Here is an 88,105-nt window from a genome sequence, read left to right on the forward strand (position 1 = left end):
TCCATGTCACTTTGAGTGCCCACACAGATTGTCTGATAAATTGTTAAAGAGCAGTGCCGCTTCGTTTTCGCTGCGGCGCGGGGTGTGCATATTACGCTTTCCCGCTACAGAGTCAAGCATTTTATTTCGCTTTTCTCTGCTGGTGTTCATCTCTGAACCCCGCTAACCCGGCGGCCTGTAAGCCGTTGTTCCGTGTCAGTGGAGGCGCATTATAGGGAGTTATTCTGAAGTGACAAGCACAAAATACAAAAAACTTTTCGTTCGCTCACTTTTCAAACTCAACGCTTATTTAAGACGCGAATCGCCCGTTAAATGTGCGATTTCCCGTGCAAAACTGGCTACCTGCGACCAGTCGGTATAAACCACTTCTTTACGTGTATCCGTTTCACCGCCGGTCATCCTCATAATCAGACGGATCATAAAACGGTCATACCAGCGATAGCGTGGATAGCGCAGCGCGCCAGCAAACACAGCACACAGGTCTGGCTGCCAGGGCGAACCCAGCAAAAACTTACGCGTATAGCTGTTAGTCTGCGGCGTGCGTTTTTCGGCTTTACGGGCAACCAGGTTTACCGAATAGAAAGCACCGGGCAACTTGTTAAGTATCGCCGTATGCTTTTTCACAAAACGATCCAGCGCCGGATGGAAATGACCATAACGAATGGATGCGCCAATCACCACGCGATCATAATCCTGCCAGGCAATATGCTCCGCGCGATTCAGGTTCACCACATCCGAGTAAATGCCCAGCTCTTTTAATTCAGATGCCAGATAAGAGGCAATCTCACGCGTTTGTCCGTCTCGCGTAGAAAAAAGAATAAGTGTTTTCACAGACGACTCCTTATTCGCGCCAGAATGTTGGGGTGAACAGCACCAGCAACGTAAAGACCTCAAGACGACCAAACAACATGTTGGCGATTAAGATCCACTTCGCTATCGGGTTCATGCTGGCAAAGTTATCTGCCACAACCCCCAGTCCAGGCCCCAGGTTATTCAGCGTTGCCACAACAGAAGCGAAGGCAGAGAAATCATCCACCCCGGTGGCGATGATCGCCAGCATGCTGACGATAAACACCAGCGCATACGCTGAGAAGAACCCCCACACCGCTTCAAGAATGCGTTCCGGCAGAGCACGGTTCCCCAGTTTGATACTGTAGACCGCATTCGGGTGTACCAGACGTTTCAGTTCACGGTTCCCCTGCTTAAACAGCAGCAGAATACGAATCACTTTCAGGCCACCGCCCGTTGACCCGGCACAGCCCCCGATAAACGCAGAACACAGAAGCAGTACAGGCAGGAACAGCGGCCAGCGCGCAATACTGTCCGTCGTAAACCCGGCGGTTGTCGCCATCGACACCACCTGGAAGAAGGCCTGGTTTAATGTTGTCACTGCCGAGCTATAGACATCGTGGAACCACAGCACCAGAGTACAGATGACCACCAGGGTCAACTGGACACCGATAAACATCCGAAACTCCGGGTCACGCGAGTACACCTTCAGGCTGCGTCCGCTAAGTAAAGAGAAGTGCAGGCCATAGTTACAGCCGGAGATCAGCAGGAAGATGGCAATGATGGTGTTAATCGTTGGGCTATTAAAGTAGCCAACGCTGGCATCGTGCGTGGAGAACCCGCCGATGGCGATAGTCGCAAAGCTGTGTCCGATGGCATCGAAAGCGGGCATCCCGGCAAACCACAGCGCCAGCGCACAGGCAATCGTCAGCAAGACATAAATAAGCCACAGCGTTTTCGCCGTCTCCGCAATACGCGGGCGCATTTTGTTATCTTTCAACGGGCCGGGCATTTCGGCGCGATAGAGCTGCATCCCACCGACGCCCAGAATAGGCAGGATAGCCACAGCCAGGACGATGATCCCCATACCGCCGAACCATTGAAGCATCTGGCGATAAAAGAGGATGGCGTGCGGCAACGAATCCAGCCCCACCAGCGTGGTCGCCCCGGTTGTCGTTAAACCAGAGAAGGATTCAAAGAATGCATCCGTGACGCTCAGGTTGGGTTGTTCAGAGAAAATAAAGGGCAGCGAACCGACGCTCCCCAGTACCGTCCAGAACAGAACAACAATCAAAAACCCTTCGCGAGATTTCAGCTCACCTTTTTGGCGACGGTTTGGCCACCACAACAACGAACCAATCGCCAGTGCGACAAAGAAGGTCTGGGTAAATGCCCGCCCTGCGCCGTCCCGGTAGATAAGTGCCACCAGCCCTGGGAGGATCATTGTCCCGGAAAAAAGTATGACCAGCAGTCCAACAATTCGGGTAATGGCACGAAAATGCATCTCTGCCGCTTCCTTTGGTATTCAAAAAAGTGAGGTGGGGATTATTCTTCAATCGGCAGCAATTGCAACGAACCACGACTAAAATCCGCCAGTTTTGCTGAAAAAGCAGCCTGTTCAGCCTGAGGGAGCGCCACGCGCAATTGTACCTTTGCCTGGTACTCACTGTGCGCAATTACGCCGTTAAATTGTTTCAGCAGCGTTTCGACACCGGATAACTGAGCGTAATCGCACAGTAAAGTATATTCAGTGAGCGGTGTTTTGCGGGTGGTTATCAGCAGATTAAGCGCCTGCTGAACGCCACCGCCGTAGGCTTTAACCAGCCCACCCGTACCTAACAAAATGCCGCCGTAGTAGCGAACCACTACGGCGGTGATCTCACCCACGCCACTGCCCATAAGCTGTGAGAGCATGGGTTTACCGGCCGTACCTGCCGGTTCACCGTCATCAGAAAACCCTAGTTGCTGCGAGTCGTTCGGCGGCCCTGCCACCCACGCCACACAGTGGTGACGAGCATCAGGATGTTGCGCGCGAACAGCTTCCACAAACGCCTTTGCCGCCTCTACGCCATCGGTATGTGCCAACAGCGTGATAAAACGGCTTTTCTTGATTTCCTCAACAAAGGTGACCGGTTCAACCGGTATCAGCCAGCTTTCCATCAGGCCAGCTTCAGATCTCGCGTCATATTCTCGATATTGCTTTCGTGAACAACCACGTTATCTTCGATACGAATGCCACCAAACGGCTTCAGCGCTTCAATTTTTGCCCAGTTGAAGTGCTTGCTGAACGGGCCTTCACGCCACGGAGCCAACAGTGACTCGATAAAGTAGATGCCCGGCTCGATGGTCAGCACCATACGCGGCTCAAGGATACGCGTGCAGCGCAGGTATGGATATTTAGACGGTGCCGCCAGATGCGTGCCAGTGTCATCCTGCATAAAACCTGCAACATCGTGAACCTGCAGACCCAGCGGGTGGCCAATACCGTGAGGCATAAATGGCCCGGTCAGGTCGTTTTCTACCATCGCCTCTTCACTCATCTCTTTCACAATCTGATGCTTACGCAGCAGTTTAGCGATGCGCTGATGGAACTGAATGTGGTAATCCACATAGCGGGTTCCCGCTTTCATGGTACTGATAAGCGCGAGTTGCTCATCGTTAACGTCTTTAATCAGGTGCGCAAAATCGGTATCTGCATCCGCCGCCCAGGTACGGGTCAGGTCAGCCGCATAGCCGTTGTACTCTGCCCCCGCATCCAGCAGGAAGCTGCGCATTTCAGACGGAACATGGTGATCGAGTTTGGTGTAGTGCAGAACAGACGCATGCTCATTCAGCGCGACAATGTTGCTGTAAGGCACGTCAGTATCACGGTGGCCGGTTGCGGTCAGGTACGCCTGGTTAATATCGAACTCGCTCATACCAGACTGGAACGCTTCATACGCTGCACGGTGACCATTCACCGCCGTTTTTTGCGCTGCACGCATGCAGTGAAGTTCGTAGTCGGTTTTATACGCACGGTAATAGTGCAGATAATCCAGTACCCCTTTCGGGTTCAGTTTGTCCGCCTGGATCCCCAGACCCAGCGCACGCTCAGTGACAGGGCCAATGTAGGCGATATTGCCACGTGCAGCAGGCAGCTGGCTGCCAATGCCGTCTGCTTTTGGCAGGGCAATGACATCCACTTCTTCCGTCCAGAAGCTGGTCGGCAGCGGCTCTACGTTGTGCCAGTAATCCACCGGCAGGTAGAACCACAGTTTCGGTTTGTTCACGCCATCCACCAGCAACCAGCAATTTGGAACCTGTGTTACTGGAACCCAGGCTTTAAACTGCGGGTTAACTTTGAACGGATAAGCATGGTCATCAAGAAACGTATTCATCAGCTCACCGGAGTGGATAAGCAGAGCATCCAGCTTAAAGCGTGCCAGGACATCGCGGGTACGTTCCTGTAGGGTAACGATATGATTTTTATAAAGCGAAGACAGTGAGTCCATCTTTCTTCCTTTTGTTTTTTTGACCTCAAGTTCTCGCATCTTAGCACACCTGACTCCGACTGCGTGATTTCCACCGACCGTGATCAATGCAGCAATTTCTTAATGAGTGATTTGCATTTTATTAACATAAATTCCACACTCCGTTTCATCTGGTATGACCAGATCCAATTGCTGGATTCAGGAGACTGACATGCTCTACAAAGGCGACACCCTGTACCTCAACTGGCTGGAAAGTGGCATTGCCGAACTGGTGTTCGATGCCCCCGGCTCAGTGAACAAGCTCGATACCGCGACAGTGGCCAGTCTTGGCCAGGCGCTGGATGTACTTGAAAAGCAATCTGAATTAAAAGGGCTGCTGCTACGCTCGAACAAAGCGGCCTTTATTGTCGGTGCCGACATCACCGAATTCCTCTCGCTGTTCCTGGTACCGGAAGAGCAACTCAGCCAGTGGCTGCACTTTGCCAACAGCGTCTTCAATCGTCTGGAAGATTTACCGGTTCCAACGATCTCCGCCGTTAACGGCTACGCGCTGGGCGGCGGCTGCGAATGCGTGCTGGCCACCGACTACCGCCTGGCGACGCCAGACCTGCGCATCGGCCTGCCAGAAACCAGGCTGGGCATCATGCCGGGCTTTGGCGGCTCTGTGCGTATGCCACGTATGCTGGGTGCCGATAGCGCCCTGGAAATCATTGCTGCGGGTAAAGACATCGGCGCTGACCAGGCACAGAAAATCGGCCTGGTGGACGGTGTCGTTAAACCAGAAAAACTGGTTGAGGGTTCCCTCGCCATTCTGCGCCAGGCTATTAACGGCGACCTCGACTGGAAAGCCAAACGTCAGCCGAAGCTGGAACCGTTAAAACTCAGCAAAATTGAAGCCACCATGAGCTTCACCATCGCCAAAGGCATGGTGATGCAGACGGCAGGTAAGCACTACCCGGCTCCGATTACCGCCGTAAAAACCATTGAAGCCGCAGCCCGCTTTGGTCGCGATGAAGCCCTTAAGTTAGAAAATCAGAGCTTTGTTCCGCTGGCACACACCAATGAAGCCCGCGCACTGGTTGGCATCTTCCTGAACGATCAGTTCGTGAAAGGCAAAGCCAAACAGCTGACCAAAAACATTGAGACGCCAAAACATGCGGCGGTACTCGGTGCTGGCATTATGGGTGGCGGTATTGCTTATCAGTCGGCCTGGAAAGGCGTGCCGGTGGTCATGAAAGATATCAGCGAGAAATCCCTGACGCTGGGCATGACCGAAGCAGCCAAGCTGCTGAATAAACAACTGGAGCGCGGCAAGATCGACGGTCTCAAACTCGCCGGCGTCATTTCCACTATTCAGCCAACGCTGGAATACACCGGTTTTGACCGTGTGGACGTCGTGGTTGAAGCGGTCGTTGAGAACCCGAAAGTCAAAAAAGCAGTGCTGGCGGAAACTGAAGATAAAGTTCGCCCGGAGACTGTTCTGGCGTCGAACACCTCCACCATTCCGATTAGTGAGCTGGCAAGCGTGCTGAAACGCCCGGAAAACTTCTGTGGCATGCACTTCTTTAACCCGGTGCACCGTATGCCGCTGGTTGAAGTCATTCGTGGCGAAAAAACGTCTGATGAAACCATTGCCAAAGTGGTGGCATGGGCCAGCAAGATGGGTAAAACGCCAATCGTGGTGAACGACTGCCCGGGCTTCTTCGTCAACCGCGTGCTGTTCCCTTACTTCGCTGGTTTCAGCCAGCTACTGCGCGACGGTGCGGATTTCCGCAAAGTCGACAAAGTGATGGAAAAACAGTTCGGCTGGCCAATGGGGCCTGCCTATCTGCTGGATGTGGTCGGCATTGATACCGCGCATCACGCACAGGCAGTCATGGCTGCTGGCTTCCCACTGCGTATGCAGAAAGATTACCGCGATGCGATTGACGCCCTGTTTGACGCCAGCCGCTACGGCCAGAAAAATGGCCTGGGCTTCTGGCGCTATAAAGAAGACAGCAAAGGCAAACCGAAGAAAGAAGAAGATGCCGCAGTGGACAATCTGTTGGCCGGGGTATGCCAGACGAAACGCGACTTCACAGACGATGAAATCATCGCCCGGATGATGATTCCGATGATCAACGAAGTGGTGCGTTGCCTGGAAGAAGGCATCATCGCCAGCCCGGCAGAAGCCGACATGGCGCTGGTGTACGGCCTCGGTTTCCCTCCGTTCCACGGCGGTGCGTTCCGCTGGCTGGATACGCTCGGCAGCGCCCGCTATCTCGATATGGCTCAGCAATATCAGCATCTCGGCCCGCTGTATGAGGTGCCGGAAGGTCTGCGCAACAAAGCGTGCCATAACGAACCCTACTATCCAGCAGTTGAGCCAGCCCGTCCGGTTGGCGAACTGAAAACGGCTTAAGGAGTCACAATGGAAAAGGTTGTCATTGTTGATGCAATTCGCACCCCGATGGGCCGTTCAAAGGGCGGCGCATTCCGTAACGTGCGCGCGGAAGACCTCTCCGCGCACCTGATGCGCAGCCTGCTGGCGCGTAACCCGGCGCTGGACCCAACTGCGCTGGACGATATCTACTGGGGCTGCGTACAGCAGACCCTGGAGCAAGGTTTCAACATCGCCCGTAATGCCTCGCTGCTGGCGGAAATCCCACACTCCGTTCCGGCTGTCACCGTGAACCGCCTGTGTGGTTCGTCAATGCAGGCGCTGCACGATGCTGCCCGCATGATCATGACTGGCGATGCACAGGCCTGCCTGGTGGGTGGCGTAGAGCATATGGGCCATGTGCCGATGAGCCACGGGGTAGATTTCCACCCAGGCATGAGCCGTAACGTGGCGAAAGCCGCGGGTATGATGGGGCTGACCGCCGAGATGCTCTCCCGCATGCACGGTATCAGCCGGGAAATGCAGGATGCCTTTGCTGCGCGCTCCCATGCTCGTGCCTGGGCCGCCACGCAATCTGGTGCATTTAAGAACGAGATCATCCCGACCGGAGGTCACGATGCTGACGGCGTACTGAAGCAGTTTAACTACGACGAAGTCATCCGCCCGGAAACTACCGTCGAAGCGCTCTCCACGCTGCGTCCGGCGTTTGATCCGGTGACCGGCACGGTAACGGCTGGTACCTCCTCAGCACTTTCCGATGGCGCAGCTGCCATGCTGGTGATGAGTGAAAGCCGTGCCCGTGAGCTTGGCCTGACGCCACGCGCTCGCGTGCGTTCAATGGCGGTGGTGGGCTGCGACCCGTCGATTATGGGTTACGGCCCGGTTCCGGCGTCAAAACTGGCGCTGAAAAAAGCGGGTCTGACCGCAAGCGATATCGATCTGTTTGAGATGAATGAAGCTTTCGCCGCACAGATCCTGCCATGCATTAAAGATCTGGGGCTGATGGACAAGATCGACGAGAAGATTAACCTCAACGGTGGCGCGATCGCCTTGGGTCACCCGCTGGGTTGTTCCGGGGCACGTATCAGCACCACGCTGATTAACCTGATGGAACGCAAAGATGCTCAGTTTGGGCTGGCAACGATGTGTATCGGGTTAGGTCAGGGTATCGCGACAGTATTTGAAAGAGTGTAATTCCAGGAAAAGTATCTCAAAGCCAATGGCGTCAGAACAAGGCGACAAGTGAGCGCAGTTATGGCGTCATTGGCAAGAGAGACAGTTTAGTTGCCGTTCTTCCCGCCTGTCAGGGGCGGGTTTTTTATTTAGATGAATGCAAACGCATCGCCGAACAGGCGATCTTCACGCGCACCACGTTCATTACAGAACAGGTCACGGGCAATTTTCGCCATCTCGAAACGACCAGCGATGTAGATATCATGCCCGGCCAGCGTACCGTAATCCTGCAGCACTGCCGTCAGCACCGTACCGCTACGCCCACGCCAGCCCTCTTCCGGTTGCTCGACTACCGGCTCAATACGCAGGTTCGGATGGGTTACGCTCAGCGCTTCCAGTTCAGACAGGTCGTACAGATGTTTCTCTTCGCGGCCACCCCAGTAAATGGTGATATCGCGGTTCGGGTTACGCTCCAGTGCGGTCAACAGAATAGAACGCACATAGGAGAAGCCTGTACCACCGGCAATCAGGATCAGCGGACGGTCTTCATCTTCACGCAGCCAGGCGTCACCGTGTGGAATATCTACGACAATTTCACGCTCTTTAAGAATGCGATCCATAACGGCCATCGCATACAGATTCAGCTCTGACGCACCAATATGAAGCTCAATAAATTCCTGCTCTGCTGGCGTAGAAGCCATTGAGAAAGGGCGCTTATCACGTTCATCCATCACCACCATTAAGTACTGACCAGCGCGGAAAGAGAATGCCGCTTCTGGCACTAAACGGACGCGATATACGGTGTCGGTGATGGCATCTACCGAGGTCACTTTACAGCTTAAGGTTGTCATTCGCTCTCTCTGTCGGGAAGTCTAAGGGCTTAACGGTCAGATTCGGGTTTACCGTTATTCATTATGGCCAGTTCGTCCCAGATCGCGTCAATTCGCGCGGTCACGGCAGGATCTTTTTTGATCGGGCGACCCCATTCACGGTCGGTTTCGCCAGGCCATTTGTTTGTGGCATCCAGTCCCATTTTTGAACCAAGACCGGAAACCGGTGAGGCAAAATCCAGGTAATCTATCGGTGTGTTTTCGACTAACACCGTATCGCGCGCCGGATCCATTCGTGTGGTAATGGCCCAGATGACGTCATTCCAGTCGCGGGCGTTGACGTCATCATCGCAGACGATAACAAATTTGGTATACATAAACTGACGCAGGAAAGACCATACGCCCATCATTACGCGTTTAGCGTGACCAGCATACTGCTTCTTCATCGTCACCACCGCCAGGCGATACGAACACCCTTCCGGCGGCAGATAGAAATCAACAATTTCCGGGAACTGCTTTTGCAGGATCGGCACGAACACTTCGTTCAGCGCCACTCCCAGCACTGCGGGTTCATCCGGTGGACGGCCGGTATAGGTCGAATGGTAAATCGCATCTTCACGCTGGGTAATGTGCGTAACGGTAAACACCGGGAAGTTATCGACTTCGTTGTAATAACCCGTGTGGTCACCGTATGGCCCTTCCGGTGCCATCTCACCCTGTTCGATATAACCTTCCAGAACAATTTCAGCGCTGGCGGGCACTTCCAGGTCATTAGAAATACACTTCACGACTTCGGTTTTGGTACCGCGCAACAGCCCTGCAAAGGCATATTCAGACAACGTATCAGGCACTGGCGTTACCGCACCCAGAATCGTTGCCGGATCAGCACCCAACGCCACAGACACCGGGAAACGCTCTCCCGGATGTTCCGCACACCACTCCTGGAAATCGAGCGCACCACCGCGATGCGACAGCCAGCGCATAATGAGCTTATTTTTACCTATCAATTGTTGACGGTAGATACCAAGATTTTGCCGCTCTTTATACGGGCCACGCGTGACGGTCAGCCCCCAGGTGATAAGCGGAGCGGCATCTTCTGGCCAGCATTGCATGATGGGAATTTTTGTCAGATCAACCGCATCGCCTTCCAGCACTTTCTGCTGACACGGCGCACCGCGCAGGCGTTTGGTTGGCATGTTCAACACCTGCTTAAACTGTGGCAGCTTGTCGAACAGATCGCGGAAGCCTTTTGGCGGCTCCGGCTCTTTCAGAAAGGCCAGCAATTTGCCCACTTCACGTAACGCAGTCACATCCTCTTGCCCCATTCCCAACGCCACACGGCGTGGTGTGCCAAACAGGTTGCACAGCACTGGCATGGAGTAGCCTTTTGGGTTTTCAAATAACAGCGCAGGGCCACCGGCACGCAAGGTACGGTCAGCAATTTCTGTCATTTCCAGATAAGGATCAACAGGAAGTGTAATGCGTTTGAGTTCGCCCTGCTTTTCCAGCAGCGTCAGGAAGTCGCGTAGATCGTGGTATTTCATGCAGTTAGTCATGGCCTCTCTGTAAGCGCTTCATTATACGGCGTAAGCCTGCGCGATGCTGTAATTTTGTTAAATTAGCGTGAACTTCTGCGTCCTGTTTCACTTTCGACCATTATAATCAACTTAGCGATCCCGCCAGGGTTTTGATATGCTTGCGCCCCGAACTAAGGGAAAGAGTGATTATGCAGGCCTGGTATTTACTGTATTGCAAACGCGGGCAACTTCAGCGCGCACAGGAACATCTGGAACGTCAGTCTGTAAACTGCCTGACACCCGTGATCACGCTTGAAAAAATGCAGCGTGGGAAGCGTACCACCGTCAGTGAACCTCTGTTCCCGAACTACCTGTTCGTCGAATTCGACCCGGAAGTGATCCATACCACCACCATTAGCGCAACGCGCGGTGTCAGCCACTTCGTACGTTTTGGTACTCACCCGGCAACCGTCCCGTCGACGGTCATTCATCAGCTTTCGGTTTACCAACAACCCGAGAATATCACCGACCCGGAAACCCCTTTCGCGGGCGATTGCGTGGTGATCACTGAAGGCTCCTTCGAAGGATTGCAGGCAATTTTCTCCGAACCTGACGGCGAAACACGCTCCATACTGTTGCTCAATCTGTTGAATAAACAGGTGCTGCAGAGCATTAAAAACACCGGGTTCCGCAAAGTTTAAACGTTTACTCCGAACAGGCGACGCACGTTGTCATTCGTCTGCGCCGCCAGCCAGTGCGGCTCTTCTCCACGCCAGTGCGCCACTTTCTCAACAATATGCCCCAGATACGCTGGTTCATTACGACGCGAAGCGGGCTTCGGTGAGAGATCACGTGGCAGCAGATACGGTGCATCCGTTTCTACCAGCAACCGTTCAGCAGGGATCACCGGCAGCAACTCACGAAGTTCCAGCCCGCGGCGTTCATCGCAGACCCAACCAGTAATACCCAGATACAGCCCACGGTTCAGACAATCCAGCGCCTCCTGCCGGGAACCGGTAAAGCAGTGCAGCACCGCGCCAGGCAGTTTATCCAGCCACGGTTCCAGCAAAGCGAGAAAGCGCTCATGCGCGTCACGGCAGTGCATAAAAGCTGGCATCCCGAGTTCCGCCGCAATCGCGAGCTGCGCGGTAAATGCTTTTTCCTGCTCTTCGGGTGTTGAAAAGTTGCGATTGAAATCGAGCCCACATTCACCGATGGCCACCACCTCTGGTTTTTTTGCCAGACGATGAAGCACCTCAGCGCTGTCGTGTGTCCACTGGCTACTGTCATGAGGGTGCACTCCTGCGGTTGACCAGCAACGGTCGTAGCGTTGCGCCAGTTGCTGAGCCTGTTCACTTTCATACAGGTTAGTACCCGTCAGCAAAAGCCCCTTCACCCCAGCGGCAAAAGCACGCGCCACCACCTCATCGCGATCTTTCGCAAACTGCGAGCTGGTCAGGTTAAGCCCAATATCAAACATGCGGATCCCCATATGACAACCGCCCTGACGGGCGGCTGGTTTTATTCTTCAGTGGTCTTTTCAGACTCGTCGTCTTCGTCATCCTGTGGACGTCGCTTACCCACGTAGAAACGCGAGAAAAACACACCGACTTCAAACAAGCAGTACATCGGTATTGCCAGCAGCGTTTGCGAGAAGACATCCGGCGGAGTCAGCAGCATACCCACTACAAATGCCCCCACCAGGATATACGGACGCTTCTTGCGCAGATCTTCTGGCGTCGTAACCCCCACCCAACAGAGCAGCACTATCGCCACCGGCACTTCGAACGCAACGCCGAACGCCATAAACAGCGCCATGACAAAGCTGAGATAACTGGCGATGTCCGTCGATACCTGAACCCCTTCCGGCGCGGTGTGTGTCAGGAAACCAAAGGCCAGTGGGAAGACCACAAAGTAAGCAAACGCCATGCCGATATAGAACAACAGCGAGCTGGATACCAACAGCGGGATAACTAATTTGCGTTCATGCTTATACAACGCCGGAGCCACAAAGGCCCAGACCTGATAAAGAATAATGGGCGCAGACGCAATCAGCGAAACCCAGAAGGTCAGCTTGATGGGGGTAAAGAACGGCGAAGCAACATCCGTTGCAATCATTGTTGCGCCCAGCGGCATCTGCTTAATCAGCGGTGCAGAAACCACCTGGTAGATATCGTTGGCGAAATAGACCAGGCACAAGAAAATGAGGAAAACTGCAATAATGCAGTTTAACAGGCGCTTACGCAGCTCAATGAGATGTGCAATGAGCGGTTGAGTATCATCTACTGCCATGTTTACGCTTTATCACTCGACGAGGGGGATGATTCGGAAACGGGTACGGCGGGTTTTGCTTCAGCCGCTTTTACAACGGGCTCTTCCGGCTGCACCTGCTTTTTCACTTCAGTTTCCTGCGGCGTCTGTTCTGGCGCGGCAGCCTGATGCCCGGCGCTGGCTGGCGTTACACCTTCTCGCTGCGCTTCGTTATCTTTCACCACCGGGTTATGGATGGTGTTAGCTTCATCACTCGCCTTTTCAGGATCATTGATGCTGTAAGAACGCTTCATGGACTCCGCCGCTTCACGCAGCTCATCCATCGAGGCCTTCAGTTCCGGCGTCAGGTTATCCATGCTCGCCTTCTCAACCTTTTTCAGGCTTTCCTGAAATTCCTGAAGCTTAAGCTCCTGCGCCAGCTCGTTCTGAACGGTACTTGCCAGCGAGCGAAGCGCACGCACCCACCCGACGACGGTTTTCACCGCAACAGGTAAACGCTGCGGCCCCAGCACGATCAAACCAATCACGAAGACCAGCAGCAACTCACCAAAACCAATATCGAACACGAATTACACCTGCTCTTTATCGTGGCGTTTAGCGTCTTCCTTTTTGGCGTCATCTTGCTTGTCAGAGATGGATTTCGCAGTAAAGTCAGCATCCTGGCTGGATTTATCCTGCTTGCTCTCATCATCGCTCATGGCTTTCTTAAAGCCTTTGATAGATGCGCCGAGGTCGGAACCGATAGAACCGAGTTTCTTCGTGCCAAACAGCAGCACGACGATGACGGCAATGATCAACAATTGCCAGATACTGATACCACCCATACATGTTCCTCAGGGATAGATGATTAATTAGTCAGATCGCATTATACGTATGCAACCCGGCGATAGCGACGCTAAATCAGCGCGTTTTTCTCCAGCCTGCGAGCCAGACAACAACCCCGCCAGCCATCAGCCAGGCAGGCATCATCTGCCAGTCCGGGCGATTGATCAGCAACAGCGTACCGCTCAGCAGCAATGTCGCCCCAATACCAAAGAGATAGCGTGACTGTCCCTGGCGAACGCGGCTGGACTGAAGCTCGCGGGCGATTTTATCCATGCTGTGCTGAAGGTTCTTGTTCTGACGCAAACTGTCATAAACCAGCTCAGGAATTTCAGGCATTTTTTCAATCCAGAACGGGGCTTTCTCTTTCAGAGAGCGCACCAGCGCCGGAATGCCAACCTGATCCTTAATCCAGGATTCCAGGAAAGGTTTCGCGGTTTTCCATAAGTCTAACTGAGGATAGAGCTGACGACCTACGCCTTCAACGTAAAGTAATGTTTTCTGAAGTAAAACTAACTGCGGTTGCACTTCCATATTGAAGCGGCGGGCGGTGTTAAACAGGTTCAGCAAAACATGGCCGAAGGAGATCTCCGCCAGTGGTTTTTCAAAAATCGGTTCACATACGGTACGGATAGCAAACTCAAACTCTTCGACGTTAGTATCCGCCGGAACCCAGCCTGAATCTACGTGCAGCTCGGCCACCTTACGGTAGTCGCGATTAAAGAAGGCGATGAAGTTCTCGGCAAGATAGCGCTTATCTTCTTTGTTCAGCGAGCCCACAATGCCACAGTCAATACCGATGTACTTCGGGTTCTCAGGGTGTTCGTAACTCACGAAGATATTGCCCGGGTGCATATCCGCATGGAAAAAGCTGTCGCGGAACACCTGGGTGAAGAAGACCTGCACGCCACGCTCGGCCAGCAGCTTCATGTTGGTGCCCTGGTTTTCCAGCGCAACCACATCCGATACCGGGATCCCGTAGATACGTTCCATCACCATCATATTCTGGCTACAGTAGTCAGAATAGACTTCAGGCACATACAGCATCGGGCTGTCTTCAAAGTTACGACGCAGCTGAATGGCGTTTGCTGCTTCACGCTGCAGATTAAGTTCATCAATCAGCGTTTTTTCGTATTCCCGCACCACTTCCATTGGACGCAGTCGACGGCCATCAGGCAGCAAGCGTGGAACCCAGCGGGCCAGGCGGTAGATAAGCTTCATGTCAGCTTTGATTATCGGCAGGATATCCGGGCGAATAACCTTGATAACCACCTCTTTGCCGTTTTCTTTCAGACGCGCCGTGTGTACCTGAGCAATGGAGGCTGATGCCAAAGGCTTAATGTCGAAATCGTCAAACCAGGTTTCGACGGGGATATTGCCCATCGCTTCTTCAATCTGTTTCTTCGCCCTTCCCCCGTCAAACGGGGCAACGCGATCCTGCAACAGTGCCAGTTGGTCGGCAATGTTTGGTGGGAAGAGATCGCGACGGGTAGAAAGCATCTGCCCAAACTTGATCCATACCGGGCCAAGCTCCTGTAGCGCCAGACGCAGACGTTCACCCAGCGGCTGACCTTTATGACGATTTGGCATCCAGAACAACATCCGCCGCCAGATCCGAAGCGGCAGCGTAATGCGCATTTTGGGGATAAGTTCGTCTAGCCCGTAACTCAAAAAGGTGTGGACGATAAAATAGAGGCGGCGAATTTCACCAGGCGTCATTTGCTCTCCAGTTTTTCCAGCCGTTTGGTTAAGGCATCAACCGCGCGTTCAACAGCGGCAGTCTCTTCCGCAAACCATGCCACTTCCAGCGGCCCGGGTGCCATGCGCCATTCTTCGGTCAGCACTTCTGCCGCATAGCGCTGCTGTCGCTGCAGGCTTTTGCGCAGGAAAGCCGAACCACCATGAATCGCTTTACCGATCCCTTCAGCAGCAATGTCGCCAATAAAGGGCGCGAGCAGTTCTGCCGGATCAAACTCGGCCAGGTCGCTAAGCGCAACGAAGTTCTGCACGACCTGAATATCGCCTTCAACTTCCAGTTCACCGCTGCGGATAAGCGCGGTCAGTTGCTGGCGGTCACGCAGTTTTGGTAACACGCTCATGTGCGTAATGACCGAGCAGTCCGCCTCGCCTTCCCACTCACCCAGAACGTCGAGCTGACGTTCGCTGAAGACCAGCACAAGCGGTGTCGAAAACTCTTTTAAAACGATACGCAGTACCTTTCCGTTAAGCCGCTGACGTGCGGATTTCAGCGCAGGTGCGCGGTACAGAAAGGCATTCAGTACATTCTCAATGCCTGCGGTGACCAGGGGTTTAAAGGGCACGGGACACCTCCACTCAGAACTTGTAACCACGATGCAGCGCGACGACACCGGCCGTCATGTTGAAGTACTCAACGTTCTCAAATGCCGCATCCTGCATCATGGCTTTCAACGTGTCCTGATCCGGGTGCATACGAATAGACTCTGCCAGATAGCGGTAGCTTTCTGCATCGTTTGCCACCAGCTCACCAATACGCGGCAGAATGTGGAATGAATAGGCATCGTAGGCTTTACTCAGCGGCTCGATAACCGGTTTGGAGAACTCAAGCACCAGCAGGCGTCCGCCCGGCTTCAGCACGCGGTACATGGAACGCAGCGCTTTGTCTTTATCCGTAACGTTACGCAGGCCAAACGAGATAGTGATGCAGTCAAAGGTATTATCCGGGAACGGAAGAGCTTCAGCGTTGGCCTGTACATATTCCACATTACCCACAACGCCGATGTTACGCAGCTTCTCGCGTCCCATTTTCAGCATGGAGTCGTTGATATCGGCCAGAACAACGCGACCGGTTTCCCCTACCAGACGGGAGAATTTCGCGGTCAGATCGCCCGTACCACCCGCTAAATCCAGCACCGTTTGTCCACGACGCACACCGCTACAGTCGATGGTGAAGCGCTTCCACAAGCGATGAATGCCGAATGACATTAAGTCATTCATCACATCGTACTTCGCCGCCACGGAATGAAATACGTGGGCCACCATGTCAGCTTTCTGCGCTTTGGCGACAGTCTGAAAGCCAAAGTGCGTCGTGTCTTGTGAATCGTCAACCATCTCAGAGCCTGCTTATCAGTAAAATGTCCGGGAAGTGTAACAGATTGGGCGCGTTTGCCCTACGATTCAACCACCGCGAAAGAAACGCGTCGGCTCCTCTTCTGGCGATAAATCCGCCGTTAAATCGTTGTCTTCACTGTTTGTCTTTTGTTCAGCATGACCTTCTCGCAGACGGAATTCTTCGTCCTGAGCCGTGGCCTGTTCCACCAGTTCCGGATTAATCTCGCGTTTGACCTCCACCCCCAGGCTGCGAAACGCTTCGGCTTGCGCCAGCAAATTGCCGCGCCCGGAGGAGAGCTTTTTCATTGCCTGACGGTAGTTATCCTGCGCGCGGTCAAGGCTTTGCCCAACCGAGGACATATCGTCCACGAACAGGCGCATTTTGTCGTACAGCTTGCTGGCGCGATCGGCAATCTGCTGCGCATTGCGGCTCTGGTGCTCGTAGCGCCACAGGTTCGCAATGGTACGTAAGGCCACCAGCAACGTGGTGGGACTTACCAGCATAATGTTATTTTTCAGTGCTTCAGTAATCAGTTCTGGCTGCCTGTCGAGCGCCAGCAGGAATGCGGGCTCTACCGGGATGAACATCAGCACGTAGTCCAGAGAACGCAAACCCGGCAGCTGTTGATAGTCTTTTCGGCCCAGCAGACGAATGTGGTTACGTACAGAGGCAATATGTTCCTGCAGCGCCGCCTCGCGAATGTAATCATCCTCTGCATTGAAGTAACGCTCGTAGGCCACCAGCGTCATTTTGGCGTCAATCACCACATCTTTGCCCTGGGGCAACCGCACAATCACATCCGGCTGCATGCGCGAGCGGGCATCGTTCTCAATGCTGACCTGCGTTTCGTATTCATACCCTTCACGCAGACCAGAAGCTTCCAGCACGCGGGTCAGTACCACCTCGCCCCAGTTACCCTGCGCTTTGTTATCCCCTTTCAGGGCGCGTGTCAGGTTGACTGCTTCCTGCGCCATCTGCGCATTCAGCTGCTGGAGATTACGAATTTCATGCGCCAGCGTGTGACGCTCGCGGGCTTCCTGGCCAAAGCTGTCCTGCACCTGACGACGAAAACCGTCAAGCTGTTCACGCAGCGGTGTCAGCAGGCTGTTCAGGCTCTGGCGGTTTTGTTCGTCAACGCGGCGGTTGCTGTGCTCAAAAATGCGGTTCGCAAGGTTCTCGAACTGCTCACTGAGGCGCTGCTCGCTGTTGATCATCTGGCGGATTTTATCTTCCGCATGCAGCTGGGTAGATTCAAGGCGGGTGGTCACTTCGCGGAGATCGGCCTCCAGTGAGGTGTTAATGTCGCGCAGGTTGCGCAGTTCGTTATTGAGCAACTCACACTCGTCGCGCCAGTGCGAACCCTGGGCAAGCTGTTGTTTTGCCGCGCTTAACTCCGCGACCATCTCTTCGCGTTCTGCCAGTTGATCGGCTTTCTGCTGCGCGTGCTGGTAGCTGGAAATCAGCCAGCCTATACCCACACCCACCAGCGCAATCACCGCATAAATCAGGATTGAGATATCCACAATGCCCCCTGCATCAACGTATTACCCGCACAAAATAGAATTGTGCTGTATAAACGTCCAGTTTGAAAGGGTTTTCCTGCGAGGCGCTACGCAAAAAGAAAAGGCCGAACGTATCGGCCTTTTATCTCATAAGACGGGACTAGATCAGGCGACGAGCGGCTTCAACCACGATTTTCACCGCATGACTTTCAGTCTGCTTCATGGTCTCGGCGTCCGGGATCTCTTGCTGAGTACGGTTGACGATAACGCCTGCCACCATACCGGCACGCAGACCCTGGCTTGCGCACATGGTCAGCAGTGTTGCAGATTCCATTTCGTAGTTCATTACGCCCATAGACTGCCACTCTTCCATTGAGCCTTTAAAACGGCTCACGACGCGACCAGAGAAGGTGTCGTAACGCTCCTGGCCTGGGTAGAAGGTATCAGAAGAGGCGGTCACGCCCACGTGAGTCGTTGCCCCCACGGATTTCGCGGCTTCAACCAGTGCAGTGGTACATTCGAAATCAGCCACTGCCGGGAATTCCATTGGCGCAAAGTGCAGACTTGCTCCATCCAGACGCACAGACGCGGTGGTGACCAGCACGTCGCCGACATTGATATGTGGCTGAATAGCACCGGTGGTACCGATACGCAGGAAAGTACGAATGCCCAGCTGCGCCAGCTCTTCAACTGCAATAGAAGTAGACGGGCCGCCGATACCGGTCGAGCACACGATCACTGCTTTGCCATCCAGCTCAGCGCGCCAGGTGGTGAATTCACGATGGGCTGCCAGCTTAACCGGCTTATCCATCAGCGCGGCGATCTTTTCCACACGCTCAGGATCGCCAGGGACGATAGCGAGCGTAGCCCCTTGTAAATCGTTTTTAGTGAGGCCGAGATGAAAAACATCAGACTTAGACATAGGTGACTCCTCTGTGGGTCGGTTAGTCAGAAGAAGTAAAATGGTACTTTACAGAAGCAATAAGCACAATTTCGTGACACACCTCACCATGAATGAAAATGATTGCAGTAGATTTCCATGAAATGGTGATTCACATCACATTAACAAGTTATATCGCGGGGCACTGCACAAAAGATAGACGGTTTAAGGCACTGTGGGTTGTTATCTTGAGGTCTATATTTATATGCACTTACGGGTACGGAGAATACCATGACTCAGAAAACCAATTTTGCGCCTGCCGCCGCCCCTCTTGCTTCGACCATCGTCTCCACCTCTGAAGAATCGATCCTGGCCGGTGAAACCTCCATTCCCTCGCAGGGCGATAATATGCCTGCTTACCACGCACGGCCAAAATCCGCTGACGGCCCGCTGCCTATCGTGATTGTGGTTCAGGAGATTTTTGGCGTTCACGAACATATTCGCGACCTCTGCCGTCGACTGGCTCTGGAAGGGTATCTGGCCGTTGCACCAGAGCTCTATTTCCGCCAGGGCGATCCGAATGATTACAGTGATATCCCTACGCTTTTCAGCAACCTGGTCAGCAAAGTGCCAGATGCGCAGGTGCTGGCCGACCTTGACCACGTTGCCAGTTGGGCGGCGCGTAACGGTGGCGATCCGCATCGCCTGATGGTGACCGGTTTCTGCTGGGGTGGTCGTATTAGCTGGCTGTATGCCGCGCACAATCCACAGCTCAAAGCCGCCGTGGCCTGGTACGGTAAGCTGGTGGGTGAGAAGACGCTGAATTCACCGAAGCACCCTGTTGATATCGCAACAGACCTGAATGCACCGGTTCTGGGGTTGTACGGCGGACAGGATACGGGTATTCCACTCGATACCGTGGAAACGATGCGCCATGCGCTGCGTGCAGCCAACGCAAAGGCTGAAATTGTGGTGTATCCGGATGCCGGGCACGCCTTTAATGCCGATTATCGTCCGGGCTATCACGTGGAATCCGCTAAAGATGGCTGGGAGCGTATGCTGGCCTGGTTCAGCCAGTACGGTAATAAGAAATAACTTTTATGGCTCCGGGGCACACCGGAGCCATTCCCACATGAAAAATAAGTGCATTTCATCACATTATTGCGACAAATTTTTTCACTCTAAATATTCTTCTCATCAAATTTTTTGCCACATTATTCAGCGATATGACCCCCTTCACACTCACCGGGTATAACGCCTGCCAATACAAATTTTTCGTTGCTGCACACCAAACTATTTTCCTGTCTCACCACCTCTTTCTGCTGAATACTCAGCATCAGATTTACGGATCGTTTATGACCTGAACAGGAGATTTACCATGACGCAATACGTATTCCAGGCTCAACCTTTTGCTCTGCCATTTGCCCCCCATAGCACCGCTCTGGTGATGATCGACATGCAGCGTGATTTTGTGGAAGCCGGTGGGTTTGGTGAAGCGCTCGGTAACGATGTTTCGCGGGTTCGTTGCGCCATCGAGCCCTGTAAAAACGTGCTCGCAGCAGCCCGCAGTCAGGGAATGCTGGTGATCCATACCCGTGAGGGGCACCGCGCAGACCTTAGCGATTGCCCGGCAGCCAAGCTCACCCGCGGGGGCAAAACCTTTATCGGCGAACCCGGCCCAATGGGGCGTATTCTGGTGCGCGGTGAAGCGGGCCACGACATTATTCCAGAGCTCTACCCTGTCGCGGGCGAACCGGTTATCGATAAACCGGGCAAGGGTGCGTTCTATCAGACTGACCTGCATCTCATTTTACAGAACCACGGCATTAAAACGCTGATTGTCTGCGGCGTCACCACTGAAGTTTGCGTCACCACGACCGTTCGCGAAGCTAACGATCGGGGTTACGAGTGCATTATCCCGGAAGATTGTGTCGGCTCTTATTTCCCGGAATTCCAGAAATATGCGCTGGAGATGATCAAGGCACAGGGTGCCATTTTCGGCTGGGTCAGCCATTCCTCCGCCATTCAGGAAGGCCTTAAGGGCTAAATAACGGAGATACCGTCGAGGCCTCGCGGTATCCGCTATCTAACAACCTCACATTATCACGACCTTTTCGTAGCGCCCGATACCACGCTATGCGGGTTCCCTTTGTCCGCACTCTGCTGTCGGGCAGTCATTACCAGGCTTAACATAATGAAAATTCAGAGCAAAGTTTTCAGCAACCTATACCAGGACTCTGTGTCTTTGATGCAGATTTCAGCGCGGATCAGCAAGCTACCAGGTATCCATAACGCGTCAGTGGCGATGGGAACCCCGATGAACCTCGACCAGCTTCGTGAAGCTGGACTTGGTACGGAGCTCCGCGCCGGTCCGAACGATCTGATCATTGCCGTCATGGGAGAAGAAGCCGCTTGCATAGCGGCGCTGGATCTCGCTGAGCAACGCCTGAACAGTAAGCCTGAAGAGAGTGCGGATATCAGCAAATCTCCCGACCCGGTTAGCCTGGATATGGCACTGGAAACCGCGGCCGATGCTAATCTGGCGCTGATTTCCGTTCCCGGAGACTATGCGGCCGCCGAGGCGATAAAAGCGCTGAATCTGGGTATGAACGTGATGATGTTCAGCGATAACGTCAGTTCCGGGCAGGAAAAAGCGATTAAAACCCTCGCGCACACACATCGCCGTATTGTGATGGGTCCCGACTGTGGCACTGCCATTATCAACGGTATTCCGTTGGGTTTTGCTAATGTGGTTAAACGCGGGGTCATCGGTATCGTCGGTGCATCCGGTACCGGGTTGCAGGAGGTGACGTGCCGTATTGACAGACTTGGGTCAGGCATCTCGCAGGCTCTGGGCACAGGCGGCCATGACCTCAGCGAAGAAATCGGCGGGATTTCCATGCTGGATGGACTCCAGGCACTTATGCAAGATGAAGCCACCGACGTCATCGTTTTGATCTCAAAACCACCTTCACCCACTGTGGCTACGCGCATTCTGGAGCAGGCTCAGTTTGCCGGGAAACCCGTGGTAGTGAACTTTATTGGTTCTGATCCGCAGGAGATCGCACGCCCTAACGTAAGCGCCGCACTGACGCTTGCCAGCGCGGCTGAAATCGCGGTTGCATTAGCCAACCATCAGCCATTACCAGAAAAACCGGCAGACCCAACACCTCGTGACATCGTTACCCTGCAACAGTCTTGCCTGAATTTGTCTGCGGCAAGGCAGGATATTCGCGGCGTCTTCGCGGGAGGGACGTTCTGCTATGAAGCGCAACTCATCTGCCAACAAAACGGTTTCAGCGCCGCATCAAACACCCCCGTTTCCGGAAATAAAAAACTACAGGATATCTGGCAGAGCCACGGTCATACGCTAATCGACATGGGAGATGACGATTTCACCCGCGGTAAACCGCACCCGATGATTGACCCCACGCTGCGCAACCAGCGCCTCATTAACGAGCTGAACGATCCACAGACTGCCGTTGTGTTGTTCGATGTGGTGCTGGGATATGGCGCATCCGAAACCCCTGCCAGTGAATTACTGGAGCAACTTGCTCACATTGATAAACACCATGCCCCGGTATTGATTGCGCATGTATGCGGCACAGAAGCCGATCCACAACAGCGCAGCCGCCAGGTTGACGCCCTGCGTGAAGCGGGCGTCATCATCGCCGATTGCAACGCGCAGGCCGCAGCCTGGGCCAGCATCGTGGCTAACATTCAGCTCCAGAAGAAGGACTTCTGCGCATGAACACCTTATTTAATCAGCCCCTGAAAGTAGTGAATGTCGGGCTTCAGAGCTTTGCCAGTAATATCCAGAAAGTCGGTGGCGAGGTTATCGCACTCAGCTGGCAACCCCCTGCGCTGGGCAATATCGATGCCGGACACGATCTTGCCTCTCTGCTGCATCACCCCTTAGTAGAACACGCCAACCAGATTGCGATGGCGCGTTACCTCAGTGCCCAGCCGGCTCTGGTGGATGTCATGCCGGCCAGCGAAGCGATTCCCGAAATGGCTCATCGCAAACTCATCCTGCATTCCGGCCCGCCCATTCGCTGGGAAAACATGTGCGGCCCGGTGAAAGGGGCCATTGTGGGTGCAATGTTGTTTGAAGGCTGGGCTAGCGGCCATGAAGAGGCCGAGAGACAGATCCTGGCGGGAGAGGTAGCACTTGAGCCATGTCATCACCATCACGCCGTTGGGCCGATGGCTGGCATTATCAGCCCGTCTATGCCGCTGTGGGTTATTGAAAATAAAACCAACGGACAACGCGCCTTCAGCAATTTTAACGAAGGGTTAGGTAAGGTTTTACGCTTTGGTGCCAACAACGAAGAAGTGCTCGAACGTCTGTGCTGGATGCGCGATGAGCTGGGACCTGCGCTTAAAGCCGCCGTGCGTCACCTTGGCGAGCTGGAGTTAAAACCGCTGATGGCACAGGCGTTACATATGGGTGATGAAGTCCATAACCGTAACGCCGCAGCAACCGGTCTACTGATCAAACGCCTGCTGCCCGCGCTACTGGCCTGCAACTTGCCTGGTACGAGCGTACAAAAGGTCGTGGCCTTTATCACCAGCAACGATCACTTCTTCCTCAACCTGTCGATGGCGGCCTGTAAAGCCATGATGGACGCAGCCGCCGGTGTGCCATTCAGTTCAATGGTTACGGTGATGGCACGCAACGGTGTTAATTTCGGCATTCGCTTGTCCGGCACCGGAGAGCAATGGTTCCAGGCTCCAGCCAACGCGGTCGAAGGGCTATTTTTCCCGGGCTATGGCGTGGACGATGCTGCCGCAGATCTTGGTGATAGCGCCATTACGGAAACCGCCGGCGTGGGTGGGTTTGCAATGGCATCTTCCCCTGCAATTGTAAAATTTGTCGGTGGAACCCCCGCAGATGCGACCAACAATAGCCGCCGCATGCAGTCAATTACCCTGGGTGGTAACCCGGCCTTCACACTGCCAGCCCTGAACTTTGCCCCGACGGCTGCCGGTATCGACGCCCGCAAGGTCGCCGACCGCGGTATTTTACCCGTCATCAACACCGGGATTGCGCACAAACAGGCCGGCATCGGCCAGATTGGAGCGGGCATCACGACCGCTCCCATGCCCTGCTTTGTCGAGGCAATTTCCACACTGGCGCAGATCGTTGCAAAAGGAGAACCACAATGAGCAGGCCATTGGCTGTCGTTGCTGTCGGTGGTAACGCCCTGATCCAGGACGATCGACGGAATAGCATTCCCGATCAATACGATGCGGTGATTGAAAGCGTTGAACATATCACCGATATGGTCGAGGCCGGGTGGGATCTGGTATTGACCCACGGCAATGGCCCGCAGGTAGGGTTTATTTTACGCCGTTCCGAACTGGCGAGCGGTGAAGTTGCCCCCGTCCCACTGGATTACGCCGTGGGCGATACCCAGGGCGCAATCGGCTATATGTTCCAGAAAGCGCTGCATAACGCCCTGGCACGTCGCGGTATTCACAAACCCGTTATTGCTCTGGTGACGCAAACACGGGTCAGTGAGGAGGATGACGCCTTCGCAAACCCAACCAAACCTATCGGTGCATTCCTTGATGAAGCGACCGCCCGCGAACGTCAGCAGCAACTCGGCTGGACACTGATGGAAGATGCGGGCCGGGGCTGGCGACGCACCGTGCCTTCTCCCTCACCTCTGGAAATCATTGAACACAACACCATTGCCCAACTGGTGAAGCAGGGCTATATCGTCATCGCCTGCGGCGGTGGCGGGATCCCGGTCATTCGCGATGCACAACAACAGCTGAAAGGCGTCGAGGCGGTGATTGATAAAGATCGCGCGTCTGCTCTGCTCGCCAGCCAACTGCAAGCCGATTTGCTGCTCATTCCCACCGGGGTAGAAAAAGTGGCGATCAACTTCGGCACGCCCCGGCAGCAATGGCTGGACACCCTTACCGTCGAACAAGCCCAGGCGCTCGTGCAAGAGGGGCAATTTGGGGTCGGTAGCATGCAACCGAAAGTCGAAGCGATTCTCGATTTTGTGAACACCAGCCAACAACAGGGTAAATACGCCAGCGGTCTGATCACCAGCCCGCAGGCCATTAAAGCCGCCCTTTCACACCAGAGCGGAACCTGGATCACCCCATAACATTTACCGGAGAATAATATGACAACCACTACTCTGCTGGCTGTGAATGGCACCCTGATGCGCGGCCTGGAATTGAACAAAAACATGCTCAAGGCAGGCGGTGTATTCGTGCGCGAAGACCTCACCGACGCGCACTATCGCCTGTGGAGCATTAACGACAGACACCCTGGGATGATCCGCGTCGCACAAGGCGGCACGCAGGTTGCGCTGGAGATTTGGGCGCTTCCGCTCGCCAGTTTTGCCGAATTACTGATGAGTGAACCTGCGGGGCTGGCCATCGGTAAAGTCAAACTCGCCGATGGCAGCGAAGTGCTGGGCGTGCTGGCGGAAAACTGGCTCACGGAGGGTCAACGCGAAATCACAGAACAGGGAAGCTGGCGACAGTACACCGGCCATTTCCACACGGCGTAACGCGCACTTCAGAGGGAACAAGATATGCGTAAAACAGAAGAGAGTCTTCACACTGCGTCAGGGTTACGGATCGCCATGATTTTGCTTGGGATCGCCGTTACGCCGGTTCTGCTGTCATCTTCAAGTCTGGGTAACCAGCTTTCCAGCGGCAGCCTGATAAGTGTGGTATTGCTGGGTGGACTCATCCTCACCATTTTGTCTGCCATTACCATCAGCGTGGGCGAAAAAGCCCGCCTGCCAACGTACGGTATTGTGAAATATGCGTTTGGCGAAAAAGGCGCGATCGCTATCAATATCCTGATGGCCATCAGTCTGTTCGGCTGGATTGCGGTAACCGCCAGCATGTTCGGTCATTCCGTGCATGATTTGCTCACACAGCATGGGCTGAATGTTCCACTGCCGCTGCTGGTCGCTGCGGGATGCGTGATTTTTGTTGCCTCTACCGCATTTGGCTTTGAGGTATTAGGGAAAGTCGCCCAGATTGCCGTCCCTGTAATTGTGCTGGTTCTGTGTTACATCCTGTATGTTGCCACCCACAGCGACATAGCAATGCCGCAAACCGTTGTCAGTATGAATACTGGCGTTGCCGTATCGACCGTCGTTGGCACGATCATCGTTCTGGTCGCGACTCTGCCTGACTTTGGCAGTTTCGTGCATAACCGCAAGCACGCCCTGATCGCGGCGGGGCTGACGTTTCTGGTTGCCTACCCCCTGCTGTACTGGGCTGGCGCGACGCCCAGCGCCATTAGCGGCCAGGGTTCCCTGCTGGGTGCGATGACAGTCTTTGGTGCCGTACTGCCTGCCGCGCTGTTGCTGATTTTCGCCTGCGTAACGGGTAATGCCGGGAATATGTTCCAGGGCACGCTGGTCGTGTCAACGTTACTGACCCGCTTTCCTAAATGGCAAATAACCCTCGCGCTGGGGGGATTGTCTGCCATCGTCGGTAGCCTGGATATTATGGCGTGGTTTATCCCGTTCCTGCTGTTCCTCGGTATTGCCACCCCCCCGGTCGCCGGAATTTATATTGCCGATTTCTTCATGTACCGCCGCAACGGTTACCAGGATTCCGTTCTGACGCAGGAACCACAAATTAAAGCGCTGACGTTTGTCGCGTGGATTTCAGGCGCTGTTGTAGGTTTTATGACCGTGAAAGGGGTGTTCACCCTGACCACTATTCCGTCGGTAGACTCCATTGTTGTGGCCTGTATCGCATACGCGCTGCTCAGTCGTCTGGGTCAACACCGATAGTTCCTGCGTATAATTGGCACACTTTTACGGCTGAATCGAACCCGGGTTCAGCCGCTCTCTGCCGACCAGGAAACCCTATGTTTATTTCTGACGAAACTCTCCGCGTGATCCATCTGGTCGCCAGACACCAGAGCATTACGACTGCCGCCGAGCAGCTAAACAAAGTCCCGTCCGCCATTAGCTATACCATCAAAAAAACGGAAGAAGCGCTTGGCGCAGAACTGTTTCTTCGCAAAGGACGCTATATCGAACTCACGCCAGCGGGCAGCTATTTTATTGAACACAGCAAAACGATCCTCGGCGATCTGGAAGCACTCAGACGTAACACGGTGTTGATCCACGATGGCATTGAACGTGAATTAACGATTGCGGTAAACAACATCATTCCCACCGCCGTGCTGGTCGAGTTCATCCGCGATTTTGAACAACAATTCTCGTCAACGACACTGACGCTGAATCTTGAAGTCTACAACGGTTGTTGGGATGCACTGTATGGCAGACGGGCAGATCTGGTGATTGGTGCGCCCCATGCCGTTCCCGGCAGCGAGGGCATTATCAGCGCCCCTTTAGGGCAGCTGGAATGGGACTTTGTCGTCAGCCCACAGCATCCGCTCGCGGGTGCCCGACACCCGCTCGACAACGCTGAACTGCGTCACTATTCGGCTGTGTGTATTCGTGACACATCCATCAGCATCGCGCCGCAACAGGCCTGGCTGCTGGAGGGGCAAAAACCGCTTTTTGTGCCTGATTTCACCACCGCCATTGCATTAATCGAGCAAAATGTGGGGATTGGCTATATTCCGCACCATCTGGCGCTACCGTTGCTCAACAGGGGAACGCTACTCAAAAAACCGATGCGTGAACACAAACATGCCACAACGCTTTTTCTGGCAGCCCGTTCAGACGGTATGGGGAAAGTGTGCCGCTGGTGCATGGACTACCTGCAGCACCCGGCCTTAAGTGCAAGGCTAAGCGGGGGATAAAACACCTCTCCACAATGAAGGGAGAGGTTTTCCGGTTACGCCTGACGCAGATTCTGCGCCGCCTTCACCATGTTTGCCAGCGCCGCGCGGGTTTCCGGCCAACCGCGGGTTTTCAGGCCGCAGTCCGGGTTCACCCACAGACGCTCCGCCGGGATACGCTGAGCCGCTTTCTGCAATAAGGCTTCAATCCATTCTACGTCCGGCACGTTCGGTGAGTGGATGTCATACACGCCCGGCCCGATTTCGTTCGGGTAGTCGAACTCTTCGAATGACTCCAGCAGTTCCATGTCTGAACGTGATGTCTCAATAGTGATCACATCAGCATCCAGCGCAGCAATGGAATCCATGATGTCGTTAAACTCGCAGTAACACATGTGGGTGTGGATCTGTGTGTCGTCCTTCGCGACGGCGGCGTTGATGCGGAAGGCTTCCACGCCCCATGCCAGATACGCATCCCAGTCGCAGCGGCGCAGCGGCAGACCTTCGCGCAGTGCCGGTTCATCAATCTGGATGATGCCAATACCCGCCGCTTCCAGATCTGCCACTTCGTCACGCAGCGCCAGCGCAATCTGCTTCGCAATGGTTTCACGGCTCACATCTTCACGCGGGAAGGACCAGCAAAGAATGGTTACCGGACCGGTCAGCATGCCTTTCACTGGTTTGTCGGTCAGGGACTGAGCGTACTTCGCCCACTCAACGGTGATCGCTTCCGGACGGCTGATGTCACCAGTCACTACCGGTGGCTTCACGCAGCGGGAGCCGTAGCTTTGCACCCAACCGTTCTGGGTAAAGACGAAACCATCCAGGTGCTCACCAAAGTATTCCACCATGTCGTTACGCTCTGCTTCACCGTGCACCAGCACGTCCAGACCTAAGCGCTCCTGCTCCACAATCGCCTGTCTGATGTGTTCGGCGATACCGGTGCGATAGTGGTTCGCATCCAGATTACCCTTTTTAAAGTCCAGACGCAGGCCGCGGATTTCAGTGGTCTGCGGGAAGGAACCAATAGTGGTCGTCGGCCATGCTGGCAGATTGAAGCGGGCGCGCTGGGCTTCGGCACGCACGCTGTAAGCGTTCTGACGCTGGCTGTCCTGCGCCGTGATGGCCGCCAGACGTTTTTCGACCGCCGCATTGTGAACGCGGGTGGAGTGACGACGTGCCTGAATCGGCGCGCTCCATTCGGTAATCGCCGCCGTATTGCCCGTGTTCAGCGCATCACGCAGCAGCGACAGCTCTTCACATTTCTGCAGGGCGAAGGCAAACCAGCTTTTCACTTCCGCATCCAGGCGGGTTTCCACGCTCAGATCGATGGGGCTATGCAGCAGGGAGCAGGAAGAGGCGACCCACAGATCGCGTTTACCGACGACATCTTTAATCTGTGCATACTTCTCCGTCAGATCGGCACGCCAGACGTTGCGACCGTTGACCAGACCCGCCGAGAGCAGCCAGTCCGTTGGCAGACGCTTGTGCAGCTCCGCCACATCATCTTTGCCATGAACCAGGTCAACGTGCAGCCCCTGAACCGGCAGCGCCGCGATCGTGTCGAGGTTTGGCGTGACACCTTCAAAGTACGTGGTCAGCAGCAGCTTCACCTGACCCGTCAGCGCGTCGTAAGCCGGTTTGAAGGCGTTCAGCCATTCTTTCGGCAGCTCAAGCACCAGCGCTGGCTCATCAATTTGCACCCACTGAATGCCGCGTTTACCCAGCTCAATCAACACCTGTTTGTAGACCGGCAAAATATCGTTCAGCAGGCTGAGACGGTCAAATTGTTCGCCTTTCACTTTACCCAGCCACAGGTACGTAACCGGCCCCAGCAGCACAGGTTTTACCTGATGCCCCAGTGCCAGCGCTTCGTCCACTTCGTCCAGCAGTTGCGTCCAGGTCAGTTTGAACTGCTGGCCTTTTACGAACTCCGGCACCATGTAGTGATAGTTGGTGTTGAACCACTTGGTCATTTCCGCCGCTGCCGCTGGCTCCCCTGTTGGCGCACGGCCACGGCCAATGCGGAACAGGGTGTCGATATCTACCGATCCATCTTTGTTCTGATGACGAGCCGGCACGTTGCCAAGCAGCAGGCTGGTGGTCAGAACATGGTCGTACCAGGCGAAATCGCCCACTGGCAGCAGGTCAACACCCGCCTGTTTTTGCTGATCCCAGTGACGGGCACGCAGCTCGCGGCCAACGGTCAGCAGTTCTTCACGGGTCGTGTTGCCCGCCCAGTAGCTTTCTTGCGCTTTTTTCAGCTCGCGACGCAGGCCAACGCGAGGGAAACCGAGAGTGTGATTACGGATTGTCATGGTATGCCCCTTGTGAATTTTTACGATTTAGACGTCCAGATGTTTACACATCCATAATTGGCGGTTACTGTATATTCCTCAAGCGCAAAATGTTCATGCCGAAGTGAAGGACTTTCATGATCGAGATAAAACACCTGAAAACGCTACAAGCGTTGCGGAACTGCGGTTCTCTCGCAGCGGCTGCGGCTACGCTGCACCAGACCCAGTCCGCCCTTTCTCACCAGTTCAGCGATCTGGAACAACGCCTCGGCTTTCGTCTTTTTGTGCGTAAGAGTCAGCCGCTACGCTTTACGCCGCAGGGTGAGATCCTGTTGCAGCTGGCCAACCAGGTGCTGCCGCAGATTGCCAGCGCCCTGCAATCCTGCAACGAGCCGCAGCAAACCAAACTGCGTATCGCAATTGAGTGTCACAGCTGTATTCAGTGGCTGACCCCCGCGCTTGAGAGCTTCCGTCAGAAGTGGCCGCAGGTGGAGATGGACTTTAAATCCGGTGTGACGTTTGACCCTCAGCCATCGCTCCAGCAGGGCGAGCTGGATCTGGTCATGACCTCAGACATTCTGCCGCGCAGTGGTCTGCACTATTCGCCGATGTTTGATTTTGAAGTGCGCCTGGTTCTGGCTCCGGATCACCCTCTGGCCAGTAAAACACGCATCACGCCGGAAGATCTGGCGACGGAAACGCTGCTGATTTACCCGGTGCAGCGCAGCCGCCTGGATATCTGGCGTCACTTCCTGCAGCCCGCAGGTATTAGCCCACAGCTGAAAAGCGTGGATAACACCCTGCTGTTGATTCAGATGGTTGCGGCCAGAATGGGTATCGCGGCGCTGCCGCACTGGGTGGTGGAAAGCTTTGAACGCCAGGGTCTGGTCGTGACCAAAACCCTGGGTGAAGGACTGTGGAGCCGGCTGTACGCCGCCGTGCGCGACGGCGAGCAGCGTCAGCCAGTAACGGAAGCGTTTATTCGCTCAGCGCGGAACCACGCGTGCGACCATCTTCCGTTTGTGCGGAGCGCGGAGCGACCCAACGGCGATGTACCCACAGCGAAGCCAGGATCACCGTCCCTCCAGTAAGGAAGCTCGGCCAGTGCGGTTGTTCCTGCCAGATGGCGAGGTTCACCAGTAGCCCCGCAGGCACATGAACGTTGTTCATAATCCCCAGCGTACCGGCGTCTACCTGTGTAGCGCCGTAGTTCCACATGAAATACCCCAACCCGGATGCCACCACGCCCAGCCAGACCAGAATGCCCCACTGCACGGAGGTGGTCGGCAGTTTTTGCGGGTTACCGAGCATAAACCACGCCGCCACCGCGACGATAGCAGCCCCCATATAGAACCAGGCGAACGCGTTATGCTGTGGCATCGGACGGGTTTCCATCAGGCGTTTGTAGCCAACCATACCAATAGCAAAGCTGATATTCGCCAGCTGCACGAACATCAGGCCAGTCCAGAAGTGATCGCTCACTTTGTCATAGCGAATAATCGCCGCCCCCACAACCGCCAGCAGCGCACTCAGCACATAGCCCCAGCGTAAGCGACGCTTGCTCAGCAGATCGTAAATCAGCGTGATGTAGAGCGGTGTCAGCACGGTAAACAACAGGAATTCGGAGACGGACAAGTAGACATATGCCCGGAAGCTGAACAGATACATGATGCCGAGCTGCATCGCACCCACCAGCATGTACAGCAGAATGGTTTTTAGCGACTGCCCGCGCGTACGCAAAAACGGCAGGAACACCAGCGCCGCCAGCCCGACACGCATCAGTACCGAGAAGTAGCTGTCAACATGTCCGGCAAGGTATTCACCGATCAGGCTAAAGGAGAAGGCCCACAGGATAGTGGTGATAATGAGTAGCGCCACAATGCTTGTCTCTCAGAAAGAAGGACAGGCATTGTAGCGAACTACTCAGTTGACAACTGGGCAGTAAATAATCAATTAAAGATTATTCAAGGAACAATTTGCGCAGATATTTTGGTACCGCGTTATCGGCGTTCGAACCAATCACTTCCAGCTCGGGGTGCAGATCTTTCAGACGCTGGTGCGCATTCTCCATAATGCAGCCTTTCCCTGCCATCGAGAGCATTTCTGCATCGTTCATACCATCACCAAAGGCAATGCTGTCTTTCAGGCCAAAACCCATACGCCTGGCGACAGCGTCCAGCGCGTGACCTTTCGAGACACCGCCCGCCATGACCTCCAGACAGGTAAGCGTAGAGAAACTGACGTTGACGCGGTCACCCCAGCGCGCATTAAACGCCTGCTCCAGCGGCAACAGTTCTTCATGGCTGGTGCAGGTGAAAAACACTTTACTGACGCCTTCCGGCTCCAGCAGACCCGGCTCGTACAGCGAATACTGGAATACCGCCTCTTTAAAGAAACGCATCTCTTCCGGACGGTGGCGGTTCATAAACCACTCATCGTCGCGATAAACGTTGGTGACGATATTCGGGTTGTTATGCACAACACCAAACAGATCGGCGGCAATGCCACGATCCAGATTGTGAGTGAAAATCAGGTTGCCATCGGTATCGTGTACTCGCGCACCGTTGGAGGTGATCATGTAGGACTTGATGTCCAGATTATCGCGGATCTGCCCTACATCCACGTGGTGGCGACCGGTGGCAAACACAAAGTTCACGCCACGGGCAGTCAGGAGTTTCAGGGTCTCTTTCGCATAAGGCGACAGGGTGTGGTCGGGGGAAAGTAGTGTGCCATCTAAATCAGATGCAACAACCTGGTACATAGGGAAATTTAACCTCAATAGAAAATCAGTTATGCCGGTTGAAAAACTCAACAATGGCGTTAAGCGCGACTGAGCGCATAGCGTCCTTTTCGAAAAGGATCTCATGGAATGCGCCGTTTATAACCAGCGGTTTTCGCCCTTCACAAGGGTGACCGGCGGCGGCGCGCAGTTCACAAAAGCGGTCATGCATGCGGTTATCGACCACACGCTCTTCTTCCGCCTGAATCAGGAGTGTCGGTGTGTCGTCATTGCCGACGCCAGTCAATACCTGCTCACCGGCCAGAATGCCTTCCCGCACCCAGTGATAAGTGGGACCACCGACGCGTAAACGCGGTTCATCGGCATAAAAGCGCAGGTTACGGCGATAACGCTGCCGACTGTGGGTTAACACATTGATGGCAAACGGTAGTGCCCGCCAGCGTCCTGTCCCGATGGCATACCCTTCACGAATGCGCTGATGGCCCTCAGCCCAGTCAAGAATATGACGCACCATCCAGTCAGGAAAACGCATCACGATGCCATACATCGGCGCGGTGAGCGCAATGGCATCGCACTGGTGCTCGTAACGCTGCAAAAACAGTGTGGAGATCGCACCGCCCATTGAGTGCGCAAGGATATAACGCTTACGCCACGGGCCTGGCTGAACTTCCTGTTGCCAGAATGCGGCAAGATCGTCGACGTAATCGCTGAAATTATCCACATGACCACGGTGCGTGTCCGATAACATACGACCGGAAAGCCCCTGCCCACGATGGTCAATAATCAGGACATCGAACCCTGTATGGACCAGATCATAAGCCAGTTCGGCATATTTAACGTAGCTTTCTATACGCCCCGGGCATATCACAATCACCCGATCATTTTTCTTATCCCGAAAACGGACAAAGCGTACCGGAACACGACCTACGCCTGTAAATTCATCTTCCTCACGTTGCCGCCAGAAATGGGTCAGCGGCCCCATAGAGAAAGCAGCAAATGCGTTTTCTCGTGTTTCCCAGTCCTTTTTCTGCTGAAACATCGGGTTTCCACCCCTGTAAGCCAAGGAATATCGTTTTTTCATCACTGGTCACAAAATGACTCAGCAATAGCGTATTGTGGCATAAAAACAGACGATTCGGGAGTTTCAAATGACCTTCGAGTGGTGGTTCGCTTACCTGCTGACATCCATCATCCTCAGCCTTTCCCCTGGCTCTGGCGCGATCAATACTATGACCACATCCATCAACCACGGCTATCGCGGTGCGGCGGCGTCCATTGCCGGTTTGCAGACCGGGCTGGGCATTCACATCGTGCTGGTAGGGATTGGTCTGGGGACATTGTTCTCCCGCTCTGTACTGGCGTTTGAGGTGCTGAAATGGGCCGGCGCGGCATATCTGATTTGGCTGGGTATTCAGCAATGGCGTGCCGCAGGATCAATCAACCTGAACACACTCGCTCAGGCACAAACGCGCGGTCGTCTGTTTAAACGCGCAGTGTTCGTTAACCTGACTAACCCGAAAAGCATTGTTTTCCTGGCCGCGTTGTTCCCGCAGTTTATCGTGCCACACCAGCCGCAGGTGATGCAGTACGTGGTGCTGGGTACGACCACCATTGTTGTCGACATCATTGTGATGATTGGTTACGCGACGCTGGCGCAGCAAATCGCGGCCTGGATTAAAGGGCCTAAGCAGATGAAGGCCCTGAATAAAGTGTTCGGTTCGTTGTTTATGCTGGTTGGCGCGCTCCTGGCGTCAGCGCGTCATGCTTAGCGAGAGATAATCAAATGGATACCGAAGCCGGTGAACAACGCGCCGGCAAAACCGTCAATCCACTTTGCGATGCGCTGGTAACCACGGCGCATTGCCGGTAAGGCAAACAGGCTTGCCACCACGGTGAACCAGGCAAACGTCTCAACGACAATCAGCAGGAAGATACCCCAGCGCGCCCCCGCGCCCACGCTGTCACCGACAAACAGAGAGAACACGGAGCCAAAATAGATGATCGCTTTCGGGTTCGCCAGGTTGGTCAGCAGCCCTTTCACAAAGCTACGGCCGCCCGTTGCCAGCTCAACCTTTGGCTCTTCCGGCTTTTTCACTTCTTTCTTCAGCGCTCCGCGCAGCATCTGGTAGCCCATCCAGCACAGGTAGAGACCCCCGCCGACCATAATAATGTTATGCAGCCAGGCCATCTTTGCCAGAATCAGGTTCAGACCGAGTAGCGCCACCGCCGCCCAGACCATGACACCCGCAGTGATACCCAGCACGCCCATCATCGCCTCTTTGCGGGAGCGGCTGACGGCCGTTTGTGACACGAAGAAAAAGTCAGGGCCGGGGCTCATCAGCGCAACGATATGCACTAACGCCACGGTGAGAAATAGCATTAACATAATTAGCTCGCGGGGAAATAATACAGTGAGTCACCATCCTGGCACTTTTTAGCCCGGCTGACTACTCCTCATCATCACCATCCGCGTGAGAACGGATGAGCGCCATAAACTCTTTACCGAAGCGCTCCAGTTTGCGCGTACCCACGCCGTTAACGCTGAGCATCTCGCCAGCGCTGAGTGGCATTTGCTCGGCCATCTCAATCAGCGTCGCATCGTTGAACACCACGTACGGTGGAATGTTCTCTTCATCGGCAATGGCCTTACGCAGCTTGCGCAGTTTGGCAAACAGCTTGCGGTCATAGTTGCCACCGTACGATTTTTGCATCACGCGTGGTTTCAGGGCGATAACGCGCGGAACGGCGAGCTTCAGTTCAATGTCACCGCGCAGCACCGGACGTGCGGCTTCAGTAAGCTGAAGCGCGGAGTGCTGGGCAATGTTTTGCGCGGCGAATCCCAGGTGGATCAGCTGGCGGATGATACTCACCCAGTGCTCGTGGCTCTGCTCTTTGCCAATCCCGTAGACGGGAAGTTTGTCGTGCCCCATATCGCGGATGCGCTGGTTGTTGGCTCCACGCAGCACTTCCACCACGTAGCCCATCCCGAAGCGCTGATTAACACGGTAGATGGTCGAGAGCGCTTTACGCGCGTCCATCAGGCCATCGTACTGCTTCGGCGGATCAAGACAGATATCGCAGTTGCCGCACGACTCCTGACGCCCCTCACCGAAGTAGTTGAGCAGTACCAGACGGCGGCAGGTTTGCGCTTCAGCGAACGCCCCCATCGCATTGAGCTTATGACGTTCGATATCCTGCAACTGTCCCTGCGGTTTCTCTTCCAGGCAGCGACGCAGCCACGCCATATCAGCCGGATCGTAAAACAGCATCGCCTCGGCTGGCAGACCATCACGCCCGGCACGGCCAGTTTCCTGGTAGTAGGATTCAATATTACGCGGGATATCAAAGTGCACCACAAAGCGCACGTTGGGCTTGTTAATCCCCATCCCGAACGCCACCGTTGCGACCACGATTTGCAGGTCGTCGCGCTGGAATTTCTCCTGCACGTCGGCGCGAATGTGATTTTCTAAGCCAGCATGATAGGCCGCGGCGCTAAAGCCACGGTTTTGCAGACGTGCGGCGGTGTCCTCCACCTTCGCACGGCTGTTACAGTAGATGATACCCGACTTGCCGCGCTGCTCCTGCACATAACGCAGAAGCTGATCCAGCGGCTTGAATTTTTCCATCAGCATATAGCGGATGTTCGGGCGGTCGAAGCTACTGACCTGAATCAGCGGATCATTCAGCCCAAGCAGGCGAACGATATCCAGACGCGTTGTGTCATCTGCCGTTGCGGTGAGCGCCATAAACGGCAGCTCGGGGAAGCGCTGACGCAGCTGACCAAGCGCGGCGTATTCCGGGCGGAAATCGTGCCCCCACTGCGAGATACAGTGCGCTTCATCCACCGCCAGCAGAACCGGGTTCCAGTGCGCCAGATGATCGAGGAAGTTATCCAGCATCAGGCGCTCTGGTGCGATATACAGCAGGCGGATCTGCCCGGTACGGCAACCGGCCATCACCTCTTGCTGCTGCTCACGCGTCTGCGTGGAGTTAAGACAGGCTGCCGCCACGCCGTTGGCGAGCAGTTGGTCAACCTGGTCTTTCATCAGCGAAATAAGGGGTGATACCACGACCGTCAGGCCGTTGAGCACCAGCGCGGGAACCTGATAGCAGAGCGATTTACCGCCGCCAGTTGGCATCACCACCAGGCAATCACGCCCTTCCAGCACGGTATCAATGATGGTTTCCTGGCCAGGACGGAACTGCTGGTAGCCAAAGGTTTCATGCAGAACCTGTTTAGCCAGCGATTCCTGATTCAATACTTCCGCCTGCGCCACGTTAACCCCATATGCCAGAAATAAAACAGGCGCTATTTTCAGCGCCTGAGAGAGAAACTTCAACGTTTAACGGAAAAACATTCGAGCAGCCTAGAAAATATCGTTCAACATCACGCCCACGCCGACGCGGGTCTGGTTGAAGTTGTAATCGATAAGCGACTCGCCGTAACCGCTGTAGACCTGCGTATACAGGCGCACATGCTTGCTCACCGGATAGCTCAGGCCCACTTCCGCACCACCGTAGCCGGTGTTCCAGTTGTACTGGCCTTTGGCGCTCAGCACCGCATCACCCAGTTGATAGCCAATTTTGAGCTGGTAATAGCCCATATATTTGGTGATGTCCGGGTTGTCATTGGTTTCGCCCACCACGTACCACGGCTTCACTTCCACCATCCAGTTGCCGTTTTGCGCCATCAGGCGGGTATAAAGACGGTTCCAGCTTCGGGAAGTCGGGTCGGCACGGCCGTTGGAGTCATGGTTAAAACCCATCTCTACGTCGCGCAGCGTCCAGCCCGCAAATTCGTAATCCGTTGCGAAACCGAGGAACAACTGCGGCTCGTAATTGGTTTCACGGAACGGCGAAGATTCACCGCTGTTGGAGAGCTGCCACCAGGATTTCTGCGTATAGGACGCCCCGAGCACCGAGTTCGGCCCTAAAATGCCACGCCAGAACGGGAAGGCGAGACTGAGCTGATACTTCACCTCATCCTTGCGTGCGTTATCTGACCAGTCATAGGAGCGAATGGCCTCCTTGTTGATATCGCTGGTCCAGGTATAGAGCAGATAGTTGGTGTCGTACGGGTAAAGCGTGAAGGGATTATCATGCTCCTGCAGCAGGTTGGCGATAATGCTGCCACGCACCGCTGGCGTATCGTGTACCTCTTTTACCGTCGCTTCCTGCGCATATGCTGTGAGAGGCAGCGCAATCGCCGCCAGTAACCAACCCAGATACGTCCGCATCGGTGGTGTTCTCCTGAAAAACAGATTGATTTCATGAATCGTTATGAGCAGACATTCTACAGGCTTCTTCAGTAACTTCCGCCTCCTCCTTTCTGAAAGTGGAAATCCTGAAGCATGAGGCATAAAATCAACATTTTGTTAACAAAAAGGATGTCAATTCTCATGTCAGCCACGCTTACCGCCGAAGAAACGTTAAAACTCGTGGGCGAGATTTTTGTTTACCATATGCCCTTTAACCGCGCGCTAGGGCTGGAACTGGAGCGGTACGAGAAAGAGTTTGCCCAGCTTAGCTTTAACAACCAGCCAATGATGGTGGGCAACTGGGCGCAAAGCATCTTGCATGGCGGTGTGATTGCCTCGGCGCTGGATGTCGCGGCAGGGCTGGTCTGTGTTGGTAGCACACTGACACGCCACGACACCATCAATGAAGATGAGCTACGTCAACGCCTGTCGCGCATGGGAACCATCGACTTACGCGTCGACTACCTGCGCCCCGGGCGTGGAAACCGCTTTACCTGCACCAGTAGCCTGCTGCGCGCGGGTAATAAAGTCGCCGTTGCCCGCGTTGAGTTACATAACGAAGAACAGGTTTATATCGCCAGCGCAACCGCCACTTATATGGTGGGTTGAGTGGGTAAAATCAGTTAAAGTGAATGCACTTTCTTGTAACGGATTTTCCCGATGGATGCTAAACAGACGCGGCAGGGCGTTTTACTCGCCCTTGCCGCTTATTTTATTTGGGGTATCGCTCCGGCGTACTTCAAATTTATCGCTTACGTACCGGCTGATGAGATCCTCACTCACCGTGTGATCTGGTCATTTTTCTTTATGATTGCGCTGATGAGCATCAGTCGTCAGTGGTCAGGCGTAAAAACATTGCTGCAAACACCGAAAAAGGTGTTTCTGCTGGCGCTCTCTGCGGTGCTGATTGGCGGTAACTGGCTGCTGTTTATCTGGGCGGTGAATAACCATCACATGCTCGAAGCCAGCCTGGGGTATTTTATTAACCCACTGGTGAATATTGTGCTGGGGATGATTTTCCTCGGTGAGCGCTTCCGCCGTATGCAGTGGCTGGCGGTGATCCTCGCCTTCTGCGGCGTACTGGTTCAGCTGTGGACGTTCGGTTCACTGCCGATCATCGCGCTGGGGCTGGCATTCAGCTTTGCATTCTACGGGCTGGTGCGTAAGAAAATCGCCGTGGAAGCACAAACCGGGATGCTGTTCGAAACCCTGTGGCTACTGCCAGTAGCCGCAGTCTACCTGTTTGGCATTGCCGACAGCTCCACCAGCCATATGGGCAATAACCCGTGGTCGCTGAATATGCTGTTGATGGCGGCAGGCGTGGTGACAACCATCCCACTGCTGTGCTTCACCGGTGCGGCGACGCGCCTGCGCCTCTCCACGCTGGGCTTCTTCCAGTACATCGGCCCGACGCTGATGTTCCTGCTGGCAGTGGTGTTTTACGGTGAAGTGCCGGGTGCGGATAAAATGGTGACGTTCGCCTTTATCTGGGTCGCGCTGGCGATTTTTGTCGCCGATGCAATTTATACCCAGCGCAGGACGCGTAAAGGTCAATAGGGACGTTATAGGGCGGGCTGGCACAACGCCACCCGCCAGATTCCTACAGCCAGTTGCGGCGCTTAAAGTACAGATACGGCGCAAGCCCGGCGAGGATCATAAAGATAATCGCGCCCGGGTAACCAAAGCTCCACTTCAGCTCCGGCATAAACTCAAAGTTCATCCCATAGCTTGATGCCACCAGCGTAGGCGGCAGGAACACCACGGATACCACCGAGAAGATCTTGATGATGCGGTTCTGCTCAATGTTGATAAAACCCATCGCCGCCTGCATCAGGAAGTTAACCTTCTGGAACAAGGATTCGTTGTGCGGCAGCAGGGATTCGATATCGCGCAGGATCTCACGCGCCTGCTCCAGCTGACCACCCGGCAAGCGTGCCTTACGCACCAGGAAGTTCAACGCACGCTGGGTATCCATCAGACACAAACGCACCTTCCAGCCGATATCTTCCAGCTCTGCCAGCGTCGAGAGCGCTTCGTCATATTCATCGCCCTGATGACCTTCCATGATAACGCGGCTCAGCTTTTCCAGGTCGCTGTAAATGTTTTCTATCTCATCCGCCAGCTGTTCGATTTTGGTTTCAAACAGGTCGAGCAACAGCTCATACGCGTTGCCGTCCACCATCGCCTGGCTACGGGCGCGCATACGGTAGAGACGAAATGCAGGCAGTTCGCGCTCGCGCAGGGTAAACAGGCGGCCATCGCGAATGGTAAACGCCACGGTGGAGTTACCCGCGTGGTCTTCCGCATCTTCAAAGAAGAAGAAGGAGTGAATGTGCAGACCGTCTTCGTCTTCAAAAAAACGTGCCGATGCTTCGATGTCTTCCAGTTCCGGACGGGTTGCCAGGCTTTGCCCCAGCTCAGATTGTACGCGAAGGCGTTCATCGTCGTCCGGCTCGACCAGATCCACCCATACGGCATCAATGAGGGGCTGTGACTCTTCGGCTTCAAGCCGAGTCAGTCGGTTATTTTCGAGTTGAAATGCGCTCAACATGACCGGGACTCCCAATGCAAAAAATATCGGACAGTTCGGTGGGCACACAGAAACAAATTGGGTTTCAGACCATTAAACAGCCTGACTCAGCGCGACGGGAATAATACAGGTCGCTGACAACCACTAAGGCCATCAGCAAGAGGAGATAGCCTTAGGAGTTGTTCCTGGATGACAGGGAATTGAGCCAGTATCTACTGGGTGTGTCCAAGGCGAATGTCCTCTTAGCGTAATCGTGCGCGCATGTTACGCCAGCAGTAACTGTGGCGTCAACACGCAACGGAACGCTGAAAGGCATTAATTGACCTTCAACGTATAAGGCTAGCAGATTATTACAAAATAATGATAATTTTCTGAATGTTACACTGTTTCCAGTCTGGCGTAAGCCGCCACCAGCCATTTGATCCCCTGCCCCTGGAACGCCACCTGCAGGCGGCTGTGCTCACCGCTGCCTTCCAGGTTTACGATGGTGCCTTCACCAAACTTAGAATGGCGCACGCGCTGGCCCAGCTTGTAACCGGTGTCGGTTTCAGAAATCGGTGAGCCCAGGCGCTGATGGCTGACCGGACGGCTGATGCTGGCGCGTAAACGAACTTCTTCCACGCATTCTTCTGGCAGTTCGCCAATAAAGCGCGACGGACGGTGATACACCTCTTTGCCATACAGACGACGAGTTTCGGCGTAGGTTAGCGTCAGCTTTTGCATAGCGCGGGTCACGCCCACATAGGCGAGACGGCGTTCTTCTTCCAGACGCCCACCTTCATCCAGCGACATCTGGCTCGGGAACATCCCCTCTTCCATGCCAACAATAAACACTTGCGGAAACTCCAGACCTTTGGCGGAGTGCAGGGTCATGAGCTGAACCGCATCCTGCCAGGTATCCGCCTGCCCTTCGCCCGCTTCCAGCGCAGCATGGGAGAGGAACGCCTGCAGTGGCATCAGGTCTTCGTCTTCTTCGTTGTAGCTGAACTGGCGCGTTGCCGTGACCAGTTCCTCTAAGTTCTCAATACGGGTCTGGCCCTTTTCACCTTTCTCCTGCTCGTACATGGTTCGCAGGCCAGAGTCTTTAATCACCCGGTCGGTCTGCACGTGCAGCGGCATATCTGCCGTCTCCTGAGCCAAAGCATCAATCAGTTCCAGGAAGCGCTGCAGCGCGCTGGCGGCACGTCCGGCGAGGGCTTTCTCCTGTAACAGCTCACGGCACGCCTGCCACAGGGTAAGCTGACGGTCGCGGGACGCCTGACGCACCACGTCCAGCGTACGATCACCAATGCCACGCGTCGGCGTATTCACCACACGCTCAAACGCCGCATCATCGTTACGGTTAGCAATCAGACGCAGATAGGAGAGCGCATCTTTGATTTCCTGACGCTCGAAGAAGCGCATCCCGCCATAAATCCGGTACGGCATACTCACCTGCAGCAGCGCCTCTTCCAGCACGCGCGACTGGGCGTTGCTGCGATAGAGAATGGCGCACTGCTCCAGCGCACCGCCGTTGTCCTGCCAGGTTTTAATGCGATTAACCACGAAGCGCGCTTCATCGAGTTCGTTAAACGCACAGTAGATAGAGATCGGCTCACCGTCGACGCCATCAGTCCACAGCTTTTTACCCAGACGCCCGTTGTTGTTTTCAATCAGGGCGTTGGCGGCGCTCAGGATGTTGCTTGTCGAGCGGTAGTTCTGTTCCAGACGAATAGTTTCCGCGCCCGGGAAATCCTTGAGGAAGCGCTGGATGTTTTCCACCTGCGCTCCACGCCAGCCGTAGATTGACTGGTCGTCATCGCCGACGATCATCACCTTGCCGGTATCACCCGCCAGCAGGCGGATCCACGCGTACTGAATGTTGTTGGTATCCTGGAATTCGTCCACCAGGATATTGGTGAAACGTTCGCGATAGTGCTGCAGGATATGCGGCTTGTTGAGCCACAGCTCGTGGGCACGCAGCAGCAGCTCGGCGAAATCGACCAGACCGGCGCGATCGCACGCTTCCTGATAAGCCTTGTAGACGTTTTGCCAGGTCTGCTCAACCGGATTACCGAAGCTCTGAATATGGTGCGGACGCAACCCTTCGTCTTTTTGACCGTTGATGTACCACATCGCCTGACGCGGCGGCCACTGCTTCTCATCGAGGTTCATTGCCTTGATCAGGCGCTTCAGCAGACGCAGCTGATCTTCGCTGTCGAGGATCTGGAAATCCTGCGGCAGGTTGGCGTCCATATGGTGCGCGCGCAGCAGGCGGTGCGCCAGGCCGTGGAAAGTGCCGACCCACATACCGCCCTGGCTGGTGCCCATCAGTTGTGCGATACGGTGGCGCATCTCTGCCGCCGCCTTGTTGGTGAACGTCACCGCCATAATGGAGTACGGCGAGCAGTGTTCCACGCTCTGCAGCCAGGCGATACGGTGAACCAGCACGCGCGTCTTACCACTGCCCGCCCCAGCCAGCACCAGCATGTTAGTGCGCGAGGCAGCTACGGCTTCACGCTGTTTGTCATTAAGGCTGTCGAGCAGGTAAGAAACGTCCATTGGCACCGTCACGTCATGTCGGGCAGGCGAATGTTCCCATTCGCCAAAACCCTGTTAATTTATACAGAACAATTGATGATTATATCAGCGTCGTGAGGGATGCCAACCGCGAAATTTCCACGTGCGGCAGCAGACGGCTGTCCAGCGTTGTCATCAGATCGGCATTTTCCGGTTTGATCCAGCAGGCCTGCATGCCGCAGCGGATCGCCCCGGCCACGTCCGTGGTCAGGTCATCCCCGACGTGCAGGATCTGACCGGGCGGCAGGCGCAGTTTTTGCGCCGCCAGATGGTACATATCGTTAAAGGGTTTCGAGCGTCCGTGCGGACCCGCACGCAGCACAAATTCAAAATAGTCGCCCAGACCAAACAACTCCGGCTGGGCATTGCCGTTGGTGATCGCCACCAGCGGCCACTTTTCGGCCAGTTTTGCCAGCGTATCATGTGTTTCCTGCGGCACATCAATGCGGCTGCGCCACCTGGCGAAGTTCTCCATTGAGGCTTCTGCCCCAATGGCCGCATCACGCGCGCTCATTCCTGCGTTCAGCATTGCCTGCTCAACCGCGCGGCGACGCCATTCCGTCACGTCATGATAAATCTCCGGCTCGGTCTCCCGCAGGGCCTGGCGCAGTCGCTGAAAGTCTTTACTCTGCATTGCCTTCAGCGCCGGATGGTAGTTTTGCACAAACGCCAGCGACTCCTGCTCGGTTCGCAGGATCACCTCACGGTTGTCGTAAAGGGTGTCATCAAGGTCAAATGTGATTGCGGAAATCTGACCGAGTGGGCGGTAAAAACGCATTATTTCCCCCGTTTGGCGCGTGGATGCGCCGCGTCATACACCGAGGCAAGGTGCTGAAAGTCTAAGTGGGTGTAGATTTGAGTGGTCGACAGATTCGCGTGGCCGAGAAGCTCCTGCACGCCGCGCAGATCGCCGCTCGATTCAAGCATATGGGTGGCAAACGAGTGGCGCAGCTTGTGCGGGTGAACATGGCTGTTCAGCCCCTGTTTGATGCCCCACTCAGCAAAGCGCTTCTGCACGTTACGCGCCGAGATCCGCTTCCCGAGTTTTGACAGGAATAGCGCATCTTCTTCTGCGCCAAACAGCCCGCGCAGATCCAGCCAGTGTTCAATCCAGGAGACGGCGTTGCGCCCCATCGGCAGGCGGCGCTCTTTGCTGCCCTTACCCATGACCCACACTTCGCCGGACTCGAGATCAAGGTGTTTTAAATCAAGGTTCACCAGCTCAGACAAACGCAGCCCTGCGCCATACATCACCTCCAGCATCGCGCGGTCGCGTACGGCCAGCGGATCGTTAAGATCGATATCCAGCAGGCGGTTCACATCGTCGACGTCGATATTTTTGGGCAGATGGCGCGGCGCTTTTGGCGTGGCGATCCCTTTAGCCGGGTTGGCTGTTAACCCCCCCTGGCTGACCAGCCAGTCGAAGAAACTGCGCAGGGCTGAGAGCCGGAGTGCCAGACTCGCCGGGCCTAGCCCTTTTTTGCGGCTACGCACGACAACCCCGCGTACCGTCGCAGCGTCACATTGTTGCCAGCTTTTCAGGCCGATCTCGTCGGCAATCTGCATGATGGCATCAAGCTGACGCTGATAGTTCAGCAGCGTAATGGGGCTAAGCTGACGTTCAACGCCCAGGTAGCGCAGAAATCGCGTGACGTCAGGGCCGAGCAGTCCGTCGGTCATACGCGCTCAATCCAGCGCTCCAGCAGCTCCGGCAGCATCAGGGCAATCTCCTGCAACAGATGCGTGCCTTGCCCCTGCTCATAGTGGTGTGCATCGCGGCTGGTAAATATCATCACCCCCAGATCGCCATCGCGCCCCATCAGTGACATCGCCACCGAGCCAATGGCTTTGGCCTCTGGTAACAGCAGCAGCAACTCTGGTCCGTTCAGCGGTCCCAGATAGTGGTGTTCATGGCCCAGACGCTGAATACGCAGCGGTTCAAACGCCTGACGGCTCAGCGCCAGATGGGTGAAGCCAGACGGTGCACCAATGCGCCAGCGGTCAGGGAAAAGACGAAGGGTTGCGCCAGCCAGCCCCAGCTCACGTGCCCAACGGTGGAAACGGCTGAGGAACTCTTCAAGGCTATGCGCCGACGCCAGACGTGCCTGCAGATGCAGCAGACGATAAAACAGGCTTTCGTTATTACTCGCCTGTTCCATCAGCAGCGTCATGTTCTCTTCGAGCTGATTGATATGGTTGCGTGAGCGCGCCATATGCCATTCGACCAGCGACACGGTTTCACGTACCGGATGCGGCACGCGCATCTGTTCGACGACGCGTGCATTGCGGATAAAAAACTCAGGATTGCGCAGCAGATAATCAACAACAGCTCTGTCGTCCAGTTCCGTCACCGTTTCCTGCAGTTCTTCCCCTGGTTGTTTCATAGATGGATAAACCCGTCATAGACATGTGCCGCCGGGCCAGTCATATACAGTGGATGACCCGGGCCTTTCCAGGCGATATCAAGACGACCGCCTGGTAATTCCACGCGAACCTCTTCTGCCAGTAATCCCTGAGAGATGCCGACTGCCACAGCAGCGCAGGCACCGCTTCCGCAGGCCTGGGTTTCACCCGCGCCGCGTTCGTAGACACGCAGGCGGATGTGCTCACGCTTCACCACCTGCATAAAACCGATATTCGCCCGCTCCGGGAAGCGTTCGTGGCTTTCCAGCACCGGGCCGAGGGTTTCGACCGCCGCGGTTTCCACATCATCAACCTGAATCACGCAGTGCGGGTTACCCATTGAGACGACGCCGCACAATACTGTCTGTTCGGCCGCACGCATAATATAGGTCTTTTCCGCTTTGTTCGCGCGAAACGGCACGGCGGAAGGTTCAAAGTTCGGCTCGCCCATGTTCACACGCACCAGCTCGTCATCGGTGACACTGAGCACCATGCGGCCATTAGCCGTGCTGACGCGAATATCGCGCTTGTTGGTCAGCCCTTTCAGGCGAACAAAGCGGGCAAAACAGCGTGCGCCATTGCCGCACTGGGAAACTTCGCTGCCGTCTGCGTTAAAAATACGGTAGTGGAAATCGAGATCGGGATCGTACGGCGGCTCAACCACCAAAAGCTGATCGAACCCCACACCCAGATGCCGATCCGCCAGACGGCGGATCAGTTCCGGGGAGAAAAAGACATTCTGCGTTACCGCGTCGACGACCATAAAATCGTTGCCAAGGCCATGCATTTTAGAGAACTGCATCATTTGCTCCATTGCGCGGGTACAGAACGTAATCGTCAGAGATTGACCTGAGTCGGACCGCCATTGTCGCCACGATCGTTCGTGGTTGGCGTCGTGGACTCAATACCGCTTTGCACCGGTTTCGTCGGCGGCGGCGCGCTTTTATCTGCAGGCGGGAAGTACAGCGGCCCTTTCAGACCACAGCCTGTCAGGCTAAACAGCGTGATGAGAACGGCAAGCGTTCGGAAAACGTTTTTCATTATTCAAGTTGCCCGTAAGTTCAAATCTGTTTCTATCATCGCAGGAGAAGACACAAAAGCAAGAGTTTGCCGCTTTCCTGCAACGGGAATTATTTAGCGTTATACTGCCGACATCACGAAAAACAGGAACAAAACCATGAACGACAGTGAATTCCATCGCCTTGCCGACACCCTGTGGATGACCATTGAAGAGTGTCTGGACGACTGGGACGGCGACAGCGATATCGATTGTGAAATCAACGGTGGCGTGTTGACCCTCAGCTTCGAAAACGGTAGCAAAATTATTATTAACCGCCAGGAGCCACTTCACCAGGTATGGCTGGCAACCCGTCAGGGTGGCTACCATTTCGATCTGAAAGAGGGCGAGTGGGTTTGCGACCGTAGCGGCGAAACGTTCTGGAACCTGCTGGAGCAGGCGGCGACCGCGCAGGCGGGTGAAAAGGTTAGCTTCCGGTAAGCGTTACACGGGTGGCGCTACGCCACCCGGTACAACGTCTCAGGAAAAATACTGCTGCAACAACGGAGCAGTCGCATCCTGGCTGGCAGGTACCGCAGGTGCCACAGCCTGGGTACGGAACGGGATGACCTGTGCACGACCGTCCACGTCCACAATCTGATAGAACTGCGGCAGGTTGAAGTTGATAAAGCTTGAGCCGTAGGTGAAACGGTCGTGTGACGACGAGTAGAAGCGGCTGACGTCGCGTACCAGCTCCTCTTTGCTGCCTTCACAGTGGTGATACACCTCAGCGCGGTTGGTTTCATCCAGGATGTAGATGTTAAAACCGGCGTCGTCACCCGACTCTTCAAAGAAGAACTGAATAATCCCTTCACTGGCAAAACCATCCACCACCTGCGGCAGTTTGACGTGGTTGGTTTCCACCTGTACTGACAGGCCATGCAGCTTGTTGTGCGAAATTGCGCCGTAGAACTCGATGGCGTTTTCCAGCTTTTGCACCGACACGTTCAGGCGTTCGAAGAACAGGCCCCAGGTCTGGCCGGAGACGCGCAGCGCTTTAAAGCGCCCGGTTTCCTGACGGGTACTGGAAAGACGCAGTTCAATGCACTCAGACACCAGTTGCTGCACGCGGGTGCGGATCAAACCGCGCAGATGCTGGCTGTAGCAGAACACCTCAACGCTGTCCGGCGGTGCGGCATCCTGGTGCATCTTACCGAGAATGGTTTTCAGCGCCTCGATCATCGCCTGCTCGCCGTTGAAGTGCAGGGTACGCACTTCGTTCCACGAGTTGCGGTACAGCAGGTCTACACTGCCGACCAGGCAGTTTTGCTGCTCGCCAAAGCTAAAGACGTCCAGCTTGCGGAAGTCAAAATGAACCACCTGATTGCGGAACGCCGCCGTCGGGTCATATTCCAGGTTGACGATAATCGCCAGATGGCGAATTTCACACGGGCTATAGAGCGCTTTTGGCGTCGGAGCCGGCAGACGCAGCGGGAAGTGGTGCGACACATCCGCCACCATTTCCTGCAGTTTGGCTAAATCGACCCCTTCGTTGCCTTTAATAAACAGGCGGGTACGGGAGGTCAACAGGCCATTGAACCAGGCCCAGGCCACCAGCTTGTTCAGGTAGCGGTTATATTCCAGCGGCTGATGGCTGATGATCGAGTCCATGCTTGGCGCACGGTTGTACAGATACCACCCGGTGCGGTTCGCACGGCCCGGAGGAACATAGATAAAGGTCAGGTTCGGTTCTGACAAATCAGGTGAAATCTGCGGGTTCACCAGCGTCACTTTGCCCGGCAGCGCTTCAAACGCGGCGTACAGTTTACGGGTCAGTACCCCAATATCCTGCGGGCTGGCGGAAACGCTGAGATTATTACGGCGCGCAAAGCGGATCAGGTTACGGTAGCTTTGCATCATCGCATCGAGCAGTTCGTTGTGCGCTTCACGCACCTGATCGATTTTCCAGTTAGCGCGGTTGTCGAGCATGGACAGGCGCTCTTCGTCCCATCCCCACTCTTTGACTAACTGACTGACCACTTCACGACGCCAGCCCACGCATGCGCGTTCGCGGCTCAGTTTTTCACAAACTTTGAGATAAAAACACCGACGCACCAGGTCAAGACGCGTGGTGTCATCTATGGCTTTCAGGTATTCGGTAACGCGTTCCAGCATCATGCAGTAGGCATCAAGCCCGAAGGAGACAATCTCCCCGTCGTGCAGACGCTGCTTGATATCTTTCGCCAGCAGGCGCGGTGTGGGGTATTCCCAGGAATAGGCTTCGAGCAGCAGCGTTTTCAGCACCGCTTTATACGGTGAGTCGATACTTTTATAGAGCTGCCAGAGGCTCGCACCAAAGTACTCTTCGGCAGACAGGGAGCTAAGGCCACCCAGATCCAGCCATTCGTTTGGCGTCAGTACGCCCTGCGCATACAGCGACATGACGTAATCATCGTAATGCTCTTCTTCTTCGCACGGCACCATATTCCACAGAATACGCTTACCGGCCAGGCGAACGGCAGTACGGTAAAACTCATCCAGCAACAGGATGTGCTGCGTTGAGCCGCAGTCTTCACCACCCAGACTGCCGCTTTCGTTATGGCGGAAACGGTTTTCATCAATCAGGAAGAAACTCACTTCCACACCGAGCGATGCCGCCCAGCTTTCCAGCAGGCTGCATTTACGCTGCAACAGCTGACGCTCGTCGTTATCGAGCCAGGATTGATGGCAGACCCAGATATCCAGGTCAGATGAACAGCTTTGCCCTACCGATGAGGTACTCCCCATAGAGTAAACGCCAGTGATTGGCAGCTCGCCTTTCGGGGATTCCTGTGGCGGCATGCCACGGTAGAGTTCCAGCTCGTTCAGATAATGCTGTTGGGTTTCATCAGGCGTGAAAACGCAGATGCCACGGGGAACGTTACCATCGAGGTAACCCGGCATCAGCGGGTGGTGATAGTGCAATAATGTCGGCAGCAGACTGTAAACCTGCTGGAAAGCAGGTCCCATAGCAGCAAGCGCGCGATCCACACGCAGTTGATTTATGGCATCCAGTCTCTGTTTCAGAGTCTCAATATAGAGGTACAAGACGTATCGCCTGATGTTTCCGGTGTCGCAAGCTATTCCAGAATCGAATAACGGCGAGCCCGCAGTATTTCAAAAAGATAACCGTTACCCTTTTTCGCCCTTATCTTTAATGGTGGTACCGACGAAAAAATGGTCTAAAACGTGATCAATTTAACACCTTGCCGATTGACCGTAAAGAAAGTTGCGCTACATACAAGTGTAGCACCGTTCTGTACGTGTAAATTCCTGAATACGGCGATGGCTGACGAGAACGCCGCCTTGTCCCTCTTTATCTTCATCAACCGAAAACTGCCATCCCAGAGTCAACAATGTTAGGATGGTTAGCGATTGATAATGACGGTAACAAGCATGTTAGACAATGTTTTGAGAATTGCCACACGCCAAAGCCCTCTTGCGCTCTGGCAGGCACATTATGTTAAGCAGCGCCTTGAAGCCTGCCACTCCGGATTGCGCGTCGAGCTGGTGCCAATGGTCACGCGCGGTGATGTGATTCTTGATACGCCTCTGGCGAAAGTCGGCGGAAAGGGCTTGTTTGTTAAAGAGCTGGAACTGGCATTGCTTGAGAACCGCGCCGATATCGCCGTTCACTCAATGAAAGATGTCCCCGTTGAGTTTCCGGAAGGGCTGGGGCTGGTGACCATCTGTGAGCGCGAAGATCCGCGCGATGCCTTTGTCTCCAACCACTATGATTCGCTGGATGCATTGCCAGAGGGCAGCGTGGTTGGCACGTCAAGTTTACGCCGCCAGTGTCAGCTGGCTGAACGCCGCCCGGATCTGGTCATTCGCTCGCTGCGCGGTAACGTTGGCACACGCCTTAGCAAGCTGGATAACGGTGACTATGACGCAATTATCCTCGCCGTGGCGGGCCTGAAGCGCCTGGGGCTGGAGTCACGCGTTCGTGTCGCGCTGCCGCCAGAACTGTCGCTGCCCGCCGTGGGCCAGGGTGCCGTCGGTATTGAGTGCCGCCTGATTGATGCGCGTACCCGTGAGCTGCTTGCACCGCTCAACCATGACGAGACCGCCATCCGGGTGAAAGCCGAGCGGGCAATGAACACCCGCCTCGAAGGAGGCTGTCAGGTACCCATTGGCAGCTATGCTGAATTAATCGACGGTGAACTGTGGCTGCGTGCGCTGGTTGGCGCACCGGACGGTTCGCAGATGGTACGTGGTGAACGTCGCGGCCAGCCACAAGACGCCGAACAGCTTGGCGTATCGCTGGCGGAAGAGCTGCTCAATAACGGCGCTCGTGAGATTCTGACCGAGGTTTATAACGGAGAACCCCCTGCATGAGTATTCTTGTCACCCGCCCTTCTCCCGCAGGAGAGCAATTAGTGAGCCGTCTGCGCGCACTGGGGCAGGTGGCCTGGAGTTTTCCGCTGATTGAATTCTCCCCTGGTCGGGAGCTGTCTGCGCTCACCGACCGTATGAATACCCTGCAGGCAGGCGATCTGCTCTTTGCCCTGTCGCAACATGCCGTGGAATTTGCCCAGGCGCAATTGCAGCAGGAAGGACAACGCTGGCCAACGGCCCCCCGCTACTTTGCTATTGGTCGCTCCACCGCACTGGCTTTGCATACCGTAAGCGGAATTGACGTTCGTTATCCGTTAGATCGGGAAATCAGCGAAGTCTTGCTACAATTACCTGAATTACAAACCATTGACGGAAAACGGGCGCTGATTTTACGCGGCAACGGCGGGCGCGAATTGCTGGGTGAAGCGCTGCGGGAACGTGGTGCCAACGTCACGTTCTGCGAATGCTACCAGCGCTGTGCAAAAAATTATGATGGTGCGGAAGAGGCAATGCGCTGGCATATGCGCGGCATCAACACCCTGGTGGTCACCAGTGGTGAAATGCTGCAGCAACTTTGGTCGCTGATTCCACAATGGTATCGTGAAAACTGGTTACTCCGCTGTCGGCTTCTGGTCGTCAGTGAGCGTCTGGCGAACCATGCCCGGGAACTGGGCTGGCAAGATATTCGGATCGCTGATAACGCCGACAACGATGCGCTGCTGCGCGCATTACAATAACTCTCATAATGGGAAGCCATAATGACGGAACACGAAAAATCCTCCGCCGTGGTTGAAGAGACCAGGGAGACTGTGGACACCACGTCACAGCCAGAGACGACTAAAAAGGCCGCTGAGAAGAAAAACGGCAGCAATAAAACCAGCCTTGCACTCAGCGCGATTGCCATCGCCATTGCGCTGGCCGCAGGCGTTGGTCTGTATGGTCTTGTTAAGCAACAAAGCACAAACCAGACCGCCACCAGCGACGCGCTGGTCAACCAGCTCACAGCCCTGCAAAAAGCGCAGGAGACGCAAAAAACCGAGCTGGAAAGCGTTATCAAACAGCAAGCGACTGCGCTGGCCGAAGCCAACAGCAAGCAGGAAGAGCTGACCAAACAGCTGGGTGAAGTGCAGCAAAAAGTCGCCACCATTTCCGGTACTGATGCCAAAACCTGGCTGCTCTCACAGGCCGATTTCCTGGTGAAACTGGCCGGACGTAAGCTCTGGAGCGATCAGGACGTCACCACCGCTGCCACGCTGCTGAAAAGCGCCGATGCCAGCCTGGCTGACATGAACGACCCAAGCCTGATCACCGCACGTCGTGCCATTACCGCCGATATCGCCAGTCTCTCCGCCGTTTCGCAGGTGGATTACGATGGCATTATCCTCAAGGTAAACCAGCTCTCGAACCAGATTGATAACCTGCAGCTGGCGGATAACAACGACGATGACTCCCCGATGGATTCCGACGGCACCGAGCTTTCCAGCTCACTGAGCGAATGGCGTGTGAACCTGCAAAAAAGCTGGCAGAACTTTATGGACAGCTTCATTACAATTCGTCGCCGCGACGAAACCGCCGTACCGCTGCTGGCTCCTAATCAGGATATTTACCTGCGCGAAAACATTCGTTCCCGCCTGCTGGTTGCCGCACAGGCCGTACCACGCCATCAGGAAGAGACCTATAAACAGGCGCTGGATAATGTCTCTACGTGGGTACGTGCTTACTACAATACCGATGATGAGACGACCACCGCATTCCTCGAAGATATTGATAAGCTGAGCCAGCAGAACATCACCATGAATGTGCCGGATAAGCTGGAAAGCCAGCCTATTCTGGAGAAACTGATGCAGACGCGTGTGCGTAACCTGCTGGCACAGCCGGGCGTTCCGGCGGAACAGGCCGGTGTTGCCCCTGCTGTCGTACCCGCGCCCGCCCCTGCACCTGAAAACACGCCACAAGGAGAGTAATCATGTTGAAAGTGCTTTTACTCTTCTTATTGCTGATCGCCGGGATCGTTCTGGGACCAATGCTTGCCGGTCATCAGGGCTATGTGTTGATCCAGACCGATAACTACAACATCGAAACCAGCGTAACGGGACTGGTGATCATTCTGATCCTTGCCGTCGTGGTACTGTTTGCCGTGGAATGGCTCCTGCGCCGCATTTTCCGCACCGGGGCGCATACCCGCGGCTGGTTCGTGGGTCGTAAGCGTCGTCGTGCCCGTAAGCAAACCGAACAGGCACTGCTGAAGCTCGCCGAAGGGGACTATCAGCAGGTTGAAAAGCTGATGTCGAAAAATGCCGACCACGCCGAGCAGCCGGTGGTGAACTACCTGCTGGCCGCTGAAGCAGCGCAACAGCGTGGTGATGAAGCCCGCGCCAATCAGCATCTGGAGCGCGCATCAGAGCTGGCCTCCAGTGACCAGATCCCGGTAGAAATTACCCGCGTTCGCCTGCAGCTGGTACGTAATGAAAACCACGCAGCGAGACACGGCGTAGACCGTCTGCTGGAAATTACCCCACGTCACCCTGAAGTGTTGCGTCTTGCCGAGCAGGCTTACATTCGTACTGGCGCGTGGGGCTCACTACTGGACATCATTCCTTCAATGGCGAAAGCGGATGTGGGTGACGATGAGCATCGTGATGCGCTGCAGCATCAGGCGTGGATTGGGCTGATGGATCAGGCACGTGCCGATCTGGGCAGCAATGGTCTGAAAGACTGGTGGAAGAATCAGAGCCGTAAAACACGCCAGCAGATCCCACTGCAGGTCGCGATGGCAGAACATCTGATTGAATGTGACGATCATGACACAGCTCAGGAGATCCTCCTTGATGGCCTGAAGCGTCAGTATGACGATCGCCTGGTGATGGTGATCCCGCGCCTGAAAACCAATAATCCGGAACAGCTTGAGAAATTGTTGCGCCAGCAGATCAAAACCGTGGGTGACCGCCCGCTGTTGTGGAGCACGCTGGGCCAGTCGCTGATGAAGCACGGTGAATGGCAGGAGGCAAGCCTCGCCTTCCGTGCGGCACTGAAACAGCGTCCGGATGCGTTTGACTACGCGTGGCTGGCCGATACGCTGGACAAGCAGCATAAGCCGGAAGAAGCTGCCGCTATGCGGCGCGACGGGTTGTTGTTGACGTTGCAGAATAACAACACCCAGCAGTAAACATGAAGGAGGCCAGCTGGCCTCCTTTTTTATCGCCCTTCCCCTGCTACATTCCTTACACCTTCATCAGGAAACGAACCCGCCGGTTGTAACAAGGAAATCTTCATGAATGATGCTCACCTGTAGTCATGAGCCGTTGCCAGGAATAAGGCATAAAAAAACGCCTGCTATAAAAGCAGGCGTTAAAACAGGTCTTTAAGACAACATATTTGGTGCTTCACTCAACGTTGTGTCCATGGTGTTTGATGAGGCCGAAGCGACATCTGTCAGTGGACGATAAGCACCGTAAACGGCTCTGCGTCATTCCTGAGTATATGAGGCACTAAGGCGAACATAAGAGATGGAATGAGCATCTACACGCATATTATTGCACGTAACATGCCAACGTTACACGCAGAACTTTTACATCGCGCAACATTTTAAGATAAAAGGAATTTCTGCTGTTAAGACCCGTCTGAACCCACACAACGTACCGCTAAGCATGTCGATGTGTCGCCAGAAAGAGACAACAATGCCACTATCAGATAATTTATTTATTTTTTATGTAGTTAGGTGTCGCTGAATGGCGACATTAAGAAACGGCATTGTCGGGGAGTGGCTACAGGGCGATAAATCTCAGAAAACAAAAAACCCCGCCGAAGCGGGGTTCAAAATTGGTCGGCGAGAGAGGATTCGAACCTCCGACCCACTGGTCCCAAACCAGTTGCGCTACCAAGCTGCGCTACTCGCCGATGTACTGCTTTTTTGAATTTTTAGTTCAATTCATTTAAAAAGTCGTGGTGCGAGGGGGGGGACTCGAACCCCCACATCCTAAGGACACTAACACCTGAAGCTAGCGCGTCTACCAATTCCGCCACCTTCGCAATTCACAACTCTTTCAAATAATGGGGTGGCTAATGGGATTCGAACCCACGACAACTGGAATCACAATCCAGGGCTCTACCAACTGAGCTATAGCCACCACTGTATTCTTTCACGCGGTACTGACTACTTCTCAGACCACCGCAGCTCTAGCGCCGGGACTAAAATGGCGCGCCCGACAGGATTCGAACCTGAGACCTCTGCCTCCGGAGGGCAGCGCTCTATCCAGCTGAGCTACGGGCGCTTAGCGCCGTTGCGGGGCTGGATATTACGTACCTCCGTCCCCGCTGTCTAGTGCTTTTTTTAAAAAAATGCGCGTTTGGTTATGGTTTGCACATTTTGCCGCTTATTCCTCCACTTTCTGCGTGGTGGCGCGGCGACCCAGACCAAATAGCTTATATCCCGCCGTGACGGCAGCCAGGAAGATCATCCCGACAAACAGCGACATGCGGGTATCTTCATTAAAGTACATCCCGATTAATACGCAAATCAGGAACGCCATCGTCAGGTAGTTCGCATACGGGAACAGAATGGAACGGAACGGATGGCTGGCAATCGCCTTTTTATGCGCATGACGGAAACGCAGCTGGCTAATCAGGATAACAAACCACGGAATCATCCCCGGCAGCACGCTGGCGCTATAGACATACACAAAGACGCGCTGCGGATTAGGAATGATGTAGTTCAGACATGAACCGACCAGCAGAATCACAATCGATACCGCCACGCCCGCCACCGGAATACCAGAACGCGACACTTTGCCCATTGCTGCAGGCAGCTGGTTGTTTCTGGAAAGTGCGTAAAGCATGCGGCCACAGCTGTACATTCCGCTGTTACAGCCGGAAAGTGCCGCCGTCAGCACCACAAAGTTAATGATACCTGCCGCCGCCGTGATACCAATCTTCGCAAAGGTTAAGACAAACGGGCTGCCTGTCGTGCCGATTTCATTCCACGGGAAGATGGTCACAATAACGAAGATCGCACCCACGTAGAAAATCAGGATACGCCACAGCACTTTACCTACTGCGCTACGCAGTGTGACCTGCGGGTTTTTCGCTTCACCAGCGGTAATACCGATAAGTTCCACACCCTGATACGAGGCCACAACGATACACAGCGCCGTCAGGAAGCCTTTCCAGCCCCCCGCGAAGAAGCCTCCGTGTTCGGTCAGGTTACCGAAACCAATGGCGTGTCCACCGTTACCAAAGCCGAAGAAGATAACGCCCAGGCCAACCACAATCATCACGATAATGGTGGTGACCTTGATCATCGCAAACCAGAACTCAATCTCACCGTACAGGCGCACCGCGGCAAGGTTTGCCAGCGCCACCAGCCCCACGGCTATCAGCGCCGGTATCCACTGAACCATGTCAGGGAACCAGAACTGCACGTAGACCCCTATCGCGGTGATTTCCGAGATACCCACTGCCATCCACATAAACCAGTACGACCAGGCCGTGAGATAGCCAAAGAACGGGCTCATATAACGGTGCGCGTAAACGGCGAAAGAACCGGTCACCGGTTCCAGGAACAACATTTCGCCCATTGAACGCATGATGAAGAAAACAAACAGCCCGGCGATGATATACGCCAGTAATACAGAAGGGCCTGCCCATTTGAGCGTACTTGCGGAGCCCATAAACAGGCCCACGCCGATAGTGCCGCCCAGCGCTATCAATTCAATATGTCGAGCTTCCAGCCCACGCTGAAGCTCTGGTTTTTTCTCTGCCATAAATCCTCGGTTGTGTTTGCTGTTTCCCGGCTTTTTGCCGGTTATTGTTTTTTGGGGTACTGAAATACGGAGCGAATGGTTTCTTAAAATCGGGCAAATGGCAAACGATGCATAAAAAAAATGAATGCATTGCACAGAATCGCAGCAGTTTTGCAGGAGAGTTGCAGCGCGAACAGCATATCGCGCTACATTTTGATTACATTTTCCCGGTGTAGTGCCAGGTGAGATAACGCAGCAAACGGATCTGCCGTTTGATACGCGTCGGTTGCGATAACAGACGGTACAGCCATTCCAGCCCCAGGTTTTGCCATACCTTTGGCGCGCGTTTAACGTGACCGGTAAAGACGTCGTAGGTGCCACCAACGCCCATATAGAGGGCATTCGGGCAGACCTGACGGCAATCGCGCATCAGGATTTCCTGACGCGGGGAGCCCATCGCTACGGTGACAATCTTCGCCCCGCTGTCACGTATGCGTTCAAACAGAGCCTGTCGATCTTCCGCTTTGAAGTAGCCATCCTGACTGCCCACAATGTTAACATTCCACTGACTACGCAGCTTCTGTTCGGTTTGTGCCAGCACATCCGGCTTACCACCAATCAGGAACACGGGTGTGTGCTCTGCGCCTGCGCGCGCCATCAACGCTTCCCAGAGATCGGCTCCCGCCACACGTGAAACATTAGCATCGGGATACTTTTTGCGGATAGAACGCACCACGCTAATACCGTCAGCGTATTTAAACTCGGCGGCTTCTATCAGGCTTTTCACTTCAGCATTATCTTCTACCGCCAGCATCTTTTCCGCGTTGATGGCCACCAGAGTACCGGATTTCATCTGGTCATCAGCGAACAGAAAATCCAGCGCGTGTTGCATATCACGCCAGCCAATAAGCTGCAGACCGCGCAACGCATAACGCGGCGCGGAAGTTGTATCAGTCATGACAATCCCTACTCAGACTTGCGACAGTGGCGTGCTGCCCCGGGGCTCGCGTTTATGCACAAGCCCTGCACTGTCGAACAACCAGTACAACAGTTTGGCCAGCAGCAGGCAGACGCCGAAAACGACCATAAAGAACACGACACGCGAGACAAATGAATCCAGCCCTTCACGCGCAAGGACGATCATATTGAAAATGGCACCAAAACAGAAACTGTGCAAAATCGCCGCCTTATAGCGGTTCGTCTCTTCGTTACCGCGCTGATAAAGCCAGTCAAACCACTTAATAATTAACCCTACAGCCACCGCACCAGGCAGGATAAACCACGCGCCACCCATCACCACCAGCGAGCCAATCAGCGTGGGCGAGATAGCCAGGCCGGAATGGTTATTCAGGACTTCCCAGGTAAAGTAGTTCGCTGTGTTCAGGACGATACCCGGGCGGTCGGGCCATAGCCATGTCGGGATAAAGACATAGAAATCACGCACAATCGGCGCTAAGCCCTGAAAATCAATTTTGTCGTAGTTTTGCAACAGCAGGGCCAGGTTTTCCCACGGCGAGAAGGTATCGCGCGTGAGGTACAGGAAGGTGTAAAACGCTTCATCACCGGCCACGTTGAGCCCGTAGCGCTTCAGCGCCAGCCAGAACATCCCCACAATACCAAACACCCCTGCCGCCACCAGCATCCACAGGGAGATCCACCCGCGAATAATGCCGATAAACAGGAAGATCGCGAAAGCGATAATGATGTTAGCGCGCGTCCCGCCCACTATCATGTAGGTCAGGAAGCCGAAGGCAACGGTACTGACCAGGAAAAATAGCCACGCTTTGCTGTCCTGACGCAGGAAAAAGACCACCAGCATCGCCGGAATGAAAAAATAGAAGAAACGCTTGAGCGCAACGCCGGAGACTTCAGCAGAAAAAATCTGGCTGTAGGACTGCAGCTTAAACAGCAGGAAGCCGTTATGCATGAAGAAGATACCGACACTTACCAGAGCGATGGTCATCAGCATCACCCATGTCAGGTGCGTTTCCACCCGGTTCATGGTGAACAGAGCCCGGCGTGGCGCGGTCTGTTGTACTGAACGCAGACGCGTTTTATACGTGACGTAGTACACGGCATAGAAACAGGCTGCCGACAGAAGCGCCTGAAGCAGAATCTCTGGCGGTGCAACGCTCACATCAAAGCGGAAGACCAGAATACTGGTCAGCGGAAAACCGAAAAAGAAGGTCAGAAGAAACAGTAACGAGAAGAAGACGTTAAAGTTAAAGCGCACACGGCGGAATTCAAACCAGGTGAGCGTGGCGATAAATAATGTGCTCAGTAGCCAAACCACCAACAAGCCGCTGAATTGCAACTGGCTCATGCTTTGTCTCCTGAAGCGATACGCAGCGCACGGTGCCACGGGGTGAGGTAATTTGGACTAAAGAACTCGATGGTGCTTTTGTCCACCAGCGCCAGCTGCCGCTGTGCTTCCCGTACCACATTCTCATTAAGCGCATCTGTTGTGAACAACACCGGAAGATGCTGCTCAGCCATATCCTGCCAGAACGGGTTTTTACGGTTAAGCACGCAAGGTACCCCAGCCTGAATCAGCAGGCACAGCGTACCAATCCCCTGCTGGCGGGCAAAGATGAAATAGCCCAGGTCACACTTGCGCAACAGCGCGAGGTAGTCATCAAATTCCAGCTTATCACGGAGAATATGTAAATTCGCCGCACTAAACAGCGTAAGCCCCTGCTGGCGAACCTCATCAATATACGCATCGTTATTTGCCGGATATCCCATCGGCACAACCACATTGACCGTATCGCCAAACTGCTGATGCACCGCCCGAAGCGCCTCAATATGCTCATTGCTGCGATCCCCGGAATTCCCCACCAGCACCGTTAGCTTGCCCTCACGCGGCGTATCGTTCGCCATATTATTCAGCGCCGGGTTCATACGGGTTGGAAAATAGAGTAGCTCACCGCGTACGCCAGGGTGCTGTTTCTCAAAGTAGCTAAGATCGCCACGGGTAGCAAAAACGCAACCCACGCGTCCCTGTGCCATACGGCGCAGTGGATAGAAAAGGCGGAATTTCCAGCCACGGGAGACTTCATAAAGATCGGCTCCCCAGATATGCCAGCTGCACTGAGCAGGTTTGATCCCACCGCTCAACAGCGCCAGCCACAGGCCGGTATTAAACTGGCCGTGAAAGAAGAAGCGTTGCTCCCGATCCGCTTTAGCTTTGGCGACAACCACCTTCGCCAGCGCGGCCTTATCCGGCCAGAAGGTGATGTTCAGCGCCGGGCACGCCGTACTCAAACCATTATCCTGACCTGCAACCATAAACTCGCGAGCCTCAGGCGTGCCCGATGCCAGCTCATCATTGAAGAACCGCAAAACGGTCTGGTTATGGTGTGGGATATCCGATCCCAGGATGTGAATCAGTGCAGTCATGCGCGTTTACGCCAAAGTAAAAATACACCGCAACAGGCGGCGAAATAAACGATATAGGTTGCCATATAGGCCTGAGCCGCCCCCAGCGCACCGTGCGCGGGGATCAGCCAGTGTGAGAACGCGGTCAGTAACGTAAACTGGCTAATTTCTGCCAGGATATACAACCGCAGTGACGCTTTCGCAATGACCAGATAGCCGAAAACGTAAGCGCCTACTTTCAATACATCCCCCACCAGCTGCCAGGCAAAGAGATCGCGCATCGCGGTAAACTTTGCGGAGAAAAGCAGCCAGATGGCGACATCGCGCAACAACCAGACGGTAAAACTGGCTGCCGCCACGGCGGGAAGCACAAAACGCAGGGAACGGAGAATCTCGCGAGTTATATCCGACCTGGAATTCAGGCGCGATAAGGTTGGCAGCAAATAAACGGTAAAGGAAGCCGTAATAAACTGGAGGTAGGCATCGGAAATGCTGCTGACACCCTGCCAGATCCCCACTTCGTCCCAGCTGTAATGCGCCGCCAGCAGGTTTCGCATCATCACGTAGGCCACCGGAAGCGTGACGGAGGTAATCAGCGCCATCAGGGTAAATTTCCCTAATTGCCCTGCCAGGGTCTTATCCCACTGCGGTTTGAGATAGCGCAGTGGGATAAGGCCTCTGCGCATCAGCATAATTGATGCCGGAACGACCACCAGCGCAGGCACCAGCGCCAGCCCCAGCAGCGCACCCTCATAGCCACCCAGGCGATAGCAGAAGTAGTAGGCAATAACGCCAATGATACTGCCCAGGATCAGCGCAAGCGCATTCCCGGCCGCATCACGAAAGCCTTTCATCAGCGCCAGCAACAGGTTAGCCCAGGCAATCCCCATCTGAACCAGCGCGACAAGACGTACCAGCCCCTGATAGTGCGTATGTCCAAACAGCCCCTGACTAACCGGCGCTGCCGCCAGCAAAAACACGGCGGCCAGCAGCGTTGAGAAACCCAACACCATCGCCGATGACGTGCCGACTACCCTGCGCAGTTGTGCTGCATCATCATGGTACTGGGCAACATATTTGGTTACGCCGTTGAAGATCCCCGCACCTGCCAGTACCCCAAGTACGGTAACCAGCTGGCGAAAATTACCCGCCAGGCCAACGCCTGAGGGGCCAAATGAGACGGCCAACAGCTTGACGACCAGTAACCCAGCGCCAATTTTTACAAGTGTGGACGCAGCGGTCCACACCGAAGCTTTTGCCAGAGACATATCAGCCGAAATAACTCAGAAGGGTATTGATCACCGTACGCTGGTTAACAGGCGCGAGGTTGTAGAACAGTGGCAGGCGAAGCAAACGCTCACTTTCCTTAGTGGTGTAACGGTCTTCACCCACGAACACCCCAAACGCTTCCCCGGCCGGGCTGGAGTGCAGCGGGATATAATGGAACACCGCCATGATCTCGGCCTCTTTCAGCCAGGCAATCAGATTGCTGCGATCGTCGTTATCACGCAGCTTGATGTAGAACATATGGGCATTATGGACGCAATCTGCCGGAATGGTCGGCAGCTCAATCCGGCCAGCTTTTGCCAGCGGCTCCAGCGCATCGTAGTAGGTTTGCCACAGGGTCAGACGCTGCAGGTTGATTCGCTCTGCCGCCTCCAGTTGCGCCCAGAGATAGGCCGCCTGCAGATCGGCCATCAGGTAGCTTGAGCCAATATCACGCCAGGTGTATTTATCTACCTGACCACGGAAGAACTGGCTGCGGTTAGTGCCTTTTTCGCGGATCACTTCCGCACGCTCTACCAGGGCACGGTCGTTAATCAGCGTCGCGCCACCTTCACCACCCGCGGTGTAGTTCTTGGTTTCGTGGAAGCTAAAGCAGCCAATATGACCAATCGTACCCAGCGCGCGTCCTTTGTAGGTGGACATCACCCCCTGAGCGGCATCTTCCACCACGAACAGGTTGTGCTTTTTAGCGATCGCCATAATGGTGTCCATTTCGCAGGCGACACCTGCGTAGTGAACCGGCACAATCGCACGCGTTTTTTCCGTGATCGCCGCTTCAATCAGCGTTTCATCAATATTCATGGTATCCGGGCGAATATCCACAAAGACGATTTTCGCCCCACGCAGAACAAACGCGTTCGCCGTGGAGACGAAGGTGTAGCTCGGCATGATCACTTCATCGCCAGGCTGGATATCCAGCAACAGCGCCGCCATTTCCAGCGAGGCGGTACAGGACGGGGTCAACAGCACTTTGGCGCTGCGAAAACGCTGTTCCATCCACTGCTGGCAGCGACGAGTGTACCCGCCGTCACCGCAGAGCTTGCCGCTGCCCATAGCAGATTGCATGTAATCGAGTTCGGTTCCCACGACGGGTGGTGCGTTAAATGGAATCATCTTGTCACCTGTATAACCAGTACGCAGTGGCATCGATGTTGGCACCACTCGCAATATAACGTTTAAGCGCGGCGGTGTTGCCCAGTTGGGTCGCCACCCTCAGAGTTGAAAGCTGTTGCTGCTGCGTCCAGTAGAGCGCCGCCTGCATGAGTTTCTCGCCCATACCGCGCCCGGCTAATAAGCCGATACGCGCCTCGTGCTCATTGAGCTTACGAAGCGAGACAAAACCCTGAATATGTTCATCTGCGGCGCGGAAAACCAGACAGACGTGGTCGAACGTCCCTTTTACCGCGTTTTCTGCCCACTGGGCATAGAAACGTCCGCTATCTTCAGGCGCGTACCAGGGCGCACGAAAGCGGCTCTGAGCAAATGCCTGCGCTGCCATCTGACGCAGCACCGGTATATCCTGCTCCGTTGCCATTTCCGCGCCGGGCGAATCGTGGTGGGTCACCGTAATGGAAAGATCAACCTCACCTTCGACCAGGCAAAAACCATGCTCCTGAAGCACATCCAGCAAATCGGCACGCCCTGCCGGGATTTTGGCCTGCACGCGTGGCCAGGCAGCAAAGTCGGTTTCTGTCAGGGCATGGGCATCGTCGCGCAGACGCACGATTGCCGAAGGAAGACCAAAGAAGGTACTTTCCCACGGGAGGGATTCAAGCACCCCTTTCAGTTCACTCAACGCCACACGCCTTTGGTATCAACAACATATTGTTGATGTACAGCATCACCAGGGATTGCTTTAAACGCTTTATGATCCACCAGCAGTACCAGCACATCCGCTGTAGCCAGCGCATCATTCAGCGCAGTAAGCGTGCAATGCCCCATCAGTTTTGTTGGCAGTTCGTGGATGTTAGGCTCTACAACCAGCGTTTCACCGCTGTGCCAGTCAGCAATCATTCCGGCAATTTCCATCGCCGGGCTTTCGCGCAGATCGTCAATGTTCGGTTTGAATGCCAGGCCAAAGCAGGCAACTTTCAGCTCGCTGGCGCGCTTACCGCTGTCCGCCAGACAATCCGCGACCGTGGCTTTCACCTGGTTAAGAACCCAGTGTGGTTTGCTGTCGTTCACTTCACGCGCGGTACGGATCAGACGCGCCTGATCCGGGTTTTGCGCCACGATAAACCACGGGTCAACGGCGATACAGTGACCACCCACACCCGGGCCTGGCTGGAGAATGTTGACGCGCGGATGGCGATTCGCAAGGCTAATCAGTTCCCAGACGTTAATCCCCTGATCGGCGCAAATCAGCGACAGTTCGTTCGCAAAAGCGATATTAACGTCACGGAAGCTGTTTTCCGTCAGCTTGCACATTTCGGCAGTGCGGGAGTTGGTCACCACACATTCACCTTCGAGGAAAATCTTGTACAGCGCGCTGGCACGCGCGGAACAGACGGGAGTCATACCACCAATCACGCGATCGTTTTTAATCAGTTCAACCATCACCTGGCCCGGCAACACGCGCTCCGGGCAGTAAGCGATATTGATATCCGCCTGTTCACCTGCCTGCTGCGGGAAACTTAAATCAGGGCGGGCTTCTGCAAGCCACTGCGCCATCTGTTCCGTTGCCCCAACCGGGGAGGTCGACTCCAGGATCACCAGCGCCCCTTTCTTCAGAACGGGCGCAATGGATTTCGCCGCCGCCTCGACGTAGCGCATATCGGGTTCATGATCGCCTTTAAACGGCGTTGGAACAGCAATCAGATACGCATCGGCTGTCACTGGCGTCGTGCTGGCGCTCAGGAATCCCCCCTCAACGGCCGCTTTCACCACACGGTCGAGATCGGGCTCCACAATATGAATTTCGCCACGATTGATGGTTTCCACCGCACGCGCGTTGATATCCACACCCACAACCTGCTGTTGACGAGAGGCAAAGGCTGCCGCAGTCGGCAACCCAATGTAGCCAAGACCAATGACAGAGATGGTAGTAAAACTCATAGCGATACCCGATTGTGTTTAAGTGCGTGCAAAATGCGGCCACAAGCCTGCCCATCACCATACGGGTTATGGGCCCGGCTCATCGCCTGATACTCTTCATCGTCGTGCAGCAGTCGCGTGACCTCTTCGACGATACGCTGCGTGTCCGTTCCCACCAGACGTACCGTGCCCGCTTTTACTGCTTCCGGGCGTTCGGTGGTTTCACGCATGACCAGCACCGGCTTGCCGAGGGAAGGAGCCTCTTCCTGAATCCCGCCGGAATCGGTAAGGATCAGCCAGGCATGGTTCATCAGCCAGACAAACGGCATATAGTCCTGCGGCTCAATCAGTAAGACGTTGTCGACATGACCCAGAATGCGATTTACCGGCTCGCTGACGTTAGGGTTGAGGTGCACCGGATAGACAATCTGCACGTCTTCGTTTTGCGCGGCAATTTCAGCCAGCGCGTGGCAGATTTGCTCAAAACCGCGACCAAAACTTTCGCGACGGTGGCCGGTGACCAGAATGGTCTTTTTACCGTTATTCAAAAACGGATAGCGTGCCGTGAGTTCAGACTGGAGTTCACGGTTTGCCAGCACGCGGTCACGTACCCAAATCAGCGCATCAATGACCGTATTTCCGGTTACAAAGATTTTGTTGTCGACGATATTTTCTCGCAGCAGATTCTGGCGCGAGTTTTCCGTTGGTGCGAAATGGTACATCGCCAGATGTCCGGTGAGCGTTCGGTTAGCTTCTTCCGGCCACGGCGAATAAAGATTGCCGGTACGCAGACCTGCCTCAACATGGCCGACAGGAATACGTTGATAAAACGCGGCCAGGCTTGTCGCCACTGTCGTGGTGGTGTCACCATGAACCAGTACTACATCAGGCTTAAAGGATTCCAGAATGGGCTTGAGTTCTTGCAAAATACGGCAGGTGATCTCCGTCAGCCCTTGTCCCGGTTTCATAATATTGAGATCGTAATCAGGAACGATAGAAAAGAGCGTTAAGACCTGATCGAGCATCTCCCGATGCTGGGCAGTGACGCACACTCTCGCGTCAAAATCAGGATCCCTGGCCAGCGCATGCACCAGAGGAGCCATCTTAATGGCCTCCGGCCTGGTGCCAAATACGGTAAGTACTTTCACATCGATTCTCTTCGATTAGACGATGAAGGCAGTAACCTTCATCGTAGACGCCGTTCTTATTTCGTGCGACGGCGAGTTAATGCCACGCCTGCTCCAGTCAGTGCGCCCACAATCCCCCACATAATCATCAGGAATGCGCGACGCGGACTATCGCGTTTTACAGGTTCTTCAGGCGTTCTTAAATAACGATACGTCTGAAAACGTGGATCCTGTGCTGGCCCTACATTCAGGGTATTGAGCATCGCAAGGTTTTGGTCATAGTCGAGGTCAAAATCTGGACCGACTGCCTGAAGATTTTCCAGACGCGCCTGCAGCATTGGACGACCAAGGAGGAACATTTCGGAATCTGGCAGTTCATCAGCCGGAACATTAGTTTCGCTGCGAGAAATATTGCGTTGTTCCGCTATTTTCAGAGCCTGCTCAATATTGTGGACGCGACGAGTAAAAATCGCTCTCGCCACTTCTTCCTGTCGCTTCACCTGAGCCTTCATCTGGATAGTGCGCGCAGACCAGGCACCTCTCAGCTCATCATTGAGATGGCTCGCCGCACGCTGGCTGGCAAACGCAACGTACTGACGCAGCAGGTTATTAGCATCTGGCGCGGTTTCCGCAACCAGCTTCACGCTATCGTTGATGTTGCGTGCTGCATCACCCGGCATAAACTGGATATTGTTGATCAGGTCATCCAGCAGAGCAGCATCGACTTTGCTGTTTCCGACCATGCGTTGCTTGTAATAATCCGTCTGAGACCAGAAATCACGACGCGTATCCCATGAAGCCAGCTGCATCAGAAACTCTTTATAAGTCTCATCCATCACTGACGCCTGATCGGGCGCGGCAAGATTGGCTTTAATATCCAGATTACGCAGGAATTGCTGCTGGGAATAGTACCCACCCAGCATGTTAACCGTTGGCCGGTCGGTGATCGCCGTGGTGCTCCACTCTTGTTTTGCAAAGAAGGTATAGACCAGTGCTAACAGGGCGAATCCCAGCGCAATCCCCGCAATCCACAGCTTGCCTCCCCATAACACGCGAAACAAACCACGAATATCCAGCTCATTTTCAGTTACCACTGATTTCGCTCCCGCCAACGGTTGAGTCATCATAATCCCGGCTTTACTTAGTTAATGTTGTGTTTTTGCCACTGTTACGACGCATCCTGCGTTTTACACGTTTAATGAATCGCGCAACTTTCCATGCGCGCTTAATGCAGTAACCGTACAGGAAGAATGCTAGCAAGAATAATACCAACATTGCCCATTCAGGAATGAAATGAGCATATTCTGCGGCAACACCAACCCCGGCCAGAATAGCCGCTGCCAGGGTAATCAGGACGAATGCCTGACGAGAAGTAAAACCGGCACGCATAATCAGATGATGGATATGCTGACGATCCGGAGAGAAAGGACTCATGCCTTTACGCAGACGGCGATACATAATCGCCACCATGTCCATCAGCGGAATAGCAATAATCCACAGTGCGGTAACCGGGCTGATTGGGTGAGTTTTACCCTGCGTGGTTTCCAGCAAAATCCAGATAACGGTAAAACCGATCAATGTACTGCCTGCGTCACCCATAAAGACTTTGTAGCGACGACCCAGGGCACCGAGGTTCAACAGGATATAAGGCAGGATGGCGGCAATCATGGCAAAGCACCACATTGACAGGCTGTACTGTCCATCAAACCACAGAATGATACCGATAGCGGCGAACGAGACGGACGATAACCCACCGAGCAGGCCGTCAATACCATCAACCATGTTGAAGGCATTAATCGCCGCCCAGACGGCAAACAGTGTCAGGAAGAAACCGAATGGACCAAGCACTAACTCCCAGGGACCGAAAACATAGCCGAGACTTCTCAGGTAAAGGCCGCCGACTACCATCATAATGACGCCAATGGCCGCCTGTACGGTAGCACGGAACTTCACACTGATATCAAACCGGTCATCAAGTGCCCCGACTAACACCAGCACACCCGCACATGCCAGGTAGAGTGCAGCGTGCGGGATGTAGTAATCCGCAATACCGAATGTGAAACAGATACCAGCGTAAACGGAGATGCCCCCCACAAGTGGGATCAACCCCTGATGACGTTTACGAAAATTGGGTTTATCCACCAACCCGACTCTTTTGGCCACCTTGCGTGCGATGAACAAAAAACAGGTTGTGAATAAGAAAATACTAATTAACTCAGTAACTGCAGTGAGTAGATTCACAATGGATTGCTCTCAACAAATGTTAGTCCCGGAAGTATAACTATGAAGCCCCTGCCCCAGAAAGAATAAAGCGGGCTTCCTACAACTCCCTTTGTATATTTTTCAATCGATTATTTCTTTGACTATACAAACCGTCTTATTGTCGCACCGTTCAGTCAAAATTGGGAGTCTGTGGTAACAGCGTATAAGCCATAAAAGAAAAACGCCACGTAAAAACGTGGCGTTTGCTGGATTCATTTCCGTTACGAGCGCTTCATCATATCGAAGAAGTCGTCGTTAGTTTTGGTCATCGCCAGCTTATTAATGAGGAATTCCATCGCGTCAATTTCACCCATTGGATGGATGATTTTGCGCAGGATCCACATTTTCTGCAGCTCTTCCTGCGTAGTGAGCAACTCTTCTTTACGCGTACCGGAACGGTTGTAGTCGATAGCCGGGAAGACACGTTTTTCAGCGATCTTACGGGAGAGGTGCAGTTCCATGTTACCTGTACCTTTAAACTCTTCGTAGATAACCTCATCCATCTTAGAACCGGTGTCGATAAGCGCGGTTGCAATGATGGTCAGGCTGCCGCCCTCTTCCACGTTACGTGCCGCACCGAAGAAGCGTTTAGGACGGTGCAGGGCGTTGGCATCCACACCACCGGTTAACACTTTGCCGGAAGCCGGTACCACGGTGTTGTACGCACGTGCCAGACGGGTGATGGAGTCGAGCAGAATGATAACGTCTTTCTTGTGTTCAACCAGACGTTTGGCCTTCTCGATAACCATTTCAGCAACCTGAACGTGGCGAGATGCTGGTTCGTCGAAGGTAGAAGCAACAACTTCACCTTTCACCAGACGCTGCATCTCGGTCACTTCTTCCGGACGTTCGTCAATCAGCAGCACCATCAGCACACAGTCAGGGTGGTTGTAGGCGATGCTCTGCGCGATGTTCTGCAGCAGCATGGTTTTACCCGCTTTTGGCGGAGCCACAATCAGACCACGTTGACCACGACCAATTGGAGAAGCCAGATCCAGAACACGCGCGGTTAAGTCTTCGGTTGAACCGTTACCACGCTCCATGCGCAGGCGAGAGTTCGCGTGCAGCGGCGTTAAGTTCTCAAACAGGATCTTATTGCGCGAGTTTTCTGGTTTGTCGTAGTTAACTTCGTTAACTTTCAACAGCGCAAAGTAGCGTTCACCCTCTTTAGGAGGACGAATCTTACCTGAAATGGTGTCACCAGTGCGGAGGTTGAAACGGCGGATTTGGCTAGGGGATACGTAGATGTCGTCAGGGCCGGCGAGGTAGGAGCTGTCTGCAGAGCGGAGGAAACCAAATCCGTCTTGCAATATCTCCAGCACACCGTCGCCAAAGATATCTTCGCCACTCTTAGCGTGCTGCTTCAGGATGGCGAAAATGATGTCCTGCTTGCGCATACGAGCCTGGTTTTCCAGCCCCATATTTTCGCCGAGAGTGATCAGCTCAGAAACCGGCGTATTCTTTAATTCGGTAAGATTCATAATGGTGTGGGTTCTTAAACTCGGGGTGATTCTCGAACTTAATGTTGTGAATGGTATGGCAGGGTCATCCATGCCTGTTTAGCGGCCATCAACTCATGTCTGTTCGCTGTCTGGTCACAGGGAAAGAACGCAGAACTGAAACGGCAAGACGGATTGAGTGACAAGCCCGGAATTTAGCAACTTCACGCACTGTTTATGGCAACAACGGGAAGTATCGGGTAAAACAAGATTCAAACAACAAGATATGTTTAAAACGAAGTCATAGCTAACTTAGCACGACTAAAGCCGGGCGTCCAGAGATCCACACAATTTAGGCGCTCTGGACGCTCAGCCGAGAAACCTTACGCCAGGTTGGCGTCCAGGAACTCTTTCAGCTGACCTTTGGACAGTGCGCCCACTTTGGTCGCCGCCACTTCACCGTTTTTGAACAGCAGCAGGGTCGGAATGCCACGGATGCCGTATTTCGGCGCGGTACCCGGGTTCTGGTCGATGTTCAGCTTGGCAACGGTCAGTTTGCCCTGATATTCGTCAGCGATCTCATCCAGAATCGGGGCGATCATTTTGCAAGGACCACACCATTCAGCCCAGAAATCGACGAGGATCAGCCCGTCAGCCTTAAGTACGTCCGTGTCAAAACTGTCGTCAGTCAGGTGAATAATTTTATCGCTCATATATAACTCCACAGGAATAAGCCTGGTACGTTGGTTTTGTCTCCACCAACGACGTGTTGATGTCGCATTAACCAACTAAAGGTTGACTTTATTTCACCGGATACGCTTTCGTAAAGCAATAGTAAGCTGATATTCTACCACACTATGAGCAAAACACATTTAACAGAACAGAAGTTTTCCGACTTCGCCCTGCACCCAAAAGTGATTGAAGCCCTTGAAAATAAAGGGTTTCATAACTGCACGCCCATTCAGGCCCTCGCCCTGCCGCTGACGCTGGCTGGTCGCGATGTTGCAGGGCAGGCGCAAACCGGTACTGGCAAAACGATGGCGTTTTTAACGTCAACGTTTCATTATTTACTTTCTCATCCAGCGATTGCAGACCGCAAAGTTAACCAGCCGCGCGCGCTAATTATGGCCCCGACGCGAGAACTGGCGGTACAGATCCACGCAGACGCGGAACCCCTGGCGCAGGCTACTGGCCTGAAGCTGGGCCTGGCCTATGGCGGCGACGGCTACGATAAACAGCTGAAAGTGCTGGAAAGCGGCGTAGATATCCTGATCGGTACCACTGGCCGTCTTATCGACTACGCAAAACAGAATCACATTAACCTCGGTGCCATTCAGGTTGTCGTGCTGGATGAAGCTGACCGTATGTACGATCTGGGCTTCATTAAAGACATCCGCTGGCTGTTCCGCCGCATGCCTCCGGCGAACCAACGCCTGAACATGCTGTTCTCCGCAACCCTTTCTTATCGCGTCCGCGAGCTGGCGTTCGAGCAGATGAACAACGCCGAATATGTGGAAGTGGAACCGGAACAGAAAACAGGGCACCGCATTAAAGAAGAACTCTTCTACCCTTCTAATGAAGAGAAAATGCGTCTGCTGCAAACCCTGATCGAAGAAGAGTGGCCAGATCGCGCCATCATCTTCGCGAATACCAAACACCGCTGTGAAGATATCTGGGGCCATCTGGCTGCCGACGGTCACCGTGTTGGTCTGCTGACTGGCGACGTTGCGCAGAAAAAACGCCTGCGTATTCTCGACGAATTCACCCGTGGTGACCTGGATATTCTGGTCGCAACCGACGTTGCGGCTCGCGGCCTGCATATTCCTGCCGTCACGCACGTCTTCAACTATGACCTGCCGGATGACTGCGAAGACTACGTACACCGTATCGGTCGTACCGGTCGTGCTGGTGCAAGCGGTCACTCTATTAGCCTTGCGTGTGAAGAGTATGCGCTGAATCTTCCAGCGATTGAGACCTACATCGGTCACTCTATTCCGCAGAGCAAATACAATCCGGAAGCACTGTTAAGCGAACTGCCGCCGCCTAAGCGCCTAACCCGCGCCCGCTCCGGCAACGGCCCGCGTCGTTCCGGCGCGCCGCGTAATCGTCGTCGTTCAGGTTAAGAAAGGTCACTATGCTCTCCAGCTCCTCGCTCTACGCGGCCATTGATCTCGGTTCCAATAGTTTTCATATGCTGGTTGTTCGCGAGGTGGCGGGAAGTATACAAACGCTGACGCGCATTAAGCGCAAGGTCCGCCTCGCAGCGGGCCTGAGCAGCAGCAATCACCTCTCTCCTGAAGCGATGGAACGTGGCTGGCAGTGCCTGCGCCTCTTTGCCGAACGTTTGCAGGATATCCCGCATAATCAGATTCGCGTTGTCGCCACCGCGACACTCCGCCTGGCGGTGAACGCCGGAGAATTTATTGCCAAAGCGCAGGACATTCTCGGTTGCCCGGTTCAGGTCATCAGCGGTGAAGAAGAAGCCCGCCTGATTTATCAGGGCGTTGCCCACACCACCGGGGGTGACGATCGTCGTCTGGTGGTGGATATCGGCGGAGCCAGTACCGAACTGGTGACCGGCACGGGTGCACAGGCGACATCGTTATTCAGCCTGTCGATGGGCTGCGTGACCTGGCTTGAGCGCTACTTTACCGATCGTAATCTCGCGAAAGAGAACTTCGACGAGGCGGAAAATGCCGCGCGTGAGGTGTTGCGCCCGGTGATGGATGAGTTGCGCTACCACGGCTGGAAAGTCTGCGTGGGTGCTTCGGGTACCGTGCAGGCATTGCAGGAAATCATGATGGCGCAGGGGATGGACGAGCGGATCACGCTCGCCAAACTCCAGCAGCTAAAACAGCGTGCCATCCAGTGTGGTCGTCTGGAAGAGCTGGAAATTGAAGGTCTGACACTCGAACGTGCGCTGGTTTTCCCAAGCGGGCTTGCCATTCTGATCGCCATTTTCACCGAGCTGAACATTCAGTGTATGACTCTGGCTGGCGGCGCACTGCGCGAAGGTCTGGTCTACGGGATGCTTCACTTGTCGGTTGATCAGGACATCCGCAGCCGTACCTTGCGCAACGTTCAGCGCCGCTTTATCGTTGATACCGATCAGGCGCAGCGAGTCGGGCAACTGGCGTCGTTGTTCGCCGATCAGGTTAGCAAAAGCTGGGATATTGAACCTTTAAGCCGCGATCTGCTGCTAAGTGCGTGTGCGCTGCATGAAATTGGTCTGAGCGTTGAGTACAAGCAAGCACCGTTGCATGCAGCCTGGCTGGTACGTAATCTCGATTTACCGGGCTACACCCCCGCACAGAAAAAGTTGCTGGCTACCCTGCTGCTAAACCAGACCAACACCGTTGACCTCTCCTCTTTGCATCAGCAAAACGCCGTACCGCCGCGCGTTGCCGAGCATCTGTGCCGGCTGCTGCGACTGGCCATCCTGTTTGCCAGCCGTCGCCGCGATGATTTACTGCCTGCAATTAACCTGGTGGCGGAAAATGAGAAACTTTCACTGACGCTTCCAGAAAAATGGCTTGAGAATCACCCGCTTGGTGCAGAACTTGTCGAGCAGGAGTGCCAGTGGCAAAGCTATGTGCACTGGGTGCTGGACGTTAAGTAATACAGCGAAACATGCCGGGTGGTGCTGCGCTTACCCGGCCTTCAAAAGTTATCCCTTCTCTTTGGCTTTTGCCAGCATGGCACGAATGTTTGCCACGTTAGCCTGACCTTTATGCATCCGTTCTTCGGCCGTAATCACTTTGCGCTCCTGTTCCCATGTCAGATCGTCCTGCGGTAACTCCAGCAGGAAGCGACTCGGTTCCGGGCGTACCAGCTCGCCATACTGTCGACGTTCTTTACACAGCGTAAAGACAAGCTCTTTACGGGCGCGGGTGATCCCCACGTAGGCGAGGCGGCGCTCTTCATCGACATTATCTTCATCGATGCTGCTCTGATGCGGCAGCAACCCCTCTTCCATGCCCACCAGATAGACATACGGGAACTCCAGCCCTTTCGACGCATGCAGCGTCATCAGTTGCACCTGATCGGCCTCTTCTTCGCTCTCACCGCGCTCCATCATATCGCGCAGCGTAAAACGGGTGACTACCTGGGTCAGGGTCATCGGCTCGTCTATCTCAGAGCCTTCCAGCATTTCGGTCATCCAGCTAAACAGCTGGTTAACGTTTTTCATCCGCATCTCTGCCGCTTTCGGGCTGGCAGAGGTTTCGTATAACCAGGATTCGTAATCAATACCGTGGATCAAATCACGCACCGCCGCCACAGGCTCGCGTTCCGCCAGGCGCTGTACCTCGCCAAGCCAGTGGGTGAAGCGGGTTAAGTTGTCATAGCCGCGCCCGGTCAGCGTCTGGCTCAGCCCCATATCAAAGCTGGCGGTGAACAAGCTTTTGTTGCGGGTCATCGCCCATTCACCCAGTTTTTGCAGCGTCGCGGGGCCAATCTCACGTTTCGGCGTATTCACGATGCGCAGAAATGCGCTGTCATCATCCGGGTTGGTGAGGACGCGCAGATACGCCAGCAGGTCTTTGATTTCAGGACGCGAGAAGAACGACGTGCCGCCCGAAATTTTGTACGGGATGCGGTTCTGCATCAGCATCTTTTCAAAGACGCGTGACTGGTGGTTACCGCGATAGAGGATCGCGTAATCCTTGTATTCAGTTTTGTTGACGAAGTGGTGAGCAATGAGTTCACCCGTGACGCGTTCCGCCTCGTGTTCTTCATTGTTGGCGCTGAGCACTTTCAGTTCGGCACCGTAGCCAAGTTCAGAGAACAGACGCTTTTCAAACACGTGCGGGTTATTGGCGATCAGGATATTCGCTGCCTTCAGGATGCGTCCGGACGAGCGGTAGTTTTGCTCGAGCTTGATAACCTGGAGTGCCGGGAAATCTTTGCTTAACAACACCAGGTTTTGTGGACGTGCACCGCGCCAGGAGTAGATCGACTGATCGTCATCACCGACCACGGTAAAGCGGGCGCGCTGCCCGACCAGCAACTTCACCAGTTCATACTGGCTGGTGTTGGTGTCCTGGTATTCATCCACCAGCAGATAGCGGATCTTGTTCTGCCAGCGCTCGCGCACTTCTTCATTACGCTGCAGCAGCAGCGTGGGCAGCAGGATCAGATCGTCGAAATCCAGCACGTTGCACGCTTTCATATGCGCATCGTACAGGCCATAGCAATGAGCAAAGATCCGATCCCGTTCACCTTTGGCGCTCGCCGCCGCCTGGGCAGGCGTCATCAGATCGTTTTTCCAGTTGGAGATCGTCGAGATCAATTGTTGCAGCAAGACTTTGTCGTCTTCAATCAACCCTTCGGTGAGCTCTTTAAGCAACGCGACCTGGTCGGTGTCATCAAAGAGCGAAAAGTTGGACTTCATCCCCAACGCCGCATACTCGCGTTTGATGATATCCAGTCCCAGCGTGTGGAACGTGGAGATCATCAGCCCGCGCGCCTCTTTGCGTCCCAGCGTCTGACCGACGCGCTCTTTCATCTCGCGCGCCGCTTTATTGGTAAAGGTGACCGCCGCGATATGGCGTGCCTGATACCCGCAGCCACGGATCAAGTGGGCGATTTTGTTGGTGATCACGCGGGTTTTACCGGAACCTGCCCCTGCCAGCACCAGGCATGGTCCAGTAACGAATTCGACCGCTTGTTGTTGTCCAGGGTTTAAACGCATGGGAATATTGCTCAATCTTCGAACGGGGGATGGATTGTAGCAGAAAGCCGGGCGCAGATTTACCGGCTAATGATAAAGTGAAGAAAACGCGATTAATCCCGAGAGCAGAATTATGGTAAAGACCGCAGCAGCCCTGCACATTCTGGTAAAAGAAGAAAAGCTGGCCCAGGAGATCCTCGCTAAGCTTGAACGTGGCATCAGCTTTGATCATCTGGCAAAGCGTTACTCTAAGTGCCCGTCCGGGCGCAACGGCGGTGATTTAGGGGAGTTTAAGCAGGGGGCGATGGTCGGGCCATTCGATCAGGCGGTCTTTAGCTGTCCGCTCCTGAAGCCCTTCGGCCCGGTTAAAACCAGGTTTGGCTACCATATCATTAAGGTGCTGTATCGCCGCTAACGCGTGGTATATTGCGTCCCGATTTATCTCAACCCATTCAAGGCACGATCATGGCAAAAACAGCAGCAGCAGTGCATATCCTTGTTAAAGAAGAGAAACTGGCTTTAGATCTTCTGGAACAGATTAAAAACGGTGCCGACTTCGGCAAGCTGGCGAAGAAGCACTCCATTTGCCCGTCAGGCAAACGCGGCGGTGACTTAGGTGAATTCCGTCAGGGTCAGATGGTTCCGGCGTTTGATAAAGTCGTGTTCTCTTGCCCAGTGCTGGAGCCAACTGGCCCACTGCACACGCAGTTTGGTTACCACATTATTAAGGTTCTGTACCGCAAATAAAAAAACCGGGTGACGGCTGCGCCTTACCCGGCCTACATCTTACGGTTTTGTAGGTCGGGTAAGCGAAGCGCCACCCGACAAGGTTGTTAACCCGCTACTGCAATACGCTTCATGTCGGTCATGTAGCCACGCAATTTCTGGCCTACTTTCTCGATTTCGTGACCGCGAATCGCTTCATTCACATCGCGCAGCTGCGCGTTATCTACTGCACCTTCGGCGATGGCTTTGCCCAGATCACCCGCCTGCAGGGTGGTCATGAACTCTTTCAGCAGCGGTACGCAAGCGTAAGAGAACAGGTAGTTACCGTACTCAGCGGTATCAGAGATAACCACGTTCATTTCGTACAGACGCTTACGGGCGATGGTGTTCGCAATCAGCGGCAGTTCGTGCAGTGATTCGTAGTAAGCAGACTCTTCAATGATGCCGGAATCCACCATCGTTTCGAACGCCAGTTCGACGCCCGCTTTCACCATTGCGATCATCAGTACGCCTTTATCGAAGTACTCCTGCTCGCTGATTTTACCGTCAAACTGTGGTGCGGTTTCGAACGCGGTTTTACCGGTCTCTTCACGCCAGGTCAGCAGTTTCTTATCGTCGTTCGCCCAGTCAGCCATCATGCCGGAAGAGAACGCACCGGAGATGATGTCATCCATATGTTTCTGGAACAGCGGAGCCATGATGGTTTTCAGCTGTTCGGACAGCGCATAAGCACGCAGTTTCGCCGGGTTGGACAGGCGATCCATCATCAGCGTGATACCGCCCTGCTTCAGCGCTTCAGTGATGGTTTCCCAGCCGAACTGAATCAGTTTTTCGGCGTATGCCGGGTCGGTACCTTCTTCCACCAGCTTGTCGAAGCACAGCAGAGAACCGGCCTGCAGCATCCCGCACAGAATAGTCTGCTCGCCCATCAGGTCAGATTTCACTTCTGCAACGAAGGAAGATTCCAGAACGCCCGCACGGTGTCCGCCAGTTGCCGCTGCCCATGCTTTAGCAATCGCCATACCTTCGCCTTTCGGATCGTTTTCCGGGTGAACCGCGATAAGCGTTGGAACGCCGAAGCCACGTTTGTACTCTTCACGCACTTCCGTACCTGGACATTTTGGTGCAACCATCACAACGGTGATGTCTTTACGGATCTGCTCGCCCACTTCAACAATGTTGAAGCCGTGGGAGTAACCCAGTGCCGCACCATCTTTCATCAGCGGCTGCACGGAACGTACAACATCAGAGTGCTGTTTGTCTGGCGTCAGGTTAACCACCAGATCCGCCTGCGGGATCAGCTCTTCGTAAGAACCCACTTTGAAGCCGTTTTCGGTCGCTTTGCGCCAGGAAGCACGCTTCTCAGCAATGGCTTCTTTACGCAGGGCGTAGGCGATATCCAGACCAGAGTCACGCATGTTCAGACCCTGGTTGAGGCCCTGTGCGCCACAGCCGACGATGACCACTTTTTTACCCTGAAGGTAGCTCGCGCCATCAGCAAATTCGTCGCGCGCCATAAAGCGGCATTTGCCCAGCTGCGCCAGCTGCTGGCGCAAGTTCAGTGTATTAAAGTAGTTAGCCATGTTGGACTCCGTGATGTTGTGTTGTGGTGCTTATTGTTCGGTTCGCCGTTCAGCGAGAATGTACCCACATTACAACAGGAAATTTATTGCGGAAATTGATATATTCACAACGTCACGTTGCAATATCTGCAATGTAAAAAGGGGGGAGTGGAAACGGTGGATTTACGCGATCTGAAAATGTTCCTGCATCTGGCGGAAAGCCGTCATTTTGGCCGCAGCGCACGCGCGATACACGTCAGCCCCTCCACGCTTTCGCGCCAGATCCAGCGTCTTGAGGAAGACCTCGGCCAGCCGCTGTTTGTGCGCGATAACCGTACCGTCACCCTCACGGAAGCGGGGGAAGAGCTGCGCGTTTTTGCCCAGCAAACGCTGTTGCAGTATCAGCAACTGCGCCACACCATCGACCAGCAAGGACCGTCGCTGTCCGGCGAGCTGCATATTTTCTGTTCCGTCACCGCCGCCTATAGCCACCTTCCGCCTATCCTCGACCGCTTCCGCGCCGAACATCCGTCGGTAGAGATTAAACTCACCACCGGTGATGCCGCCGACGCGATGGAAAAAGTGGTGACGGGTGAAGCGGATCTCGCCATCGCAGGGAAACCAGAAACATTGCCGGGTGCGGTGGCTTTCTCAATGCTGGAAAATCTGGCCGTGGTGCTGATTGCCCCGGCACTGCCCTGCCCGGTGCGTAACCAGGTATCGGTGGAAAAGCCCGACTGGTCAACGGTACCGTTTATCATGGCCGATCAGGGGCCAGTACGCCGCCGCATTGAGCTGTGGTTCCGCCGCCAGAAGATCAGCAACCCGTCAATTTACGCGACAGTTGGCGGCCATGAGGCGATGGTGTCAATGGTGGCCCTGGGCTGTGGCGTGGCATTGCTGCCAGAAGTGGTGCTGGAAAACAGCCCGGAACCGGTGCGCAACCGCGTGATGATTTTAGAACGCAGCGATGAAAAAACACCGTTCGAGCTTGGCGTGTGCGCACAAAAAAAGCGGCTGCATGAGCCGCTTATTGACGCGTTCTGGCAGATTTTGCCGAACCACTAGCCTGCCAGGAAGAACCGGAACGCCGGGTTATGAGTTTCGTCATGGCACTCATAGCCCAGCTCGTTCAGCCGCGTTTCGAAATCAGGTTCATGCTCGCCCAGTTCGAACGCCGCCAGCACGCGACCATAGTCGGTGCCGTGGCTGCGATAGTGGAACAGGGTAATGTTCCAGTAGGTGCCCAGCGTATGCAGGAACTTCAGCAACGCACCAGGTGATTCCGGGAACTCGAAGCTGAACAGACGCTCCTGGAGTGGCTTCGACGGACGCCCCCCCACCATGTAACGCACGTGCAGCTTCGCCATTTCGTCGTCGGAAAGATCCACCACGCTGTAGCCGCCTTCGTGCAACAGGTTAAGGATCTCTTTGCGCTCTTCCAGACCACGGCTCAGGCGCACGCCGACAAAAATGCAGGCATCTTTGGCATCGGCAAAACGGTAGTTGAACTCCGTCACCGAACGCCCCCCCAGCAGCTGGCAGAACTTCAGGAAACTGCCCTTCTCTTCCGGAATAGTTACCGCCAGTAACGCTTCACGTTGTTCGCCCAGCTCGCAGCGCTCGGACACGTAACGCAGGCCGTGGAAGTTCACGTTGGCACCAGAAAGTACATGTGCCAGACGCTCGCCGCGAATGTTGTGCTGCGCGATATACTTTTTCATTCCCGCCAGCGCCAGCGCGCCGGAAGGTTCCGCCACCGCGCGAACATCTTCGAACAGATCTTTCATCGCCGCACAGATAGCATCGCTATCAACGGTGATAATGTCGTCGAGATATTCCTGACACAAACGGAAGGTTTCATCGCCAATACGTTTGACCGCTACGCCCTCGGCAAACAGCCCGACGCGCGGTAAGTCCACCGGATGACCCGCATCCAGCGCTGCTTTCAGACAGGCAGAGTCTTCTGCTTCAACAGCAATGACTTTGATTTGCGGCATCAGCTGTTTGATCAGCACCGCCACGCCTGCCGCGAGGCCACCACCGCCAACCGGCACAAAGACACGGTCGAGATGCGCATCCTGTTGCAGCAGCTCCAGCGCCAGTGTGCCTTGTCCGGCAATCACCATCGGATGATCGAACGGCGGCACCCAGGTGAACCCCTGCTGCTGCGCCAGCTCAATCGCTTTGGCTTTCGCTTCGTCAAAATTGGCACCGTGGAGCAACACTTCGCCACCGAAACCGCGTACCGCATCGACTTTGATATCTGCGGTTGCAACGGGCATTACGATCAGCGCTTTCAGCCCCAGACGTGCAGACGAGAACGCAACGCCCTGCGCGTGGTTGCCCGCAGAAGCCGTGATCACGCCACGTGCTTTTTGCTCATCGGTTAACCCGGCCATCATCGCGTAGGCACCACGCAGCTTGAAGCTGTGTACCGGCTGCCGGTCTTCACGCTTCACCAGGATCACGTTGTCGAGGCGCGAGGAGAGTTTTTCCATTTTCTGCAGTGGCGTAACCTGCACGGCTTCATAGACCGGCGCACGTAGCACCGCTCTGAGATATTCCGCCCCCTCAGGGGCGGCGGATAAGGGTTGTGACTCAGCCATCATTAACCCCCAAGTTTCGATTTATCGCGCACCGCGCCTTTATCTGCACTGGTGGCAAGGCTCGCATAAGCACGCAGAGCGAAGGAAACTTCGCGCTGGCGATCTTTTGGCGTCCACGCTTTGTCGCCGCGCGCTTCTTGCGCTTCACGGCGGGCGGCAATGTCCTGGTCACTCAGCTTCAGTTGGATACCACGGTTCGGAATGTCGATTTCAATCAGATCGCCATCTTCGATGATTGCGATGTTGCCGCCGCTTGCCGCTTCCGGTGAAACGTGACCGATGGATAATCCAGATGTACCGCCAGAGAAACGACCATCTGTGATCAACGCACAAGCTTTACCGAGACCCATCGATTTCAGGAAGGTCGTTGGGTAGAGCATCTCCTGCATCCCTGGCCCGCCTTTTGGCCCTTCGTAGCGGATCACAACTACATCGCCTTCCACCACTTTGCCACCGAGAATGGCTTCTACCGCATCGTCCTGGCTTTCGTACACTTTAGCCGGGCCGGTGAATTTCAGGATGCTGTCGTCCACGCCTGCGGTTTTAACGATACAGCCATTTTCCGCGAAGTTACCGTACAGAACAGCCAGACCACCGTCTTTGCTGTAAGCGTGTTCCAGAGAACGGATACAGCCTCCGGCGCGATCGTCATCCAGGGTATCCCAGCGACAATCCTGTGAGAAAGCCTGAGTGGTGCGAATACCTGCCGGGCCTGCGCGGAACATGTTTTTGACCGCTTCGTCTTTGGTCAGCATCACGTCGTATTTGTCCAGAGACTGCGGCAACGTCAGACCGAGAACGTTCTTCACATCACGGTTCAGCAGACCGGCCCTGTCCAGCTCGCCGAGAATACCGATAACGCCACCGGCGCGGTGTACGTCTTCCATGTGGTACTTCTGAGTACTCGGTGCGACTTTACACAGCTGTGGCACTTTACGGGACAACTTGTCGATATCACTCATGGTGAAGTCAATTTCCGCTTCCTGGGCTGCAGCCAGCAGGTGCAGAACGGTGTTGGTGGAGCCACCCATCGCGATGTCCAGGGTCATGGCATTTTCAAACGCGGCTTTACTGGCAATGTTACGCGGCAGCGCGCTTGCATCGTCCTGCTCGTAGTACCGTTTGGTCAGCTCAACGATACGTTTACCGGCGTTGAGGAACAGCTGTTTACGATCGGCATGCGTCGCCAGCAGCGAGCCGTTACCCGGTTGAGACAGGCCCAGCGCTTCGGTCAGGCAGTTCATGGAGTTCGCAGTGAACATTCCGGAACAGGAACCGCAGGTCGGACACGCGGAGCGTTCCACCTGATTGCTCTGCTCGTCGGAGACTTTCGGATCGGCCCCCTGAATCATCGCATCGACCAGGTCGAGCTTGATGATTTTGTCGGAAAGCTTGGTTTTACCTGCTTCCATCGGGCCGCCGGAAACGAAGATCACCGGAATGTTCAGACGCAGGGAAGCCATCAGCATCCCCGGGGTAATTTTGTCGCAGTTGGAGATACAGACCATTGCATCAGCGCAGTGGGCGTTCACCATGTACTCCACCGAGTCAGCGATCAGCTCGCGCGACGGCAGTGAATAGAGCATGCCCCCGTGTCCCATCGCGATACCATCATCCACCGCAATGGTGTTGAACTCTTTCGCCACACCGCCAGAGGCTTCAATCTGCTCGGCAACCAGTTTACCGAGATCGCGCAGGTGTACGTGGCCCGGCACAAACTGGGTAAAGGAGTTAACCACCGCGATAATTGGCTTGCCAAAATCGGCGTCGGTCATCCCGGTGGCGCGCCACAGCGCGCGGGCCCCCGCCATGTTACGGCCGTGGGTGGTGGTGGCGGAACGATACTTAGGCATGCTTTATTTACTCCCGTCTGACTATTTAACTGGGGCGGTGCGTGCCACCCCATATTTATACTTATTGATTAACCTGATCCAACCAGCCGTATTTATCTTCCGTTTCACCGGTGAAGAGGCCAAAGAATGCCTGCTGAATACGTTTAGTTACCGGGCCACAGCGGCCTTCGCCTACCTGAATACCGTCTACGCTACGCACCGGTGTGATCTCAGCGGCGGTACCGGACATGAATACTTCGTCGGCCAGATACAGGGATTCACGAGACAGCACCTGCTCACGCACTTCGATACCCAGATCTTTCGCCAGCTTAATGATGGCATCACGGGTAATACCCGGCAGCGCGGAAGAGGTGAATGGCGGAGTGAACAGAATGCCATCTTTCACTTCAAACAGGTTTTCGCCTGCGCCTTCAGAGATATAGCCATTCACATCCAGCGCGATACCTTCCTGGTAGCCATGACGGCGTGCTTCGCTGCCGACCAGCAGTGAAGAGAGGTAGTTACCGCCCGCTTTAGCCGCCGTCGGAATGGTGTTAGGTGCCGCACGGTTCCAGGAAGAAACCATTGCATCGATCCCCTGATCCAGTGCTTCCGCACCCAGGTACGCACCCCACGGGAACGCAGCAATGATCACATCGGTGGTATAACCGGCTGGCGGGTTAACACCCATCCCCACATCACCCACGAACACCAGTGGGCGAATGTAGGCACTTTTCAGGTTGTTCTTACGCAGCACTTCGCGGCAAGCTTCCATCAGTTCATCAACGCTCTGAGAAACCGGGAAACGATAGATTTTGGCTGAATCACGCAGGCGCTGCATATGTTCGCGATGACGGAACACCACTGGCCCTTTGTGGGAATCGTAGCAACGGATACCTTCAAACACTGACGTACCATAGTGAAGCGCGTGGGACATCACGTGAACTTTCGCGTCCTCCCAACGAACCATCTCACCATTGAACCAAATGTAATCCGCTTTTTTCGTCGTCATTTTCTCTTCCTGCCGCGCTTAAGCACGGATTTGTTGTGATGTGGTTGTGCTTTGGCAGATAGCGACATGGGCAACATCTACCAGTTTATTTAACTGACTAAACAGTAAGTCGACCGACCGCGGACTGGCAACGGTTAATTCGATATTGATGTTCCGGGCGTCAGTGGCCGTTTCCATATTCATAGAGCAAATTTGAAAACCACGATGACGAACCACACGCAAAACACGTTCTAACGTTTCGGGATTGAAGCGAGCCTGCACGGCGACCTGATGTTGCATCATGATAATTTCTCCAGCATTTGTGAGTTACTGGCACCTGGCGGTACCAACGGCCAGACGTTCTCAAGCTCGTCGATTGAGACATGAAGCAGGTACGGCCCTTCGCTTGACAGCATGGTGTCGAGTGCCGCTTCAACCTGGTCTTTACGGGTGATGTGCTGGCCAGGGATGCCAAAGGCGCTGGCCAGAGTGAGGAAATCGGGGTTATCGGTCAGGGTGGTTTCGCTGTAACGCTCCTGGAAGAACAGCTGTTGCCACTGGCGAACCATCCCTAAACGCTGGTTATCGAGCAATACGATTTTCAGCGGTAACTGCTTACGCTTAACGGTGCCCAACTCCTGAACGTTCATCATGAAGGAGCCGTCACCGGAGATACAGATAACCGTATCGTTCGGGCGGGCAACCTGCGCCCCCACCGCTGCGGGCAGACCGAAGCCCATTGTCCCTAACCCGCTGGAGGTGATGAAGTTTTCCGGACGGGTGTAAGTCATATGCTGTGCAGACCACATCTGATGCTGACCGACATCGGTCGTCACCACACTGTCTGTTGGTTTACGGTCGGACAACTGTTTTAACAGCAGAGGGGCATAGATTGCTTCGCCAGGGTGATCGTAACGCCAGGCGTGTTCAGCACGCATATCTGCCGTGTGTTGACGCCATTCATTGATGTTCAACGGCTGCTGTAAAGCCGGCAACAATGCGTTGAGATCGCCCTGAAGTGCCACATGCACCTGACGCAGCTTATTCATTTCAGCAGGGTCGATGTCCATGTGGATGACTTTGGCATTCGGTGCGAAGGTATTCAGCTTACCCGTTACGCGGTCATCGAAACGCGCGCCTACCGCGATGAGCAAATCACATTCCTGCACCGCCAGGTTTGCCGCTTTGGTGCCGTGCATCCCCAGCATGCCCAGATAGTATGGGTAGTCAGCCTCAACCGCACCCAGACCTTTCAATGTGCAAGTGGCTGGCATTTGGGTTGCTGCGATAAATTCGCGCAGGGCCGGAACTGCCTGAGCCATACCCACGCCACCACCGACATACAGCATTGGTTGTTTCGCCTGAGCCAGCATCTGGCGCGCCTCTTCCACTTCTTCATGTGGGAAAGCATCATCATTTTCTACAGTGGAGAAGTGTGGATCCAGATCGCCAGAGGCAACCTGAATGTCTTTCGGGATATCAACCAGAACCGGGCCAGGGCGGCCAGAGTTGGCCACTTCAAACGCTTCTGCCATCACGCGCGGCAGCTCTTCCAGGGACTGAACAAGGAAGCTATGTTTGGTGCAGGCCAACGACAAACCGAGTACATCTACCTCCTGGAAGGCATCGGTACCGATGAACGAGGAAGCCACCTGGCCGGTGATCGCCACCACAGGAACAGAATCAAGCAGTGCATCCGCCAGACCGGTGATCAGGTTGGTTGCGCCCGGGCCTGATGTTGCCATGCAGACGCCTGTTTTACCGGTAGCACGTGCATAGCCAATAGCGGCCATCGCTGCACCCTGCTCGTGTCGGCACAACAGGTGTTCCACGCCGCCGTCATACAATGCATCGTAAATCGGCATAATTGCGCCCCCCGGATAACCGAAGACAGTCTCGACTCCCTGTGCACGCAACGCATGTACTACCCACTGTGCCCCATTCATAGTTAGTTCCCCGTCATAAATCGTGAGAAACAGAATTTTATGCTAGTCGTCATTCTCTGCCCCTCGTTTACGTTTTTTAGTCATAAAAAAACCCCCGGACCTTTCGGTGCGGGGGTCTTAGTTCGTTAAGGCTTGATTTTTAAGCCTTTCCTCGTCCAAGTGCAGCCCCGCACGGTGGGATAATAATCACCACCACGCTAATCACGACCAGGCTAATCACTCGTAGAAGGGCTGTCATTTTCAGTTCTTTTTTCATCTTGTTCGAAGGAATGCCTAAAGAGTTATCACAGTTTTAAAATCAAACACAAGATTTATTTATGGCTGATTTTGTTAACCCGCAAACAGAATTTCTAAAAACCTTTGTTTTATATGAATAAATTAGAAAATGAATATTTTTCATTTTTTGGGTTATCTGTCCCTCGCCAAAACGGTGAATATTCAATCGCTGCGAGGAGGGTTCCATTTCCCTGCAAAAATTACAACTTGCAGCGAAAAAGCAGGAACATGCGCCGTAAATAAACAAATTAACGATAAAAGTGAAAAGCCTCCACTGGCATAGTTACGCCAGAAGGAGGTATTTATGTCACTGTCGGTTGTTTATACCCGAGCCGCTATTGGAGTGAAGGCCCCACTCATTTCTGTTGAGGTTCATTTGAGTAATGGGCTGCCCGGGCTGACGCTCGTCGGCTTACCAGAAACCACGGTTAAAGAGGCCAGAGATCGGGTACGTAGCGCGATTATCAATAGTGGTTATACCTTTCCCGCAAAGAAGATCACGATCAATCTCGCCCCTGCTGATCTGCCCAAAGAGGGAGGGCGATATGATTTACCTATCGCTATTGCGCTTCTCGCAGCCTCTGAGCAGCTTAATACGACAAGGCTAAGCTCGTATGAGTTCATCGGTGAACTGGCGCTTACAGGCTCGCTCAGAGGCGTTCCTGGTGCTATCTCCGGGGCTCTGGAAGCCATACGAGCCGGTCGACAAATTATTGTGGCGAATGAGAATGCTTCAGAAGTGAGCCTTATTGCAGAGAAAGGATGCCTGATAGCCGGGCATTTGCAGGAGGTATGCGCGTATCTGGAAGGTCGCCATGAACTGGCCGAACCGGAAGAGAGTGACGATATCCTGCCGGATGCGCCTGAAGATCTTAGCGATATCATGGGCCAGGAGCAGGGAAAGCGAGCATTAGAGATCACCGCCGCAGGCGGGCATAATCTTTTGCTGATAGGCCCTCCCGGTACGGGTAAGACCATGCTGGCCAGTCGGTTGAGCGGCTTGCTTCCTCCCCTTGATAACCACGAGGCGCTCGAAAGTGCCGCAATCTTTAGCCTGGTAAGTTCAACGTCACTGCAAAAACAGTGGCGACGTCGCCCGTTTCGTTCCCCGCACCATAGCGCCTCTCTTGCCGCGATGGTCGGTGGCGGGTCTATCCCCGCGCCAGGTGAAATTTCATTGGCGCATAACGGTATTCTGTTTCTGGATGAGCTGCCTGAGTTTGAACGCCGCGTCCTGGATGCGCTGCGAGAACCCATCGAATCAGGTGAGATTCATATCTCACGCACACGCGCTAAAATCAGCTATCCCGCGCAGTTTCAACTTGTTGCCGCAATGAACCCTAGTCCTACGGGACATTACCAGGGCAACCATAACCGCTGTACGCCTGAACAGACGCTTCGCTATTTGGGCAAATTATCCGGCCCTTTTCTCGATCGATTTGATTTATCGCTGGAGATCCCACTGCCGCCGCCAGGCCTGCTTCGGCAGACAAACATGAAAGGAGAAAGTACGGTAAAAGTACGCGACAGAGTTATTGCCGCTCAGGCACGGCAGCATGCGCGTCAGAACAGACTGAATGCACGGCTGGACAACACCGGAATTCGTCAGTATTGCCCTCTGTCGCCTGAGGATGCAGGCTGGCTGGAGGAAACACTGTCGCGGTTTGGTCTTTCCATCCGGGCATGGCAACGTTTATTGAAAGTGGCCCGAACCATTGCCGACATCGAAGGTGACCCTCACATTGAAAGACGACACCTGCAGGAAGCGTTAAGCTATCGCGCGATCGATCGCTTGTTGTTACATCTGCAAAAGATGCTGGCGTAAAAAAGGGGCCGTAGCCCCTTTTCACATCAGATTAGTCTTCAGACTCGGTGTAGTCTTCAGCACCTTCCATCTGCGGCTTACCGCCTGACAGCGTATGGAAACGCTTTGGACGCTTGATGCGAGCCATATACTTGATCCATACACGTTCTACTTCAGACTGCGGTTCACGCTCACCCCGGCAAACAGCAACGAACTGTTTTTCGTCTTCGGTTACTGGTTCACGCTTACCCAGATCCAGCTCGTTGAAGGCATAACCATGACGCTCAAGTAACTGCGCCTCTTTGATGGTGAAATCGCCGTGACGAGAGAACCCGCGTGGATAATTTTTATTGTCGAAAAAACGATTAGTCGTCGTAAAGCTTTCCGCCATCCTACACGCTCCTAATTCTTTGGCCGAGCTATTTATGGCGCGGAGTATTAGTTACGCTTGACAGAGTGTAAAACAAAACATTTAAATCATAACGACAAATAATTTTGTGGAGAAAGATGTGGATACGGAATTGCTAAAAACTTTCCTTGAAGTGAGCAGAACGCGCCACTTTGGGCGAGCAGCTGAAGCCCTCTACCTGACGCAGTCAGCGGTCAGTTTTCGTATTCGACAGCTGGAAAATCAACTGGGTGTAAATCTTTTTACCCGTCACCGCAACAACATCCGCTTAACGCCAGCCGGTGAAAAACTTCTCCCGTATGCAGAAACATTGATGAACACCTGGCAGGCGGCTCGTAAAGAGGTTGCACATACCTCAAGGCACAATGAGTTCTCTATTGGTGCCAGCGCCTCTCTGTGGGAATGCATGCTGAGTCAGTGGCTTACCCGGTTGTACCACTCTCATAGCCATCTGCAATTTGAGGCCAGAATTGCGCAACGCCAGTCGCTTGTTAAGCAACTTCATGAGCGTCAGCTTGATCTTCTGATCACGACCGAAGCCCCCAAGATGGACGAATTTAGCAGCCAGATTGTTGGGCAATTTGGCCTGGCGCTTTATGCTTCTGAGCCTTCTATGATGAAGGCAGATCTCAGTTATTTGCGTCTGGAATGGGGCCCGGATTTTCAACAACATGAAGCAGGATTAATTGCCAGCGACGATGTTCCGCAGCTCACCACAAGCTCTGCAGAGATCGCCTGTCAGCAACTTGCTTTGCTGAAGAGTTGTACCTGGTTACCTACTCGCTGGGCAGACAACAAAGCTGGACTGCATGCTGTCACAGATTCCACAACGCTTTCCAGGCCGCTGTATGCGATCTGGCTGCAAAACAGTGACAAACAATCACAGATAAAAGATCTGCTAAAAATCAACATAATGGATTGATGCATAAGCCTGCAGGGATGCAGGCAGCACATTCAGAAGGCGGGTTTTCGCTGTTTTACAGGCAAAAAAAAATCCTTTGCCTAAGCAAAGGATTATATATGGCAGGGGCGGAGAGACTCGAACTCGCGACACCCGGTTTTGGAGACCGGTGCTCTACCAACTGAGCTACGCCCCTAAATTTTCTTGCCATTAAGCCTGCCAGGAAAGGCAGGCTTAATGTCTTAATAAGTGGCGGAACGGACGGGACTCGAACCCGCGACCCCCTGCGTGACAGGCAGGTATTCTAACCGACTGAACTACCGCTCCACCGAAGACTGCTGTAACCACCGGATTTATGCACCGGCTTACTACTTAATTTGATGCCTGGCAGTTCCCTACTCTCACATGGGGAGACCCCACACTACCATCGGCGCTACGGCGTTTCACTTCTGAGTTCGGCATGGGGTCAGGTGGGACCACCG

Annotated in this window: 81 protein-coding genes, 6 tRNA genes and 1 rRNA gene; 27 read left to right on the forward strand and 61 right to left on the reverse strand. The window is 54.5% G+C overall.

Annotated features, from left to right (window positions below; genetic code table 11):
• Positions 1-285 precede the first annotated feature (285 nt).
• Genes hemG through pepQ form a run of 4 tightly spaced genes read right to left on the reverse strand, consistent with a single transcriptional unit; the run spans position 286 to position 4,280 of the window.
• Positions 286-831 (reverse strand): menaquinone-dependent protoporphyrinogen IX dehydrogenase, encoded by a 546-nt coding sequence (gene hemG, locus ACHHZ6_RS20595; RefSeq protein ID WP_182273357.1) that lies wholly within the window; start codon positions 829-831, stop codon positions 286-288.
• Positions 832-841: 10 nt separating this feature from the next.
• The gene (gene trkH / locus ACHHZ6_RS20600) at positions 842-2,293 is read right to left on the reverse strand and encodes a Trk system potassium transporter TrkH (RefSeq protein WP_182273356.1); all 1,452 of its coding nucleotides are present in this window, start codon (positions 2,291-2,293) and stop codon (positions 842-844) included.
• Between the two features lie 41 nt (positions 2,294-2,334).
• Entirely contained in the window at positions 2,335-2,949 is a 615-nt protein-coding gene (locus ACHHZ6_RS20605) for an IMPACT family protein (protein WP_182273355.1), read from the reverse strand.
• Entirely contained in the window at positions 2,949-4,280 is a 1,332-nt protein-coding gene (gene pepQ, locus ACHHZ6_RS20610; RefSeq protein ID WP_182919100.1) for a Xaa-Pro dipeptidase, read from the reverse strand. Before pepQ ends, ACHHZ6_RS20605 begins: the two co-directional genes overlap by 1 nt.
• A gap of 190 nt (positions 4,281-4,470) precedes the next feature.
• On the opposite strand from pepQ, the gene fadB reads away from it, so the two are divergent.
• Positions 4,471-6,660: a fatty acid oxidation complex subunit alpha FadB gene (gene fadB / locus ACHHZ6_RS20615; protein WP_182919101.1), complete on the forward strand. Its 2,190-nt coding sequence runs from the start codon at positions 4,471-4,473 to the stop codon at positions 6,658-6,660.
• 9 nt (positions 6,661-6,669) lie between these two features.
• Entirely contained in the window at positions 6,670-7,833 is a 1,164-nt protein-coding gene (gene fadA / locus ACHHZ6_RS20620) for an acetyl-CoA C-acyltransferase FadA (protein WP_182273352.1), read from the forward strand.
• A gap of 128 nt (positions 7,834-7,961) precedes the next feature.
• Here fadA and fre read toward each other — a convergent pair whose 3' ends face one another.
• A complete protein-coding gene (fre, locus tag ACHHZ6_RS20625; RefSeq protein WP_182273351.1) occupies positions 7,962-8,663 on the reverse strand; it encodes an NAD(P)H-flavin reductase in 702 nt (233 codons plus the stop codon).
• 29 nt (positions 8,664-8,692) lie between these two features.
• Complete coding sequence (gene ubiD, locus ACHHZ6_RS20630) at positions 8,693-10,198, reverse strand: 4-hydroxy-3-polyprenylbenzoate decarboxylase (protein ID WP_182273350.1); 1,506 nt, start codon at positions 10,196-10,198, stop codon at positions 8,693-8,695.
• 170 nt (positions 10,199-10,368) lie between these two features.
• Here ubiD and rfaH point away from each other — a divergent pair, with 170 nt between their 5' ends.
• Entirely contained in the window at positions 10,369-10,860 is a 492-nt protein-coding gene (gene rfaH, locus ACHHZ6_RS20635) for a transcription/translation regulatory transformer protein RfaH (protein WP_182273349.1), read from the forward strand.
• On the opposite strand, the gene tatD is transcribed toward rfaH, so the two are convergent.
• The 9 genes from tatD to udp form a co-directional block, all read right to left on the reverse strand.
• Complete coding sequence (gene tatD / locus ACHHZ6_RS20640) at positions 10,857-11,639, reverse strand: 3'-5' ssDNA/RNA exonuclease TatD (protein ID WP_196390598.1); 783 nt, start codon at positions 11,637-11,639, stop codon at positions 10,857-10,859. The two genes, rfaH and tatD, sit on opposite strands and share 4 nt — an antisense overlap.
• Positions 11,640-11,680: 41 nt before the next feature.
• Positions 11,681-12,451, reverse strand: a complete 771-nt coding sequence (tatC, locus tag ACHHZ6_RS20645) for a Sec-independent protein translocase subunit TatC (protein WP_182273347.1) — start codon at positions 12,449-12,451, stop codon at positions 11,681-11,683.
• 2 nt (positions 12,452-12,453) lie between these two features.
• Positions 12,454-12,996: a Sec-independent protein translocase protein TatB gene (tatB, locus tag ACHHZ6_RS20650; RefSeq protein ID WP_182273346.1), complete on the reverse strand. Its 543-nt coding sequence runs from the start codon at positions 12,994-12,996 to the stop codon at positions 12,454-12,456.
• 3 nt (positions 12,997-12,999) lie between these two features.
• Positions 13,000-13,254 (reverse strand): Sec-independent protein translocase subunit TatA, encoded by a 255-nt coding sequence (gene tatA / locus ACHHZ6_RS20655; protein WP_182273345.1) that lies wholly within the window; start codon positions 13,252-13,254, stop codon positions 13,000-13,002.
• A gap of 76 nt (positions 13,255-13,330) precedes the next feature.
• A complete protein-coding gene (gene ubiB, locus ACHHZ6_RS20660; protein WP_395122957.1) occupies positions 13,331-14,971 on the reverse strand; it encodes a ubiquinone biosynthesis regulatory protein kinase UbiB in 1,641 nt (546 codons plus the stop codon).
• Entirely contained in the window at positions 14,968-15,573 is a 606-nt protein-coding gene (gene ubiJ, locus ACHHZ6_RS20665; RefSeq protein WP_196390600.1) for a ubiquinone biosynthesis protein UbiJ, read from the reverse strand. The genes ubiB and ubiJ overlap by 4 nt, the downstream gene beginning before the upstream one ends.
• 13 nt (positions 15,574-15,586) lie before the next feature.
• Positions 15,587-16,342: a bifunctional demethylmenaquinone methyltransferase/2-methoxy-6-polyprenyl-1,4-benzoquinol methylase UbiE gene (gene ubiE / locus ACHHZ6_RS20670; protein WP_181621351.1), complete on the reverse strand. Its 756-nt coding sequence runs from the start codon at positions 16,340-16,342 to the stop codon at positions 15,587-15,589.
• A 66-nt stretch (positions 16,343-16,408) separates the two neighbouring features.
• Entirely contained in the window at positions 16,409-17,866 is a 1,458-nt protein-coding gene (rmuC, locus tag ACHHZ6_RS20675; protein ID WP_182919106.1) for a DNA recombination protein RmuC, read from the reverse strand.
• A gap of 139 nt (positions 17,867-18,005) precedes the next feature.
• Positions 18,006-18,767 carry a uridine phosphorylase gene (gene udp / locus ACHHZ6_RS20680; RefSeq protein WP_395122958.1) on the reverse strand — a complete coding sequence of 254 codons (762 nt, stop codon included), beginning with the start codon at positions 18,765-18,767 and terminating at the stop codon, positions 18,006-18,008.
• Positions 18,768-19,016: 249 nt separating this feature from the next.
• On the opposite strand from udp, the gene ACHHZ6_RS20685 reads away from it, so the two are divergent.
• The 8 genes from ACHHZ6_RS20685 (at position 19,017) to ACHHZ6_RS20720 (ending at position 27,492) form a co-directional block, all read left to right on the forward strand.
• Complete coding sequence (locus ACHHZ6_RS20685) at positions 19,017-19,820, forward strand: dienelactone hydrolase family protein (protein ID WP_182273341.1); 804 nt, start codon at positions 19,017-19,019, stop codon at positions 19,818-19,820.
• A gap of 283 nt (positions 19,821-20,103) precedes the next feature.
• Positions 20,104-20,772 (forward strand): cysteine hydrolase family protein, encoded by a 669-nt coding sequence (locus ACHHZ6_RS20690; RefSeq protein ID WP_182919107.1) that lies wholly within the window; start codon positions 20,104-20,106, stop codon positions 20,770-20,772.
• Positions 20,773-20,919: 147 nt separating this feature from the next.
• Entirely contained in the window at positions 20,920-22,476 is a 1,557-nt protein-coding gene (fdrA, locus tag ACHHZ6_RS20695; RefSeq protein ID WP_395122959.1) for an acyl-CoA synthetase FdrA, read from the forward strand.
• Positions 22,473-23,894: a DUF1116 domain-containing protein gene (locus ACHHZ6_RS20700; protein WP_182919109.1), complete on the forward strand. Its 1,422-nt coding sequence runs from the start codon at positions 22,473-22,475 to the stop codon at positions 23,892-23,894. Before fdrA ends, ACHHZ6_RS20700 begins: the two co-directional genes overlap by 4 nt.
• A complete protein-coding gene (locus ACHHZ6_RS20705) occupies positions 23,891-24,850 on the forward strand; it encodes a carbamate kinase (protein WP_196390602.1) in 960 nt (319 codons plus the stop codon). The genes ACHHZ6_RS20700 and ACHHZ6_RS20705 overlap by 4 nt, the downstream gene beginning before the upstream one ends.
• Positions 24,851-24,868: 18 nt before the next feature.
• Positions 24,869-25,261 (forward strand): glutamyl-tRNA amidotransferase, encoded by a 393-nt coding sequence (locus ACHHZ6_RS20710; RefSeq protein ID WP_182273336.1) that lies wholly within the window; start codon positions 24,869-24,871, stop codon positions 25,259-25,261.
• A gap of 24 nt (positions 25,262-25,285) precedes the next feature.
• Positions 25,286-26,509: a cytosine permease gene (locus tag ACHHZ6_RS20715; protein ID WP_395122960.1), complete on the forward strand. Its 1,224-nt coding sequence runs from the start codon at positions 25,286-25,288 to the stop codon at positions 26,507-26,509.
• A 77-nt stretch (positions 26,510-26,586) separates the two neighbouring features.
• Positions 26,587-27,492, forward strand: a complete 906-nt coding sequence (locus ACHHZ6_RS20720) for a LysR substrate-binding domain-containing protein (RefSeq protein WP_182273334.1) — start codon at positions 26,587-26,589, stop codon at positions 27,490-27,492.
• A gap of 35 nt (positions 27,493-27,527) precedes the next feature.
• Here ACHHZ6_RS20720 and metE read toward each other — a convergent pair whose 3' ends face one another.
• On the reverse strand, positions 27,528-29,789 hold the full coding sequence (gene metE / locus ACHHZ6_RS20725) for a 5-methyltetrahydropteroyltriglutamate--homocysteine S-methyltransferase (protein ID WP_395122961.1): 2,262 nt from the start codon (positions 29,787-29,789) through the stop codon (positions 27,528-27,530).
• 116 nt (positions 29,790-29,905) lie between these two features.
• Here metE and metR point away from each other — a divergent pair, with 116 nt between their 5' ends.
• Positions 29,906-30,859, forward strand: coding sequence for an HTH-type transcriptional regulator MetR (gene metR / locus ACHHZ6_RS20730; protein ID WP_182273332.1), 954 nt, complete (start codon positions 29,906-29,908; stop codon positions 30,857-30,859).
• Here metR and ACHHZ6_RS20735 read toward each other — a convergent pair.
• From ACHHZ6_RS20735 to pldB, 3 genes are all read right to left on the reverse strand, one after another.
• Positions 30,747-31,646 (reverse strand): carboxylate/amino acid/amine transporter, encoded by a 900-nt coding sequence (locus tag ACHHZ6_RS20735; protein ID WP_182273331.1) that lies wholly within the window; start codon positions 31,644-31,646, stop codon positions 30,747-30,749. The two genes, metR and ACHHZ6_RS20735, sit on opposite strands and share 113 nt — an antisense overlap.
• An 82-nt stretch (positions 31,647-31,728) precedes the next feature.
• The gene (yigL, locus tag ACHHZ6_RS20740) at positions 31,729-32,529 is read right to left on the reverse strand and encodes a sugar/pyridoxal phosphate phosphatase YigL (protein WP_182919114.1); all 801 of its coding nucleotides are present in this window, start codon (positions 32,527-32,529) and stop codon (positions 31,729-31,731) included.
• Positions 32,530-32,554: 25 nt separating this feature from the next.
• Positions 32,555-33,547 (reverse strand): lysophospholipase L2, encoded by a 993-nt coding sequence (pldB, locus tag ACHHZ6_RS20745; protein ID WP_182273329.1) that lies wholly within the window; start codon positions 33,545-33,547, stop codon positions 32,555-32,557.
• Between the two features lie 109 nt (positions 33,548-33,656).
• Here pldB and rhtB point away from each other — a divergent pair, with 109 nt between their 5' ends.
• Complete coding sequence (gene rhtB / locus ACHHZ6_RS20750; RefSeq protein WP_182273328.1) at positions 33,657-34,277, forward strand: homoserine/homoserine lactone efflux protein; 621 nt, start codon at positions 33,657-33,659, stop codon at positions 34,275-34,277.
• On the opposite strand, the gene rhtC is transcribed toward rhtB, so the two are convergent.
• The 3 genes from rhtC to pldA all read right to left on the reverse strand — a co-directional run bounded on the left by rhtC (position 34,274) and on the right by pldA (position 37,745).
• A complete protein-coding gene (gene rhtC / locus ACHHZ6_RS20755) occupies positions 34,274-34,894 on the reverse strand; it encodes a threonine export protein RhtC (RefSeq protein WP_182273327.1) in 621 nt (206 codons plus the stop codon). The genes rhtB and rhtC overlap by 4 nt on opposite strands.
• A 61-nt stretch (positions 34,895-34,955) precedes the next feature.
• Complete coding sequence (recQ, locus tag ACHHZ6_RS20760) at positions 34,956-36,785, reverse strand: ATP-dependent DNA helicase RecQ (RefSeq protein ID WP_182273326.1); 1,830 nt, start codon at positions 36,783-36,785, stop codon at positions 34,956-34,958.
• Between the two features lie 90 nt (positions 36,786-36,875).
• On the reverse strand, positions 36,876-37,745 hold the full coding sequence (pldA, locus tag ACHHZ6_RS20765; protein WP_182273325.1) for a phospholipase A: 870 nt from the start codon (positions 37,743-37,745) through the stop codon (positions 36,876-36,878).
• Between the two features lie 162 nt (positions 37,746-37,907).
• On the opposite strand from pldA, the gene yigI reads away from it, so the two are divergent.
• A complete protein-coding gene (gene yigI, locus ACHHZ6_RS20770) occupies positions 37,908-38,375 on the forward strand; it encodes an acyl-CoA thioesterase YigI (protein WP_182273324.1) in 468 nt (155 codons plus the stop codon).
• Positions 38,376-38,426: 51 nt separating this feature from the next.
• Positions 38,427-39,323, forward strand: a complete 897-nt coding sequence (gene rarD, locus ACHHZ6_RS20775; protein ID WP_182273323.1) for an EamA family transporter RarD — start codon at positions 38,427-38,429, stop codon at positions 39,321-39,323.
• Positions 39,324-39,366: 43 nt separating this feature from the next.
• On the opposite strand, the gene corA is transcribed toward rarD, so the two are convergent.
• The 8 genes from corA to ACHHZ6_RS20815 all read right to left on the reverse strand — a co-directional run bounded on the left by corA (position 39,367) and on the right by ACHHZ6_RS20815 (position 46,299).
• Complete coding sequence (corA, locus tag ACHHZ6_RS20780; RefSeq protein ID WP_008501540.1) at positions 39,367-40,317, reverse strand: magnesium/cobalt transporter CorA; 951 nt, start codon at positions 40,315-40,317, stop codon at positions 39,367-39,369.
• A gap of 151 nt (positions 40,318-40,468) precedes the next feature.
• Complete coding sequence (gene ysgD / locus ACHHZ6_RS20785) at positions 40,469-40,525, reverse strand: YsgD/CorL family protein (RefSeq protein ID WP_212743980.1); 57 nt, start codon at positions 40,523-40,525, stop codon at positions 40,469-40,471.
• Positions 40,526-40,674: 149 nt separating this feature from the next.
• Positions 40,675-42,837: a DNA helicase II gene (uvrD, locus tag ACHHZ6_RS20790; protein ID WP_182273322.1), complete on the reverse strand. Its 2,163-nt coding sequence runs from the start codon at positions 42,835-42,837 to the stop codon at positions 40,675-40,677.
• Between the two features lie 79 nt (positions 42,838-42,916).
• Positions 42,917-43,633, reverse strand: a complete 717-nt coding sequence (gene yigB / locus ACHHZ6_RS20795) for a 5-amino-6-(5-phospho-D-ribitylamino)uracil phosphatase YigB (RefSeq protein ID WP_182273321.1) — start codon at positions 43,631-43,633, stop codon at positions 42,917-42,919.
• A complete protein-coding gene (xerC, locus tag ACHHZ6_RS20800; RefSeq protein ID WP_182919115.1) occupies positions 43,633-44,535 on the reverse strand; it encodes a tyrosine recombinase XerC in 903 nt (300 codons plus the stop codon). Before xerC ends, yigB begins: the two co-directional genes overlap by 1 nt.
• A complete protein-coding gene (locus ACHHZ6_RS20805; RefSeq protein WP_182273319.1) occupies positions 44,532-45,239 on the reverse strand; it encodes a DUF484 domain-containing protein in 708 nt (235 codons plus the stop codon). The genes xerC and ACHHZ6_RS20805 overlap by 4 nt, the downstream gene beginning before the upstream one ends.
• Positions 45,236-46,060: a diaminopimelate epimerase gene (dapF, locus tag ACHHZ6_RS20810; RefSeq protein ID WP_182274606.1), complete on the reverse strand. Its 825-nt coding sequence runs from the start codon at positions 46,058-46,060 to the stop codon at positions 45,236-45,238. Before dapF ends, ACHHZ6_RS20805 begins: the two co-directional genes overlap by 4 nt.
• Positions 46,061-46,095: 35 nt before the next feature.
• Complete coding sequence (locus tag ACHHZ6_RS20815; protein ID WP_182273318.1) at positions 46,096-46,299, reverse strand: lipoprotein; 204 nt, start codon at positions 46,297-46,299, stop codon at positions 46,096-46,098.
• Between the two features lie 136 nt (positions 46,300-46,435).
• On the opposite strand from ACHHZ6_RS20815, the gene cyaY reads away from it, so the two are divergent.
• Positions 46,436-46,756: an iron donor protein CyaY gene (gene cyaY / locus ACHHZ6_RS20820; RefSeq protein WP_395122962.1), complete on the forward strand. Its 321-nt coding sequence runs from the start codon at positions 46,436-46,438 to the stop codon at positions 46,754-46,756.
• A gap of 39 nt (positions 46,757-46,795) precedes the next feature.
• Here the strand turns inward: cyaY and cyaA are convergent, their stop codons facing one another.
• Entirely contained in the window at positions 46,796-49,342 is a 2,547-nt protein-coding gene (gene cyaA / locus ACHHZ6_RS20825) for a class I adenylate cyclase (RefSeq protein WP_182273316.1), read from the reverse strand.
• Positions 49,343-49,690: 348 nt separating this feature from the next.
• On the opposite strand from cyaA, the gene hemC reads away from it, so the two are divergent.
• The 4 genes from hemC to hemY are packed head-to-tail and all read left to right on the forward strand — an operon-like array spanning position 49,691 to position 53,798.
• The gene (gene hemC, locus ACHHZ6_RS20830; RefSeq protein WP_182273315.1) at positions 49,691-50,632 is read left to right on the forward strand and encodes a hydroxymethylbilane synthase; all 942 of its coding nucleotides are present in this window, start codon (positions 49,691-49,693) and stop codon (positions 50,630-50,632) included.
• On the forward strand, positions 50,629-51,369 hold the full coding sequence (gene hemD / locus ACHHZ6_RS20835) for a uroporphyrinogen-III synthase (protein ID WP_182273314.1): 741 nt from the start codon (positions 50,629-50,631) through the stop codon (positions 51,367-51,369). The genes hemC and hemD overlap by 4 nt, the downstream gene beginning before the upstream one ends.
• 21 nt (positions 51,370-51,390) lie before the next feature.
• Positions 51,391-52,596 (forward strand): uroporphyrinogen-III C-methyltransferase, encoded by a 1,206-nt coding sequence (hemX, locus tag ACHHZ6_RS20840; protein ID WP_395122963.1) that lies wholly within the window; start codon positions 51,391-51,393, stop codon positions 52,594-52,596.
• A gap of 2 nt (positions 52,597-52,598) precedes the next feature.
• Positions 52,599-53,798, forward strand: a complete 1,200-nt coding sequence (gene hemY / locus ACHHZ6_RS20845) for a protoheme IX biogenesis protein HemY (RefSeq protein WP_395122964.1) — start codon at positions 52,599-52,601, stop codon at positions 53,796-53,798.
• Positions 53,799-54,452: 654 nt separating this feature from the next.
• Here the strand turns inward: hemY and ACHHZ6_RS20850 are convergent.
• The 17 genes from ACHHZ6_RS20850 to trxA all read right to left on the reverse strand — a co-directional run bounded on the left by ACHHZ6_RS20850 (position 54,453) and on the right by trxA (position 69,609).
• Positions 54,453-54,529 (reverse strand) — tRNA-Pro (locus ACHHZ6_RS20850).
• Positions 54,530-54,575: 46 nt separating this feature from the next.
• Positions 54,576-54,661: transfer RNA gene (locus tag ACHHZ6_RS20855), tRNA-Leu, on the reverse strand.
• Positions 54,662-54,683: 22 nt separating this feature from the next.
• Positions 54,684-54,759: transfer RNA gene (locus tag ACHHZ6_RS20860), tRNA-His, on the reverse strand.
• Positions 54,760-54,826: 67 nt separating this feature from the next.
• A tRNA-Arg gene (locus tag ACHHZ6_RS20865) sits at positions 54,827-54,903 on the reverse strand.
• 102 nt (positions 54,904-55,005) lie between these two features.
• Positions 55,006-56,391, reverse strand: coding sequence for an amino acid permease (locus ACHHZ6_RS20870; RefSeq protein WP_182273311.1), 1,386 nt, complete (start codon positions 56,389-56,391; stop codon positions 55,006-55,008).
• A 196-nt stretch (positions 56,392-56,587) separates the two neighbouring features.
• Positions 56,588-57,328: a lipopolysaccharide N-acetylmannosaminouronosyltransferase gene (wecG, locus tag ACHHZ6_RS20875; protein WP_395122965.1), complete on the reverse strand. Its 741-nt coding sequence runs from the start codon at positions 57,326-57,328 to the stop codon at positions 56,588-56,590.
• Between the two features lie 12 nt (positions 57,329-57,340).
• Positions 57,341-58,693 (reverse strand): ECA oligosaccharide polymerase, encoded by a 1,353-nt coding sequence (gene wzyE / locus ACHHZ6_RS20880; protein WP_182273309.1) that lies wholly within the window; start codon positions 58,691-58,693, stop codon positions 57,341-57,343.
• On the reverse strand, positions 58,690-59,769 hold the full coding sequence (locus ACHHZ6_RS20885) for a TDP-N-acetylfucosamine:lipid II N-acetylfucosaminyltransferase (protein ID WP_182273308.1): 1,080 nt from the start codon (positions 59,767-59,769) through the stop codon (positions 58,690-58,692). Before ACHHZ6_RS20885 ends, wzyE begins: the two co-directional genes overlap by 4 nt.
• Positions 59,766-61,016, reverse strand: coding sequence for a lipid III flippase WzxE (gene wzxE, locus ACHHZ6_RS20890; protein ID WP_182273307.1), 1,251 nt, complete (start codon positions 61,014-61,016; stop codon positions 59,766-59,768). Before wzxE ends, ACHHZ6_RS20885 begins: the two co-directional genes overlap by 4 nt.
• A gap of 1 nt (position 61,017) precedes the next feature.
• On the reverse strand, positions 61,018-62,148 hold the full coding sequence (rffA, locus tag ACHHZ6_RS20895; RefSeq protein ID WP_182273306.1) for a dTDP-4-amino-4,6-dideoxygalactose transaminase: 1,131 nt from the start codon (positions 62,146-62,148) through the stop codon (positions 61,018-61,020).
• A gap of 4 nt (positions 62,149-62,152) precedes the next feature.
• Positions 62,153-62,830 carry a dTDP-4-amino-4,6-dideoxy-D-galactose acyltransferase gene (rffC, locus tag ACHHZ6_RS20900; RefSeq protein ID WP_182273305.1) on the reverse strand — a complete coding sequence of 226 codons (678 nt, stop codon included), beginning with the start codon at positions 62,828-62,830 and terminating at the stop codon, positions 62,153-62,155.
• The gene (gene wecC, locus ACHHZ6_RS20905) at positions 62,827-64,089 is read right to left on the reverse strand and encodes a UDP-N-acetyl-D-mannosamine dehydrogenase (RefSeq protein ID WP_182919120.1); all 1,263 of its coding nucleotides are present in this window, start codon (positions 64,087-64,089) and stop codon (positions 62,827-62,829) included. The genes rffC and wecC overlap by 4 nt, the downstream gene beginning before the upstream one ends.
• Positions 64,086-65,216, reverse strand: coding sequence for a non-hydrolyzing UDP-N-acetylglucosamine 2-epimerase (wecB, locus tag ACHHZ6_RS20910; protein WP_182273303.1), 1,131 nt, complete (start codon positions 65,214-65,216; stop codon positions 64,086-64,088). Before wecB ends, wecC begins: the two co-directional genes overlap by 4 nt.
• Before the next feature lie 56 nt (positions 65,217-65,272).
• Complete coding sequence (wzzE, locus tag ACHHZ6_RS20915; protein WP_182274605.1) at positions 65,273-66,319, reverse strand: ECA polysaccharide chain length modulation protein; 1,047 nt, start codon at positions 66,317-66,319, stop codon at positions 65,273-65,275.
• A gap of 13 nt (positions 66,320-66,332) precedes the next feature.
• On the reverse strand, positions 66,333-67,436 hold the full coding sequence (gene wecA / locus ACHHZ6_RS20920; protein ID WP_395122966.1) for a UDP-N-acetylglucosamine--undecaprenyl-phosphate N-acetylglucosaminephosphotransferase: 1,104 nt from the start codon (positions 67,434-67,436) through the stop codon (positions 66,333-66,335).
• 242 nt (positions 67,437-67,678) lie between these two features.
• Complete coding sequence (gene rho / locus ACHHZ6_RS20925; protein ID WP_001054528.1) at positions 67,679-68,938, reverse strand: transcription termination factor Rho; 1,260 nt, start codon at positions 68,936-68,938, stop codon at positions 67,679-67,681.
• Between the two features lie 341 nt (positions 68,939-69,279).
• A complete protein-coding gene (gene trxA, locus ACHHZ6_RS20930) occupies positions 69,280-69,609 on the reverse strand; it encodes a thioredoxin TrxA (protein WP_006179218.1) in 330 nt (109 codons plus the stop codon).
• Between the two features lie 144 nt (positions 69,610-69,753).
• Between trxA and rhlB the strand changes: the two genes are divergently transcribed.
• Together rhlB and gppA are read left to right on the forward strand one after the other, a co-directional pair.
• Positions 69,754-71,019, forward strand: coding sequence for an ATP-dependent RNA helicase RhlB (gene rhlB, locus ACHHZ6_RS20935; RefSeq protein ID WP_182919121.1), 1,266 nt, complete (start codon positions 69,754-69,756; stop codon positions 71,017-71,019).
• A gap of 11 nt (positions 71,020-71,030) precedes the next feature.
• Entirely contained in the window at positions 71,031-72,515 is a 1,485-nt protein-coding gene (gene gppA, locus ACHHZ6_RS20940; RefSeq protein ID WP_182919122.1) for a guanosine-5'-triphosphate,3'-diphosphate diphosphatase, read from the forward strand.
• 48 nt (positions 72,516-72,563) lie between these two features.
• Here the strand turns inward: gppA and rep are convergent, their stop codons facing one another.
• Positions 72,564-74,588, reverse strand: a complete 2,025-nt coding sequence (gene rep / locus ACHHZ6_RS20945) for a DNA helicase Rep (protein WP_182273300.1) — start codon at positions 74,586-74,588, stop codon at positions 72,564-72,566.
• Positions 74,589-74,700: 112 nt separating this feature from the next.
• Here rep and ppiC (ACHHZ6_RS20950) point away from each other — a divergent pair, with 112 nt between their 5' ends.
• Positions 74,701-74,982: a peptidylprolyl isomerase PpiC gene (ppiC, locus tag ACHHZ6_RS20950; protein WP_046886622.1), complete on the forward strand. Its 282-nt coding sequence runs from the start codon at positions 74,701-74,703 to the stop codon at positions 74,980-74,982.
• Between the two features lie 50 nt (positions 74,983-75,032).
• Complete coding sequence (gene ppiC, locus ACHHZ6_RS20955; protein WP_023309650.1) at positions 75,033-75,314, forward strand: peptidylprolyl isomerase PpiC; 282 nt, start codon at positions 75,033-75,035, stop codon at positions 75,312-75,314.
• A gap of 86 nt (positions 75,315-75,400) precedes the next feature.
• On the opposite strand, the gene ilvC is transcribed toward ppiC (ACHHZ6_RS20955), so the two are convergent.
• A complete protein-coding gene (gene ilvC / locus ACHHZ6_RS20960) occupies positions 75,401-76,876 on the reverse strand; it encodes a ketol-acid reductoisomerase (RefSeq protein WP_182273299.1) in 1,476 nt (491 codons plus the stop codon).
• A 156-nt stretch (positions 76,877-77,032) separates the two neighbouring features.
• Here ilvC and ilvY point away from each other — a divergent pair, with 156 nt between their 5' ends.
• A complete protein-coding gene (gene ilvY / locus ACHHZ6_RS20965; RefSeq protein ID WP_395122967.1) occupies positions 77,033-77,923 on the forward strand; it encodes an HTH-type transcriptional activator IlvY in 891 nt (296 codons plus the stop codon).
• On the opposite strand, the gene ilvA is transcribed toward ilvY, so the two are convergent.
• From ilvA to ilvL, 7 genes are all read right to left on the reverse strand, one after another.
• Entirely contained in the window at positions 77,920-79,464 is a 1,545-nt protein-coding gene (gene ilvA, locus ACHHZ6_RS20970; RefSeq protein ID WP_182274604.1) for a threonine ammonia-lyase, biosynthetic, read from the reverse strand. The genes ilvY and ilvA overlap by 4 nt on opposite strands.
• A 2-nt stretch (positions 79,465-79,466) precedes the next feature.
• On the reverse strand, positions 79,467-81,317 hold the full coding sequence (gene ilvD, locus ACHHZ6_RS20975) for a dihydroxy-acid dehydratase (RefSeq protein WP_395122968.1): 1,851 nt from the start codon (positions 81,315-81,317) through the stop codon (positions 79,467-79,469).
• A gap of 61 nt (positions 81,318-81,378) precedes the next feature.
• Positions 81,379-82,308, reverse strand: coding sequence for a branched-chain-amino-acid transaminase (gene ilvE, locus ACHHZ6_RS20980; protein ID WP_182273296.1), 930 nt, complete (start codon positions 82,306-82,308; stop codon positions 81,379-81,381).
• Between the two features lie 18 nt (positions 82,309-82,326).
• Positions 82,327-82,590: an acetolactate synthase 2 small subunit gene (gene ilvM / locus ACHHZ6_RS20985; RefSeq protein ID WP_182273295.1), complete on the reverse strand. Its 264-nt coding sequence runs from the start codon at positions 82,588-82,590 to the stop codon at positions 82,327-82,329.
• Positions 82,587-84,233 (reverse strand): acetolactate synthase 2 catalytic subunit, encoded by a 1,647-nt coding sequence (gene ilvG, locus ACHHZ6_RS20990; protein ID WP_182273294.1) that lies wholly within the window; start codon positions 84,231-84,233, stop codon positions 82,587-82,589. The genes ilvM and ilvG overlap by 4 nt, the downstream gene beginning before the upstream one ends.
• A gap of 2 nt (positions 84,234-84,235) precedes the next feature.
• Positions 84,236-84,286 (reverse strand): peptide IlvX, encoded by a 51-nt coding sequence (gene ilvX, locus ACHHZ6_RS20995; protein WP_201405605.1) that lies wholly within the window; start codon positions 84,284-84,286, stop codon positions 84,236-84,238.
• 86 nt (positions 84,287-84,372) lie between these two features.
• Positions 84,373-84,471: an ilv operon leader peptide gene (gene ilvL / locus ACHHZ6_RS21000; RefSeq protein WP_001311244.1), complete on the reverse strand. Its 99-nt coding sequence runs from the start codon at positions 84,469-84,471 to the stop codon at positions 84,373-84,375.
• A 342-nt stretch (positions 84,472-84,813) separates the two neighbouring features.
• On the opposite strand from ilvL, the gene ACHHZ6_RS21005 reads away from it, so the two are divergent.
• Complete coding sequence (locus ACHHZ6_RS21005) at positions 84,814-86,334, forward strand: YifB family Mg chelatase-like AAA ATPase (protein ID WP_395122969.1); 1,521 nt, start codon at positions 84,814-84,816, stop codon at positions 86,332-86,334.
• 31 nt (positions 86,335-86,365) lie between these two features.
• On the opposite strand, the gene ACHHZ6_RS21010 is transcribed toward ACHHZ6_RS21005, so the two are convergent.
• Positions 86,366-86,704: a DUF413 domain-containing protein gene (locus ACHHZ6_RS21010; RefSeq protein WP_182273292.1), complete on the reverse strand. Its 339-nt coding sequence runs from the start codon at positions 86,702-86,704 to the stop codon at positions 86,366-86,368.
• Between the two features lie 118 nt (positions 86,705-86,822).
• Between ACHHZ6_RS21010 and hdfR the strand changes: the two genes are divergently transcribed.
• A complete protein-coding gene (gene hdfR / locus ACHHZ6_RS21015; RefSeq protein ID WP_182273291.1) occupies positions 86,823-87,644 on the forward strand; it encodes an HTH-type transcriptional regulator HdfR in 822 nt (273 codons plus the stop codon).
• 99 nt (positions 87,645-87,743) lie between these two features.
• On the opposite strand, the gene ACHHZ6_RS21020 is transcribed toward hdfR, so the two are convergent.
• The 3 genes from ACHHZ6_RS21020 to rrf all read right to left on the reverse strand — a co-directional run.
• A tRNA-Trp gene (locus tag ACHHZ6_RS21020) sits at positions 87,744-87,819 on the reverse strand.
• A gap of 54 nt (positions 87,820-87,873) precedes the next feature.
• Positions 87,874-87,950: transfer RNA gene (locus tag ACHHZ6_RS21025), tRNA-Asp, on the reverse strand.
• Between the two features lie 55 nt (positions 87,951-88,005).
• A 5S ribosomal RNA gene (rrf, locus tag ACHHZ6_RS21030) occupies positions 88,006-88,105 on the reverse strand; the annotation flags it as partial.

Source organism: Enterobacter cloacae complex sp. 2024EL-00214, assembly GCF_043945575.1.
Taxonomy (GTDB): domain Bacteria; phylum Pseudomonadota; class Gammaproteobacteria; order Enterobacterales; family Enterobacteriaceae; genus Enterobacter; species Enterobacter cloacae_P.

What these genes read in the sequence shown, in the direction of transcription:
- wzzE (WP_182274605.1), bottom strand. Translation starts at nt 66,319, where the DNA reads ATGACTCAACCGTTGGCGGGAGCGAAATCAGTGGTAACTGAAAATGAG.
- yigL (WP_182919114.1), bottom strand. Translation starts at nt 32,529, where the DNA reads ATGTACCAGGTTGTTGCATCTGATTTAGATGGCACACTACTTTCCCCC.
- ACHHZ6_RS20705 (WP_196390602.1), top strand. Translation starts at nt 23,891, where the DNA reads ATGAGCAGGCCATTGGCTGTCGTTGCTGTCGGTGGTAACGCCCTGATC.
- rep (WP_182273300.1), bottom strand. Translation starts at nt 74,588, where the DNA reads ATGCGTTTAAACCCTGGACAACAACAAGCGGTCGAATTCGTTACTGGA.
- wzxE (WP_182273307.1), bottom strand. Translation starts at nt 61,016, where the DNA reads ATGTCTCTGGCAAAAGCTTCGGTGTGGACCGCTGCGTCCACACTTGTA.
- ACHHZ6_RS20805 (WP_182273319.1), bottom strand. Translation starts at nt 45,239, where the DNA reads ATGAAACAACCAGGGGAAGAACTGCAGGAAACGGTGACGGAACTGGAC.
- ACHHZ6_RS20815 (WP_182273318.1), bottom strand. Translation starts at nt 46,299, where the DNA reads ATGAAAAACGTTTTCCGAACGCTTGCCGTTCTCATCACGCTGTTTAGC.
- ACHHZ6_RS21005 (WP_395122969.1), top strand. Translation starts at nt 84,814, where the DNA reads ATGTCACTGTCGGTTGTTTATACCCGAGCCGCTATTGGAGTGAAGGCC.
- ilvM (WP_182273295.1), bottom strand. Translation starts at nt 82,590, where the DNA reads ATGATGCAACATCAGGTCGCCGTGCAGGCTCGCTTCAATCCCGAAACG.
- tatC (WP_182273347.1), bottom strand. Translation starts at nt 12,451, where the DNA reads ATGGCAGTAGATGATACTCAACCGCTCATTGCACATCTCATTGAGCTG.
- ACHHZ6_RS20605 (WP_182273355.1), bottom strand. Translation starts at nt 2,949, where the DNA reads ATGGAAAGCTGGCTGATACCGGTTGAACCGGTCACCTTTGTTGAGGAA.
- fadB (WP_182919101.1), top strand. Translation starts at nt 4,471, where the DNA reads ATGCTCTACAAAGGCGACACCCTGTACCTCAACTGGCTGGAAAGTGGC.
- ilvE (WP_182273296.1), bottom strand. Translation starts at nt 82,308, where the DNA reads ATGACGACGAAAAAAGCGGATTACATTTGGTTCAATGGTGAGATGGTT.
- pepQ (WP_182919100.1), bottom strand. Translation starts at nt 4,280, where the DNA reads ATGGACTCACTGTCTTCGCTTTATAAAAATCATATCGTTACCCTACAG.
- ilvL (WP_001311244.1), bottom strand. Translation starts at nt 84,471, where the DNA reads ATGACAGCCCTTCTACGAGTGATTAGCCTGGTCGTGATTAGCGTGGTG.
- rffA (WP_182273306.1), bottom strand. Translation starts at nt 62,148, where the DNA reads ATGATTCCATTTAACGCACCACCCGTCGTGGGAACCGAACTCGATTAC.
- trxA (WP_006179218.1), bottom strand. Translation starts at nt 69,609, where the DNA reads ATGAGCGATAAAATTATTCACCTGACTGACGACAGTTTTGACACGGAC.
- rhlB (WP_182919121.1), top strand. Translation starts at nt 69,754, where the DNA reads ATGAGCAAAACACATTTAACAGAACAGAAGTTTTCCGACTTCGCCCTG.
- ilvC (WP_182273299.1), bottom strand. Translation starts at nt 76,876, where the DNA reads ATGGCTAACTACTTTAATACACTGAACTTGCGCCAGCAGCTGGCGCAG.
- hemD (WP_182273314.1), top strand. Translation starts at nt 50,629, where the DNA reads ATGAGTATTCTTGTCACCCGCCCTTCTCCCGCAGGAGAGCAATTAGTG.
- gppA (WP_182919122.1), top strand. Translation starts at nt 71,031, where the DNA reads ATGCTCTCCAGCTCCTCGCTCTACGCGGCCATTGATCTCGGTTCCAAT.
- udp (WP_395122958.1), bottom strand. Translation starts at nt 18,767, where the DNA reads ATGTCTAAGTCTGATGTTTTTCATCTCGGCCTCACTAAAAACGATTTA.
- yigB (WP_182273321.1), bottom strand. Translation starts at nt 43,633, where the DNA reads ATGCGTTTTTACCGCCCACTCGGTCAGATTTCCGCAATCACATTTGAC.
- ACHHZ6_RS20885 (WP_182273308.1), bottom strand. Translation starts at nt 59,769, where the DNA reads ATGACTGCACTGATTCACATCCTGGGATCGGATATCCCACACCATAAC.
- ppiC (WP_023309650.1), top strand. Translation starts at nt 75,033, where the DNA reads ATGGCAAAAACAGCAGCAGCAGTGCATATCCTTGTTAAAGAAGAGAAA.
- wecG (WP_395122965.1), bottom strand. Translation starts at nt 57,328, where the DNA reads ATGACTGATACAACTTCCGCGCCGCGTTATGCGTTGCGCGGTCTGCAG.
- pldB (WP_182273329.1), bottom strand. Translation starts at nt 33,547, where the DNA reads ATGTTTCAGCAGAAAAAGGACTGGGAAACACGAGAAAACGCATTTGCT.
- rhtB (WP_182273328.1), top strand. Translation starts at nt 33,657, where the DNA reads ATGACCTTCGAGTGGTGGTTCGCTTACCTGCTGACATCCATCATCCTC.
- ilvG (WP_182273294.1), bottom strand. Translation starts at nt 84,233, where the DNA reads ATGAATGGGGCACAGTGGGTAGTACATGCGTTGCGTGCACAGGGAGTC.
- dapF (WP_182274606.1), bottom strand. Translation starts at nt 46,060, where the DNA reads ATGCAGTTCTCTAAAATGCATGGCCTTGGCAACGATTTTATGGTCGTC.
- ubiE (WP_181621351.1), bottom strand. Translation starts at nt 16,342, where the DNA reads ATGGTTGACGATTCACAAGACACGACGCACTTTGGCTTTCAGACTGTC.
- uvrD (WP_182273322.1), bottom strand. Translation starts at nt 42,837, where the DNA reads ATGGACGTTTCTTACCTGCTCGACAGCCTTAATGACAAACAGCGTGAA.
- xerC (WP_182919115.1), bottom strand. Translation starts at nt 44,535, where the DNA reads ATGACCGACGGACTGCTCGGCCCTGACGTCACGCGATTTCTGCGCTAC.
- trkH (WP_182273356.1), bottom strand. Translation starts at nt 2,293, where the DNA reads ATGCATTTTCGTGCCATTACCCGAATTGTTGGACTGCTGGTCATACTT.
- ACHHZ6_RS20715 (WP_395122960.1), top strand. Translation starts at nt 25,286, where the DNA reads ATGCGTAAAACAGAAGAGAGTCTTCACACTGCGTCAGGGTTACGGATC.
- rhtC (WP_182273327.1), bottom strand. Translation starts at nt 34,894, where the DNA reads ATGTTAATGCTATTTCTCACCGTGGCGTTAGTGCATATCGTTGCGCTG.
- ppiC (WP_046886622.1), top strand. Translation starts at nt 74,701, where the DNA reads ATGGTAAAGACCGCAGCAGCCCTGCACATTCTGGTAAAAGAAGAAAAG.
- fdrA (WP_395122959.1), top strand. Translation starts at nt 20,920, where the DNA reads ATGAAAATTCAGAGCAAAGTTTTCAGCAACCTATACCAGGACTCTGTG.
- ACHHZ6_RS20700 (WP_182919109.1), top strand. Translation starts at nt 22,473, where the DNA reads ATGAACACCTTATTTAATCAGCCCCTGAAAGTAGTGAATGTCGGGCTT.
- corA (WP_008501540.1), bottom strand. Translation starts at nt 40,317, where the DNA reads ATGTTGAGCGCATTTCAACTCGAAAATAACCGACTGACTCGGCTTGAA.
- rho (WP_001054528.1), bottom strand. Translation starts at nt 68,938, where the DNA reads ATGAATCTTACCGAATTAAAGAATACGCCGGTTTCTGAGCTGATCACT.
- ilvD (WP_395122968.1), bottom strand. Translation starts at nt 81,317, where the DNA reads ATGCCTAAGTATCGTTCCGCCACCACCACCCACGGCCGTAACATGGCG.
- metE (WP_395122961.1), bottom strand. Translation starts at nt 29,789, where the DNA reads ATGACAATCCGTAATCACACTCTCGGTTTCCCTCGCGTTGGCCTGCGT.
- ilvA (WP_182274604.1), bottom strand. Translation starts at nt 79,464, where the DNA reads ATGGCTGAGTCACAACCCTTATCCGCCGCCCCTGAGGGGGCGGAATAT.
- cyaY (WP_395122962.1), top strand. Translation starts at nt 46,436, where the DNA reads ATGAACGACAGTGAATTCCATCGCCTTGCCGACACCCTGTGGATGACC.
- fadA (WP_182273352.1), top strand. Translation starts at nt 6,670, where the DNA reads ATGGAAAAGGTTGTCATTGTTGATGCAATTCGCACCCCGATGGGCCGT.
- wecC (WP_182919120.1), bottom strand. Translation starts at nt 64,089, where the DNA reads ATGAGTTTTACTACCATCTCTGTCATTGGTCTTGGCTACATTGGGTTG.
- ACHHZ6_RS21010 (WP_182273292.1), bottom strand. Translation starts at nt 86,704, where the DNA reads ATGGCGGAAAGCTTTACGACGACTAATCGTTTTTTCGACAATAAAAAT.
- rfaH (WP_182273349.1), top strand. Translation starts at nt 10,369, where the DNA reads ATGCAGGCCTGGTATTTACTGTATTGCAAACGCGGGCAACTTCAGCGC.
- ubiB (WP_395122957.1), bottom strand. Translation starts at nt 14,971, where the DNA reads ATGACGCCTGGTGAAATTCGCCGCCTCTATTTTATCGTCCACACCTTT.
- ACHHZ6_RS20870 (WP_182273311.1), bottom strand. Translation starts at nt 56,391, where the DNA reads ATGGCAGAGAAAAAACCAGAGCTTCAGCGTGGGCTGGAAGCTCGACAT.
- ACHHZ6_RS20685 (WP_182273341.1), top strand. Translation starts at nt 19,017, where the DNA reads ATGACTCAGAAAACCAATTTTGCGCCTGCCGCCGCCCCTCTTGCTTCG.
- pldA (WP_182273325.1), bottom strand. Translation starts at nt 37,745, where the DNA reads ATGCGGACGTATCTGGGTTGGTTACTGGCGGCGATTGCGCTGCCTCTC.
- ACHHZ6_RS20690 (WP_182919107.1), top strand. Translation starts at nt 20,104, where the DNA reads ATGACGCAATACGTATTCCAGGCTCAACCTTTTGCTCTGCCATTTGCC.
- ACHHZ6_RS20710 (WP_182273336.1), top strand. Translation starts at nt 24,869, where the DNA reads ATGACAACCACTACTCTGCTGGCTGTGAATGGCACCCTGATGCGCGGC.
- tatD (WP_196390598.1), bottom strand. Translation starts at nt 11,639, where the DNA reads ATGTTTGATATTGGGCTTAACCTGACCAGCTCGCAGTTTGCGAAAGAT.
- fre (WP_182273351.1), bottom strand. Translation starts at nt 8,663, where the DNA reads ATGACAACCTTAAGCTGTAAAGTGACCTCGGTAGATGCCATCACCGAC.
- hemY (WP_395122964.1), top strand. Translation starts at nt 52,599, where the DNA reads ATGTTGAAAGTGCTTTTACTCTTCTTATTGCTGATCGCCGGGATCGTT.
- ubiD (WP_182273350.1), bottom strand. Translation starts at nt 10,198, where the DNA reads ATGACTAACTGCATGAAATACCACGATCTACGCGACTTCCTGACGCTG.
- rarD (WP_182273323.1), top strand. Translation starts at nt 38,427, where the DNA reads ATGGATGCTAAACAGACGCGGCAGGGCGTTTTACTCGCCCTTGCCGCT.
- yigI (WP_182273324.1), top strand. Translation starts at nt 37,908, where the DNA reads ATGTCAGCCACGCTTACCGCCGAAGAAACGTTAAAACTCGTGGGCGAG.
- tatA (WP_182273345.1), bottom strand. Translation starts at nt 13,254, where the DNA reads ATGGGTGGTATCAGTATCTGGCAATTGTTGATCATTGCCGTCATCGTC.
- ACHHZ6_RS20720 (WP_182273334.1), top strand. Translation starts at nt 26,587, where the DNA reads ATGTTTATTTCTGACGAAACTCTCCGCGTGATCCATCTGGTCGCCAGA.
- metR (WP_182273332.1), top strand. Translation starts at nt 29,906, where the DNA reads ATGATCGAGATAAAACACCTGAAAACGCTACAAGCGTTGCGGAACTGC.
- hemX (WP_395122963.1), top strand. Translation starts at nt 51,391, where the DNA reads ATGACGGAACACGAAAAATCCTCCGCCGTGGTTGAAGAGACCAGGGAG.
- wzyE (WP_182273309.1), bottom strand. Translation starts at nt 58,693, where the DNA reads ATGAGCCAGTTGCAATTCAGCGGCTTGTTGGTGGTTTGGCTACTGAGC.
- hemC (WP_182273315.1), top strand. Translation starts at nt 49,691, where the DNA reads ATGTTAGACAATGTTTTGAGAATTGCCACACGCCAAAGCCCTCTTGCG.